Genomic DNA, 112,936 nt, shown 5'->3' on the forward strand with positions numbered 1-112,936 from the left:
GCGCGTGCCGGTGACCTTTCCCGCGGAAGCACTGCCCGCGGGTTCGACGATGCTCTCCGGGCTGGGTGTGCCGGACATGCGCCGTCGGGTCGGTTCTCCCACGCTCTTCACCTCCGACCTGAGTTTCCGCAACCGGCAGAACCAGTTCAGCCTGGAGTTCAAGGAACTGCCCGCCAGGCGTGGGGTGATGGAGACCAGCCTGATCGGGCCCTTCAACTATCCCTTCCACGTCTTCGTCCTCGAACGGGCCCGCGAGCAGTGGAAGGCCCAGGGCCTGAGCGCCGCTGAGCGCAAGGAGAAGGAGAAGGCCCTGGTGGCCCAGCTCCTGGAAGACGGCCAGCCACGGGAGTTCAACCTGCCCCTGCACCTCGAGGTCGACGATCGCTCGTTGCGCTGGGAGATCAGCGGGCAGAAGGGCGAACTGCACGTGGGGGAGTGGTCCGACTGGGTGATTCTCGATTTTCCCGTCAACTGGGTGATCGACCGGCTGCAGCCCCTGAGGGGTATGGGCCGCTTCAAGCTCGTGGCCCTCGAGCCCGAGCTGCAGCTCTACTTCTCGCCGGTCAATTTCCACCCTTCCTGCCATCCGGTGAACTATTCCTGGCCGCCGGACTGGGCGGAGAAGATGTCGCGCAAGATCGGTCTGTTCAAGACCCAGGGCTGGGCCATCGACACCTGGTCGCCGCCGTCGGGCGTCGGCGGAATCGACCTCTTCGTCGAAGACATGAACTTCACCGTCGACGCCTACGAGCGGATGATGGATGCGGCGCTGGCGGAGGGCGACATCGACGTCTACGTCCAGATCTTCTACTTCACCGACAGGGCGGGGCACATGTTCTGGCAGCAGCTCGATCCCCAGCATCCGCTCTACGATCCGGAATTGGCCGACAAGTACGAGCAGGAGATGCGCAAGGTCTACCAGCGGATGGATCGCCTGGTGGGCAAGGCGCGCCGGGCGGCGGGTGAGGACACCCTCTTTCTCGTGCTCTCGGACCACGGCTTTTCGTCTTTCCGCCGCCAGATCAACATCAATACCTGGCTCTACCAGCACGGCTATCTGGCCCTCTCCGGCCAGGTGGGCACGCGCAACCTCGAGCAGCTCTTCGACAAGCACGTGACCCAGGTCAACGTGCTCTCCGGCATCGACTGGTCCCGCACCCGGGCCTGGGCCATGGGGCTCGGCTCGATCTACATCAACGTGGTGGGCCGCGAACCCCAGGGCATCGTGATGCCCGGCGAGGAATACGACCGGCTGGTGGCCGAACTCAAGGAGGGGCTCGAAGGCGCGGTGGACGAGGCCACGGGACTCAAACCCGTGGCGCGCATCTACACCCGTGACGAGATGTACGAGGGCTACGATCCGGACAAGATCGCCGACCTGCGCATGGCCAACATCCTCGGCTACCGGGTTTCGTGGCAGGATGCCCTGGGCGGCCTGTCGACCCGGGTTTTCGAGGACAACGAGCGGGTGTGGAGCGGGGACCACTGCTCTCTCGACCCCGCCGAGGTGCGGGGGATCCTCTTCGTCAACCGGCAGCTGAAGGTGGAGGATCCGGCGATCATGGACATCGCTCCCTCGATTCTGGCAACCTTGGGGCTCGAGCCCGACGCCCGGCTCGATGGGAGGGTGATCTGGTAGTTCTCCCGCGCCCGCTGACCTGGCTCGTCCTCGTCGGTCTGCTGGCCGCTGGTGGCGCCTCGGCGACCCCCGGCTCCAGCACGCCCGATGCCCGGCGCCTGGCCCGGCTCGATGGGGAGATCGCCCGCCTTGCGGACGAGCGCGATCGTCTGGCGCGGCGCGAACGGGGGCTTTTGGGCAAGATCGACCGGCTGGCCGCCGAGGCCCGCTTGCTCGACGCGCGGCGGGAAAAGCTGGCCCTCGAGCGTCACGACCTCGAGACGCAGATCGCCCGCACCCGCAGCGAGGAGGAACGGGAACGTCGGCGCCTGGAAGCTTCACGCAGGCTGTTCCGCTCGACCGCGCTGCTGTTGCGGCGCATCGGTCCCCTCGGGCAGCTCCGTCCGCTGCTGGACGTTCCCGACGCCGAGCGTCTGGCGGCGGTCCTGCGACTGGGCCGGGAACTCAGCCGCAGGCGCCAGGAACAGGTGCGGGAGATCCAGCAGGCCCTGGTTCGCCTGGCGGAGCTGGTGGAAAGGCGTCAGCGGCAGCAGGCGGAACTGGCACGCCTCGAGCGGCAGGCCGCCGCGGCCCGCCGCCGCCTGGCGGGGGCCATCGCCACCCGCAAAGAGTTGATCGCCGCCATCCGCCGCGACACCGAGCGGCGTCGCCAGGCGCTGGCGGAGTTGCACCGGGCGCGGGAGGAGCTGAGCGCAGTGCTGGCGGGGCTGACCAGCAGCCGGGAGATCCGGCTCGACATTCACGCCTTCCGCGGTCTGCTCGACCGCCCGGTGAAGGGCCGGGTCACCGCGGCTTTCGGCGATCGGCGGGATCCGCGCTTCGGCACGGTGATCCCCCATCCGGGCTGGGACATCGACGCCGACTTCGGTCGGCGCGTCCGCGCGCCCTTCGAGGGACGGGTGGCCTTTGCCGACTGGTTCCGCGGTTACGGCCTGGTGGTGGTGCTCGACCACGGACGGGGAGTCCACACCGTCTACGCGCACCTTTCCGCCGTTCTCGTGGAGGTGGGTGACCGCCTGGACAAGGGCGATGTGCTCGGCCGCGTGGGCGACACGGGTTCGTTGCGGGGGCCCTATCTCTACCTGGAGATCCGTGAAGCCGGTCGCGCGGTGGACCCGGCGGGATGGTTCCGGGGCGAATCTTGAGGGGGTCGGTGCCGGGGGCACGACTCGGGAGTCGAGAGCATGAAACAGGAACAGGTACGGGTCGTGGGCAAACAGCCCAACTCGCGGATGTGCTTCGTCTGTGGGCTGGAAAACAGGCTCGGACTCCACAGCCGCTTCTACCAGGTCGACGACGATCGGCTGGTGGCGGTCTTCACCCCCGCCGAGGAGCATCAGAGCTATCCCGGCCGGCTGCACGGGGGCGTCTCGGCGGCGATCCTCGACGAGACCATCGGGCGGGCGATCATGATTCGCCATCCGGGAGAGATCTGGGGCGTGACCGTCGAGTTTTCGATGAAGTTCCGGCGGCCGCTTCCCCTCGACACGCCCTTGAAGGTGGTGGCAACGATCACCTCCGAAAACCGCAGGGCCTTCGAAGGGGAGGGGGCGATTTTCGATCCTGACGGTGGGGTGGCGGTCTCCGGCCGGGGCAAGTACCTGAAGATGCCCATCGACAAGATCGCCGACTTCGACAGGGACCACGAGCAGTGGGTCGTGCTCGAGGAAGCCGACGACCCGTCCAGCCTGCTGCTTCCCGGACCGTAGGGCGCTGGTCTTTTCCCGTCAGCGCCCCGGGTGGGAATAGTGGGGGTCGTCGAGCCGCTGCATGTGTTCGACGTAGCGCCGGTCGGGGATGTCGTTGGCCCACCAGCCGGCGGAATAGGCCAGCACGTAGCCGCCGAGGAAGAGGCCGAGCACCACGGCGGCGAAGGTCAGTGGGCGCCAGCGCCGGTAGGGGGGGCCGACGGTAAGGGTTCCGGCGGCGGGACAGACCGCCACGCAATCCAGGCAGCCGGTGCATTCGGCGCTGCTTACCGCGGGCAGGCGGGAGACGGGCAGGTGGGCCATGCAGACGTTGTCGCAGGCCTTGCAGTCGGTGCAGGTCTCCGCCCGGCGGCGGACCTTGACCGGCGACAGCCACGAGAAAAAGCCCAGCAGGGCGCCGTAGGGACACAGGTAGCGGCACCAGGCCCCCTGGATCACCACGCTCAGCCCTGCCAGCACGAGCAGCACGATCGCCCCGACGCGACCGATGTCGGCGAAGAAGAGGTACATCTTCACGTCCGCCACCTGGTTGTAGTCCGAGGTGATGAAAGCCCGCAGGCCCGCGGGGCCCATGGTGAAGATGGCCCAGAGAAAGAAACCCAGCAGCAGGTACTTCAGGCCGCGCAGGGGGATGTCGAGCCAGCGGGGAAGGCGCAGCAGGCGGCCGAAGAGCAGCCGCCCGAGGCGGGCCAGGGTCTCGGAGACCAGGCCCACGGGGCAGATCCACGAACAGAAGGCCTTGCGGGCCACGATGGCGATCAGCACGAAGATCACGAACAGGACCGTAGCCGCCGGGTGGACCCGGTTGAGCGTGCCCTGGTAGAAGGCGTCGAGCAGGCCCATCAGCCCGCTGATGGGGAGAAAGCCCTCGACGCCGGGGGGGCGCACGGGGAGGGGCAATTCGCCTCGCTGGGCGGCGCCGACGAAGCGCGCGAACTGGACTCCCAGGGCGATGCAGAGCAGGGCGAAGGCGATCTGCACCAGTACCCGGACGCGATAGGAACGAGCGCCGGGCGCCCGGATGCGTCCTTCGAGCCAGCGGAGGAGGGGCGGGGCGTTACCGCGGGGTGCGCTCATGGGTCGGGCCTTCTCGTCGAGAGAGGAGGGCTTCTCTTGCGAACGCTACGCATTGTGGGCGCAGGCCCCCAGGCTGTCAAACCTGCCGGTTATACGCCGGGTCGGGCCTTGCGCGCTTCGGTGGAGGGGCTCCCGACCCTGTGCGATACTCCGCCCCCCGCGCAGAGGGGAGGAAGCCGCGCCGTATGGTTGAAAAAGACGTTCTCAGTGACGGGCTGACGCTGCTCGTCGAACGGGTTCCTGGAGTGCGATCGGCGACCCTCGGCGTCTGGCTGCGCATGGGCAGTCGCCACGAGCCCGCTCGCCTTTCGGGTATCTGCCACTTCATCGAGCATCTGCTCTTCAAGGGCACCGAAACCCGCACCGCCCGGGAGATCTCCCTGCTCACGGACCGCATGGGCGGGCATCTCGACGCCTTCACGTCGAAGGAGAACACCTGTTTCTACGCCCGGGTTCTCGACGAGCACCTGCCGCTGGCGGTCGACCTGCTCTCGGACATCGTCCGCCGGCCCCTTTTCGATGCCGAAGAACTCGAGCGCGAGCGCCGGGTGATCCTGGAAGAGATCCGGATGGTCAACGATTCGCCGGAAGAGCGGATCTACGACCTTTTCTGCGAGTCTTTCTGGCCTCGGCACCCTCTCGGTCGTCCGATCCAGGGCACCCTGGAGAAGGTGGGCGCGATGAGCCGCCGCACGGTGGCGAACTTTTTCCGGCGGGCCTACGTGCCGGAGAACATGGTCATCGCCGTCGCCGGACGGGTCTCCGCGCGCCATCGCCGGCTGCTCGAACAGGCCTTCTCCGGCCTGCCCGCGGGCAAGCGGGTGGCCCCCGGAGGCGCGCCCCGCTTCCGCCCGGGGTTGTGCCGCGAGTTGCGGAAAGACGTCGACCAGGTGCACCTGCTCTTCGGCCTGCCGGGTCTCGCCTCCGGAGATCCCGACCGCTTCTGTCTGCACCTGCTCAACACCCTCCTCGGCGGCAGCATTTCCTCGCGGTTGTTCCGGCGGGTGCGGGAAGAGCGGGGCCTGGCCTATTCGGTGGCCTCCCAGGTGCATTCCCATGAAGGCGGCGGCCTGTTGACGGTCTACGCGGGCACGTCCCCCCGGTCGGCCCGGGAAGTGCTCGGGCTGTGCCTCGAGGAGATGCGTGACCTGGCCGCCCGCCCGCCGGCGGCCGAGGAACTGGACGTGGCTCGTGACCATCTCAAGGGGAGCATGCTGCTCTCGCTCGAGTCCACCAGCAGCCGCATGAGTCGTGCGGCCCGGGAAGAAATGGTCCTCGGTCGGCACATGACAGCCGGGGAAATCACCGCGGAACTCGACCGGGTGCAGCCCGAAGACCTCAACCGCCTGGCCGCCAGGCTGATGGCCGGCCGCCAGGTGGCCCTGGCGGCGGTGGGCAACACCCGCGGTCTGCGCATCCGCGAGCGGGACCTGGTGCTGTGAGCGGAGCCGTCGATGTGCGGGTCGAGGTGAAGGTGCTGCCCCACGGGCGGGACCTGCCCCTGCCGGCTTACGCCACCGAGGGTTCGGCCGGCCTCGATCTGCGGGCCGCGGTGAAGGACGAGATCGTTCTGGATCCCGGAGAGCGCACCCTGGTGCCCACGGGCCTCGAACTGGCCATTCCCGCCGGTTACGAAGGGCAGGTGCGCGCCCGCAGCGGCGTGGCTCTCGTCGCCGGTGTGGGTCTGCCCAACGCCCCCGGTACCATCGACAGCGACTACCGGGGCGAGTTGAAGGTGCTCCTGATCAACTGGTCGAACGTGCCTCATGTGATCCGCCGGGGGGAGAGAATCGCCCAACTGGTGATCGCGCCGGTGGCGCGGGCCACCCTGGCGGAGGTCGAGGAACTGCCCGGTACCTCCCGCAGCAGCGGGGGGTTCGGGCACACCGGACGGGAGTGAACGTGGAGGTGGTGGTCCTCGGTTCGGGATCCAGGGGCAACAGTGCCCTGGTGCGGGCCGCCGGCTCGGCCCTGCTCGTCGATGCGGGGCTCTCCGCCCGGCAGCTCCGGCGTCGCCTCGAAGCGGTGGGCCAGGATCCGGCGCGCATCGAGGCCGTGCTGCTGACCCACGAGCACAGCGACCACATCGCGGGACTGCGGGTCTTCCGGCGTCGTTGTCCCCTGCCCGTGGTGGCCAACGCCTCGACTCTCGAGGCCACCGAGCGGATCCTCGGCGAGAATCTCGACGACAGCGTCGAGCAGGCCACCGGCGGCAAGCTGCAGATCGGCCCGTTCCAGGTCACCAGCTTTCCCGTGCCCCATGACGCGGCCGAGACGGTCGGCTACGTGATCGAGGCCGAGGGTGTGCGTCTGGGCTACGCCACCGACCTGGGGCATGTCACGCGCCTGGTGCACGAGCGCCTGTCGAGCTGCGAGATGGTGGTGGTCGAGGCGAACCACGACCGCCAGATGCTGATGGACGGCCCCTATCCCTGGGCCACCAAGCAGCGGGTCGCCTCCCGCCACGGACACTTGAGCAATGATCACGCGGCCGGCCTGCTGCCCGACCTGGCTCGTTCGGGGACCCGGGCGGCGGTCCTGGCCCACCTCTCGGAAACGAACAACGATCCGCTGCTGGCCCTGGCCGTGGTGCGGGGAGCCCTGCGCGCCGAGGGTCTGGACGCGATGCGGATCGAACTGGCGCGGCAAGATACTCCCGCCGGGGCCGTGGCGGTCTGAGCCGGGCCGAACGGATCTCCGGCGGAAGGGGAAACCACGATGATCGAACGCTACACCCGTCCCAGGATGGGCCGACTCTTCACCGACCAGGCACGGCTGGAAGCCTGGCTCAAGGTGGAACTGGCCGCCACCGAGGTGCTCTGCGAGCGGGGCCAGGTGCCCGCCAAGGCCCTGCGCGCCATCCGTCGCCGCGCCCGCGTGGATCTGCAGCGTGCGCTGGAAATCGAGAAGACCGTCAATCACGACGTGATCGCCTTCGTCACCTCGGTGGCCGAGAAGGTGGGCGTCGAGGGTCGCTACCTGCACCTGGGGCTGACCTCTTCCGACGTGGTGGACACGGCCCTGGCCCTGGTGATGGTGGAGGCCTGCGACCTGCTGCTCGAGGATCTCGACGCTTTCATCGTCGTGTTGCGGGAGCAGGCCGAGCGCTGGGCCGGACAGCCCATGGTGGGGCGGACTCACGGGGTCAATGCGGAACCGATCACCCTGGGCCTGAAGATCGCCGGTTGGGCCACCGAGATGGCGCGCAGCCGCGAGCGGGTGGCTCGGGCCCGGGAGACCATCCGTTACGGCAAGCTCTCCGGCGCCGTCGGCACCTGCGCCCAGCTCTCGCCGGCGGTGGAAAAGGCCGTTATGAAAAAGCTGGGACTGAAGGTCGAGCCGGTGGCGACCCAGGTGATTCCCAGGGATCGTCACGCCGAGGTGCTGACCACCCTGGCCCTGCTGGCCGCGGGCCTCGAGCGCATCGCCACGGAAATCCGCCATCTCCAGCGTACGGAGGTGCGGGAGGTGGAAGAGCCCTTCCGCAAGGGGCAGAAGGGCTCGTCTGCCATGCCTCACAAGCGCAATCCCATCGCCTGCGAGAACACCACGGGCCTGGCGCGGGTCGTGCGCTCCAACGCCCTGGCGGCCCTGCAGGACATCGCCCTGTGGCACGAGCGGGATATCTCCCATTCCTCGGTGGAACGGGTGATCATTCCCGACAGCTTCATCCTGCTCGATTTCATGCTCGGCCGGATGAACCGGGTGGTGCGGGACATGCACGTCTACCCGGACGCCATGGCGCGGACTCTCGAGCGTTCGAAGGGGCTGATCTTCTCCCAGACCCTGCTGCTGGCCCTGGTGGAGGCGGGATTGACCCGGGAGGACGCCTACGCCCTGGTGCAGCGCAACTCCATGGCGGTGTGGGCCGGCGAGCATCCGGGCCTGCTCGAGGCCTGCCTGGGCGACGCGGAGATCGTCGAGCTGCTGGGGACCGCGGGGGTGCGCCGGGCCTTCTCCCTCAAGCGCCTGCTGCGCTGGGTGCCCAACATCCTGCGCCGCGGGCTGGCCGTACTCGGCTGAGGGCCGATTGCCTCCGGCCGTCCGTCGTCAAGTCTTTCCGGGGCGAGGGGCCTCCGGAGACCCGGGCCCGGCGTGAAAGAGGCCTTGGGAGCGGGCTGCTAGAATGGCCCTTTCCCACGGAGCGGTGCGATGACGGATGGCGGAGGCAGGCTCGGGCCGGACGGCTTTCGCGACGAGTGCGGCGTGGCGGCGGTGTTTCGCCATCCGGAGGCGGCGAACCTGGTCTATCTCGCCCTCTACGCCTTGCAGCATCGCGGGCAGGAGTCGGCGGGCATCGCCGCCGGTGACGGGGAGCGGATCCGCCGCTCGGTGGGCATGGGCTACGTGGCCGATGTCTTCACTCCCGAGCGCCTCGAGGAGCTCTCCGGGACCCACGCCATCGGTCACGTGCGTTACGGCACGGCCGGCGGCTCGGTGCTGGAAAACGCCCAGCCCCTGCGCATGACCCACCGTCGGGGGCCGGTGGCCCTGGCCCACAACGGGAACCTGGTCAACGCCCTGACCCTGCGCTCGAAGCTGGTGCGGGAAGGATCGATCTTCCGCACCACTTCCGATACCGAGGTCATCCTGCACCTGATCGCCCGCTCGAGGGCGACGCGCCTGGAAGACGCCCTGGCCGAGGCCCTGGGACAGGTGGAAGGAGCCTACTCGCTGGTGGTGGCCGACCAGGCCCGGGTGATCGTCGTCCGGGATCCGCGGGGCTTCCGTCCCCTCTCGCTGGGCCGCCTGCCGGACGGGGCGCCGGTCGTGGCCTCCGAGAGCTGCGCGTTCGACCTGATCGGCGCGCGTTTCGAGCGGGACATCGCGCCCGGTGAGATGCTGGTGCTCGGGCCCGGCGACGAGGAAGCCTCGTTTCACCCTTTCCCGGAGGCCCGGCCGGTTCCCTGCATTTTCGAGTACGTCTACTTCTCGCGGCCCGACAGCTACGTCTACGGCCGCAGCGTGGGCGATGTGCGCCGGGCGATGGGGCGCCGGCTGGCCGCCGAACAGGCAGTGGAAGCCGACCTGGTGGTCCCCGTGCCCGACAGCGGTGTCCCGGCGGCGATCGGTTTCTCCCAAGCCTCGGGGATCCCCTTCGATTTCGGCCTGGTGCGCAACCACTACGTGGGCCGTACCTTCATCGAGCCGACCCAGTCGATCCGGCACTTCGGGGTGAAGGTCAAGCTCAATCCCGTGCGGGCCCTGATCGCGGGGCGGAGGGTTGTGCTGGTGGACGACTCCCTGGTGCGGGGCACCACGATGGCCAAGATCGTCAACATGGTGCGGGCGGCGGGGGCGCGGGAGATCCACGTGCGCATTTCCTGCCCGCCCACGGTGGCGCCCTGCTATTACGGCGTGGACACACCGAGTCGCGAGGAACTGATCGCTTCCCACACCGAGGTGGAGGCGATCCGCGCCTTCATCCATGCCGACTCCCTGGGCTACCTCTCCCTCGAGGGACTGACACGGGCGGTGCAGGGCAGTGAAGGTGAGTTCTGCGTGGCTTGCTACACCAACGACTATCCCGTGCCGCTCTCCGACGGCGCCGAGTTGCGCCGGGAGATGCGGCTGATCGACGAATCGGTGGAAGAGATCGGCGGCATCGGGAGCCGCCAGGAGAAGAAGCGATGAACGATGAGCGGCGGCGGGAGGCGATGACCTACCGGGACGCGGGGGTCGACATCGACGCCCAGGACCAGGCCCTGGCCAGGATCCGCAATCATCTGGCCTCGACGAAGACCGCCGGCGTACTCTCGGACCTGGGCTCCTTTGGGGGGCTCTTCCGTGTGCCGGCCGACGTGGACGATCCGGTGCTGGTGGCCAGCGCCGACGGGGTAGGCACCAAGTTGATGGTGGCCTGGAAGGTGGGGCGCCACGACACGGTGGGCGAAGACCTGGTCCATCACTGTGTCAACGACATCCTGGTGATGGGGGCCCGGCCCCTGTTCTTCCTGGACTACTTCGCCGTCGGGCGTCTCGACCCCCTGGTGGCTGAGCAGGTGGTGGCGGGGGTGGCGCGGGGATGCCGCCATGCGGGCTGCGCCCTGCTGGGAGGCGAGACCGCCGAGATGCCCGACATGTATCGCCCCGGTGAGTACGATTTGGCGGGCACCATCGTGGGCATCGCTTCCCGGGGCGCCCTGCTCGACGGCAGTCGGGTCGGTCTCGGTGACCGGCTGCTGGCCCTGGGTTCGAGCGGCTTGCATACCAATGGCTACACCCTGGCCCGCAAGATCGTCTTCGACAGGCTGGGCCTCGGTCCCGACGACGAGTTGCCGGGGACGGGCAGCAGCGTGGCCGAGGCCCTGCTGGCCGTGCACCGCTGCTACCTGCGCCCGGTGGAAGGTTTGCTGGGCTCCGGGCGCCTCCATGCCCTCAGCCACATCACGGGAGGTGGCTTGACCGACAATCTTCCCCGGGTCCTGCCGGAAGGGCTCTCCGCCCGCATCGACTTGGGAAGTTGGCGGGTCCCCCCCCTCTTCCGCACGCTCCAGCAGGCCGGCCGGGTGCCCGACGACGACATGCTGCGTACCTTCAACCTGGGGGTCGGCATGGTGCTCGTGGTGGCCGCGGAGGAAGCCGAGGCGGCCATCGCCCACTGCCGGGAGCAGGGGGAGACCTGCTGGCAGCTGGGCGAAATCGTCGAGGGAGACAGGCAGGTGGTCTACGCGGGAGGGCTGGGAGCGTGAAGAAGGTCGGCATCCTGATCTCGGGGCGCGGTTCCAACATGGTGGCGCTGCTCGAGGGCATGCGGGCGGGGGAGATCCCCGCCCAGGCGGCACTGGTGGTCGCCGATCGGGCCGATGCCCCGGGCCTGGCCAAGGCCGCGTCTTTCGGTGTGCCCACCGCGGTGGTCGATCGCAAGGATTACCGGGGAAGGCGGGAGGAGCACGATCGGGCGGTCGCTGATGCCCTGGAGGCCGCCGGTGTGGATCTGGTCTGCCTGGCAGGCTACATGCGGATTCTCGGCGCGGCTTTCGTCGAGCGCTTCGCGGGCCGGATGATCAACATCCACCCGGCGCTGCTGCCCGCGTTTCCCGGGCTTCACGCCCAGCGCCAGGCCCTCGAGCAGGGGGCGCGGATCAGCGGCTGCACCGTGCACTTCGTCGATGCCCAGGTGGACCACGGTCCGACCATCGTGCAGGCTGCCGTGCCTGTCCTGCCGGACGACACGGAACAGAGCTTGTCGACGCGCATCCTCGAGCAAGAGCACCGGGTCTACCCCCTGGCCCTGAAGTGGCTGTGCCAGGGCCGGGTGCGGGTCGAGCAGGGGCGCGCCGTGCTCGAGGGTGAGGCGGTCGAGCCTCCGGGTTCGCTGATGGTGCCTGGCCCCGACGCTTGACGGCGGCGCCCGAAGAGGCTTGACTGGGCAGCAGAAGGGGGCCCGAGGAGAGGCTCCGCATGAAGATTCCCCGTGTGCTGCTCGTGCCGGTCCTGGGAGCCGGTCTTCTTTTTCTCTGCGCGAGTGTGGCCCCCGGGGCCGAGCGCAAGCCGCAGGTTCACGGCACCTTCGACGGCGATCCGATGTACACGGTGCTGCCTGCCGACGCGATACCCGCGATTCGCGAGCCGAAGATCGTCAGCGCTGCCGAGGCGGCCGAGCAGATGGCCGCCGACGAGCCGGTGATCGGCGTGGTGATCGGCGGGCAGGCCCGGGCCTACTCCACCTGGCAGCTCGATGCCCACGAGATCGTCAACGACGAGCTGGGAGGTGCGGCCATCGCCGCGACCTGGTGACCGCTGTGCCATACGGGCGTGGTTCACGCCCGAAAGATCGGTAATCAGACCCTGACCTTCATCGTTTCCGGCAAGCTCTGGCGCAACAGCCTGATCATGCAGGACGTGGAAACGGGCTCCCTGTGGAGCCACGTCACCGGTCAGGCCCTCGAGGGCAAGTTCGCCGGCAAGCACCTGGAGCTGCTGCCCTCGGTGCAGACCACCTGGTCGCGCTGGCTCGCCGCGCACCCCCGGACCACTGTCCTGGCCAAGCAGCGGCCGGTCGCCGGTTCGCGCTACGAGAAGTACGCGGCCGACCCCGAGCGGGCCGGGCTCTTCCGCACCCGAGCCCAGCTCCGGCTCCTGGGCGCCAAGGAAATGGTGCAGGGCGTCGCCTGGGAGGCCGAGGCGGTGGCGGTGACCGATGCCCGGCTCTCGAGAAAAGAGCCCTTTGCCGTGGCCGAGACGGAAGACGGTGGGCGCTTGCTGATGTTCCGGGAGAGCGACGAGGGCGTGCGCGCCTGGTTGCTGCCGGCCGGGGCCCTGCCGGAGGACCTGGCCCTGCGGGACGGGCGGCTGGTGGCCGGGGGGCGGCCCTGGGATCCAGCAGCGGCGGGAGGACGGGAGATGGTCGTGCGCCAGGCCTACTGGTTTGCCTGGGTCTCGTTCTACCCGGATTCGAAGCTGCTGCGCTGAGGGGGGGCACGCCGGATGGGGCCCGTCTCCAACTGAGGGTAGAATGAGCCCCGCCGCCACCCCCCGCAGCCGGTCCAAGGAGCCGAGAACTGATGTTCACCGACAAACTTCAGCAGGGATTCAACGAGCACATCAACGCCGAACTCTACTCGGCCTACCTTTACCTTGCGATGGCCTCTTTCTTCGACCGCAAGAGCCTGGCCGGTTTCGCCAACTGGCTCAAGATCCAGGCCCAGGAAGAGTTGGCGCATGCTGTCAAGGCCTACGACTTCGTCCACGAACGGGGTGGCGAGGTGGCTTTCGGGGCCATCGCCGCCCCCGAGGGCCAATGGGATTCTCCTCTGCAGGTCTTCGAGGCGGCGCTGGCTCATGAAAAGGAAGTCAGCCGCCGCATTGAAGAGCTCGTCGCCCTGGCCGAGGTGGAGAAGGACCGGGCCTCGCGCATCTTCCTCGACTGGTTCGTCACCGAGCAGGTGGAGGAAGAGGCCAGCTTCGACGCGCTGATCCAACAGCTTCGCCTGATCGAGAATGCTCCCCAGGCCCTGTTCATGCTCGACCGGGAACTCGGGCAGCGCACCTTCCAGCGCCCCGCCTGATCGGCTCGCCGACCGGCCGGCTCGGTGGGTGGGGACGTCTGTCGACGCCACGGGCGCGTCTGACGGACTTCTGGTCCGGTGTACCGGGTTTTCACGGGAATGGGCACGCATACGGGATCGTCTGGATGCACCTGCCATTGAGTTTCGAGGACGGCGTTTTCCTGGCGCGTCCCGGTCGTCCAGGTGGCGGTACCCGGCTCCGCACGGCGACGTGCAGCCTGAAGCGGCCAGGCGTACGGGATGGTCTTTGCCGAGAATACCGGCCTTCCCAACGTCCGCTTCGGCCGGGTCGACTGCAAGTGCTCGACCGACGGCGACGATGAGGGGGTGCTGCCCTGCAACGGTGGTGACTGCGACGACTCGGACCCGGAGGTGGCCCGGGGTCGGACGGAGATCTGCGACGACGGCAAGGACAACGACTGCGACACGCTCGCCGACTGCAACGACCCCGACTGCGCCGAGTCGGGTTTCCCCCCGGAGGAGATCGCCGGGCTGCGCTTCGAAGCCGATGGACAAACTCTGCTCTGGGACGCGACCCCGCTGACCGACGGCTACGACCTGGCCCGCGGGAAGGCGGGCGACCTGCTGGCCATGGGTTCGTTTGCCTGGGGCGAATGCCTGGCTTCCAACATCGCCACCACCACCGGGACCGACGTCCAGACGCCGCCTTTCGGCAATGCCTACTACTACCGGGTGCGCGGTCGCCGGCCGACCCGCCTGGTGGCGAGCTGGGGAACCCCCCTCAGGGACGACACGCTGACCGGTTGCCCCTGATCCGGCCGTCGTTCCCGCTCCGGCCTGGCGGGCGTGGGGCCTGGCGTCGACTCAGCACTCCCGCCCGGGCGGGCAGAGACTCCGGGCGGCGCCTGCGCCGGCCACCGCGCCGCTGGACCAGGCCCATTGAAAGTTGAAGCCGCCGAGCCGGCCGTCCACGTCGCAGATCTCGCCGCACAGGTGCAGGCCGGGGCAGCAGCGCGACTCGAGGGTCTCGAGGCGAAGCTGGGCGAGGGGAATGCCCCCCGCTGTGGTCTCCGCCTTGTGCCAGCCCCGGTGGCCGGTCACCGGCACGATGCCCCCGGTGACCGCCGCCAGCAGGCGACGCCGGGCGCTGCGATCCAGCCGGTGCAGGGGCAGGCCCGGTTCCACCGCGGCGTCGGCGGCCAGCACCTGCGCCAGCCGTGTCGGCAGGCGCTCGCGCAAGGTGGCGCTCACCGTGCCGTGGCGCTCGAGCAGTCGCCTTTCCAGCTCGTCGCGCCCCGCCGGCCACCAGTCGATCTCGAGCCGCGGCGCGCCGCCCGCGGCCTTCAGCGCCAGGTAGTGCCGACTGATGTCCAGCACCGCCGGGCCGGAGACGCCGAAGTGGGTGCAGAGCACCGCTCCCCGGGCCCGGGGCGGCTTGCCCCTGCCCGCGCCCAGCACCCGCACTCGGGCCTCGGCGGCGGTGCCGGGGATCGTCCGCAGCCGGCAGCCTTCCTCCAGCCGCAGGGGCACCAGGGCCGGGTGGATCGCCGCCGTGGTCTCGTGGCCCAGGGCGCGGGCCAGCGCGTAGCCCCGGCCGTCGGAGCCGCTTTTGGGCAAGGCCCGGCCGCCGGTGGCGAGGATCACCCGCCGGGCCGTGAGCATGCCGTGGGGCCCGGCGAGCCGAAAGCCGGGCCCGTTCCGCTCGAGGCTCTCCACGCGAAACGGATGCCGCAGCTCGACGCCGTGGCTCCGGAGCCCATCGAGCAGGGCCTCGAGCACGGAGCGGGCGCGCCCGGTGGACGGGTAGAGCCTGCCCGGGGGCTCTTCGCGCCACTCCAGGCCCAGTTCCCGGAAGCGATCCAGCGTGGCGCTGACGGGAAAGCGGCGCAGCACCCGGCGGATCGCCGGGGGCGTCGAGCCGTGGTAGTCCCGCTCGCTGACCTGCCGGTGCCCCAGGTTGCAGCGACCGCCGCCGGAGACGAGGATCTTCGCCCCCAGGTGTCGGGCCCCGTCGACAGCCACGATGCGCAGCCCCGCCTCGGTGCGCGCGGCGGCCAGGGCGGCCCACAAACCCGCCGCCGAGGCGCCCACCACCGCCAGGTCCACCTCCTGCGGCACGGGCGTGTCAGCTCCCTCGAGCGATGGCCCGGATGATGTCGGTGGTGGCGTGGTCCTTGGGATCCCCGACGATCACCACCTCGATCCCCAGCTCCCGGTGCAGGGCCTGCTCTTCGGCGGGCAGGGTTTCGGGACGGTAGTCGGTGCCCTTGGCGTGGAGGTCGGGTCGCAGGCCTTGCAGGGTGGCCGCCACGGACAGCTCGTCGAACCAGGTCACCAGGTCCACCGCCTCGAGCGCGGCGATGACGGTCATGCGCTCGGCGAGGGGAAGCAGGGGACGCCCGGGACCCTTGTAGCGGCGGGCCGAGTCGTCGGAGTTGAGGGCCACCACCAGCAGGTCGCCGGCCCGGCGGGCGGCGGCCAGGTAGCGGGCGTGACCGACGTGCACCAGGTCGAACAGGCCGTTGGCCAGCACCACCGTCCCGGGGCGGCCCTGCTCGGCCCAGCGGGCGGCGATGGCCTCCCGTGCGAGGATCTTCGACTGAGGCGATCGTGGGTTCATGCTCCCCGGGTCCCCTCGATGGCCTGCACGAGTTCCTCCCGGCTGACGGTGGCCGTCCCGCGCTTCATCACCACCAACCCGCCGGCGATGTTGGCCAATTCGGCGGCCTCGGACCAACTGGCTCCGGCGGCCCGGGCAGCGGTGAAGACGGCGATCACCGTGTCGCCCGCCCCGGTGACGTCGGCGATCTCGTCACTGCCGAAGACGGGTATGGTGTGCGGGGCGCGGCGCGACTCGAGCAGGGTCATGCCCCGGCTGCCCCGGGTGACCAGCAGCGCCCGCGCCCCGAGGCGACGACGCAGGCGGCGGGCGGCGGCCACGATCCCGGCCTCGTCCTCGTCGGCCAGCACCACTCCCGCGGCTCGCTCGAGTTCTTCCAGGTTGGGCGTGGCGGCGTCCACGCCTCGATAGGCGGGCAGGGCGAAGCGGCTGTCGAGGGTCACCGGTCCGTCGCCGCCACCGATTTCCGTCACCAGGGCCGGATCCACCGAGCCGTAGCCGTAGTCGGCCACCAGCAAGGCCGCCCCCCGCCTGCGCCAGGCGCGGGCGCGGCGGATCAGGGCGCGCCGTGTCCCGGTCGTCAGGGGGCAGTCCGAGCGCCCCCGGTCGAGGCGCACGATCTGCTGCTTGGCGGTGTGGGGCGAGCCGGCGAGGATGCGGCTCTTGGAGGGGGTGACGTAACGGCGCTCGGCGATCACGCCCTCCACGTCGACATGGAGACTCGCCAGCAGGTCACGCAGCGCCTCGCCGCGTTCGTCGTCGCCCACCCGGGCGCACAGGCCGACCTGCACCCCCAGCGCCGCCAGGTTGGCCGCGGTGTTGCCGGCGCCTCCGGGCATGGTCTTCGAGTCGCGGTGGTCGAGGATCAGCACCGGGGCTTCCCGGGAGACCCGGGCGATCTCCCCGAAGACGAACTCGTCGAGCACCGGGTCCCCGAGCACCATCACCCGGGCGTGGGGCAGAGCCTCCACCCGGGCCAGCAGGCGCGCCGCGCCGGGCCTGGCGTTGCGGGCGCTCACGGCCGTCCCTCCCGCTCGAAGATCCATTCCAGGGCCGCGGCCAGGTCGTCGGCCACGTGGTCGGGCCAGACGCCGGCGGCCGGCCCCTTCCACAACAGTTCCCCGCGGCCGTATCCGGTGCGCAGCAGCACGGTGCCACGCACGCCGGCGGCCCGCCCCGCCCCCACGTCCCTGAAGGAGTCGCCCACCATGTAGCTGCGGGAGAGGTCCAGGTCCAGTTCGGCGGCCGCCTGGAGCAGCATTCCCGGCCCCGGCTTGCGGCAAGTGCAGGCCCGGCGGTAGCCCGGCCCCCCCACGTCGGGGTGATGGACACAGGCGTAGAGCCCGTCGAGCCGCGCCCCCTGCTCGGCGAGCATGCCGGCCAGCCGCCGCTGGGTGGCTTCCAGCACGTGGGCCGGGAAGTAGCCGCGGGCCACGCCGGCCTGGTTGGTGGCGACCACCGCCGCCCAGCCCCGCCGGTTGACCTCGGCGACAAGCTCCGCGCAGCGGGGCTGCAGCTCGAGCCGGTCGGGGTGATTGACGTAACCCACCTCGCGGCAGAGGGTGCCATCGCGGTCGAAGAAGATTGCCGGCTTCAAGCTAGACCTCCTCCCCCGGCCGGGGGCGGCTCTTCCAGCGATCGTGGAGCCACAGCCAGGTGCCGGGGTTGTCCCGGATCCACCCCTCGATCATCCGCGATGCGGCCTCCGTCAGAGCGCGGGCGCGCTGCCTGAGATCTCCCGACTCGGCCGCGGGAAGGTCGAGGGGAGGATGGTAGACGATGCGGTAGCCTCCGTCCGGCCGCGGGATCGAGACCACCGGCACCACCGGGGCCCCCAGGCGCAGGGCGAAATGGCCCAGGGTCTGGGTGGTGGTGGCGTTGCGGCCGAAGAAGGGGAAGTAGAAGCGTGGCGGGACGCGCACGTTCTGGTCGATCAGGATCGCCAGCGCCCGTCCCGCGCGCAGGCTCTGCATCGCCCGGCGCAGGGCCCCGTGCTTGCCCAGCACCCGGTTGCCCGGGAGCTCACGCCAGCGGTTGATCGCCGCCTCGAGCCAGGGGTTGTCCAGGGGGCGGGCGATGAAGTCCATGGGAAAGCCCGCCAGGGCCTGTCGCTGGGCCACCAGCTCCCAGTTGCCCATGTGGGCCGAGAAGACGATCACTCCCTTACCCCGGGCGTGGGCCGCGGCGAGATGCTCGAGTCCCTCGACTTCGAACAGGCTCTCGGCGTCGGGCCTGAGGTAGGCCGGCAGGGCCAGGCACTCCACGGCCACCCGGCCGAAGTGCCGAAAGGCCTGGTGCGCCAGCCGGGCGGCCTGGGGCGGATCGACGCCCAGGGCGGCGCGCAGGTTGTCGCGGGCCAGTTTGCGGTGATGGCTGTCGAGGGCGTGGACCAGGCTGCCCAGGGCATGCCCCACCGCCACCCGTCCCCGTGGCGGCAGGGTCCGCAGCAGCGCCGCCAGGGGCAGCAGGATCGCCGCCTCCAGGCGTCGCAGCAGGCTCGGCCGGTCGCTCATGGTGTCCTTTCCTCCAGGGCCTGCCGGCAGCGTTCGAGCAGCCAGGCGCCCGCGCCGATCTCGAAATCCACCGTCAGGACGGTGGGGCGGGGAGCGCTTTCGGGCCAGCGTACCGCGTCTTTCTCGGTGGTCACGATCCAGCGGGCCCGGCAGCGGGCGGCGGCCCGGGTGATGGCTGCAGCCTCCCGGGTACCGAAGCGGTGGTGGTCGGGCCAGGCCAGGTGGTCGAGCACCCGGGCCCGGAGACCCTCGAGGGTGGCGCGAAAGGTCTCGGGGCGGGCGATGCCGCTGACCGCCAGCACCCGCTCCCCTGCCAGGCGCTGGGGCGGGGCCGGATCCTGGCCGGGGATCAGCAGGCGGCCCGGTCGGTGGGTCGCCGCCAGCACCGGCGGGACGTGCTCCGCCGGCAGCGCGGCGAGCGTCTCCCGCAGGGCCGCGGGCAGGGCGCCGGCGGCCAGGGGAACGGTGTGGGCCGCCAGCTCCGACGGGGCGCGGGTGAGGATGAGCACGTCGGCCCGGGCCAGCCCACGCGGGGGCTCTCGCAGCCAGCCGGCCGGCAGGCCGCGACCGCCGCCGAGAGGATCGGCGGCGTCGAGCAGCACGATGTCCAGCTCCCGGGCCAGGGCGCGGTGCTGAAAACCATCGTCGAGCACCGCCACGTCGGCTCCCTCATCCCGGGCCAGCGCACAGCCTTCCAGCCGCCGGCGGGCGACGACCACCAGGCCGGCGACCTGCCGGCGCGCGATCATCATCGCCTCGTCGCCGGCCTCGTCCACCGTGGCCTGGATCCGGGCTCCGCGAGACACCACCAGCGGATCCTTCCGCCGCCGCCCGCCGTAGCCCCGGGAGACGACGGCGGGCTTCCGGCCTTCGGCGGTGAGCCGGGCGGCCAGCCAGAGGGTCATGGGGGTCTTGCCCGTGCCGCCGGCGGCCAGGTTGCCCAGGGAGATCACCGGCAGCGGGGCGCGGCCGGGTCGGCGCCGGTCCCATCGCCGGTGATGCCAGCCGGCGGCGGCAAGGTAGAGCCGGCCCACGGGGGACAGCCAGGGGCGGGGATGGCGCGCGCCGCTCACCGGAGTCTCTCCCCGATGGCCTGCAGGACGGTGGCCGAAAAACCGCGCTGCTCGGCGACCACGCGCTGCGCGGCGCCCGATGCCTGGCGGCGGGCGGCATCATCGCGAATCCAGCGTTCGAGGGCCCGGACCACCGCATCGCCGTCGGCGGCGCGCACCAGGGCGCCCGCCTGCTCGAGGGGTTCGGTCAGCACCCGCTGGTGGGAGTCGTAGGGACCGACCACCTGGGGACAGCCCGCGGCGGCCGCCTCCAGCGGTGAGTGGCCACCGACGGGCACCAGGGTGCCGCCGACGAAACAGGCCCGGGCCAGGGGGTAGAGCCGCGGCAGGAGCCCCAGGCGGTCGACCAGGACCCAACGGGCTTTTCGGGGTGGCACGCCGGCGGACAGCCGGGCGAGGCCGCCGGCGGGGGCGATCGCCTCGATTTCCGCGGCCACCGCGTCGAAGCGCCGCGGGTGGCGGGGAGCGACCAGGATGCCCACCGCCGATCCGTCCGCCTCCAGCCTGTCGAGACCCCCGGCCAGGGCGGCGCACTCGCCGGGGTGGACGCTGCCGAGCACGATCCAGGGGCGCCCCCCATCGACGCCCAGCAGGGTGGCTACGGACGCGGCGCCCCCGGGGGGAGGGGGGGCAGGGGCCGCGTCCCACTTGAGCTGGCCGGTGGGGCCCAGGCGCTCGCCGGCCACTCCCAAGTCGAGCAGGCGCCGGCGGTCTTCCTCGCTGGCGGGAAAAATGCGTTCGAAGCGTCCGAGTACCCGTCGATAGAGCGCGCGCCAGCGCCAATACTGCTTCCACCTCTCCGGAGAGAGCCGGGCCGCCACCAGCATGGCGGGAATCGAGCGCTGGTGCAGGGCCTCGAGCCGCAGCGGCCAGAGTTCGGTCTCCACCACCAGGTGCAGGCGGGGGCGGATCGCGTCGAGAAAGCGCCGCAGGGGGCCGGGTGCATCCCAGGGGCCCAGGCGGGCCCGATGGCCGCCCTGCTCGGCGGCGGCGCGTCCGCTGCGGGTGGTGCTGGTCAGCAGCAGGGGGCCGTCGTCGGCCAGGGCGTCGGCCAGCCGGCCCATCGAGCGGATTTCGCCGACGCTCGCTCCGTGCAGCCAGAGGGCTCCGGGCGGGAGCTTTCCCGGCAGATCGAGAGCCAGGCGCTCGTCCAGCGCCCGACAGGCCTCGGCCCGGCCCACCAGGCGCAGGCCGGACAGGCCGACCCGCGCCCCCGCCGCTGCGCCCGTGGCCAGCAGCCGCCAGGTCGCCAGCAGCGCCTCTCCCGAAAGCGTTTCAGGCACCCGGTTTCTCCTGCATCCCGGGGTGCGGGGTCTTGCAGTTCGGCCCGCGGCCGCGCATGCTGAAGCCCCACCCACGCGGGGCACCGGTTCCCAGGCTGCCCCTGCACCGTGCAGACCCCCAGAGACCGGCCCGCCGGGGCCGCGGAGGAGTTCCGATGCTGGACAAGATTGGTGTCATCGGTGGAGGCATGATCGGTGGTGTTCTCTGCCAGGAGATTCCCAGGCGGCGCCTGGCCCGTACCCTCGCGTTGGTGGACATCATGCCCCCCGACCTGGCCAAGGGAAAGTGCCTCGACATCGCCGAGGGCAGCCCGGTGATGGGTTTCGACGTGAGTTTCGACGCCGGCAAGGGGTACGAGGTACTGGCCGGTGCCCAGCTGGTGATCAACACCGCCGGCGTGCCTCGCAAGCCGAAGCCCGACGGCACGCTGCCGACCCGGGAGGAGCTGCTGCAGACCAACCTGAAGATCACCGACGCGGTGGCCCAGGGGATCCGCGAGCACTGTCCCGGGGCGATCGTGATCTCCATCGCCAACCCCCTCGACGCCATCGTCTACCGCCTTTCCCGCCAACTGGGGCGGGACCGGACGAGCCTGTTCGGTATGGCCGGTGTGCTGGATTCCGCGCGTTACCGTTACTTCGTCGCCGAGGCCGCGGGAGTGTCGGTGGAAAACGTCGAGGCCCTGGTGCTCGGTGGTCACGGCGACACCATGGTGCCGATCCGTTCCGCCTGCCGTATCGCCGGGCTGAGCGTCGAACTCTTCCTCGAAGACGACGTGCTCGAGAGCATCGAGGCTCGGACCCGGAAGGCCGGCGGCGAGGTGGTCAAGCTGATCGGCACCGGCTCGGCCTTCGTCTCTCCGGCCTGGTCGGCTCTCGAGATGGCCGAGGCGATCATCTTCGACAAAAAGAAGGTGATGGCCGTTTCGGCCCGCCTGGAAGGGGAGTACGGCGTGGAAGGCCTCTACGTGGGAGTGCCCGCGATTCTCGGCCGCGGGGGGGTCGAGAAGGTGCTCGAGGTGCCCCTGACGGACAGCGAGCGCACTCTTTTCGAGAAATCGGTGGAGGCCGTGCGCTCGACGGCGGCGGACGTCGATCGCCTGACGGCTTGAAGTCCCGGCCCCCGGCGGGATCGCCGCCGGCCGATTCGGCACCCGGCACGGAATCCGGGATAATGGTCTTGCACCGCGACGGCGGGACGGTGACGCCCTCCGCAGAGCGCCGGGGGCAGAGGAGCGAGAGGCATGAGTGTTCTCCAATCGCAGGGGTGGGTGTGGAAGGCTGCCGTGGCAGCGCTCCTGGCGGCGTTGGCGCTGCCGCCGGCATCCGGGCTGGGGCTCAGCGAATCCAAGCCCGGCATCTGGGGTACGGTCACCGATACCGACGGGCAGCCCCTGCGGGGGATCGTGATCACCGTGGCCGCGGCCACTGCGGCGGATGATCCGATGCGGCTCAAGACCAGCAAGAAGGGCAAGTTCGCCATTCCCCGAGTGGAGTTCATCAAGGAAGGCTACATCGTCGGCATCGACTCCGACGTCTACTTCATCCGCCATTTCCATTTCAAGACCCGGCGGGCGAACGGCGACATCTGGCAGGACGACGAGGCGGACCTGGTACCCCGCAACCAGGACAAGCTGCCGATTCTCCGCTACCGGGGCGGCCATGCCCGGGTCGATTTCGTCCTCGAGAAGCTCGAGGACTTCAATGCCGAGGAGGCCCGCCAGGCGGCGGCCGATGCGGCCCGGGCAGCGCAGGCGGCCAAGGCCGCCAAGGTCCGGGAGCGGGCGAAGCTGACGCCCCTGGACCTGGCCGAGGAAGCGTTGAGCCTGGGCGACTACGCTACCGCGGCGAAAAAGTTCGAGGAGGCCATCGAGGCGGATCCCGAGAACGCGGAGCTGCGTTTCCGGCTGGCCCGAACCCTGGCCCGCGACGGCGATGCGGCGGGCGCCTTGCGGATGGCCAACAAGGCCCTGGCCCTTGACCCCGATCTGCCGGGGGTGCGGCTGCGCATGGCCGCCTGGATGGACGAGATGGGCCAGCTCGGTGCGGCGACCGGTCTGCTGGAGAAAGAACTGGAGCTGAACCCGGGTGACCCGAACGTGCTCTCCACCCTGGTCGCCGCCTACGAAGCGGCCGGCGACCGGGAGAAGGCGGACGCCACCCTGGCGCGTTGGGTGGAGGCGGCTCCCGAAGACCCCCGGGCGCTGATGGCTCTGGCGGCCGCCAAGATCCGGCGGAACGACTTTGCCGCGGCCTCGGAACTCTACGAGCGGGTGGCGGCCCTCGACCCTGAGAATGCGCACAAGATGTTCTACAACGCCGGGGTCTCGGCGGTGCGCAAGCAGGGATCGATCAGCAGGGAGGACCGGGAACGCGCGGTGGCGGCTTTCTCCAAGGCCATCGAGATCAAGCCCGACTACGCCAAGGCGCACCTGATGCTCGGTGACGCTCTCGTCGGCCTGGGCAAGCTCGCCGAGGCCAGAAAACACTACGAGAGGTTCCTCGAGCTGGCCCCCGACGATGCTCAGGCTGCCAAGGTCAAGGCGATCCTCTCCGCCTTCCCCTGAAGACGGCCTGGAGACCGGTCAGACTCACGGCTCTTGCGGTTCGATTCGGGAGGGCTCGAAGAAGCGGACCCAGGTGGGGTCGATCTCCCGGATCTTCTCCGCGGTGCGGGCCGGCACCAGGCGGAAGCTCTCGGGGCGGCTGCCGGGGATTTCGCAAATCGCGGCCCGGCCCTCGGTGAGCTGTGTGGCCGCGCTGTCGTTGAGGTCGAGGTAGAGGATCGTCTTCCGGCGAGTGACGAAGTGGAATTTGCGCGGGCCGCGGATACCGTCGCTCAGGGCGTGGTCCTCGATCAGTTGCACGATACGAGCTTGCAGTGCCGCGTGGGCCTGCTGGTCGAGGCGCTCGAGTTCGCGTCGCCGGTCCGCCTCCCGCCGGGCCTGCTGCTCGCGGGCGCGGGCCTGCTCGTAAGCGAGCTTTTCGTCGGTGGCGGCGCGCTTGCCGATCTTCTTCTTGCGGGCGCGTTCCCGGTTGGCCAGCTCCCGGGCCCGCTTTTCCGATACCAGCCCCTTCTTCAGCAATTCGTCGCGCAGGTTACCCACGGCTCTTTCCTCGCCTCCGCTCCTGCGGGGAGCATTCCGCACCCGCGACCGATTCCGCGGTGGCCTCCGGGCGCCGATCAGCGTACATCAAAAGCAGTGCAAGGGCCGGAGAGGAGGGGCCTTCCGGTCTGCCAGGAGGAGACTCGCGTGACTTTTCCCGCGGACAGGAAACTGCTCGAAGGCCGGGAGGATTCCCTGCGTGCCGCGGCGCTGCGCGTGGCGGGGGAGGCGCCCTGCCAGCTGCCCTGGGACCGTCACACCCTGCTCTGGCTGCACGGGACGACGATGATCGAGGCCCGCTGCACCGCGGCGGGTGAAATCGCCCTGCGGGCTTTTCTGGTCATCGGCCCGGTGTTGCAGCGGGGGCTCGAAGCCGAACTGGCACGTCTTTCCAGCGGGCTCGATGTGGGCCGCCTCGAGTGTGACGAGGACGGCGACGTGGCCCTGACCCACACCCTCGGCCCGGCTCTCGACGAGAACGGGCTGCACGACGAGCTGCAGGCCTTCTGCTGCGTGGCCGACGGCCTCGACGATCTGCTCTGCCGTCGTTTCGGCGGCTACCGGAGCGTGGATCACTTCGAGCGCACGGTGGCCTCGATTCTCGGTGCCTCGTTCCCTGACGATCCGCCGAACTGAGTGCCCGGGGAGGCCCTCCGGGCGGCTGCCCGGGGCCCTCGGGGCGTCGTCAGCCGCGGGGGACGAAACCCGTCATCAGCAACAAGGTGGACGGATCGAGCACCACGTTGAGGTCCTGGTCGAGCATGCGCTGGTCGTCCTTGAGCACGCGCAGCCGGACCTTGGCGTCGTGGGGATCGAGGCTGAAGGCCAGATCCACCAGGTTTTCGAAGGCGTCGGCCGGTGCCGGCAGGTGACCCGGCCGGGGTTCCGGTCCGTCCCGGTGGGTTCGGCAGGCCATCCACAACTCCGCCTGTCCGGCCTCCGCGGCGGCGCGCAGTGCAGCCACGTCCGTGGGTTCCACGGAGGCGAGATCGACACGGTCGACGATGATCACGTCCGGGCGGAAGTCCATGGTCTCGCCCAGCAACTCGACGGTCTGGTGCACCTTTTCGGGGGTGAAGCTGGCGCCCATGAAGGTCTGGATATGGCGGTAACGCTCCATGCGGAGCTGGATCGCGGCCCAGTGCTCGAGCTTCTTTTCCTGGCGCAGCATCTCCATCAGCAGATCGTCATACCAGCCCCGCACCTTCTCGACCGTGCGGTCCAGGCTGACATGCAGCACCTTCTGCCCGGAGAGGAGGGCGTCGACGCCGATACCCACGAGAAAGGCGGTCTTGCCGACTCCCGCGCGGGCCATGACCAGGGCCAGCCTGCCGGCGCCGGGACCGGGATGGCCGTCGCGTTCGAGCAGGGTGCGTGGAGAACGGCGCAGTCGAAACATCAGCTCGGTCATGGGGTGTCCTCCTCGGCGCCCTGGCCCTTGTACTTCTTCAGCAGCTCCTCCGAGACCTCCTTCGGAACCGGAGCGTAGCGCGCGAATTCCATCGTGTACTCCGCCTTGCCCTGGGTGGCCGAGCGCAGGTCGGTGGAGTAGCCGAACATCTCCGACAGGGGCACGTCCGCCTCGATGCGGGCGAAGCCCTGGTCCTCGGTGGATCCGATGATCGTACCCCGTCGCTGCATCAGCGAGCGGTAGATCGTACCCTGGAACTCCCCGGGACCTTCCACCACCACGCGCATCAGCGGCTCGAGGATTCGCGGGCCGGCCTTGCGATAGGCCTCGCGGAAGGCGGCCCGCGCAGCGGCCTGGAAGGCCATGTCGGAGGAATCGACGCTGTGGGAGTTACCGTCGACGAGCACGACCCGGATGCCGACCACGGGGAAGCCGATCAGACTGCCCTTGGCCAGGGAAGAGCGGAAACCCTTGTCACAGGCCGGGATGTACTCGGTGGGGATCGCGCCTCCGCGGATCTGGTCGACGAACTCGTAATCTTCTTCCTCGATCGGTTCGAGGTAACCGACGACCTTGGCGTACTGCCCGGATCCACCGGTCTGCTTCTTGTGCAGGTAGTCGAAGTCGGCCCGGCGGGAGATCGCCTCGCGATAGGCCACCTGGGGGGCGCCCGTCTCGACTTCGGCGGCATACTCGCGGCGCATGCGCTCGACGTAGACCTCGAGGTGCAGTTCGCCCATTCCCGAGATGATGGTCTGGCCCGACTCCTCGTCGAGGCGCACCCGGAAGGTGGGATCCTCCTTGGCGAAACGGGAGAGGGCCTTGCTCATGTTGGCCTGGGCCTTGGAGTCCACCGGCTGGATGCTCAGCGAGATCACCGGGTCGGGAACGTGCATCGAGGTCATCGCCAGCCGCGGGCCGTCACCGACGAAGGTGTCTCCCGTGTGGCAGTCGATGCCGAACAGGCCGACGATGTCGCCCGCCGCCGCGGCGTCGATGTCTTCCATCTTGTCCGCGTGCATCCGCACCAGGCGGCCGACCTTGATCTTGCGGCCCGTGCGGGTCTGGATCAGCGTCGATCCCTTCTGGAGCGTGCCCTGGTAGACGCGGAGGTAGGTCAACTGGCCGAAGCGGCCATCATCGAGCTTGAAGGCATAGGCCACCGTCTGGGCCTCGGGGTCGGCCTCGAGCACCACCGGTTCGTCGTTGTCCAGGTCCACCGCCTCGATCGGCACGTCCGAGGGGCAGGGCAGGTAGAGGTTCACCGCGTCCATCAGGGGTTGGACGCCCTTGTTCTTGTAGGCCGAGCCGATCAGCACCGGGGTCAGTTCGAGGGAAAGCACCCCGCGACGGATCGCGTCGTGAATCAACTCGGGGGTGGCCTGATCCTCGAGAGCGGCCTCCATCAGTTCATCGGAGAAGAGGCTGGCGGTGTCGAGAAGTTCGGACCGCCGCTCGTCGGCCAGGGGTCTGAGTGCCGCGGGAATCTCCGCCGCCTCGACCGTTTCGCCGGCATCCCCTCGAAAGTAGATCGCCTTCATCTCCACCAGGTCGATCACGCCTTCGAAGTCGGCCTCCAGGCCGATGGGGAGCTGCAGCAGCAGGGCCTGGTGGCCCAGCTTGTCCCGCAGGGCCTGCACCACCCGGTCCGGGTTGGCGCCGGACCGGTCGCACTTGTTGACGAAGGCGACCCGGGGCACCTTGTAGCGCCGCATCTGCCGGTCGACGGTGATCGACTGGGACTGCACGCCGGCTACCGCGCAGAGCACCAGCACGGCGCCATCGAGCACCCGGAGGGCCCGTTCGACCTCGATGGTGAAGTCCACGTGTCCGGGGGTGTCGATGATGTTGATGTGGTGGTCTTTCCAGTTCACATAGGTCGAGGCGGAGGTGATGGTGATACCACGCTCACGCTCGAGTTCCATGTGATCCATGGTGGCCCCGACGCCGTCCTTGCCCTTGACGTCGTGGATCGCGTGGATGCGCTGGGCGTAGAAGAGGATCCGCTCGGAGAGGGTCGTCTTGCCCGAGTCGATGTGGGCGGAGATTCCGATATTTCGGATCCGCTCGAGCTGGTTGATCATCGTGCTCTCATCCCTCGCGTCCCCTGGGGGACGCATGGTCTCGCCGGCTTTTCCGGGAGTGATCGTCGACGGCGGACTTCCCGCCTGTTTCCCCTCGTGGTGGCGCGCGGCGACTGGACAGGACGACAGCCGGTGGGGCCGACCGGGGAATGACCGGCGGGAATATAGGCCGAGCGTCCCGGCCTGTCCAGAAAAAAAGTCATGGGTTCCGGCAATGACCGGTAAGTCTCGGCGGCGGTGGCGGCCTCAGGATTCGGCGAAGCGCTCGCTGAAGCGCCTGAGCGCCTTGGGGGATCCGATCAGGAACAGCCGGTCGGTGGCGGTCAATTCCCGGTCGGGATCGGGTGGAACCTCCGTACGGAAGGCCACGCCCTGGCCGGTGGGTCCCGCTTCGTGGCGGATCGCCACCACGTGGAGCCCGAAGGTGTCCCGCAGGTGCAGGTCCTTGAGAGTCTGGCCCACGAACGAGGCCGGCACCCGGTGTTCGCCCATGTCCACGTCGGGCCCCAGGTCGACGAACTGGGTCAATCCGGGGCGGGCCAGGGTCGCGACCAGGTTCTTGGCCGTGTCGCGTTCGGGGAAGACCGTCTGGTCGGCGCCCAAGACCCGCAGGGCCTCCTCTTCGTCGCGGCTGTCGACCTGCACCACCAGCCGCGGGACCTTCAGGCGCTGCTTGAGGTGATGGGTCAGCAGCACGGTGGTGTCGAAGCGCTTGCGCATGGCCAGCACCGCGGCCCACCAGCCCTGGGCTCCCTCCTCTTCGAGAACGCCGGCCTCCCGGATGTCCGCGATCACGGCCCGGGCCACGTGGGGCGAGATACGGTCGATCAACTCCTGGTCCCGGTCGAAGACGATCACGTCGATCTCCGGCATTTCGGCCAGACCGAGGGCCGTGCGGTAGCCGAAGACGCTCAGCCCGAGGATCGCGATGGTTCTCTTCATGGGTACCGGTGCCTCCGTTGAAAAGACTTCGTCGACCGGGTGCCTAGCCGATCAGGATACGCTCTGCGGGGTACTCCCGGGGGGGCGGGTGCCGCTGGCCGATGAGGGAGGCGCCGACCACCAGGGGCCCCAGGCGACCGACGAACATCAGCACCACCAGGATCAGCTTGCCCGCGGTGGAAAGGGTGGCCGTCACGCCCGTGCTCAGTCCGACGGTGCCCAGGGCGGAGACGATTTCGAAAAGATGGTCGAGGTAGTGGTCGGTGGCGGCCCGGTGGGCGACCAGCCCCACTTCCGCGATTTGGAGGCCCAGGCCGCCGAGGAAGACCAGGGCCGCGAAGGCGCTCAAGGTGGCCAGGGCCTTGGCCACCTGGTCGGCCGGAATGCGTCGTCCGAAGACCTCCGGAGAGCGTCGGCCGCCCATCCGGCTCCAGGCGTAAAGGGCCAGGGTGGCCGCCGTGGTGGTCTTGATACCGCCTCCGGTGGAGCCGGGAGAGGCGCCGATGGTCATCAGCAGCAAGGCCATCACCAGGGTTGCGGCGGTCACCGACCCGGTCGTCACCGTGTCGAAGCCGGCGGTGCGGCAGGTCACCGAGAAGAACAGGGGTGCGAGGAGCTTCTCCGCGGGGGAGGCGTGGGCCAGGGTGTTGCCCGCCTCGAAGATGGCGAAAAAGGTCGCCCCGATGACGATCAGCAGGATGCTGGTGACCAGGACCAGGCGGGTGTGGAGCGACAGGCGCCACCACTGGCGCTGGGCGCGGGGTGCCGCGGCGAAGTGGAGGATCTCGCTGAGTACCAGGAATCCCAGGCCCCCGGCCACGATCAGAGTCATCACCACCAGGTTGACGATCGGATCGCCCCGGTAGGCCTCCAGGCTGCTCGAGCGCAGGGCGAAGCCCGCGTTGCAGAAGGCGGAGACGGCGTGGAAGACCGCGTCCCAGGCTGCGGACAGGCCCCAGCCCCGGGGATCCGAGTAGCCGAAGCGGAGAAAGAGCAGGGCTGCGCCGGCCGCCTCGAAGGCCACGGTCAGGCCGACGACCCGGCGCAGCAGCGAGAGCGGGCCCAGCAGGCGGGAGCTGCCATGGGTCTGGCGGACGAAGAGCCGCGCTTCGAGATCGGCTCCGCCCCGGACCGAGAGCATGACCAGGGTGCCCAGTGTGAGGATCCCCAGCCCCCCCAGCTGGATCAGCAGCAGGACGACCCCCTGGCCGAAAACGCTGAGGGTCGTGGGGGTGTCCACCACGACGAGACCGGTCACACAGACCGCGGAGGTGGCCGTGAACAGGGCCTGGGTCAGGTTCAGCCGGCCCTCTCCCGCCGTGCAGACCGGCAGCGAGAGCAGGATCGTACCGACGAGGATCAGGGCCAGGAACGAGGCGACCGTGGCCTTGGAGATACGCGGGATCATGAGCCCGGAGGGGGGGGCTCAGCCCTGGGGACGTGGATCTGTCGGCCGGGTCGGAAGGGTGATCTTCCTTCGCACGACGATGGTGTCGCCGCTCTCTGCGGCCCGGGCTTCGGGGGGCAGCAGGTAGCTCATCTGCAGGCCGAGGGTCCCCGGACAGCGCACCAGCAGGCGATCGCCGTCGCTGCCGCTGATCTTGAGGGGGCCGATGCGGAAACGGCCGTGGAGATCGGCGCTGACCTCGATGACGTCGCCGTCCTGGTTCTCGAGGCGGACCGTGGCGGGCAGGCCCGGGCCGGTCCAGCCCGCGGGGTCGGCATCGAGGGGATCGACGCGGAAGGTGTCTCCCGCCACCACCACGCCCTCCACGATCACCGGGTTGGGGGTGGTCACGCGGGCCAGGCGGCAGCCGCCGAGCCAGGCGGGGCCGGCCGTCAGGAAGGCGAGGGCGAACAGGACTCCACGACTCGGACGTTTCATTCTGGGCGATCTCCTGCGAGGCGGGAGCATTGTATACCCGATAGCCTCCTCGGGGGTATGCCGGAGGGCCGCGTCGACGGGGGCTGCCGCCCCGGGTCCGGGCCTGGAACGCCCGCTCGTGGGGGCGGCGTGTCCGGCGGCGTGAGAACGCTTTCGATCTTCTTCGCAGCCGGTCGTTCTTCAAAACGCGACATTTGAGAACGGGCTTCCGGGCATGCGTCCGGGAAGTGGGAGCGGGTGCCGATTCCGACGCACCGGGAGGCTTCGCGGTGGCATGGTGCGAGGGCCGGCGGCTCAGGAGAGCGGACGGTGGATCACGTCGCCCGAGCCGTGCACCCGGCGCTCGATGCGCGGGGGATCGCCGTGGTAGATCACGTCGCCGCTGCCGGCGATGGAGACTTCCAGGGCTTCGATGGCCTCCACCTCGGCGTCGCCGCTGCCGGCGATGGAGACGGAAACCAGGCGGGCCGGAAGGGCGAAGGCCTGCGCGTCCCCGGAGCCCTGGATGTCGACTTCGAGTCGGTCCACAGCGCCGGAGGCCACGACATCGCCCGAGCCCCGGATGATGACGGAAAAACGGGAGCCGGTCAGACCTTCGAGGCGGGCGTCGCCGCTGCCGGCGATCTTCACTTCTTCGAGGGCGGGACTGGTCACGCGCACCGTGATACCCAGCCGGCTCGAGCAGGAGCCCCGGGTGGAGAGCAGCAGGGTCCCGCTTCGGACCTGGGTGACGACCAGGTCGAGGAGGTTCTCGTCGGTGACGATCTCGAGGGTCGGCTGGTCGCCGGCGCTCCACTCCAGGTTGAGGGACCCGCGCAGGTCGATGCGGTCGAACGTATCGACCTGGCGGGCCCGGGTTGCCTTGACGCCCGATCCACGCACGACGGGGCCTGCGGCCAGGCGGACGCAGCCGGTCGAAGGCAGCGCCAGCAGCGCGATTCCGAGGAGGATCAGCCGGGTCATGGGAGGGATTCGGGGCACCGCTCACCTCGCGCAGGAAGGGTCTCGGACTTGCAGCCGGGGCCGGTGGGAGAGCTTTCGCCGGGCCCTTTCGCCGGATTCCTGGCCACCGGGGCGAGCATAGTCCATGTCCGGGCTTTGCCGTCGGGGCGGCGGTGGCCTTCCGTTCCGGTGGTCGGCGGGAGGCGTTCAGCGGCTCTCCCCGGGGTCTACGGGGTGGCGCGGCAGGCGCAGGCGCCCGGAACGGTTGACCACCAGCACCTCCGCGGGCCATCCGTCGACCCCGGAACGCAACTCGGCGGGCAAGGCCTGCTCCCAGCCCGGGAGAGCCTCGGTGTCTTCGCCGGCCGCGCGCATCTCCTCGAGCTTCCGCTCGTACTCTTCGCGGAATTCGCGAATCGCTTCCCGCCTCAGCGCGGCTTCGTCCGCCGCCATGGGCAGGGCATCGTAGAAGGCCAGCCGTTCCTCGCGACTCCAGGCCAACTCGATGGTGCCGTTCTTCTTGCCCCAGGCCCAGCGGAGCCGACGGCCACCCCGGAGCAGGGAAAGGCGGTCCGGGGCGAGGGAGAGGATGCGCGCCGCATCCTCCGGGGGGATCAGCAAGGCACCGTTTTCGTCGATGGGATAGACCTGCAAGGGATAGGGCAGGGTCAGGCGCCGGTTCTCGCGGGCCGAACAGGCCCGGCGGGGTTCCCGGTTTCTGGGGAAGGTCTCGAGGATCACCTTGCCGCAGGGAGCGCCGCGCCGGGAGCGCAGCCCCGTGGCGGCATCCACCAGGGTGCGGCGGACCCCGGGGGGGCGGAGAAACTCCTCGATGGGCTCGCCGGCCAGGCCGCGGTCGAGAAAACGGGTCCAGATGGGCAGCGCGGCCCGCGCGCCGGTCTCCCGCTTGCCGAGGCTTTCCCGCTGTTCGAGCCCGACCCACACTCCCACGGCGATCGATGGAGTAAAGCCCACGAACCAGGCGTCGGTGTACTCGTCGGTGGTGCCCGTCTTGCCTCCCACGGGCCGGCCGAGTGTCTGGGCGCGCCTGCCCGTGCCGTGGAGCACCACACCTTCCAGCAGCGAGACCATCATCGCCGAGACCTCCGGCGAGAGCACCTCCTCGGCTTCGGTTTCGGCGCGGAAGAGCGTGCGCTGATCGGAGTGGCGTACCTCGCGCACCAGCCGTGGCGTCACCAGCACGCCACCGTTGACGAAGGCGGCGTAGGCGGCGACCAGGTCGACCAGTTTGACCTCGAAAGCGCCCAGGGCGAGGGACGGGTAGGGCTTGAGGTCGGTGGCGATGCCGAGGCGACGCGCCATCTCCACCGCCGGCTGATAGCCGATGGCGTCGAGCAGACGGATCGTCGGAATGTTGCGGGAATGCTCGAGGGCGTGGCGCAGAGTCACGTAGCCCTCGTAGTCGCGTTCGTAGTTCTCCGGCTGGTAGGGCTCCGGAGAGCCCGGATCGACCACCGCGGTCGGCGTGTCGTAGATCTGCTGGTTCGGCAGCATGCCCATTTCCAGGGCGGAGGCGAAAATGAAGGGCTTGAAAGCCGACCCCGCCTGGCGCCGGGCCTGCATCGCCAGGTCGAATTCGCTGCGGGAGAAGTCCTTGCCGCCCACCAGGGCGAGGATGTCGCCGGTGGCCGCATCGATGGCGATCAGTGCCGCCTGGGCCCGGGTGTCGGAAGCCACGTCGACACGAGCGGGAAGGCCTTCCCCGTCGACGGCCAGCACGCGCACGGGCACCAGGGTGCCCGGTTCGAGCAGACCCTCGAAGCTCTTCCTGCCCGTCCAGCGAATGGCCCGGAGCCCCAGCTCGAGGCTGCGCCGGGCGATGCGGACCCGGGCGCTGTCGGCCGAGACCTCCTCGACCAGGGCCAGCACCCGGCGGCCTTCCTCCATTTTCTGGTACCACGAGGGGTCGCGGTACTCCTCCGGGGTGGTTCCTTCGGGCAGGGGGCGGGGCTCGGGCAATTCCCGGTGTCGCCGGCCGTACTGATCGAGACCCCATGTCACGGCGTTTTCAGCCGCTTGCTGCAGCCGGGGTTCGAGGGTTGTCCGGGCCACCAGGCCCTCCCGGTAGACCGCCTCCTCGCCGTACTGGCGCATCAGCCAGCGCCGCACCTCCTCGATGAAATAGGGAGCCCGCGGCGGAGTGGGAGTGCGTTCCCGCAGTCCCAGGGGGGCCTTTTGAGCCTTTTCCGCCAGGGCCGGCTCGATGACGCCCTCGACGGCCATCCGCTTGAGCACGTGGTTGCGCCGGTTGAGCGCCCGCTGGGGATGACGAAACGGGGTCAGCCGCTCGGGGGCCTGGATCAGTCCGGCCAGCAGGGCCGCCCGCGGCAGGTCCAACTCGGCGGCGCTGATCCCGAAGTAGAGCCGGGAAGCGGCTTCGACGCCGTAGCGGCCATGGCCCAGGTAGACCCGGTTGCAGTAGTGGGTGAGGATGTCCTCCTTGCTGTAGTGCAGCTCGATCTGGGTCGCGTAGACCGCTTCGAGGGCCTTGCGGTAGAGGGTTTTGCGTCGGTTGAGAAACTCGTCGCGCGCGAGCTGCATGGTGATCGTACTGGCTCCCTCCGCTCCCCAGTGGGAAGTCAGGTTGCGGATGGCCGCCCGGGCGACGGCCTTGAGGTCGACGCCGAAGTGCCGCATGAAACGTGGATCTTCGGTGGCGACGACGGCCTTGATCAGCCAGGGACTGACACGGTCGAGAGTGACGGGAATGCGTCGCTGTTCGCCCAGGCTGTGCAGTTGGGCCCCGTGGCGGTCGAGAAGGATCGTCACCCGGGACAGACGCGCGATGTCCATGCGGTCGATGCCCGGCAGATCCCGCAAGAGGACCAGTCCCAGGGCCACACCGCCGGCGGCGGCGGCGATGTGCAGCGAGACGATGATGATCCAGCCACGGCGGCCGAGTCCGAGGACTTTCTTCATGCGGGCATTCTACTCCGCGGGTGCACCCGGGGCGCACCGGGCGCAGGTCAGCGCTCCAGCTTGACGGCGGTGCCGTAGACCAGCAATTCGGCGGCGCCGGCCATGGTCTGAGCGGTGATGAAACGCGCGGCCACGATCGCGTCGGCGTCCAGGGCCCGAGCCTCCCCGATCATGCGGTCGAGGGCTTGCTCGCGGGTTTCGGCCAGCATCTTCGTGTATTCGGGAATCTCGCCGCCGACCAGCCCTCTGAGCAGGGCCATGATGTCCCGAAACACGGGCCGGGCACGGACGGCGTTGCCCTTGACCAGGCCGAGGGTGGCGGCGATGCGCCGGCCCGGAATGAGATCGGAACTGACGACGATCATCGTTGCACCTCGTCGTAGCGCTCGACACGCCGGGCACGCAGGCGGTCGGCGATTGCAGAGATCAGCAGGAAAGTCGTGCCGGCCGCCAGGCCCCCCACCGCCAGCCGAAGCCACAGCGGCACCTCGGGGTCGGTGAAGAGCATCGCCAGGCAGCCGGCGACGAGGGCCAGCACGGAGGGCGTCAGCAGCAGCCAGCCCAGGCGCTGCCCATGGCGGGAGACGGCGCCGAGGGCCAGGTCGTTCCATTCCGTCTCGGAAACCGGTGGTGGCGCGATCGCTTCCCGCAATTCCCGCCGCAGACCGAGCAGCCGCCGGTAGGTCTCGGCCAGTTCCGGGTCCAGTTCCAGTCGGCGGCGGAGCGCCTGTTCCTCCTCGGGGCCGAGCAGGCCGTCGATCAGGCGTGAGAGAAGGAGGGTGTCGTCTTCACGGGTCACGCTTGCCCTCCTTGTCTTTTCCCGGTGATGGACCGGCCACGTAGGCGTCGACTTGCCGGCGCAGGCGCCGGCGGGCGCGGTGGATCATCGAGGCCAGGGTGCCATGGGACAGGCCCAGGAAAGCCTCGATCCTGGCGTAGGGCCAGTCCAGCACGTCGCGGAGAATGATCACCTCCCGCTCCTCTTCCCGGAGGGTGGCCAGGGCTGCGCGGAGTCGGGTGCGCAGCTCGCCCCGCAGGAGGTTTTCTTCAGGGCCCGGGCGGCCGGAGGCGGGTTCGAGGCCGTATGCCTCGCGGGCGTGGTCGAGCGATGCGTGACGCCGGAACTTCAGGCGCCGCAGGCGGTCGAGGCAACAGTTGCGCAGGATCCGGTTGAGCCAGGCGGACAGGGGCTGCCGGGGATTGTACCGGTGGGCGTGGGCCAGGGCCTTGGCCAGGGCTTCCTGGCAGGCGTCGAGGGCTTCCTCGCGGTCACCCAGGTAGCCCCAGGCGATACCGAACAGGCCATCCCGGTGGCGGGCGAGCAGCTCCTGTACGGCTTCGACCTCGCCCCGGCTCGCCCGGTGCAGAAGTGCGGATTCGTCGTCCTCGGTAGCCGGTCGCGCAGGTGTCGGGATCACGTGTTCGGATGCGTACATGGGTTCCTCTCGGCCCCCCCCTACGCCCCGGACGGGCGGTTGTTTCCCGGGCTTCCCGCTCACGGAGGTTCCTCCCCGGAAATTCGGGTGGGGAGCAGCGCTTCCTCCTGCTCGGCCTGCCGCTTGCCGGCTTCCTCGTCGATTCTCCACAGCAGCAAGCCCCCGGCGACGAAGAAGAGCAGCACCGAGGCGACTCCTATCCGCTGGCTGCCGGCAAGGGTTGTCAGCCGACCGAGCAGGAAGGGACCGGCGAAGGATGTCAGCTTGCCGGAGAAGGCGTACAGACCGAAGAATTCCGCCGAGCGGGGCGGGGGCACGAAGCGGGCCATCAGGCTGCGGGAGGCCGATTGGTTGGGACCGACCAGCAGGCCGATGGCCACCCCTCCCACCCAGAGCCAGGTCCTCGTCGGGGCCATGGCGGCGATCAGCGTCGCGCCGATCAGGCCGACAAGGGAGAGGGCGATGACGGTCTTGCCGCCCACCCGGTCGTCGATCATGCCGAAAAAGAGGGCTCCTGCGCCCGCGGCCAGGTTCAGGGTGATGCCGAAGCCGATGATCTCGCTCATCGACATGTCGAAGGTGCCGGCCGCGTAGATGCCGCCGAAGGCGAAGATCGTCACCAGGCCGTCGTTGTAGACCAGCCGGGCGACCAGCAGGCGCATGGCCTGGCGGTAGCCGGCCAGGCGCCGGAGGGTGGCGCCGAGCTGGCGGAAAGAGGCCGCCGCCCGGGGGTCGGGAGGAGCCGGCTCCGGTAGCAGCAACAGGGCGGGCAGGCTGAACAGCAGGAACCACGCCGCCACCACCAGGTTGGCGGCCCGGATGTTGAAGCCGTCGGTGTCCGGCAGCCAGGCGGCCATCGGGCCGACCCGCCACACACAAAGCAGCAGGCCGAACACCAGGCTCAGCAGTCCGCCGGCGTAACCCAGGCCCCAGGCGATGCCGGAGACCAGGCCGAGCCGCCGGCGGTCCACCAGGCCCGGGAGAAAGGCATTGTAGAGCGCCTGCCCCAGTTCGTAGGCCACGTTGGCCGCCACGAACAGGCCCAGGGCCAGCAGCCAGCGGGGCGGCGCCACCAGGCCGAGCAGGGCGGTCGCCGTGATGCAGGTCAGGGTCAGGCCCACCAGCCAGCGCTTCCGGCTCGCACGACGATCCGCCCGGGCTCCGATCACCGGAGCGGCGAAGGCGATGATCAGCGCGGAGAGGGTCACGGCCCAGGACCAGCGCCCGGTTCCCGTCACCTCGTCGGGTGCCATCGCCTTGGTGAACCAGGTGGCGTAGACGAAGGTGACGACAAGGGTCGTGAACGAGGAGTTCGCGAAATCGTACAGGCACCACGCCGCCACCTGGCTCCGGGTGGCCGGACGGGTCCGGCTGTCGGGGCCTGGGCTCACGGATGTCCCCACCCCAGCTTGCCTCTCAGGACCGAGAAGAAGGAACGGCCGGGAGGTCGGAGCAGGCGGATCGGTCGGGAAGCTCCGACGATCGAGACCTTTTCCCCGGCCTCGATGGGGAAGCCCACCTGGCCGTCGAGGGTCACCTGTACGCTGCCGTTGTCCTGCCGGTCGGCCAGGCAGATGGAGATCTTGGCCGAACCCGGCAGGATCAGCGGGCGCTGGGAAAGGCTGTGGGGGCAGATCGGGTTGACGATCAGGGCCTCGACCCCGGGGAGCAGCAGGGGACCGCCGGCGGCCAGGTTGTAGGCCGTCGAGCCGGTGGGCGTGGCGATGATCAGGCCATCGGCCCGGTAGTCGGCCACCCACTCGTCGTCGACGAAGAGGGAGAGACTGAACAGCCGGGCCAGGTGCTTCTTCGAGAGCACCACGTCGTTGAGGGCCAGCGGAACGCTCTCGGCGGGGAGGTCGTCCTTGACCACCTGCAGAGCCCGGCGCGAGTCGATGGGAGCGCGACCGTCGAGGGCGGCGTCGAGAACCGCCTCGGCCTCCTCGCAGCGGGTTTCGGTGAGAAAGCCCAGGGAGCCGAGGTTGATGCCCAGGATCGGAGTCAGGGCCTCCCCGACGGCACGGGCCGAGGCGAGCAGGGTGCCGTCGCCGCCCACGGAAACCACCAGCCGCGCCTGGGCCGCGGCCCTTTCCCGGGATACCGACCGGCTGAGGCCCAGGGACTCCGCGGTGGTTTCATCGGCCAGCACTTCGAAGCCCCGCTCGTCCAGGCGTCGGGCGAGGCGGGCGAGCACCTCGGGAGCGTCGGGGTGGGGTTTGGAGAAGAGTGCCACCTGGGTGGACGTTTCAGTCTGGGGCACGACGGACCTCCTCCTGGATCTTTCCGGCCAGGGCCTCGGGGGGCAGGCCCGGGCCGGCGGCTGTGAGTACGAAGACCTCCCGGTTGCCCTTGGGGCCGGTCACCGGTGAGGCGCGCAGGCCTAGGATCCCCCAATCCCGGGCGGCGAGACAGCGGATCACCTTCTCGACGGCGGCGGCCCGGGTCGCGGGGTCGCGTACCACCCCCTTGGGGCCCACCCGTTCCCGCCCCACCTCGAACTGGGGCTTGACCATGGCCAGCAGCCGCCCTTCAGGGGCCAGGGGCAGCAGGGCGTCGAGTACGAGGGTCAGGGAGATGAACGACAGGTCGGCGGTGACCAGGTCGTAGGGGGCTTCCACCATCGCGGGCGTCAGGTAGCGGGCGTTGACCCCTTCGACCACCCGCACGCGGGGGTCTTCCCTCAGGCGCTGGTCGATCAGGCCCTTGCCCACGTCCACGGCGGTGACGTGGACGGCTCCCCGCTGGAGCAGGACGTCGGTAAATCCCCCCGTGGAGGCGCCCACGTCCAGGCAGCGCAGGCCCCGGGGCTCGACGGCCAGTGGATCGAGGACTCCCGCCAGCTTGGCTCCAGCGCGGGAAGCGTAGAGGCGACCGGGTTTGAGGGTCAGGGTGGCGCCGGCGGGGATTTTCTGGCCCGCCTTGGTGCCGGGCCGGCCGTCGACCAGTACGCGCCCGGCGAGGATCAGGGCCTGGGCTTTCTCGCGGCTGGGAGCCAGACCGGCGCTCACCAGGGCCAGGTCCAGGCGGGAAGGCGGATCGGCGGCGCTCATTTCGATCGATCGATGGCCAGGCGGGCGAGAAGGGTGAGGGGAGCGGTGGCCCCGGGCAGGGCGTCGATGCGGGCCAGGGCCTGGTGCATCAGTTCCCGGGCCCGGCGGCGGGCTTCCTCGAGCCCCACGGCGGCGGTCCAGGTCGCCTTGCCCACCGCCGCATCCTTGCCGGCGGTCTTGCCAAGCTCCTCGGTGCTCGCCGTCACGTCGAGCACGTCGTCCTGAATCTGGAAGGCCAGGCCGATCACCGCGCCGATGGCCTCCATCTCGGTGGCCAGGTCGGCCGTGGCGCCCGCCGCCTCGGCGCCCAGGCGGTGGGACGCGGCCAGCAGGGCCCCGGTCTTGAGCCGGTGGATGGCGGCCACCTGCTCTTCGCCGACCGCGGTGGAGCCCTCGGCCTCCAGGTCGAGGGCCTGGCCCCCCGCCATGCCGGCACCCCCCGCGGCGCGGGCGAGGGTGAGCACGAGGCGGGCGATGCGTTCGGGGGGCAGGTCCGCCGCCGAGAGCGTCTCGAAGGCGAGGGTGTGCAGGGCATCCCCGGCCAGCACCGCCATCGCCTCGCCGTAGACCACGTGGGTGGTGGGCTTGCCCCGCCGCAGGCTGTCGTCGTCCATCGCGGGCAGGTCGTCGTGGACCAGGCTGTAGGTGTGGATCATCTCCACCGCCAGGGCCGGGGCCAGGGCCTGGGCGTCGGTGCCCCCGCAGGCTCGGCAGGCGGCCAGCACGAGCAGCGGCCGCAGGCGCTTGCCGCCGGCGACCAGGGGGTGGGTCATCGCCTCGCGCAGGGGCGCGGGAATATCGGTGCGATCGGCGACACAGGGTCCGAGAAGTCGGTCGATCTGCTCGCGCCAGGCGGCGACGAGGCGCTGGGGCTCGCTGTCGCTCATGGGGCGTCGTCCTCTGGAGGGTCGAAGGGAACGCTGTGGGTGCCCTGGGTCGATTCGAGCAGCATCTCGACCTTCATCTCGGCGTCCCCCAGTCGCTGGTCGAGCTGACTGGCCAGCCGGACTCCCTGTTCGAAGAGTTCGAGGCTCTTTTCGAGGGACAGATCGCCGGTTTCCAGTTGGGCGACGATGCCTTCCAGCTTTTCGAGGGCCTTGTCGAAGGCCTTGGGGGCTTCCTGTCGGCCTGCTTTTTTGTTGGATGTCGTCACGACGGTTTCCTCCTGGGGGGAGGGGAGGGCAGGATTTCCTCGACCCGGGCGCGGGCCGCGCCCCGGGCGAATCGCAGGTGAAGGCTCTGGCCGGCGCGCAGATCGGCCGCGTCCCGTACCAGGCGCCGGTCGTCGGCGGTGACCAGGGCGTAGCCCCGGGAGAGCACGGCGAAGGGCGAGAGGGTTTCGGCCCGGGAGGTCAGCGTCAGCAGCCGCCGCCTTCGCTCGGCCAGAACGCCCCGCTCGGCCTGGGCCAGCGCCTGCAGCGCCTCGGCCAGCTGGTGCCGCCGTGCGGCCAGGTCTCTGGCCATGCGGCGGGGAGAGAGCCGCTCGGCGGTCTCGGCCAGGGCCCGGCGGGAGTCGCTCACCCGCCGCCGGACCGCCCGCTCGAGGCGATGCTGCACTTCGCCCAGGTGCATGTGGAGCCGTTCGAGGCGGAGCGGCACGCCGTGCAGGCCCCGAGAGCCCGAGCAGTGCTGGAGTCGCAGCCGGCGACGATGGATGTGGTGGCGCTGGGCGCGGGCCAGGGCCTTGAGCCACTCGGCGACTCGTGCCCGCAGTTCGGCGCGCTCCCGCACGACGACCTCCGCCGCCGCCGAGGGGGTGGCGGCCCGCAAGTCCGCCGCCAGGTCGGCCAGGGTCGTGTCGATCTCGTGGCCGATGCCGGAGACCAGGGGAACCGGACAGGCGGCCACGGCCCGGACGACACTCTCGTCGTCGAAGGCGGCCAGGTCTTCCCGGGATCCGCCGCCCCGGACCAGGAGCACCACGTCCGGCTCGAGGGCGGCGGCGCGCTGGAGGGCCCGGACGATGTCCCGCGGGGCGGCATCGCCCTGCACCGCGCAGGGGCAGACCGTCACCCGCACGCCGGCGAAACGTCGACGCAGCACCCGCAGCACGTCGCGCACGGCCGCGCCTTCCGGCGAGGTGACCAGGGCGATGTGGGTGGGCAGCCCGGGCAGCGGCTTCTTGCGATCCGGGTCGAAGAGTCCTTCGGCCGCCAGTTTCTTCTTCAACTGGGCCAGGGCCAGGGCGGCCGCGCCGGCACCCCTCGGCTCGATGGCTTCCACCACGAGCTGGTAACGTCCGGCGGCGGCGTAGACTCCCGCCGTGGCGAGTACCAGGACCTGCTGCCCGTCCGCGGGCCGGAACTTCACCCGCTGGTTGCGGCCACGGAACATGGCACAGGAAACCGCGGCCCGGGAGTCCTTGAGGGTGAAGTACCAGTGGCCCGAGCGATGGGCGAGAAAACGGGTGATCTCCCCTTCCACCCACAGGGCGCCGAAGGCATCGGCGAGCAGGGCGTCGGCCCCTTCGTTGAGCTCCCAAACGCTCAGCGGGCGCAGCCGCGAGCCGGGCGACTCGTCGTTGCCTGTCGATGACGGGCCTGCTCGTCTCACCGTCTAGTGGCCTCCGCCGCCACGCTGGATGCGTTCGACTCCCAGGCAGCGGCCGCTTTCGGGGTCGATTTCAAAGAGGGCGCCCCGCAGGCCAGGATCTTCCTGGGCGGGGGCGGCGCGCATGGGCCGACCGGTGCGGAAACGGGCCAGCGCGGCGGCCGTGTCCATCCCGATCACCGATTCGTAGGGGCCGGTCATGCCCAGGTCGGTGATGAAACCCGTGCCTCCGCCAAGCACCCGGGCGTCTGCGGTCTGAACATGGGTGTGCGTGCCGAACACGGCCGCCACCCGTGAATCGAGATGCCGGCCCATGGCCAGCTTTTCGGAGGTGGCCTCCGCGTGGAAGTCGACGATCCGCACATCGGCCAGGCCGGCCACTTCATCGAGGATCTCGTCGGCGGCGCGGAAGGGATCGTCGACCGGGGGCATGAAGATCCGGCCCTGGAGATTGATCACGGCCACCTTCCAGCCGGCTGCCGAAGGGAAGATTTCGACGCCCCTTCCCGGGCAGGGGTCGGGGTAGTTGGCCGGACGCAGCAGGCGGCGCTCGTCTTCGAGCAACTTGGCGTGGGAACGGTGGCCCCAGATGTGGTTTCCCGACGTCAGGCAGTCGGCGCCCGCGAGCAGCACGTCCCGCACGCTTGCCGGATCGGCGCCTCTCCCGGCATGGATGTTTTCCACGTTGACCACGACGAAATCCGCGCCGCTCTCCTCCCGCAGGCCCGGAAGCCAGCGCATCACGGCCTTGCGGCCCGGGTTGCCGAACACGTCACCGATGGCCAAGAGCTTCAAGGGAATTCTCCGGAGGAAACGTGATGCGAAGCATCAGGGGGTCTCGCCGGGGGGGAGGCGGTCACGGCTATACGGCGTAGCTGACCGCCCGGGTTTCGCGGATCACCAGCACGCGGATCTGTCCGGGGTAGTCCACCTGGCGTTCGATGCGCTTGGCCAGTTCCCGGGCCAGGCGCAGGGCGTCGTCATCGCGCATGCGCTCCCCCGAGACGTGGACGCGCATCTCGCGCCCCGCCCGGACGGCCACGGCGCGCTCGATGCCTTCCTCGGCCAGGGCGATCTTCTCCACTTCGGCCAGGCGGTCCATGAAGCGCTGGAGATTTTCGTCGCGGGCTCCCGGCCGGGAGTCCACCAGGCGCCTGGCGGTCACCAGCAGGACGCCTTCCGGTGTGCGGGGAGCGTCCGGCGGCTGGGCCAGGGCGCGGATGGGGGCGGAGACCTCCGGGGCTTCGCCGAAGCGGGTCGCCAGGTCGGCGCTGGCCACGGCGGGGTGGGTCAGCAGGGGGGTGCTCTCGGCGCGAGCCACCGCGTGCAGCAGGGCGGCCCGCCGCAGGGTGTCGCCGCTTTCCATGATTTCGTCGGCCAGCATGCCGGCGAGCTGGGCCATTTCCATCGAGCGCCGCAGCAGATCCTGGCCGTGCACCCGCAGGAAAGAGAGGCGGCCGAGCAGGAGTACCAGTCGCTCGTGGAGTCCGGTGACGCCCAGTTCATAGGCCGCGGCCTCGCCCCGCTCGCGGGCCTCCTCGTCGGCGTCGGCCCGGGTCTTCTCCACCACCTCTTCGATGCGGGCCGGGTGGATGCGTCCATCCTCCACCAGCAGCCGCAGGGCGCGGGCGGCGATGGCCCGCCGGAGGGGGTCCCAGCAGGAGAGCAGGATCGCCTGGGGGGTGTCGTCCACCAGCACGTCGACCCCGGTGACCTGTTCGAAGGCGCGGATATTCCGCCCTTCGCGCCCGATCACCCGGCCCTTCATCTCGTCGCTGGGCAGCTTGACGACGGTGATCGTGCCCTCGCCGGCGACCCGGCCCTTGACCGAGCCCATGGCGATCAGCGCCGCCTCCCGGGCGGTGCGTTCGGCGGCCGCCCGCGCCTGGCGGTCGGCCTTCTGGATGACCCGCGCCACCTCGCCCTGGATTTCCTCGGCGACACGCTCGAGCAGGCGCTGCCGGGCTTCCTCGCGGTCCATGCCGGCAACCTTCTCGAGTTTCTGCTCCCAGCGTGCTTCGGCTTGCTCGAGGTCTTTTTCCCGTCGGCTGACCGCGGCGGCGCGCTGATCGAGCTTGCCGGCGAGTTCGGCCAGTTCCTCGGCCCGGCTGTCGACGGCGGCCGCCCGCTCTTCGAGCTTGACCCGCCGTTCGGAGAGATCTTCCTTGCGCTGCTTGAGTTCGCGTTCACGGCCGTCGAGTTCGCTTTGCCGGCGTTTGTACTCCCGGCGCAGACGTTTTTCTTCGCGCCGGGAACGGCGGCGCACCTCGTCGCGGATCTTCTCTTCCTGTTCGGATTCCAGCTGGCCGACCCGGGCGAGCAGTTCGTCGTACCGGCGGCCGCGGCGCAGAAAAGCGACGCCCAGCGCGATGGCGCCGAGGGCCAGGAGGATACAGAGGATCAAAAGGAAAGAACCCGTCATCGGGATCGTTACCCCTAAAGTTGAGGAAAGAGCATGAAAACCGATCGGCAGATCCCCCTGTCGGGGAGTGGCTGCCCCGGAGGCCGTTGAAGCCGGTACGGCCAGGTGGGTGCCCTCCCGCCGGTTTAGGCTTCCTCCCGGCGGCCGGAGCCTCGGGGAGGCCTGCGCACCGCCGGCGGAGTCCGGGCTCCCGGGAACAAGCTGTTGGCTCAATCGCTCCAGGGGGCGGGCCACCCGGGGGACTGCCGATCGGCCCTAGTATGTTCGTCAGCGGGTCCGGGGGTCAAACGGCGCTCGAAGGGTTTTCTTCCGCGGGCGGGGAGGCGGCTTCCCACTCGGCAGCCAGATTCTCGAGGTGTCTTTCGAGTCGGCGGGACCGACGTTGCAGCTCACCGAGGCGGGTGCGCAGGGAATCCCGCTCGTCTTCCGCCTGGGCCGCCAGGTTGAGAGCCGTCAGGACGGCCGCCTTGTAGCCGGCGGCTCCGGGATCGGGACCGGCGATCGAGCGCAGGGTGGCGTCGACCCGCGCCGCCAGCCTCGCCAGGCGGACGGGGTCGTCGCCCCGCAGGCGGTACATCCGTCCTCCGATCTGGACCTCGACGGGGCGGTTGGGTGGACCCTCGCTCATGGTGCCCTCCTCGCTATCGCGGTGACGGCGGGATTATACCTGGATGCTAGAATCGCGGACCATCGGAGTGGGGCGCCCCGCGGGGCCGCCGAGGGAGAAGCCGGGGATGAACGACGCGTTGCGTGAACTCGACGTCAAGCTGCTGCAGTGCCTGCAGGAGGAGGGCGATCGGCCGACGGTCACGGAGGTAGCCCGGCGGTTGGGGTGTGATCAGAGCCCTGTGGCGGCCACGGTCACCGGGCTCGCCGAGCGTGGCCTGGTCGAGGTGGAAGAGAGCGCCGTGGTGGAGTTGCGTACCGGGGCGCGGGCCGGGCAGTGGGAGCAGGGTCGTTGCCCCGAACGTCGTGTCGCGTCGGCTCTCGCGGCGGCCGGCGGTCGGGCGGGCATCCGCGACCTGCCCGGGATCAGCGGCCTCGAAGCGCGGGAGATCGGCCAGTCGCTGAAATACCTCGCCCAGCGGAACTGGGCTTCCAAGCAAGGTGCGGAGCTGACGCTTGGCGAGGACTGGAAGGGGGATGATGGCCCGCCGCCCCAGCCCGACGAGATCCTCGTCGCCTACTTGCTGGAACGGGGACCGGCGACGAAGGCGGTCATCGCCGAGGCGGGCATCGATGTGGAGGCCGCACTCGCCCTGCTCGCCCGGCGGCCCGGTGTCGTCGAGCAGAAAGAGCGGCGGCAGCGTCGCGTGGGCCTGACGGCGGCCGGTCGCGAGCGGGTCGCCGCCGGCCTCGAAGCGCGGGAGGAGGTCAGTGAACTGACCACCGAACTGCTGGTCTCCGGGCGGTGGAAGGAGGTCAGTTTCCGGGCCTACGACGTGAGCCTGCCCGGTCGGACGCCGATGCGAGGCAAGGAACATCCCTTCCGCAGGATCCTCGAGGAGACTCGTACGGCCTTTTTGCACATGGGCTTCGAGGAAACCGCCAGTCCCTGGGTCGAATCGGCCTTCTGGGATTTCGACGCGCTCTTTCAACCCCAGGACCATCCCGCCCGGGACATGCAGGACACCTTCTACGTCGGTCGCCCGGCGACCTGCGGGCTGCCGGCGGAAGAATGGGTCGAGCGGGTGCGCGCAACCCACGAGACGGGTGGAAGCAGCGGTTCGATGGGCTGGCGCTATCCCTGGAACCGGGATCTGGCCCGCCGCTGCGTGCTGCGCACGCACACCACGGCGGCGACGGTGCGGGAGTTGGCCCGCCGCCCCGATCCGCCGCGCAAGGTCTTTTGCGTGGGGCCGGTCTTCCGGCGCGAGACCATCGACTACAAGCACCTGCCGGTCTTCCACCAGGTCGACGGCATCGTGATCGACGCCCAGGCCTCTTTTTCCGCGCTGCTGACCCTGCTGACGACGTTCTACCGCAAGATGGGTTTCGAGAAGATCCAGTTCCGCCCCGCCTTCTTTCCCTACACCGAGCCCTCGGTGGAGGTCTTCGTCTGGATGGAAAGCCGCAAGGACTGGGTGGAGATGGGGGGATCGGGGATCTTCCGCCCCGAGGTGACCGAGCCGCTGGGATGCAAGGTGCCCGTGTTGGCATGGGGCCTGGGTCTCGAACGCCTGGCCATGTTTCGCTACGGTCTGTCCGATATCCGGGAGCTCTACCTCTCCCACCTGGACTGGCTCAAGGAGGTGCCCCAATGCCGGTGATCGGCATTCCTCTCGACGAGTTCTTCGCCTTCTACGGCGAGACCCTCGACGTGGAAGAGCTCGAGCATCAGCTCCACCGCTTCGGCTGTTCGGTGGAAGGCTGGGCCACCCTCAAGCGCTACCGCTGCGCCTGCTGTGGCGCCATTTCAGAGAGTCCCGAACAGGACCTGCGTCCGGCGGTCTGCGAGGGCTGCGGCTGTGATCTGCGCTCCACCGCCGATGCGGCCACCTTCGAAGGCGAAGTGCGGGTGCTGAAGATGGAATTGCTCGCCGTGCGTCCCGACCTTTTTCACCCGGCGGGTCTGGCGCGGGCCATGCGGGGCTTTCTCGGCCGGGAGAGCGGTGCGCCCGACTACCGGCTCGAGCGGGGAGAGTGGGAGCTGAGCGTGGATCCGGCCCTCGATGGCCCCGACGTGCGCCGCCCGCGCATCGCCGCCGCCATCGTGCGTGGCTTGAGCTTCGACGACGCCTCCCTGCGCTCGCTGATGAAACTGCAGGAGAATCTTCACTGGGCGCTGGGGCGGGACCGGAAGCTGGCGTCCATCGGCGTCTACGACCTGGATCGACTCGAGGGCCCGAGCTTGAGTTACCGCGCGGTGGATCCCGGCGCCCTGCGCTTCGTGCCTCTCGGCTTCGATCCGGCGGATCCCGCCGCGGCGCTGACGCCGGCGGAGGTGCTCGAGCGCCATCCCAAGGGGCGGGCTTTCTCCCGGCTGCTCGCCGGGGCCCGCAAGGTGCCCGTACTGCTCGATGCGGCGCAGGCCGTGCTCTCCATGCCCCCGATCATCAACAGTGAAGCCACCCGCGTCACCCTCGACACGCGGCAGGCCCTGATCGACGTGACGGGCATGGAAGACCGGCACGTGGAGCGCGCCCTGAACATCGTCCTGACCAGCCTGCTCGAGAGCTGTCCGGGGGCCTGGGGCGAGAGCCTCGAGGTGATCTATCACGGGGAGCGGCGCCGCACCCCTCGACTCGAGCCCCAGGTCGTGGAGTTGGACCCCACCGCCGCATCGGCGTTGATCGGGCAGCCCTGGTCGGCGGACGAGGTGGTGGAGTTGCTGGGGCGGATGCGTCACGACGCACGGGTCCAGGATGGCCGGGTGCGCGTGGAGGTGCCGGCCTGGCGGGCCGACATCCTGCACCCGCGCGACCTGGTCGAGGATGTGGCCATTGCCCATGGCTATGACAACCTGCCGAGGGTCGAACTCGGCGGCGCCACCTTCGCCCAGCCCCATCCCCGGGAGGTGGCCTCCGAGCGGGCCCGCCGGGTGCTGCTCGGCCTGGGGGCGATGGAGGTGATGACGCTCGCGTTGAGTTGCGAAGAGACGACCTACGACCGGACGGGTCTCGCCGACCGGGATGAGCAGGTCAAGCTGGAGCATCCGATCTCCGTCGAGCAGACCATGCTGCGGATTTCCCTGGTTCCCGGCTTGATGGAGACTCTCGCCGTCAACCTGGGTCATGCCTATCCTCAGCGCCTGTTCGAGGTGGGGTCCGTGAGCCTGGTGGATGCGGACGCCGAGACCGGGGCCCGTGAGGAACTGCGTGCGGCCCTGGCGCTGGCCGGAGACGGCATCGGCTACGCGGACATTCGAGCGATGGCCGATCTCTTCGTGACCGAGTGGGGCCGGCCTCTCGAGGATGTGCGCCCGGTGGAAGAGAAGCTCTTCCTCCCCGGTCGCGGGGCCGGCATCTGGTCTTCCGGCCGTTGCGTCGCCCGCTTCGGCGAGGTGCACCCGGCGGTGCTGGAGTGCTATCGCGTGATTCACCCCGTGGTGGTTGCGGAATTCGACCTGGAGTTCCTTTCCCGCACGCCCTGATCACCACCCGGCCGTGGAGGGGGGCGAGTGTTCTATCTCGAGGCGCGCATCAGTGGCCAGGTGGTCCGCTGGCCGTTGAGTGAGGGCGAAAGCCTGCTGGGTCGCGGCGACGAGTGCGATCTTCCCGTCGACGAGGGCTCGGTGTCTCCACGGCACCTGCGTCTGCGGCTGGCAGCGGGGCGGTTGAGCATCGAGGACCTGGGCAGCGCCAATGGACTGTGGGTCGGTGGTGAGCGCGTGGCCCGGGCGGAGCTGGGGACCGACGAATGGTTCGCCGCCGGCACCGTGCTGCTCGCCTTGCGGGAAGGGCTGAGCCTGGGTGTGGGGGAGCGCGGTGAAGTGTTCCGCAGCTCCCTTCTGACGCGGCGGGGAGGCCCGCCCATCGATGTGGATGCCCTTCCCGCCGGTCTGCCCGCCCGCGGGGAGAGCGGGAGTCTCGAAGCCATGCTCGGGCAACTCGACCGCCTTCTTTCGGGAGAGGATCCCGAGGACCGCTGCCGGTCCCTGTTGCGATGGTTGGCCGAACAGGTGGGTGGGAAGACGGTGCTCCTCTTCCGTCGTGGGGAGGCGGGTGGAGCGTGGGCTCTGCGCGGAGAGTGGGGTGCCGGGGTGGGCGAGGCGCTCGGCGAGCGCGCCCTGTCCGAAGCGCTCGGTCCCGGCGGGTCGAAACGGGTGGGCGAGGCGCTGGTGCTCGCCGGCGGGCCGCGTGGTGGTGACTGGCGGCTGGTGATCGATCCGGCGCCCGACGGCCCGGTGTGGCTGCCCGTGGCGCGTCTCGTGCTTCACCTGCTGGCCCCCGACGCGGCCGCGGGTGAGCCGGCCGAGGCCCGGAGCGCCGGCTCGGCCCGCGGCGGGGGGCACGCGGCTCCCGACGCCGACGAGCCCTTCCTCGCGCTCTCCGAGTTGACCCTGCGCGTCTTGCGGGACGTGGATCGCCTTGCGGCCACGGACCTGCCCGTGATGCTCCACGGCGAATCCGGTACGGGCAAGGAGCTGCTGGCCAGGCGCCTGCATCGCCATTCCCCCCGGCCCGGGGGACCTTTCGTCGCCATCAACTGCGCGGCGTTGCCGGCCGACCTGCTGGAGGCCGAACTCTTCGGCATCGAGCAAGGGGTGGCCACCGGCGTCAGTGCGCGTCGGGGACGCTTCCAACTGGCTTCCGGCGGCACCCTCTTCCTCGACGAAGTGGCGGACCTGCCGCCGGCCCTGCAGCCCAAGCTCCTGAGGGCTCTCGAAAGCCTGGAGATCACGCCCCTCGGCGCCCCGTCTCCGGTATCCGTCCACGTGCGCCTGGTCGCGGCCAGCCACCAGGACCTCGAGCAGCGGGTAAGGGAGGGGACTTTTCGCCGGGACCTGCTCTACCGCCTGGCGGGGGCGGTGGTGGAGGTACCGCCCCTGCGGGAGCGGCCGGAGGAGATTCTTCCGCTGGCACGGCGCTTCGCCAGTCAGGCCGCGGGAGTCCGGGGTGGCTCCTTCGAGGGCATCGACGTGCGCGCGGCCCGGCAACTGTTGAACTACGACTGGCCGGGAAACGTACGTGAACTGCGCCACGTGGTCTTCCGCGCCCTGGCCCTGGCCGACGGGCCGATTCTTCACGAGGACCTGCTGCCCGCCGAGGTCCGCGGCGCGGCGGACGAGGGCAAGGGAGAGATCTTCCTCGGACTCGGCGGAACCTACCGCGGCGCCCGGGAACGTTTCGAGCGACTCTATTTCACGAGCCTGCTGGAGAGTTGCGGCGGCAATCACGCCGAGGCGGCCCGTCGGGCCGGTCTCTCCCGCTCCTCGCTCTACCGCAAGCTCGCGGAACTCGGCTTGCGGGAAGGGCCGGGATGAATGCTGTAGAGCAGCCAGCGGGTATCCACCCCGCCGATGCGCACGGGAAAGCGGCGATCGGCTCGAAGTCCGAGATGGCGGGTGAGGGCGGGGTCGCCACTGAGCACCGCCAGCCGCCAGCCCGGAAGCCGCCTGGCGAGGGTGCCCAGCGCGCGCCAGAGCGTCGAGGGGTCGCCGCCCAGGCGCCGTCCCCAAGGAGGGTTGGTGACGATCCAGCCCGGGCCGGTCGGCAGGGCCCGGACATCGAGGCGATCCACCGCGCACGCCCGGATCCGTGCCACCTCGTCGAGGCCGTAGTGGGTCAGGATGCGTCGCGCCTGGGCGATCACCCCGGCCTCGGCGTCGAAGCCCCAGCCCAGTGTGCCGGCCGGGGTCTGCGGACCCGCGGGAACGAGGGCTTCCAGGTCGAGGCTAGAGAAACGCGGCAGGCGTGAGAGGGCCAACTCGCGGGGTCGGCGTCCCGCGGGCATCCCCAGGGCCACCGCCAAGGTCTCGGCGAGCAGGGTTCCCGACCCGCAAAAGGGGTCGATGATCGGGCGATCGGCTCCGATGCCGGCCAGGTGGGCCAGGCCCGCCGCCACATCCTCCCGCAGGGGAGCGGGGGCGCGCCGGCCGGTGCCCCGGGCATGGAGGGAGCGGGCCGCCAGGTCCAGGCCGACTTCGGCGCCCCCGGAGCCGAGGTGCAGGTCGACCAGGATGTCCGGGCGCTCGAGATCGACCGGGGGAGGCTCGAGGCGCCGACGGACGAAACGGTCACGGATGCCGTCGGCGACCACCTGGGCGGCGAAACCGGTATGGGTCAGGGCCTGGCTGCGTCCGCCGGCCCGGACCCGCCAACTCCGTTGCCGGGGCAGGAGGCTCTCCCAGGGCAGGGCGGCGACGGCGGCCGTCAACCCATCCCGGGTCGTGGCCAGTTGCGTCCCCACCTCCCAGATCACTCGCGAAACCGTGCGCAGGGACAGGGTGAGTCGGGCTGCTGTCGCGGTGTCCACCTCGAGCCGCACGAAGCCCCGACCGACCCGGGTGCACACCAAACCCTCCCGCTCGACCTCGCGAGCCACGGCCTGCTCGAGGCCGCCGGCAGCGCAGAGGCGGAGCTGCATCACCGCCGGGGGGGGGAAGGGGGAGGGGGGGCGATCAGCCGAGGGCTGTGCGCGCCCGCTCCGCGAGGGAGGCGAAGGCCTCGGGCTGGGAGACGGCCAGTTCCGCGAGGATCTTGCGGTCGATCGCCACACCCGCCTTGTTCAGGCCGTCGATCATCCTGCTGTAGCTGAGCCCATGGATCCGGGCTGCGGCGCCGATGCGGGTGATCCAGAGACGGCGGAACTGGCGCTTCTTCTGCCGCCGGTCGCGATAGGCGAAATCGAGGGAACGATCCACCTGTTCGCGGGCGATCCGGTAGCAGTTGCTCTTGCTCAGGTAATAGCCCTTGGCGCGATCGAGGATCTTCTTGCGCCGCTGGCGACGGTTCTTGCCCCGTTTGACTCTCGGCATCTTTCATCTCCTTCGACGGGCGGCGAAGTGGCCGCCTGTCGTTCCCGGGCCGGACGGGCAATCGAGGGTCCCGGCCGCGGGTCAGGGGGTCGTGCCGCTACCTACCTGTAGCGCCGACCGTAGGGAAGCATGTGGCTGACCGCCTCCTGGTCCGCATCGGAGACCATGGTCTCCATGTCCAGGTGGCGCTTACGCTTGGGGTCCTTCTTGGTCAGGATGTGGCTCTTGTAGGCCTTCGAGCGCTTGAATCGTCCGCTCGCCGTGGCTTTGAAACGCTTGGCCGCACCCCGGTGGGTCTTGAGCTTGGGCATGTTCTCTCCTCAGGCTTCCAGGCTGCGCTCACCGACCACCCGCCGGGCGCGCTGGATGAACGACTCGAGTGGCATGGCCCCTTCGTCGCCCTTGTGATGGATGCGCAGGGAGACGGAGGCCGCCTCGGCCTCTTTCGGGCCGACGATGAGCATGTAGGGAATCTTCTGCATTTCGGCATCCCGGATCTTCGCCCCGATCTTGTCCGAGCGCCGGTCGAGTTCGGCCCGCAACCCGGCCCGGGCCAGGGTGTCGAGCACGGACTCGGCGTAGTCGATGACCTTTTCCGACACCGGCAGCACGCGAGCCTGCACCGGGGCGAGCCAGGGCGGGAAGGCTCCGGCGAAGTGCTCGATCAGGATGCCGAAAAAGCGCTCGAGGGAGCCGTAGATCGCGCGGTGCACCATGTAGGGCGGCTTGTGCTGCCCGTCCTGGTCGACGTAGGTGATGCCGAAACGGCGGGGCAGGTTGAAGTCGAACTGGATCGTCGACAACTGCCAGGGCCGGCCGATGGCATCGACCACCTTGACGTCGATCTTGGGGCCATAGAACACGGCTTCGCCTTCGAAACGCTTGTGATCGAGGCCGCGCTGCGCGAGGGCCTCGACCAGGGCGGCCTCAGCGGCCTCCCATTCCTCGTTGGTACCGATGTATTTGCCCGGGTTCTGCGGATCTCGAACCGAGAGCTCGTAGTGCACCTGCTCGAAACCGTAGGTGCGGAAGATGGTTTCCACCAACTCGAGGCAGTCGTCGATTTCGTGCAGCAGTTGGTCCGGCCGGCAGAAGATGTGAGCGTCGTCCTGGGTGAAACCGCGGACACGGAACAGGCCGTGCAGGGTGCCGGAACGCTCGTAACGGTAGACGGTGCCGAATTCCGCCATGCGCACCGGCAGGTCGCGATAGGACTTGAGCCCCGTGGCGTAGATCATCGTGTGCCCCGGGCAGTTCATCGGCTTGATGACGAACTCTTCGTCGTCCGCCGTCCGGAGCGTGTACATGTTCTCTTTGTAGTAGTCGTAGTGCCCCGAGGTGCGGAAGAGGGTGTCCTTGGCGATGTGGGGGGTGACGACGAAGACGTAGTCGTGGCGCTGGAGCTGCTGGCGGAGAAAGCCCTCGATCTGTTCGCGTACCACGGCACCCTTGGGATGCCAGAAGGCCAGGCCGCCGCCGGCGACCTCTTGCACCGAGAACAGGTCGAGTTCTTTGCCCAGGCGGCGGTGATCGCGGCGTTTGGCCTCCTCGAGCCGGTGCAGGTGCGCCTCGAGCTGCTCGGCGGTGGGGAAGGCCGTGCCGTAGATCCGCCACAGCATTTCGTTTTCTTCACTGCCCAGCCAGTAGGCTCCGGCGACCGAGAGCAGCTTGAAGGCGCCGGCCTTCCTGGTGCTCGGCAAATGGGGGCCGAGGCAGAAGTCGCGGAAGCCGCCCTGCTCGTAGTAGGAGGCCGTCTCTCCGGCCTTGGTCCGCACGAAATGGAGCTTGTAGGGCTCGTCTTCAGCGGTGAAGACCTCGATGGCCTCTTCCTTGGGCACCTCGTGGCGGACGATACGAAAGTTGCGCTTGATGATCTTTTTCATCCGCGCTTCGATGCGCGGCAGGTCCTCGTCGGTGAAGGGCTCGCTGCGGTGGAAGTCGTAGTAGAAGCCGTCTTCGATGGCGGGCCCCTGGGCGATCTTGACTTCGGGCCACAGTTCCTTGACCGCCTGGGCCATGATGTGGGCGGTGGAGTGCCGGTAGATCTCCAGGGCGTCGGGATCTTCGGGGAAGATCAGCGAGAGGTGGACCGGAGCGCGCAGCGGAGCGTGCAAGTCCACCGGTACGCCGTCGGCCCGGGCCGCGATGGCGCGGTCGAGGCCGTCGAGCCCGGCGAGCCGGGCGACGTCGAAGGGTGACGAGCCTGCGGGAGCGGTGACCACGGTGCCGTCGGGGAGGGTGATCTCCAACTCCTCCGCGGCACTCTCTGGGTGGTTCATGATCACCTCCTCCTCGCCTCGGGCAACACAAAGACCCCGGCCGGACGCGACACCCCGCCCGTCGGGGGGTGTCCACCGGTTGCCGGGGTGGTAGGCGCGGGCGGTTTCGAACCGCCGACCTCCACGATGTCAACGTGGCGCTCTCCCGCTGAGCTACGCGCCTGCCTTTCTGGCGTCCTCTCTGGTAACGTCCCCGGCTGCCGCGCTGGGGAGCCGAGGACGGCGAATCCTAGCAGCGGGCCCGGGGGCTGTCAACAAAGGCGTAAACCCGGAAACGCAGGGGTTTCGGGCCTGTCCCCGGAAGGGGGCGCTGGCTTGGGATCGGGGCCGGCGGGGCCGGCGGGGAGCGAAAGTAAGGGGAATTTACGGAGGGAGTTGCGGGGCTTCGAGACCTTCCGCTAGAATCCCGGCTGCCGAGTGGGGCGCAGCGCGGGTGTGGTGTGCGCCGCCGGACGGTGTTGGGTCCAGACTTTCAGCCTCTCGGCGGGACGGCCGCCGGGCGGGCTGGGGTCTCTGCCACTCGGGGCTCGCGCCCGAGAGGAGCCTCCCTATGGAAGCGATCCTTGCCCTGGAAGACGGACGGGTCTTCCGGGGGCGAAGTCTGGGCATGGTGGGATTGACCACGGGTGAGGTCGTTTTCAACACGGGAATGACCGGCTACCAGGAGATCATCACCGACCCTTCCTATCGCGGCCAGATTGTCACCCTCACCGTTCCCCACGTGGGCAACACGGGGATCAACGACGCCGATCCCGAGTCGTCGCGTCCTCAGGCCGCCGGACTGGTCGTTCGGGACGGTTCACGCTATTCCTCGTCCTGGCGGAGCCTGGTGGATCTCGATCATTTTCTTCGGACCCACCAGATCGTGGGAATCGAGGAACTCGATACCCGGGCGCTGACCCGCCACCTGCGCAGTGCCGGTGTGCTGCGGGGTTGCCTGGCGTCGAACGGGACTTCCGTCGAACAGGCGCTGACCGCCGCGCGCGCCGCCCCGCGGCTGGAGGAGCAGGACCTGGTGGGTCAGGTCACCTGCGCGAAAGTGCACCGCTGGACGGAAGGGCGGGGTGTGCTCTCCGGGCGCGGCGCCGAGCCCCGTGGTCGGGGGCGCCGCATCGCCGTGCTGGACTGCGGCATCAAGCGCAACATCCTGCGCCTGCTCGTGGACCGCGGTTTCGATGTCCTGGTCTTTCCGGCCCAGGCCACCGCCGGCGAGATCCTCGCCGCGGAGCCGGAGGGGGTGTTTCTCTCCAATGGTCCGGGCGACCCGGCGGTCTGCGACGACCTGGTGGCGACCATCGGGCGGTTGATCGGCGCGGTCCCGGTCTTCGGCATCTGCCTGGGCCATCAGCTGGCCTGTCGGGCCCTGGGAGCCCGCACTTTCAAGCTGAAGTTCGGTCATCGGGGAACCAACCACCCCGTTCGGGACGAGCGCAGCGGGCGGGTGGCCATCACTTCGCAGAATCACGGCTACGCGGTGGACCCGGAAACCCTGCCGGCCGAGTTGGAAATCACTCATCGCTCGCTCTATGACGGAACGGTGGAAGGGGTGGCCCACAGGGAGCTGCCGCTGATGACGGTGCAGTTCCATCCGGAAGCGGCTCCCGGGCCCCATGACGCGTGGGACCTCTTCGAAGATTTCGTGGACCTGGTCGAGCACAGGCGGCCGCTGGGAGAGCTTTCCCGGCGTCGCACGGCCTAGGCCGGCGTCTGGCGTCGGTTCGGAGGATTGGGATGGCGGACTGGAAGTCACCGATGCGGGCGGACCCCAGCGAGTGGCTGGTGCTCAACGCTTCGGCGCCGATTCGTTATCGGCTCCTGACCGAGTTGCATTCTCTCACGACGGCGGATCCGAATGTCGGTGAGCTGCAGAAAGAAGTGCTGAGCTGGAAGGCCGGCAAGCAGGAACTGCGTTACCAGCGCCAGGACGGCTCGTGGGGCGGGATGATCCACGGTGGCGATCCCAAAAAGGCCGAGCGGAGTACCGAGAAGATCCTCTGGGGCCTGTACGAGTTGGGCTGGGACCGGGAATTCAAGGAGATTCGCAAGGCGGCCAAGCTGCTCAAGAGCTTTCTGACCCAGAAGAGAGATCTCAACCTCTACGAATTCAACGCCCAGGTCAAGCAGGATCCGGTGCGTGAGCGCCACTTGCGCTGGTTCCTGAGGATCTGCGCCCTGGGCCTGCTTCTGCGGGGGGGATGGCACAAGGAGAAGAAAATCTCCGACGCGGTGGCGGACCTGCTCGACCGGGTGACGGCGTTCGTCTCGGACCCGGTTTCCCGTCATCCCGTCGAACACGTCGGCGTGGGTCTGCCGCAAATCCGGCGGGAGGCGATGCGGGACGGCTACTGCTTCATTCCCGACCTCTACATGCTGCGGGTTTTCGCCCACTACCCGGGCATCCTCGATTCGGCGGTTCTGCGAAGCCGCCTGAAGAAGATCTTCGACTACGTGCTCAGCGTCGACTACCAGGAACTGACCCCCGACATCGGGGCCATTCGCACGGTACGCGGGCCGACGCCCCGGGGATGGGGCATCGAACTGCATCCCCTCGAGACCTACCTCGAGAAGGGATATCTGGACGAATTGCTCTATCTCCTCGAGCAGTTCGCCCGGCTGGGGCTGATCAACCGCTATCCGCGGCTGATGGGGTACATGGACTGGCTGTTGGCCCAGCAGGAGAAGGACGGCCGTTGGGACCTGTCGGCGAAGTATTTCGGCGGCAAGCCCCTCTACGGTTCCTGGCTGCGCCTCGAGCGGGACTGGAAGAGCCCGACCCGGCGCATTTCCGACGTGACTTTCCGCATCATGTTGATTCTCAAGTACCAGTGGGATCGCCAGGTGCAGATGCTCAACCGCGGGGCCGATGTCTACGGCTTCTGATTCCGCGGCGCGAGGTTCCCGGGTGGGGAGCGATGCCGCGCTGCGCCTGTTTCCGGCGCGTTGTCCGGCCCGGGAGGTGGCTATCGGCGATCTGACGATCGGCGGCGGCCACCCGATCGCGGTCCAGTCCATGACGACCACCCCCACGTCCGACGCGGCGGCGACGGCGGCCCAGGTCTGCGCCCTGGCGCGGGCCGGTTGCGAGATCGTTCGGGTGACCGTGCCCTCCGGATCCGATGCGCGGGCGTTGCCGGAAATCCGCCGGCGGATGCGCGCCGAGGGAGTGGCGGTGCCGCTGGTCGCCGATATCCACTTCACACCGCGCCTGTCTCTCGACGTGATCGAGCATGTGGAGAAGGTGCGGATCAACCCCGGGAATTTCGCCGATCGTCGGAGCCTGAAGGGGGAGGTTTACGACGAGAGCCGTTGGGAACGGGACGTGGAGCGGGCCCGCTCCCTCTTCGCGCCCCTGGCCCGCCGGGCCCGCGAACTGGGCGTGGCCTTGCGCATCGGCGTCAATCACGGGTCGCTCTCCGACCGGCTGGTCCAGCGCTTCGGAGACAGTCCCGAGGGCATGGTGGAATCGGCCCTGGAGTTCATCACCTTCGCCGAGGAGGAAGGCCTGCGGGACCTGGTGATCTCGATGAAGGCCTCGATTCCCCAGGTCATGGTGCGGGCCTATCGCCTGCTGGCCCGACGCCTGCTCCAGCGCGGCGAACTCTACCCGCTGCACCTGGGCGTCACCGAGGCCGGGGGCGGCGACGACGGCCGCATCAAGTCCACCGCCGGTATCGCGACCCTGCTCGGCGAGGGCCTGGGGGACACGGTGCGGGTCAGTCTGACCGAAGACCCCCTCGAAGAAATCCCCGTGGCGCGCGAACTGGTCGCCCGCTTCGGCCGTCCCGTCGCCGGAGAGGTCGACGAGGTCGCCGTCGACATCGAAGAGTGCCGCGACGGTCTCGACCCCTCACGCCGGGAGACGGCCGAACTGGCCCTGGGGCCCGCGCTGGCGATCGGCGGGGCGAACGTGCCGGCGGTGGAACTGACGTTGCCGGCGACGAGCGCGGCCGGTCAGCTGGACGTCCTCGAGAGTCTCGAGCCCGGCGTCGAAGTGGTGGACCTGCGGGCGGAGTCCGTCGACGACCTCGTCACGGCCCTCGACGTGATTCCCGCCGGCGCGGAGGCTCGCTGGACCTGGGGTGTCACGCTGGAGACGGGAGTCGCGGAATCGATGCTGGCCGACCCGGCCCTGCGCGGGCGGGTCGCCTCGACGGTGGGGCGGGTGGCGGTGGTGGCGGGATTGCCGGCCGTCGATCTTCCCCCGCTGCTCGAAAGGCTCGCCGCCGAACTGCCCCGCGTGCCCCTGTTGGCGCTGGCACGGGTCGAAGGGGCGTTCGACGCCCGGGCCGCCGAGCGGCTCGGGGCCCTGGCCGGGGAATGGGCGGGGCGCGTACCGGTGCTTGCGGCCGGAGTGGTGGCGGCGCGGGCGGAAGACCGCCTGCCGGCCCATCGCCTGCTGGCTGCGGCCCTGGACCGGGCCGGCGCCCGCCTGCCCCTGGTGCTGACGGACAGGGTGGAGGCGGACGAAGATCTGCGGCTGGGTCCGGCGGGCCGGCTGGCTCCCCTGCTGCTCGATGGCCAGGGCGACAGCCTGCGGCTGGAGTGGGGTCCGGGGCATCGGGCCGCCGCCCTGGTGGATATCGCCCACCGCATCCTCCAGGCTTGCCGTCGCCGGCTCGAGCGGGCCGAATTCATCGCCTGCCCCTCTTGCGGCCGCACCCTCTTCGACCTGGAGGCGACCACCGCCCGGGTGCGGGAACTGACCGGCCACCTCAAGCTGAAAATCGCCGTGATGGGTTGCGTGGTCAACGGTCCGGGCGAGATGGCCGACGCGGACTACGGCTACGTGGGCTGGGGCGAGGGCAAGGTGGCCCTGTTCGTGGGCCGCGAGATGGTGGAAAAGGACATTCCCGCCGCCGAGGCGCCCGCCCGCCTGGTGGCGTTGATCCGCAGTCGGGGGGACTGGCAGGACCCAGCCTGAGCGGGTCGGCAGTTGTGGCCGAAAGCGGTCGGACGCAGTGTCCGAGCTTCGGTCGAAAGTTCCCGGTGGCCCCTGCCGCAGCGCTCGTCGCCGATCCCGTGGTTTTCATGTAAGTAGCTGTTCCCACGGTTCTTGCGCTTGATTTCCAGGTCCTGGCACGGAGGTTGAAAAAGGAGGGGCTGCTTGGACAGGTCGCCCGCCCCCCGGTATGCGGGAGCCGTTCGAAAGTAGCGGCAGGGCGGCCGGAAAGCACTCCTCTCCTCTCAGGACCTCCGCACCCCTCCAGGACCCCGGCCCCCCACCGGGGTCCACCCTTTTTGTCTTCCGCCCACTCTCCGTTCGCTCGAGCCCGGTCCCCGGGAAGGCTCCCGCGGGTGGACCCGGAGCCTGCCGGGATTCGGCCACTTCGTCCGTGCCATCGGCCAGGCCGACCGGCCGCCGGGGTGTCGCCGGATTCGGGGAGAGCTCGGAGATATCGCTCAAGTCATTGAAATAAAACGCTTTGACTTTTTCCCGGGAGGCTGGCACGGGTCTTGGAATAGAGGATGGCGCCAAGCCACTCCGGCCCCGCGCTGGGACGGGACAGAAAGGAAAGCCGGAGTCGGCTCCGTCAACCTCTCCTCTCGGGACCTCCGCACCTGGGACCTCGGCCACCCACCGGGGTCCCTACTCTTTTGGGGCCGGATATCAAGTCACGGGCCGGGGGAGCGCGTCAGTTCGACGACCACTCCTCCTCGCGATTCTGGAACAGGGTGTAGTCCTTGACGAAGTAGAGCGGGACGGTGCCCGTGGGCCCGTTCCGCTGTTTGGCCACGATCAATTCGGCCTGTCCTTCGAGGCCTTTTTCGATGACCTTCTCGGGATCCTTTTCGTAGACTTCCGGGCGGTAGATGAACATCACCACGTCGGCGTCCTGCTCGATGGCGCCCGACTCGCGGAGGTCGGAGAGTTGGGGGCGGTGATCGTTCTGACGCTGATCCGGCGCCCGGGAGAGCTGGCTGAGGGCGACGACGGGAATTTTCAACTCCTTGGCGATGCCCTTGAGCGAACGGCTGATCTCTGAGATCTCCTGCTGCCGGCTTTCCACCCGGCCGCCGAGACGCATCAGCTGCAGGTAGTCGATCACCAGCAGGCCCAGGTCTTCCTGTTTCTTCAACCGGCGGGCCTTGGCGCGGATCTCCATCGGGGTCAGCCCGGGGGTATCGTCGATGAACATCCGGCAATGGGCCAGTCGCTCGTAGCCCTGGGTCAAGCGCTCCCACTCCTCGGCGCTGAGCCGACCGGTGCGGACTTTCTGGGAGGGCACCATGCCTTCGGCGGAGAGCAGGCGGAAGAAAAGCTGCTCGGCGGACATTTCCAGGGAAAAGACGCCGACCGCCAGTTCTTCCCGGGTCGCCGCGTACTGGGCGATGTTCAGGGCCAGCGCGGTCTTGCCCATCGAGGGGCGGGCGGCGACGATGATCAGGTCTCCCGGCTGGAAGCCGGAGGTCATCCAGTCGAGCTTCTTGAAGCCCGTGGAGACCCCGGTGACCATCTCTCGTCTTTCGGAAAGCTCTTCGAGGGTTTCGAGCCCCCGCTGGGCCACCTGGGGCAGCGGCTGGAAGCCGCCCCGCCGGCCCACGTCGGAGAGCTGGAACAAGCGGCTCTCGGCCTCGTCGATCATCTCGGCGCCGGAGAGTACGCCCTTGGCGGCCTCGGCCCGCAGGTTCTCCGTCACGGCCAGCAGTTGCCGCAGCAGGGAGCGGTCGAGGACGATGTCCGCGTAGCTCGAGACGTTGGTCGTCAGGGGCAGGGAATCGACCAGCGAGGAGATGTAGGCGGCGCCGCCGGCCTGTTCGAGCAGGTTCAGCCGCTCGAGTTCCCTGCGCAGGGTGACCAGGTCGATGCCCGTCGCCGGCAGGGCCGAGCCGAGGGAGATCATCGCCGCGAAAATGGCCCGATGGGCCGGCCGGTGAAAATCGTCCGGCCGGAGCTTTTCCGCCGCGGCGTCGAGGGCGCTGGGATCGAGGAGAATGGCGCCGAGCACGGCCCGTTCGGCCTGTTCGTCCCAGGGCTGGGAGATCTGCTCGTCGGGGGGGGGTGGGGTGGCTGGCGGCCGGTGGCGGGGTTGGGTGCTCACGGTGGAGGCAAACCTCAGGCAGGGATCAGGCAAGAAAACGGGACGGCAATTTACCATGGACGGCGCGTCGGGCCGGGGTGCGGGTAGAATAAACCCTTGCCGGGCGGAGTGCCGGAGAGGATCGCGGCGCGTTTTTAGAGCGTGTCGAGGAAAGTCCGGACTCCACAGGGCAGCGCGCTGGGTAACGCCCAGGCGGGGCGACCCGACGGAAAGTGCAGCAGAGAGCAGACCGCCAGCGGCCGGCTCCCCGGAGTCGGTGCGGGCAAGGGTGAAACGGTGGGGTAAGAGCCCACCAGTGCCCCGGGCGACCGGGGTAGCTTGGTAAACCCCGCGTGGAGCAAGGCCAAATAGGGGGACCATGGCGTGGCCCGCGTCGTCCCCGGGTAGGCCGCTCGAGGCGGAGGGTGACCTCCGGCCCAGATGAATGATCCTCCCCCCCCGTGGGGAACAGAATCCGGCTTACGAGGTGCTCCGCCCGGCCCTTTTCCACCGGTGCCTGCAGAAGGATTCGAGAGGATCGGGGGTAGAGTCGACCACATGGATCCCAGCCGATCGACATCTTGCGACGCGCTGCTCTCGGAGGTGCTCGAGCAACTCGAGCGTCGCGGCGAGAGCCTGCGCCGGCTGGCCGCCGAGATTCATCGGGACCCGGAACTCGGTTGCCGGGAGTATCACTCGGCCGCGCGCCTGGCCGGAGAACTCGAGGAAGAAGGATTCCAGGTGGTCACGGGCCTGGCGGGCATGGACACGGCCTTCCGGGCCGAGCGGGGACGCGGAGCCCCCGCGGTCGCCTTCCTCGTGGAATACGATGCCGTCCCCGAGATGGGGCATGCCTGCGGGCACAACCTGATCGCGGCGGTTTCCCTGGGCGCCGCCGTGGCCCTCGGCCAGGTCGTCGATCGGCTGGGGGGGCGGGTCGTCGTGATCGGTGCTCCCGCCGAGGAAACCGTGGGGGGCAAGGTGGTGCTGGCCGTGCGTGGTGCGCTGGACGATCTGGACGCGGCGCTGCTGGCTCACCCGGGCAGCGAAAACTGCGCCCAGGTGCGTACGGTGGCTTCCTGGTCGATGGAAGTCGTCTTCGAAGGGCGTGCTTCCCATGCCGTGGCCGCCCCCGAACGGGGCGTCGACGCCCTGGCCTGCATGGTTCGCCTGCTCGGGGCCCGGGACGCGCTGCTCGCAGAACTGGGCGAAGACTTCTTCGCACCGGGTGTGATCCTCGAGGGTGGCGTCCGGCCCAACCTGGTGCCGGCGCTGGCTCGCGCCCGTTTTTCCTTGCGGGCCCCCAGCCGCGAAGCCCTGGTCGATCGGCTGCTGCCTCGTTTCCGCGCCTTGGTGGAGAGCATCGCGGCCTCCGCCGGAGCCCGGGGCCGCCTCCGCGCGATCGACAACCTCTACGACGAGCTGATTTCGTCGCCGCTGCTCTCCCGTCTCTACCGCGCCCAGGCCCGGCAGGAAGGCCTCGAGGTGGTGGAGCGCTCGGAAACCCTGATCGGTTCGCTGGACACGGGCACGGTCTCGCAGCGGGTTCCCGTTCTGCACCCGATCTTCTCCATCGTCGACGAGCCCGTGCCGACCCATACCGAGGCCTTCACGCGGGCGGCCGCCGGGCCCCGCGCCCTGGCGGCGGCGGCCCGGGTGACCCGGATCCTGGCGCGCGTGGGCTTCGCCCTGCTCGCCGAGCCCGGGCTGCTCGCAACGGCGCGCAGGGAGCACGCCGACCAGTTGCGGGGCCGGCCCCCCCGGCAGGACGTTCCCCTGATCACCGAGCAGGACGAGCCATGACCCGGGCGAGGACGATGCGGGTGCCCGGCCCCCTTCCCGTCGGCAGCAGCCTGGCGGTGGTGGCACCCGGTTCGGCGGTGGACCGGCAGCGGGTGGAGGCGGGCTTCGAGCGGCTGGCGGCCTGGGGCTATCGGCCCCTGGCCGGCAGGCACCTCTTCCGCCGCAAGGGGGACCTGGCGGGAACCCGGCAGCAGCGACTGGAAGACCTGCACTGGGCGCTGACCGATCCGGCCGTGGACGCGGTCTGGTTCGCCCGGGGCGGCTGGGGCAGCGCCACGCTGCTCGACGGCATCGAGTGGCGCCGCTGGCTGCGCCGTTCCCGCTGGCTGATCGGTTTCTCGGACCTGACGTCCCTGCAGGCGGCCCTGCTCGAGCGCGGTCTGTGCTCCTGGCACGCTCCCATGGTGGCCGACCTGGCGACGCCGGAACGCTTCGTCGCCCGGGACCTGCGCGCCATGCTGCTCGACCCCCTTCGGGTCCGCCGGATCCGTCCCGGTCCACGCCGCCGCCTGGTGGGAGGGCGCGCCCGGGGGCTGCTGGCCGGGGGCAACCTGACGGTGCTCGCCAGCCTGGCGGGCACCCGCTGGCAACCCGACTGGCGCGGCCGGATCGTCCTGCTCGAAGAGGTCGGGGAAGCGCCTTACCGGATCGACCGGTTGCTCTGGCAGTTGTCGGCCAGTGGCATGTTGCGCGGCGTGCGGGGTGTCCTGCTGGGGCAGTTCACCGCGGCCCGCCCGGCGGGAGGACGCCCTTCGAGGGTCCTGAGGGACATCTTCCTCTCACGGCTCGCGCCGCTGTCGGTTCCGGTGCTCGCCGGCATTCCCGCCGGCCACGGGCGTCGGGCCCGGGCATGGCCCCTGGGCTTCGATTGCAGCCTCGACGCGGACAGGGGGGAGGTCCGCCTCGCGCCGCCGGATGCCCGATGACGGGGCAGCCGGATCGGAGCGGAAGCCGGAGTGGAGCCCGTCCGATCGTCCTGCAAGTGGCCTACGATGGCAGTGGTTACGAGGGCTGGCAGCTGCAGCCCGGTCGACCCACCGTCCAGGGGGAACTCGAGCGGGCGCTGGGGGTGATCCACGGCACCGCCGAGCGGATTCCCGTGGTGGGCTCTTCGCGCACCGACGCCGGCGTTCACGCTCTCGGGCAAGTGGCCTCCTACCGGCCCCCCTCGCCGCGCTCCATCCGTGCCCTGGCCGCGGGCCTGGCCAAGCTCTTGCCCCCCGCCATCCGTGTCCTCGCCGTCGCCGAGGCTCCCGAGGGCTTTCATCCCTGTCGCTCGGCGGTGGGCAAGACCTACCGTTACCGCATCGTCAACCGCCCCCTGATGCTCCCTTTTGAGCGACACTGGGCCTGGCACCTGCGCGCGCCGCTGGATACGGGGGCGATGGAGCGGGCCGCCGCCGCCCTGGTGGGCCGCCATGATTTCACTTCCTTCGCCACGGCGGGAGGCCCCGAGCGGGACAACACACGGCATCTGCGCCGGCTGAACCTGCGCCTGAGTCCCGACCGGGTGCTCGAGATCGAGGCCCAGGCCGACGGTTTCCTCTACCGCATGGTGCGCAATCTGGCGGGGTTCCTGGTGGAGGTGGGGCGCGGCCGCATCGAGGCGGACAGGAGCGGGGAGATCCTCCGGGCCCGAAGTCGTGCCCTGGTGGGCCATACGGCTCCCGCCAGGGGGCTGTGCCTCGTGCAGGTGGATTTTCCGCCGCAGCAGGCTCCCTGGTGAGGGGGCAGGGGCCCGCCGTGCCTGTTGGAATGGCAGGGGGCCGGGTGGTACATTGCCTGCGGGCGGGTCCAGGAAGGAGATTCCGATCCGATGCAGGGTGATGCGCAGCCGCGGGGTCCCGGTGTGCCGGGGGCTAAGCCGGCCCCCGATGCCCTTGCACGGATCGACTTCCTCCGCTTGCCGCGACACGTGGCGGTGATCATGGACGGCAACGGGCGCTGGGCGCGGCGCCGTGGGTTGCCCCGGGTGGCCGGACACCGGGCGGGTATCGCCGCGGTGCGAGAGGTGCTCGAGAGTTCCGCACGCCTGGGTCTCGAGGTTCTGACCCTCTACGCCTTCAGCCGGGAGAACTGGAAGCGTCCTCCCGCCGAGGTCAACACCCTCATGCGGCTGCTGCGGGAGTACATCGAGGGCGAACTGAGGACGCTCAGGGAAAAGAATATCCGCTTCCGGCCCATCGGCCGCCTGCAGGACCTGCCGCCCAGGGTGCGCGAGGCCCTCGAGCGGGCCCGGCGGGAGACGGAAGAGAACACCGGGCTGGTCTTCCAGGTGGCCCTGTCCTATTCCGGTCGCAGCGAGATGGTCGACGCGGTGCGGACTCTCGCCCGGGAGATCGAGGCCGGCCGCCTCCGGCCCGACGAGATCGACGAAGCCCGGATCGAGGGCGCGCTCTACACCGCCGGCCTGCCGGATCCCGACTTGATGATCCGCACATCCGGCGAATTGCGCATCAGCAACTACCTGCTCTGGCAACTGGCCTACGCGGAGTTGTGGGTCACGCCCGTGCTCTGGCCGGACTTCCGCAAGAGTGATCTCTTCGAAGCCGTGGCCGATTTCCAGTCCCGTGAGCGGCGGTTCGGGGCTGTCGAGCCGCCTCCCCGGGGCGGTAGCCTGGCCTCTCTCCGGCGGTTGATCGGCTCGTGAAGAGGCTTCTCACCGCCGGCGTCCTGATCGTGCTGGTCCTGGCGGGTGTCCGCTGGGCTCCCTTGTGGATCTTCTGGCTCGGCCTTTCGGCCATGGGCATTGTGGCCGCGCAGGAAATGGGCGCCATGCTGGGGGCCGGCGGACGCCGCCCGTGGCCGTTTTTGGCCGGGGCCGGCACCGTGGCCCTGATCGCCTGTTTCCTGCTGCCCGACCCCCCCCTGGCGCCGACCATGACGGGCCTGCTCTTCGTTCTGCTCTTGCGCTTCCTCTTCTCCCCGCGGGAGCCGGCCGTCGCCCTGGAACGGCTGCTGAGCAGCCTGTTGACGGTGGTCTACCTGGGGCTGACCCTGGGCCACGTGGGTGGCCTGTTGACCGCCGAACTGCCCGAGGGCCGGGAGACCGGCGAGGACCTGCTGATCTTCGCCCTGGTGGTGGTCTACGTGGGGGATTCCCTGGCCTATTACGGTGGCCGGGCCTGGGGCCGGCACAAGCTGGCGCCAAAGATCTCCCCGGCGAAAACCTGGGAGGGGGCGGCCTGTTCCCTGGTCGGTTCGCTGCTGGCGTCCTTGCTGGCGCCGCTGTGGTTCTTTCAAGCCCTGCCGATTTCCCATGCGCTGGGATTGGGGGCGCTGTTGTCGGTGACGGGAATCCTGGGCGATCTCTGCGAGTCGCTTCTCAAGCGGGCCGCGGCGGTCAAGGACTCGGGTTCACTGCTGCCGGGGCATGGCGGTCTGCTCGATCGCGTCGACAGCCTGTTGCTGGCGGCGCCGGTCCTCTACTGGTATCACCGGCTGGTACTCTAGGCGTTCGTTGATAAAGTCTTTTCGACGCGGGGGGCGGGATGGCAAGCCCCGTGCACCCGCGGGAACCCGATGCCCAGGGTGGGGAAGAGGCTTTTTCGGCAGGCCGAGGGAATGACGAACTGACGAGGAATGACGTGGTGCCGCGACCCATCGCGATCTTGGGCTCGACCGGGTCCATCGGACGAAACACTCTCGAGGTGGTGGAGGCTCATCCCGGCCGATTCGAGGTGGTGGCGCTGGTGGCGGGGCGACGCATGGAGCGCCTGGCCGAGCAGATCCGGCGACACCGCCCCCGGGCGGTGGCCGTCTCCACGGAAGAAGCCGCGCGGGAGCTCCGCTCCCGGCTCGGTGGTCAGGCGCCGGAGATGCGCATCGGGCCCGAGGGCGCCGCCGAGGTGACGGTGGGAACGGGCGCCGAAGTGGTGATCGCGGGCATCGTCGGCGCGGCGGGACTGGTGCCGACCCTGGCGGCGGTCTCGGCGGGCCTGGTGGTGGGACTGGCCAACAAGGAGGCCCTGGTCATCGCCGGTGAGCTGATGGTACGGGCGGCCAGGGATTCGGGGGCGCGGCTGCTGCCCGTCGACAGCGAGCACAATGCGATTCACCAGTGCCTGCGGGCCGGCGAGCGCGGCGAGGTGCGGCGGATCGTGCTCACGGCCTCGGGAGGGCCCTTTCGCGGGCAGGAGCGCGGGCAACTCGAGTCGGTCAGTCTGCGGGAGGCCCTCGATCACCCGACATGGAAGATGGGACCGAAGATCACCATCGATTCGGCGACCTTGATGAACAAGGGCCTGGAAGTGATCGAGGCGCACTGGCTGTTCGCGCTGCCGCCCCAGGCCATCGACGTGGTGGTCCATCCCCAGAGCGTCGTTCACTCGATGGTGGAATTTCGCGACGGTTCCGTCGTGGCCCAGTTGGGTTGTCCCGACATGAAGCATCCCATTCAATACGCCCTGACCTGGCCCGAGCGCTGGGAGTCGGCGGGAGAGCGACTGGATCTGCTGGCCCTGCCGCCCCTGGCGTTCGAAGCCCCCGACGTGAAGGTCTTCCGTTGCCTCGATCTGGCCTACCGGGTCCTGGCCGAGGGCGGAGATGCCCCGGCGCGCCTGAATGCGGCCAATGAAGTGGCCGTCGAGGCGTTCCTTGACGGAAGAATCGGCTTCCTCCAGATTCCGGATGTCATCGAGGGCGTGCTGGGGACGCTGTCGGCGGGTAGCGTGGGGGAACTCGAAGACGTGCTCGAGGCCGACCGTCGCGCCCGCGAGGAGGCGCAGAGAATCATCGCTGAGGAGATGGCGGGCTGATGCTGCTGCTGGAACGCGCGTTCTATCTGATCCTGGTGCTGGGAACGCTGGTGTTCGTCCACGAGTTCGGGCACTTCCTGGCGGCGAAGTTCTTCGGTGTTCGGGTGGAGATCTTCTCCCTGGGGTTCGGTCCGCGACTGGCCGGATTCAGGCGGGGCGGGACGGACTACCGGGTGGCGGCGATCCCCCTCGGCGGCTACGTGAAGATGGCCGGCGAGTACGATGAAGAAGCCAGGCCCGACGATCCCGGGCTGTTCCAGGCCAAGCCCCGCTGGCAGCGACTGGTGGTGTTCTTCGCCGGGCCCGCGATGAACGTGTTGCTGGCCATCGTCCTGTGGTGGGGCATCCTCGTCTACGGCGACGTGGAGCTCGATATCCCCCAGGGCCCGCCGGTCGTGGAGGAGGTCCGGCCGGATTCACCGGCGGCGGCGGCGGGAATTCAGCCCGGCGACCGCATCCTCGCCCTCGGCGACACACGCCTGGAGTCCTACGCGCAGTACGGCAAGGAAGTGCTTTTCCGTCCGGGGCAGGAGGTGGAGTACCTGATCGAGCGGGAAGGCCGGCAGATGCGTCGGTCCGTGCGCATCGCCATGGACCCGCTCCACGGCGTGGGCTACGACGGCATCGGTGTGGCGACCTCGATCATCGTGCGTGCCGTGCTCGAGGGTTCCCCCGCCGCGGTCGGGGGACTCGAGGTGGGAGACCGGATCGCCGGGATCGACGGTCATGCCCCGGCCAGCATGGAGTCGCTGATCGAATACATTCAGCAGCGGGCCGGTCAGGAGCTGCTCTTCGAGATCGTGCGCGGCGATCGGCGACTGGAGATTCCCGTCGTCCCGGAGCGGGTGGAAGAAGGTCGCGGGCAGATCGGGGTCAGCCTGGGCTATCCCGGCAGAATCGTACGCTATCCGCCCGGAGCGGCCCTGATGCGCGCTCTCGGGCGGGCCGGTGAGAACGTCCGGCTGCTACTGCGCACGGTCTCCTCCCTGGTGCGGATGGAGGTGGGAGTGGGAGTGCTCTCGGGGCCACTCGAGATCGCGCGTATCACCCAGGACCAGGCCCAGCACGGCTGGCGCCCGCTCTTCGGACTGCTGGCCTTCATCAGCATCAACCTGGGCATCTTCAATCTGCTGCCGATTCCGGTGCTCGACGGTGGCAACATCCTGATCCTGCTGGTGGAATCGTCGATTCGGCGCGATCTCGCTCCGCAGGTCAAGGAACGGGTCTTGCAGCTGGGCTTCGTCGTGCTGCTGACCTTCGCCGTGACGGTCATCGCCCTCGATCTGCGCAAGGCGTTCGTCACCCGTCCTCAGCAGGCCCCTGTTTCGGCGCCCGAATCAGCCGAGTAGGACGGCCGTGACTCCACGGCTGACACCCCTGGCCCGCCGCGTCGTGGAGATCGTCGCCGCCAGGGGCGGGCGCGCGATCGTGGTCGGCGGTGCGGTGCGTGACGCCCTGCTGGGGCTGGATTCGAAAGACCTGGACCTGGAGATCTACGGGATGGAGGCCGCTGCCCTCGAGCAGGAGCTGCTGGCCGCCGGGATCAAGGTCAACGCGGTGGGACGGAGTTTCGGTGTCTTCAAGGTGGGGGATGCCGACGAGGGGACGGTGGATCTGAGCCTTCCCCGGAGGGACTCGCGGCGTGGCCGGGGCCACCGGGGCTTCGTGGTGACGCCCGATCCCCGGATGAGTTTTGCCGAGGCGGCTTCGCGGCGGGATTTCACCATCAACGCCATGGGCTACGACCCGCTGCGCGGGGTGTGGCTCGACCCCTGGGGCGGCCGGGAGGACCTGCGCGCCGGTCGCCTGCGTCACGTGGGGCCGGCCTTCGTGGAAGACCCGTTACGGGTGTTGCGGGGGTTTCAGTTGGCGGCCCGCTTCGATTTGGAAGTCGATCCGGCCACGGTGGAACTCTGCCGCTCCATGCGCGACGAGGCCGGGACGCTGGCCGCCGAGCGGATCTGGGTCGAGTGGGCCAAGTGGGCCGAGCGGAGCGAGCGGCCGTCCCGTGGGCTGGAATTCCTCCGCTTGTGCGGGTGGATCCAACTCTACCCGGAACTCGAGGCCCTGGTGGACTGTCCCCAGGATCCCCAGTGGCACCCCGAGGGGGACGTTTGGGTCCACACCCTGCTGACTTGCGACGCGGCCGTGGCCGTGGCGCGGCGGGAGGCGCTGAGGGCCGAGGAACGGCTGGTGCTGGTCCTCGCGGCGCTGGTCCACGACCTGGGCAAGCCCGAAACCACGACCATCGACGGAACGCGGGTACGCAGCCGCGGTCACGGCGAGGCGGTGGCCACTTTCGAGACGTTTCTCGGCCGGATCGACGCGCCGCGGCGCCTGCGGCGTCGCGTGATCATTCTCTGCCGTCGGCATCTGGACCATCTTGGCTTCCAGGGATCCCGCCGGGCGGTGCGACGCCTGTCCCGGGCCCTCGCCGAGGAGGGCGAGAGCATCGAGGCGCTCGTGCGCCTGATCGAGGCCGATCACTCCGCCCGCCCGCCCCTGCCGGGAGGCTGCCCGCCCTCGGCGCGGGAGATGCTCGAGGTCGCCCGCGCCATCGAAGTGACCCGCGCGGCGCCACGGCCGCTGCTGATGGGCCGCCACCTGGTCGCCCTGGGTCTCGAGCCCGGGCCCGAGATCGGGCGCTGGGTCGAGGCCGCCTACCAGGCCCAGATGGATGAAGCCTTCGACGACCTCGATGGAGCCCTGGCGTGGATTCGCCGGCGGATCGAGTCGGGGGCGGGGCCGGAGGGCGGGGGCGGTTGACGCCGGCCCGGTTGCGGGCTTCGGCTCAGGTCTTGCGGAAGTCGACGAAGACCACGTTCTCGGCCTGTTCCTTTTCGCAGACGTGTCGGGCGGCCCACCCCTTGCCTTCCGCGATGACCCGGGCCAGCGCGGCCGGGTAGTCTTCCTCGAGGTCGTCGAAGGAGCAGTGAAAGGACATGCCGTCGGGGAAGGCCTCGGTGAGGAACCAGAGCAGGAATTCGAGCGTGGCCCGCTTTTCGAAGCCCTCTTCGGCGTTTTCGGGCGTCTTGTAGCGCGGGCCGTCGTGAATATCCCGGGAGAGCAGGTCCTCCAGGATGAAGAGCAGTCGTTCCTTGGTGTAGGTGAATTCCCGCTTCATGGCTCTTCTCCCTGGAATGGCCCGCGACGCCGCCGGTCCTCCGGGACCGTCCTCCGGGACAGCTCTGCGGTGAAGGTCATTGTAGCGCGCTTTGGACGGCGTCCCCCGCGCCTGCCGGCGGGTGTCCGGAAAGTGTCCGCACCCGGTGTCCGCATGCGGACGCCGGGCGGACGAAAACCGCGTTCGAGCGTGGAGTTTTCCGCGGCACGAGTCTTGCGAGGGTTAGGGGCGGCAGGCCACGGGGGCCTGTCCGGAAAGGAGAAACCATGCCTGAGTTCCATAGAACCAAGTCCGTTCGAAGCCTGATCGTGCTCTCGCTCCTGCTGCTCACTTGCCTCCTCGCCTCCGCGACCTTCTCGGCGGCGGCTCCCGCGCCGGCGGAGAAGGCCGCCGCCCCGAGTGCGGCCCAGGTCGACATCAACCGGGCCAGCCTGAACGAGCTGACGTCCCTCAAGGGGATCGGGCCCGCCCTCGCCGGGCGCATCGTCGCCTACCGGAAGGAGCACGGCGCGTTTCGGCGGGTCGAAGATCTGCTCGAGGTGAAGGGGATCGGCCCCAAGCTGCTGGCCCGCCTCAAGCCGCACATCCAGGTCGGCCCGGCGGCCCACAAGCCCTCGGCCGGGGGAAGGAAGTGAGCCGGTGAACCCGGCTTGCGATTCCCGCGGGCAGACGCTGGTCGCCGTGATCGTCGCGGCGGCCGGCGCCGCCCTTCTGCTCGGCGCCGGGGCGCGGCTGATGCCTCTGGCGCGAGGACGTTCGGTGGAGGCGGCGGCCCGTGCCCTGGGGGCGCGGATACGGGCGGAGGCGGTGGCGGCCCGAAGCGACGGCAGGACCCGTGGGCTGATCTTTCCCGTCGACGCGGACGAGCCCCTGCGCTGGGCCACCGACGGCAACGGCAACGGTCTCAGGCGCCGCGAGATCGCCGATGGCGTCGATCCCGCGGGGCCGCCCTTCCGTGTCGGCCGGGATCACCCCGGGGTGCGGGTCGGTCGCCCGGGCTGGGCGGGGGTGCCCGACCTGCCTCCCTCGTCGAGGGTCCTGGGGCCCGACGATCCCAGCGTGCGCTTCGGGGCTTCCCGCATGGCCTCTTTCACCGCCCTGGGGCGGGCCACGCCGGGATCCTTCTTCCTCACCGACGGCCGCAGCGGGCTCTGCGCGCTTCGTCTCAGCGGCCCCACGGCCCGGCTCAGCGTCTGGTGCTTCGACCGCAAGGCCGCCCGCTGGAGGCGACGCTGAAAAGAAGGCCGGCCGACATTGCTGGGCCTCGCCGGCTGGTGCTAGGATCACCCACCTTCCCCGCTCGTGGTTCTTCCATGGCGGGGGGGGAGCCCTCTCATCCTTCACGGTCGGCGGTCGGGCGTGCCGTGGAGACGCAGAGCCTTCCGAGGTGGAACGATGAGCGACCTCCAGCGCACGCCGCTGCACGAGCGTCACCTGGCCGCCGGCGCCAGGATGGTGCCCTTCGCAGGGTTCGAGATGCCGGTGCAGTACCGGGGACTGGTGGAGGAGCATCGGGCGGTCCGGACGGCGGCCGGTCTCTTCGATGTCAGCCACATGGGAGAGTTCTTCGTCCTCGGTTCCGGGGCGGCGGAGCTGCTCGATCTCCTCACTCCGAGCCGGATCTCGGCCCTGGATGTCGGCCGGGCGGTCTACACGGCGTTGACCACGGAGAGGGGAACCTTCGTCGACGACATTCTCGTTTACCGACTGGGAGAAGAACGTTTTCTCCTGGTGGTCAACGCGGCGAACCTGGAGAAGGACCGTCGCTGGATCACCGACCGCTGCGGCGACTTCGATCTGCGTTTCGAAGACCGCTCGGAGCACTTCGCCCTGCTGGCCCTGCAGGGGCCGCGGGCCCGCGGGATCCTCTCCCGCCTGGCGGAGGACTTCGACGCCCTGGCAGTCAAGTACTACCGCGTGGTCGAAGGGAAGGTGGCCGGTCGGCAGGTGATCGCCTCCCGCACGGGTTACACCGGCGAGATGGGCTGGGAGATTTTCATCGAGGCCCCCGCGGCGCCGGTGGTCTGGGATGCCCTGCTCGAGGCGGGGGCGGATGACGGTCTGCAGCCCGCGGGGCTGGGGGCGCGGGACTCCCTGCGCCTCGAGGCCGCCTTGCCTCTCTATGGCAACGATATCGACGATCAGACCACGGTGCTCGAAGCGGGGCTCGGTTTCATCATCGACTGGGACAAGCCCCGTTTCATCGGCCGGCAGGCCCTGCTCGCCCAGCGGGAACGTGGCGTGACGCGGAGGCGCGCGGGCCTCGAGATCGTCGGCCGTGGTATCGCGCGCAAGGGGCACGCGATCGTGCACGATGGTGAAAAAGTCGGAGAGATCAGCTCGGGTACGTGGTCGCCGACACTGGAGAAGGCGATCGCCATGGCCTACCTGCCCGTCGGTTTGGCCGTGCCGGGAACAGATATCTTGGTAGAGGTCCGAGGGCGCCAGCTTCCCGCGCGGGTGGTGGAGATGCCCTTCTATCGGCGAGCGAAGAAGAAACGCTCCCCGGCGACTTGAAGGAGAGACGAGATGCCGCGTCCGGAAGATTGCCTGTTTACCAAGGACCACGAGTGGCTCCACGTCGAAGGCGGCAAGGCCCGGCTTGGAATCACCGATTTCGCGCAGGGGGAACTGGGGGACATCGTGTACGTCGACCTCGGCGAGGCGGGTCGCAGCGTCGCCAGGGGCGAAGAACTGGGCACCATCGAATCCGTCAAGGCGGTGGCCGAGGTTTACGCCCCGGTGGCGGGCGAGGTGACGGCCCTCAACGATCAGCTCGCCGATGCGCCGGAGAAGGTGAACGAAGAGCCTTTCGGTGACGGATGGCTGGCCGTGCTGGAAGTGGCCGATGCTTCCGAACTGGACGGGCTGATGAACTTCGAGGCGTATCAGCGCTTCCTCGAGGAGGAAGACCACTGAGCACCAGCGAGCGCTTTCGTTATCTCCCCCACGCCGAGGCCGACCGCCAGGCGATGTTGCAGCGGATCGGTGTCTCGTCCATCGACGACCTGACGGCCGCGATTCCCGAAGATCTGCGCCTGGCCCGGCCCCTCGATCTGCCCGCTCCCGCGAGCGAGTCGGAGTTGCTCTCGTGGTTCCGCTCCCTGGCGGCGAAGAACCTCAATGCCGCCACCGAGCCGTGCTTTCTCGGTGCGGGCGTCTACCAGCACGGGCAGCCGACGGTGGTCGATCACTTGCTCAACCGGGGCGAGTTCTTCACCAGTTACACGCCCTACCAGCCCGAGATCTCCCAGGGAACCCTGCAGGCCATTTTCGAGTTTCAGACCATGGTCTGCTCGTTGACCGGCCTCGATGTCAGCCAGGCTTCGCTCTACCAGGGGGCGGCTGCGTTCGTGGAAGGGCTCTTGCTGGCCCGGCGCGCGCGACGCAAGGGAACGACCTTCCTGGTTCCCGAGTCGGTGCACCCACAATACGTGGACACCCTGCGCACCTATCTCGCGCACCTGGAATTCGAGCTTCAGCTCATCGCCATCGATCCGCTCACCGGTCGCATCGACGAGGAGGACCTCGAGCGCCACCTGAACGGCGAAGTCATCGCCCTGGCCGTGCAAAGCCCCAACTTCTTCGGTGTCGTCGAGCGCATGGACCGCCTGGCGCACAAGGCCCACGATGCCGGCGCGCTGCTCGTCGCCCTTTTCAATGAGCCCTACAGCCTCGGGATGCTGCGTGCTCCCGGTGCCCTGGGAGCCGACATCGCGGCGGGCGAGTTCCAGGCCTTCGCCTCGCCGGCCGGCTTCGGCGGCCCCCACGTCGGGGTGCTCGCGGCCCGCGAGAAGATGATGCGACAGATGCCGGGTCGCATCGTGGGCCAGACCGTGGACTGTGACGGTCGCCGCGGTTTCGTTCTGACGCTCTCCACCCGCGAGCAGCATATTCGGCGGGAGAAGGCCACTTCGAACGTCTGCACGAACTCCGGATTGATGGCCCTCGCCTCGACGATTCACCTCTGCTTGCTGGGCCGGGAAGGCCTGTCTGTCGCCGCGGATCTTTGTCGTCGACATGCGGCGTTGGCCCTCAAGAAACTGACGGCGATCGCCGGCGTCGAACGCATCTACTCGGGCCCGGTGTTCAACGAGTTCGCCCTGCGTTTTCCCGTACCTGCCCGGCAATTGGCCGAGCGCCTGGCCGAGCGGGGCGTGCTGGCCCCGGTGCCCCTCGATCTCTTCGATCCTGCCCGGGAGAACGACGGGCTGATCGCGCTGACCGAGCTGACCGGCCCCCGCGAGATCGAACGACTGGTGGCGGCCGTCGAGGAGGTCCTGTGAAGCCCTGTCGCCCCCCACGGCCCGAACCGCTGATCTTCGAGGTCTCCCGTCCGGGGAGGGTCGGTTATTCGCTGCCCCGGACCGAGGCCCCCCCCGCCCCCCAGGATATCGAACCGGAACTGCTGCTGGAGGGCAAGCCGGCGCTGCCGGAGGTCAGCGAGGTGGAAGTGCTGCGTCACTTCACCCGCCTGTCCCATCTCAACTACTCCATCGATGACGGCATGCTCCCCCTCGGTTCGTGCACGATGAAATACAACCCGAGGGTCAACGAGAAGATCGCACGGCTTCCGGGGCTGTCGATGGTCCACCCTTTCCAGGTCGAGTCCTCCTGCCAGGGCGCGCTCGAGTTGATGGCGCGGCTCGAGGAGCGGCTGGTGGAAATCACCGGGATGGACGCCTTCACCCTGCAGCCTGCAGCCGGTGCCCACGGGGAACTGACCGGCATGCTGATGATCCGCCAGTGCCTGCTCGACCGCGGTGACCGGCGGAGCGTCGTGCTGATCCCCGACTCGGCTCATGGTACCAATCCCGCCAGTTGCGTGTTCAGCGGCTTCACCCCTGAACCCATCGCCTCGGGAGCGGACGGCCGGGTGGACATGGAGGCCTTCCGCCGGAGGGTCGTCCGTGGTGACGTCGCGGCACTGATGCTGACCAACCCCAACACCCTGGGCATCTTCGAAAGCAACATCGCCGAGATCTGTCGCCTGATCCACGAGCACGGTGGCTTCGTCTACGGTGACGGCGCCAACCTCAACGCCATGCTGGGGCTGACGCGTCCGGGAGACCAGGGGATCGACGTGATCCACCTCAACCTGCACAAGACCTTCACCACTCCGCATGGTGGCGGCGGTCCCGGCAGCGGACCGGTCGGGGTACGGGGCGAGTTGGTCGAGTATCTTCCCGTTCCCCGGGTGTTGCGCCGGGACGATCGCTGGACGCTGGCCTACGACGCTCCCCGGAGCATCGGCCGGGTATCGGCCTATTACGGCAACTTCGGCATGCTGCTGCGGGCATTGGCCTACATCCAGGAAATGGGGGCGTCGGGCCTCCGGCAGGTGGGTGAGGATGCCATCCTCAACGCCAACTACCTGCGCTCGGCTCTCGAGGAGTTTTTCGATCTGCCCTATGCGACCCCTTCGATGCACGAGGTCGTTCTCTCGGATCGTACGCTCGAGGCCGAGACGGGTGTCACGACCCTCGACGTGGCCAAGCGGCTGATGGACTACGGCTTTCATCCGCCAACGGTCTATTTCCCCCTGGTCGTGCAGGGGGCGCTGATGATCGAGCCGACGGAGACCGAGAGTCGGGAAGAGCTCGATGCGTTCGTCGATGCCTTGAGGGCGATTCATCGCGAGGCCCATGAAGAGCCCGAGACCGTCAAGTCGGCCCCCTGGCACACGCCTGTCAGGCGGCTCGACGAGGTGCAGGCCAACCGGCGGCCGCGGGTGCGCTGGCTGCCCGGAGAGGAGTGATCAGCCGTCACCCCCCGCCGGGGCGCCGAGTGTGGGCAGGGGGGCCCCGGCTCGGCGCAGCAGGCGTCGCACCACCTCCAGGGGCAGGCCGATGACATTGCTCGCCGAGCCTTCCAGGCGTTCGACGAACCACGCTCCGGCGCCTTGCAGCGCGTAGGCGCCGGCCTTGTCCAGGGGTTCGCGGCTCGCGGCGTAGCGCCGGATCTCCCGGGGATCGAGCCGGGCGAAGCGGACCCGCGTGGTGGAGGCCTCCTCGAGCACCTCGCCCTCGGGCCGAACGAGGGCGACTCCCGTGCAGACCTGGTGCCACCTGGCGGAGAGGCGGGTCAGCATGGCCTCGGCCGCCGCCGCATCGCGGGGTTTGCCCAGCGCGTCTTCACCTGCGAAGACGAGGGTATCGGCCCCCAGGACCAGGCAGTGGGGGCGCTGGCCGTGGGCCACGATGGCCTTGCGGCGTGCGAGCCGGAGGACGTTTTCCGCTGGGGGCAGGGAGGGGTCGGGGGTTTCGTCCACATCCACGGGCAGGACCTCGAAATCCAGGCCGACGGAGGCGAGCAGCTCCCTGCGGCGTGGGGAGGCGGAAGCCAGGACGATCTTCGGTGGGACCGGCGAAGTCATGGGGGGCATTATCTCCGACTTCGATGACCGTGAGTGCTTTTTTGCGGCAGCCACGGCCGGGGCTTATCCTCGACACGTTCCGGGTGCCCCCCGGACCGAGGTCCGCCTTGCTGCAGAGTTCTTCGGAGTGTCCGCCCATCGCCCGGCCGCCGAAGGGTGGCGGTGGTGGCCTGCGGCTCCTGGGCGGCATGGTGCTGTTGCTGTTGCTGGCGGCGGGTGCGGCGCCGGCAGTCGCCGCGGAACGGGAACCCGATCTCGTGATCTTCTTCAGCGGCGGGACCGAGGGGTACATCGATCAGTGTGGCTGCTCGCGCTTCCCCATGGGGGGCCTGGGTCGACGGGGCGGCTATATCCGGAGTGTTCGACGTCGTTGGCCCGGTGCCGCGGCTGTCCTGCTCGACGGTGGGAACTTCTTCGACCAGCCGGGCCTGATCGGCGATGTGAAGACCCGGGGCCTGGTGCGCGGCATGAACTACCTCGGTTACCGGTTGGCGGCGGTGGGGGAGAGAGACCTGGTGGGGGGCTTCGAGCACTTCCAGGAGACTACGGGAGACGCCCGATTCCCGATCATCTGCGCCAACCTGGTGCGGGAAGATACCCGGATCCCGCTCCTCCCTCCTGCCACGCTGGTCGTGGCGGGAGAGCTGAAAATCGGCGTGGTCGGCCTGATGCGCCACAACCCGGCGCTGAGGCTGGATCTGGCGGGGGGAGGGCACGCGATCACCGTTCCGGCGCTGCCGGCCCTCGAAAATGCCCTGATGGCCCTGCGGGACCAGAGCGACCTGATCGTCCTGCTGGCCACCATGCCCCTCGAGGACGTCCGGCTGCTGGTGCGTCGGGTGAGCGAGGTCGAGTTGGTGCTGGGGGCTTTCGGCTCCCGGGCCACGTCCCGGGCCGTTATCGAAGGTCGGGCGCGGATTCTCTACGTGGGAGACCAGGGGAAGAACCTGGGGCAGGTGAATGTCTACCGGGGATCCTCCGGGTCGCTCTCGCTCGAGCCGCGCCTGGTCCAGATCAACGAGAAAATCCCTCCAGACCCGCACCTCGAGCAGCTGGTCGTGGAGGTTCTCGCCGACGCTCAGGACGCCGAGCGGGCGACGCTCACAGCGATGGATCCCAGCGGTGAGGGGGGCACCGGAGCCTATCTCGGGGCCGGCGCTTGCGCCGCCTGCCACAGCGCCATCGTCGAGGACTGGTCGTCTTCGGCTCATGCCCTGGCCCTCGAAAGCCTCAAGCGGGAGCCGAACGGGATGCGTCCGGCCTGCATCGCCTGCCACGTCACCGGTTACGGCCAGGTCGGGGGCTGGGTCGACCAGCGCACCACGCCCCATCTGGCGGGAGTCGGGTGTGAGGCCTGCCACGGTCCGGGGGCCAGCCATGTGGCCCACCCCAAGCGGCCCTACGGTCGGATTTCCCTGCCGACCTGTACCAGTTGCCACACCGTCGAACTGGACCCGGATTTCAACTACTACGGCGACCTTCCCCTCGTCTCTCATTGAAGCGGTGCCGGCCCGGTGCGTCGTCGGCGAACGCCTGGATCGGGAAGGCGGAAAAAGAACTGGCCCGCCGGGGGGAGCCGACGGGCCAGCGTGCAATTGGGAGGAGGTCGGTTTAGGAGGGGGAGGGTCTCCTCCCGTCTGGGCTGGGGGGGCAGCCCAGGGGGCACTGGAGGTCAGGTCAGAGAGAAGTTCAACTGCTGGCGCAAGGAGCCCAATCGCTCGCGCAGCTTCAACTTGGCTTCCTTTTCGAGTTGCCGCACACGTTCGCGGGACAGACCGAGGATCTTGCCGATTTCCTCGAGGGTCATTTCGTCGTTGCCCATCACACCGAAGCGCTTGAGGAGGATCAGCCGCTCCCTTTCGGGAAGCTCCTCGAGAGCCTGGCGCGTGAGCTGGACCAGCTCTTTCTTGTAGACGTTGTCTTCAGGACGAGCCGTCCCGGGATCTTCCATGAGCTGGGAGAGCCGGGTTTCCCCGTCGTGGTCGACGAAGTCGTCAAGAGACTTTTCTTTCAGGAGCCATGGAATCCACATCAGCTTTACCTCGGCGGGTTTCTCGTCCCGCCCATGCTACTGCAACCTGTATGCCATCTTTGAGGGGTCAAAAACGGCCTTTTTCGCCTCCCGAGTGCGCCACTTTGGCGCGGAGTGCCTGGTTGGCATGCGATGAAGGCCCTGTTGCCTGGTAAGGCAGGCCCGCGGGGCCGGGTCGAAAGCGGGACACCGATCCGGGGGCCGGCGGAATCTAGCACAATCTTGCTGCAGACAAAAGACCTTTCTCGCCAAAGGCGTCCCTGCCCGGCGCGGGCATCACCGCGGGACAGGCGGGATAATGTGGTGGGGGCGGGCGACCCGGCCCGGGAGGAAGCGGTGGGAAGAATCAAGGTGCTCGAGCAGGCGATCGCCGATCGGATCGCCGCGGGTGAGGTGGTCGAAAGGCCGGCCTCCGTGCTTCGCGAACTGCTCGACAACGCCCTGGACGCGGGGGCGGGCAAGATCGAGATCGTTCTGGCCGCGGGCGGGCGGGAGCTGATACAGGCCAGCGACGACGGCTGCGGCATGGGACGGGACGACGCCCTGCTGGCTTTCGAGCGGCACGCCACGAGCAAGATCCGCTCCGGCGAGGACCTGGAGCGGATCGCCACCCTGGGTTTCCGGGGCGAGGCCCTGGCGGCGACGGCGGCGGTGGCCCGGGTCGAGCTCCTGACGGCGGACGACGACTCGGGACAGGCCACCCGGGTTGTCATCGAGCAGGGGAGGTTGTCACGGGTCGACCCGGCTTCCCGGGCCCGGGGTACCACCATTCGCGTGATGGACCTGTTTGCCGGGATTCCCGCCCGGAGGAAATTTCTCAAGACTCCCGCCACGGAACTCGACCATTGCCTGAAAGTCGCGCGCCGCGCCGCGATGGCCCGGCCGGAGGTGGGTTTTCGCCTGCGGCAGGCCCAGCGGACGCTGATGGCTCTGCCCCCCGGCCAGCCGGTCGGCGAGCGGATTGCCGGCATCGTCGGCGCCGCGGTGGCTCGCCGGCTGGTGGAAATCCAGCGCCAGGCGGGAGATCTGGCCATCGAGGCCTGGGCGGGGCCCGTCGATCTGGCTCGCAGCAGCCGGGACGGGATTCACCTGTTTCTCAACCGGCGGCCGGTGCGGGATCCGTTCCTGGTGCGGGCGGTGCTCGATGTCTACCGCCCGCTGCTGCCCTCCGGCAGGTTTCCGGTAGTGGTGGTCTGGCTCGAGGTGCCGCCCGGAGAGGTGGACGTCAACGTTCATCCGGCCAAGAGCGAGGTGCGCTTCCATCAGCCCCGGCAGGTCCGGGCCCTGGTGGTCGGAGCGCTCCAGCAGGCCCTGGCCAGCCGTGCCGCGATTCCCCACTTTGGTCGCGAGCGGCTCGACGACGGGGCGGCTGCCGGGGGGGGAGGGGTCGCGTTCGGTGGGGAGCGCTCCGCACCGGAAAGGCCCCCCTTTCTCCCGGTGGAGGGTGGGGAGGTCGGAGCGTCGCCGCCGCCGTCGCCGCGGGCGCCGGCGTCATCCCCCGGCGCCGAGGCGCAGGGGGCGCTGGTGCACGATGGGCCCAGGGTCCTCGCCCAGTACCGCAACACCTTCATCGTCGCGGAGGATGCGCGGGGGCTGTTGATCGTCGATCAGCACGTGGCCCACGAACGTCTGCTCTACGAGCAGCTCTGCCGGCAGGCGGTAGAAGGCCCCCTTCCTCGCCAGGGGCTGATGTTCCCTCGGCCCCTCGAAGTGGGGCCGCGGGAGCTGGAGGTGGCCACCGGGCAGCACGATGCCCTCGCACGGCTCGGCTTCCGTTTCGAGAGTTTTGGCGAGTCGTCGCTCATCGTCCGGGAAGTGCCGGCCGTGTTCGGTAACGAGGCCCGGCCCGAGGCGCTGGTCGAAGTGCTGGCCCGTTTCGAACGAGGCGACCGGGCGGGGGCGGAGGATTTCTTCGATCATCTGCTGGCCACGGTGGCCTGCCAGGCCGCGGTCAAGAAGGGCTATCCCCTCGGTCCGGAGAAAATGGCCTACCTGTTGGGAGGGCTCGAGGCCTGCGAATGTCCGAGCCACTGCCCGCACGGGCGCGTGATCTCCCTGCGGATCGACCTTTCCTCCCTCAATTCCCGCTTCGAGCGCAGCTGAAGGGCCGGGTCGGCAGGCACCGGGGTGGTTCGGATCGGCGAAGGGGAGGGGCCGGGGGTGGCGGATACGAGATGACGGCAGGCACCCAGGCTGAACGTGAGCGCCTTCCGGCGCCCGGGAGGGGCTGGGCCGGCCGGCCTCTGCCGCTGCTGCTGGCTGGCCTGACGTTGGCCGCCGGCGTTTCGGCCCCCCGTGCCGACCGCGTGGTGTTCACCGACCACCGGATGCTCCAGGTGGAGTCGGTGGAGGCCCGGGGAGAGTGGCTGGATCTCCACCTCGGAGGGGACAACAGGATCCGGGTGGCCCGCAGCCGGGTGCTCAGGATCGTCCGCGACCGGGTCGAGCCCCCGCGGACCGAGAACGAGCCGGGGAAGGCGGACTGGCGGGAGCAGGCCGGTCCCTTCGCAGACTTCTTTCAGCAGGCCGCCGAACGGCACCGGCTCGAAGCGGCCCTGCTGCTGGCCGTGGCGACGGTGGAGAGCGGACTCGACCCGCTGGCCTTGAGTCCCAAGGGTGCGATGGGCTTGATGCAACTGATGCCCGCCACGGCGGATGAACTGGCCGTCGAGGACCCCTACGACCCGGAGCAGAACATCGACGCGGGGGCGGCCTGGCTCCGGCGCATGCTCGAGCGCTTCGGCGGCGACCTGGACCTGGCCCTGGCGGCCTACAACGCCGGGGAGGGCGCCGTGCGACGCTTTGGCGGGGTACCGCCCTACCAGGAGACGAAGAACTTCGTCCGCCGGGTGCGGGAACGGGTGCGGCGGCTGTCGGCCGGCGGATCCGGCGCCTGAGGCTCTCGAGTCCCGAGTCCAAGGCTTGCCCCCGCGGCGGGGCCTGCTATAATCCGCGCGCCCTCGAGGTCAGACGATGCTTTTTGATATCAGCGAGTTGGGGCCCACGGGAGTGAGCCTCGACGAGCGGGTCGATGTGCCCGCGTTCGAGTGGTCCGGTGGCGACCGCGTAGAGGTTCGGAAAGTTCGCATCCGGGCCCGGTTGGCGCCGACCCGCAGGGGCATCGAGGTCCAGGGCGAGTATGCAGCCCGCGTCGGGCTGCACTGCTCGCGCTGCCTGGAGGCCGTGGAGAAGGCCCTCGAGGGAGATTTCCGCCTCTACCTGCAGCCGGTGGCTGGGGAGGAGGCAGAGGAGAGTACGAGCGAGCAGTCCACCCGCGAGTCCGACGTGGATCTCTTCCCGGTGGTGGGCAAGCAGGTCGACCTGGCGGCGCTGCTGCGCGAACAGATCGACTTGGCCCTGCCGGTGAAGGTACTCTGCCGGGACGACTGCCGGGGATTGTGCGCTTCGTGTGGCGCGAATCTGAACCAGGTCACCTGCCGCTGCGGCAACGAGGCGGGTGGCGGAATGTCCGCCCTGGCCGACCTGGCCCGGAAGTGGAACAGGAATGGAAGGGGGGAGCAGGATCCTCCCGGAGGTAAGTAATCCATGGCGAATCCGAAGCGGCGCACCTCGAAGGCAAGGCGTGACAAGCGTCGCGCACACCACGCCCTGCGCACCCCGGGCATGAGCGTCTGTCCCAACTGCCAGGAACTCAAACTGCCCCACAGGATCTGTCCCTCCTGCGGGCACTACAAGGGCAAAGAGATTCTCTCCACCGAAGAAGCCGACTAGGGGTTTCCGGTGAGTGACCGCCTGCCTCTCGCCCTCGATGCCATGGGCGGCGATCATGCGCCGCTGGAGTGCGTGCAGGGAGGGGTGGACTATGCGCGCCGGACCGGTCGCCGCGTTCTCCTGGTCGGTCCGGAGGACGTCGTCCGCCGGACCCTGTCCCGGACCTGGACCAACGGCGCGGACGTCGAGATCGTGCCCGCCAGCCAGGTCATCGGCTTCGAGGACAAGCTGACGGCGATCCGTTCGAAGCGGGACTCCTCGATTCACGTCGGTGCCCGGCTCGTGCGTGATGGGCTGGCTTCCGGGTTCGTCTCCGCGGGCCATACCGGCGCCATGATGGCCATGTGCAAGGTCATCATGGGGGTCATCGCGGGCGTCGACCGTCCGGCCCTGCCGGCACCCCTGCCGCGGCGCGGGGGGGGCAAGACCGTCCTCGTCGACGCCGGCGCGAACCTCGAGTGCAAGCCCGAGCATTTCCGGCAGTTCGCTGTGATGGGCTATCACTACTCCCGCTGGCTGTGCGGCATCGCTGAACCGCGGGTCGCGCTGCTCAGCGTGGGTGAAGAGGACAGCAAGGGGGGCGAGGCTCTGCAGACGGTGTCCCGTATTCTTCGTCAGGCCGACATCAACTTCATCGGCAACGTGGAAGGCACCGATCTCTACAGTGGCCGTTGCGACGTGGTGGTCTGTGACGGTTTCGTCGGCAACATCGCGCTCAAGGTCAGCGAGGGACTGGGCGAGGCGATCGTCGAGCTGTTACGCGAGGGCGTGCGCCAGGGGGCCCTGCGCCGCCTGGGGGCACTGGCCATGCGACCGGTTTTTCGCACGCTGAAAAAGCGTATGGACTACGCCGAGTACGGCGGCGTTCCCCTCCTCGGCCTGCGGCGGGTGGCTGTGGTGGCCCACGGGCGTTCCCACGCCAAGGCGATTCGCAACGCGCTGCACCAGGCCGAAATCGCCGTCGATTCCGGCATGGTGGAGAAGATCGCAGCCCAGATCGAACGACTCCACGAGGCCGAGCAGCAGATCCTCTAGAGGACCCCGATGGTGCGCTACGTCGCTCTTTTTCCCGGACAGGGCAGTCAGAGTGTGGGCATGGGTCGCGAGTTGGCCGAGGCCTACCCCGAGTCCGCCGCTGTCTTCAGCCTGGCAGACGAAGTGTTGGGCGAACGGCTCTCCGCCCTCTGCTTCGAGGGGCCGGAGGAGGCACTGCGGTTGACCCGGAACACGCAGCCGGCGCTGCTGACGGTTTCCACGGCGGCCTGGGCCGCCTGGTCGAAGCGCAGTTCCCCGCCGGCTGCCGCCGCGGGCCACAGCCTGGGGGAATACTCCGCGCTGGTGGCCGCCGGCGTGTTGCCGTTTGCCGATGCCCTGCGGGCCGTCCGGCTGCGGGGCGAGGCGATGCAGGAGGCCGTACCGCTGGGGACGGGTTCGATGGCCGCCCTGATCGGCGCCGACGACAGCGCGGTCGAACAGCTGTGTCGGGCACAGCGCCGGGAGGGCGAGGTGCTCGTGCCGGCCAACTTCAATGCGCCTGGACAGGTGGTCATCGCCGGGCATCACGACGCCGTGGCCCGGGCGGTGGAGGCGGCCCCGGAGGCCGGAGTCCGGCGGGCGGTGCCGCTGCCCGTCAGCGCTCCCTTTCACTGCCCGCTGATGCTTCCCGCCCAGCAGCGCCTGGCGGCCTTTCTCGAGACCCTGGACTTTCGGGATCCCGCTTTTCCGGTGCTGGCCAACGTGGACGCGGCCCCGGTGGTCAGCGGCGAGCAGGCCCGGGCGAAATTGATCGAGCAGGTTTCATCGCCGGTGCTCTGGGCCCGGACCATGCAGGCGCTCGGGGAAGACTACGAGGCCTCCCTGGGCGTCGAGATAGGAGCCGGGCGCGTGCTGGCGGGCCTGGCGCGGAAGATTCCCGGTGCTCCGAGGGTGCTGGCCGCGGGGACGCCCGAGGCGATCGACAAGGCCCTGGCGGCCCTTTGAGACGGGGAAGGAGGAGGTCGGACCGATGACAGAGATGAAGTGGCCGGGAATCGCTTCGCGCCGGGCGCTGGTGACGGGCGGGTCCAGGGGTATCGGGCGGGCGATCGCCCGGACCCTGGTGGCCTCCGGGGCCGAAGTGATCGTCACGGCCCGGACCCCGGAGAGTGCCGAGCGGGCCGCCGCGGAACTGGGACCTTCGGCCAGGGGGGTGGAACTCGATCTTTCCGTGCCGGCCCGGGCGGAGCAGCGCCTGGCGGAGCTGGCGGCGGAGATCAAGCAGGCCGGTGGTCTCGACTTGCTCGTACTCAACGCCGGCATGACCCGGGACGGCCTGGTCATGCGGATGTCCCTCGACCAGTGGCAGGAGGTGATCGACGCCAACCTGACCGGCGCCTACCTCGTGACAAAGGCTTTCGTGCCCGGTATGATCCGCTCCCGTTTCGGGAGGATCGTCCTGCTCTCCAGCGTGGTGGCCAGGATGGGCAACGCCGGGCAGAGCAACTATGCCGCGTCGAAGGCTGGTATGATCGGCTTTGTCCGTTCCCTGGCACGGGAAGTGGCCTCGAGGGGTATAACGGTCAATGCCGTGGCTCCTGGTTTCGTCGATACGGACATGACCCGGGCGATACCGGAGGCGGCGCGGAACAAGCTGTTGGAGCTGGTGCCGCTGGCACGGCTCGGAGAACCGGAGGATATCGCTTCGGCGGTGGCTTTCCTGCTTTCGGATGCAGCGAGCTACATCACCGGCGAGGTGTTGGACGTAAACGGCGGTATGGACATGTAAAACGCGGGGCCGAAGGCCCGCGGGAGGTTTGACCAGATGGTCACCACTGATGAAATCCGTGCAAAAGTCGTCGATACCATCTCCAAGAGCTTCAAGCTCGATCCAGCTTCCGTGACGGATGACAAGTCCTTCACCGATGACCTGGGTGCGGACTCCCTCGAGGTCGTCGAACTCGTGATGGCCCTCGAGGAGGAATTCGGCATCGAGATCTCCGATGAAGACGCCGAGAAGATCCGCACCGTCGGCGATGCGATCAAGTTCATCTCGGAAAACGCCGCGGAAAGCTGATCGGCGCCAGGGAGAAGAAGTGAGCGTTTCGTCCCGGCGAGTCTTCGTGACCGGACTGTCGCTGGTCAGTCCACTCGGTCTCGACGCGGAGTCTTCCTGGAGGGCCCTGCTCGAGGGGCGTTCGGGGATTGCGCCGATCACCCATTTCGATGCCTCCGCCTTTGCGTCGCGTATTGCGGGAGAGGTCAAGGGCTTCGACGTGGAGCAGTGGATGGAGGCTCGCGAAGCCAAGCGCATGGCGCGCTTCGCTCACTTCGCCCTGGCCTGCGCTCAGATGGCTCTGGACGACGCCGGCATCGACCTCGAGAAGGTCGACCGCCGGCGTTTCGGAGTCATCATCGGCTCGGGGATCGGAGGCATTCCTCTCGTCGAGCAGCAACACGGCGTGTTGCTCGAAAGAGGGCCTCGTCGTCTGTCACCGTTTCTGATTCCAGGCATGATCATCAACATGGCCAGCGGTGTGGTCTCCATGCGCTTTGGTCTCAAGGGGCCGAATTCGGCCACGGTGACGGCTTGCGCGACGGGGAATCACGCCCTGGGCGACGCGTTGCGGATGATCCAGCACGGTGACGCCGATTGGATCCTGGCCGGCGGCACCGAGGCGGCGGTCTCGCCGCTTTCGGTCGGGGGGTTTTGCGCCATGAAGGCCCTGAGCACGCGCAACGACGAACCCGAGCGTGCGTCACGGCCCTTCGACGGCGATCGTGACGGCTTCGTCATGGCGGAAGGTTGCGGCCTGCTGCTGCTGGAGTCCGAAGAGTCCGCGCGGCGCCGGGACGCAAAGGTCTATGCGGAAGTTGCAGGCTTCGGTGCGACCGGTGACGCCTTCCACATGTCGGCGCCCCCGGAGGATGGGGACGGCATGGTGCGCGTGATGCGGGCGGCGCTGGCCGACGCCGGGATGTCTCCGGCGGACATCGACTACGTCAACGCCCACGGAACATCCACACCGACGGGCGACGTGATCGAGGCTCGGGCGGTGCGCCGGGTTTTTGGTGGGCACGCGGACCGGCTGGTGATCTCTTCGACCAAGTCGGCTACCGGGCACCTGCTGGGTGCGGCCGGCGGTCTCGAGTCGGTGGTCTCCTGCCTGGCGATCGATCGCGGAATCTGCCCTCCGACGATCAACCTGGACAACCTCGACCCGCGGATCTCCTCCGAGGAAGGCGAAGACCCGATCGCCCTGAAGCCGGAGCGTTTCGCCCCGGGGCGTCCGGTCGAGCGCGAGGTCGGCGCCGCCTTGTCCAATTCTTTCGGCTTCGGCGGCACCAACGCCACGCTGGTTTTCCGCAAGATCGCTTGAGCCCGCGGCTCACACCTCGTCGAAGAAATACTTGCCCAGGCACTGCACGCGCTCGTTGTAGTCGGCGGGGTTGATCATCCAGCAGGCCGCCGCCACCGAAGAGAGCAGGCTGTTGCCGTCCTGGGGCGTGTAACAGAAACCGACCACCTCGAAGCCCCGATCGGTCTCGCGGATGGCGAGGGTCTGCCGGGGAACCACGGCCTGGTTGAGAATGCGGCCGAAGTGCCCGTGATCGCGACCGAAGGAGAAGACCGCGTTGGCGCTCTTCTTGTGCGTCAGCGCGATGCGGTCGTTGGCTTCCATGCGGGCGATGATGTCGTCGAGGGAAGTCTTGTTGCGCACGGTGATGGTGAACCAGATCGTGTGCATGTACTGGGTGTTGATTTTCAGCGCCGAGGAGTGCAGTGCGAGGTCGTATCCGAGGGTGTTGAACAGCCGCCAGGCGTCCTGGGCATGGTGGGTGCCGAAGCGCGGGTCCTTGTGTTTGCCGACTTCGGGAGCCGGGACGAAGGAGCCGTCCTGGCTGATGTCGTTGGCCCGGCGGATGCAGACGAACTGGCCGGCGACGAGGTTCTGGGGGCCTCCGTCGGCGAGGGCGATCGCGTCCACCAGGACCGAAATGTTGTGGGTGTTGCAGGAGACGACCTGGATGAACTGGTCTTCTCCGGGCACCAGAGCCGCGTCGTTGATGCGCCGGGCGTAGGGTTTGCCGAAACCGGCCTCGCTGCCCTGGGCGAGAAACCCCTTGGTGTTGTGCTGGAAGCGACTGTAGTAGTCGTTCTTGTTCTGGTGGCCGACGCCCGACGGTGTGCAATCGATCACCACCGTGGCGTTGTCCAGCGCCTCGTGGGTCTCGAGTTCCGGCTCGAGCCCGATTTCTCTGAATCCGTCGAAAGACTTCGAATCGCTGACGAAACGCGCGCCGCGCTCGATCAGCGCCCGCACTTTCGAGCGGTCGGTATAGAGCGGGGTGCGCTTGTGGAAAGTCACCTCATCGATCCCCAGCTCTTCCCGGAAGTCGCAGAGCAGCCCGATCAGGGGCTCTCCGATGGTTCCGGTTCCCACCACGTGAACGACGGTCTTGGCCATGGTCTGTGCCCTCATGAGGTCCCGTCGGCGAGCGGGACCGCTCGAGTTGTCGTGATCTTCTTTCCTTGCCGCTTCAGCCTACCGCCCGGGGTACCTTGACACCCCGTCGGCGGGGTCGCTAACATAACAGATCCATTAGTGTTTAGCTATCCTCTGAAACCCTGATATGCGGTGTTTTTCGCGAGATCACGCCGTTTTCTCCCGCTTTTTTCGCCGATGCCGCCGGAAGCCCTGACTTGAGCCCTGCTGCGCACAAACCGGATCCTCCCACGATTCGGGAACTGGTCGATGCCCTCTCCCCGCGCTTTGCCTTCGACGTCCTCGCCGGGCGTGGCGGGCTTTCGCGGGCCCTGGCCAGCGCCCGGTTGCAGAAGCCGGGACTGGCCCTGACCGGCAGCCTCGAGTATCTGCACGAGGGTCGGTTGCAGGTGCTCGGGCGCAGCGAGTTGCGCTTTCTGGCCCGGCGCAGCCACGGGGCCGCCGCGGCCGTGGCCCGGCTCTGTGACGGCAGCTTTCCGGCACTGCTCGTCACCCGCGGCCTGGCGCCCCCGGCCAGCCTCGTGCAGGCGGCGGAGGCGGGGGGCGTGCCCGTCCTGCGGACGGCCTGCGTCACCGGCGAGGTGATGGAGGCGCTGTTTCACTTCATGGCGGTGCGGATGGCGCCCCGGAGGACGATTCACGGCGTTCTGATGGATATCTTCGGCCTTGGTGTGCTGATCCTGGGCGAGTCCGGCATCGGCAAGAGCGAGTGCGCCCTGGAACTGGTGACCCGCGGTCATCGCCTGGTGGCCGATGACGCCGTCGAACTGCGGTTGATCGAGGACGAGCTGATCGGCGCTTCGCCGGAGCTTTCCCGCTATTATCTGGAAGTGCGGGGGCTGGGCCTGATCAACGCCCGCGAGATGTTCGGCATTACGGCGGTGGCGGAAATCAAAGCCGTCGAGCAGGCGATCCGCCTGGTACGCTTCGACGCGGCGCGTTCCTATGATCGCCTGGGAGAAGAGCAGACCGGGTGGGAGGTGCTCGGTCACCGGGTACCCCTGAGGGAAGTCCCCGTGGCGCCGGGACGCAACCTCGCCGTGCTGCTGGAGATCGCGGCCAGGCAGCAGTTGCTTCGCAATCGGGGCGTCGATGCGGCGGCCGAGATCCAGGCTGAGCTGGCCCGCCGCCTCTCCCAACGTCCGCGGGACGAGGAGGAAGGCTCGTGATCAAGCTGGTGGTGCTGTCGGGCCTTTCCGGGTCGGGCAAGACTCTCGCCCTGCGTTGCCTCGAAGACATGGGCTACTTTTCGGTGGACAACCTGCCGGTACCGCTGATTCCTCCCTTCGTCGATCTTCTCGACCGTGGAGAGGAACTCGAGCCCCAGGGCGCCTTCGTGGTCGATGCCCGGGAACGCGGGCACCTCGATGCGTTGCCGGCCATCGTCGCCGATCTGCGCGACCGGAAAGACCTCCGGCTGACCGTGCTCTTCCTCGAGGCTTCGGAAGACGTTCTCGTGCGGCGCTTTTCCGAGAGTCGTCGACCCCACCCCGTGGCGCTGCAAGACGGCCTGGGCGTGGCCGGGGCGATCGCTCGTGAAAAGGATCTGCTCGCCGGGCTCCGGGAGCTTGCCGACAGGGTGATCGCCACCGACGACCTCTCGCCCCATGACCTGCGCCGGCAGATCAAATCGGTTCTCAGCGATCACTCCGAAACGACCGACTTGCTGGTGCGGCTGGTCTCCTTCGGCTTCAAGCACGGTTTGCCGCGGGACGTGGACCTGGTCTTCGACGTGCGTTTCATCGAGAACCCCTACTTCCAGCCCGGCCTGCGCGAGCTGAGCGGCCGCGACGAGGATGTCACCGACTTCCTCGAGTCGCAGCCGGATTACATCGGCTTTTGCGGGAAGCTCGAGGAACTGCTCGCCTTCGTCATGCCGCGCTACGTTTTCGAAGGCAAAAGCTACCTGACCATCGCCTTCGGCTGTACCGGCGGGCGGCACCGCTCGGTGGCGCTCGCCGAGCGTACCGCGCGTTACCTGGGCCAGTCGGGTTTTCGCACCCAGGTCCAGCATCGAGACATCGAGCGGGGAGCTCGGCGGGAGAGTTCATGATCGGTTTGTTGATCGCGACCCATGGTCGCCTGGCATTCGAGTTGCTCGATGCCGCCGAACACATCGTTCGCAAGCCGGGGGTGATGAAGGCACTGGTATTGGACTGGGACCAGGACTCCGCGACCTGCCTCGAGGAGATGCGCGAGGCGGTCGCCGAGGTGGACCAGGGCGATGGAGTGATCATCGCGACGGACATGCTGGGTGGGACGCCATCCAACGTGGCGATGACTCTGCTCGAACCCGGTCGTGTCGAGGTGGTCACCGGCGTCAACCTGCCGATGGTGGTCAAGTTCAGCAATCTGCGGGAAGAGCAGACGGTCGAGCAGGCAGCCCAGGTGCTGGCTGTCAAGGGGCGCTGGCACATCACCGTGGCGGGAGAGGTGCTTGCCGGGCGAGAGGGCCAGCCATGACCGAACGCAGCGTGACCTTGGTCAACGAGAAAGGTCTTCACGCCAGGGCCGCCGCCAGGTTCGTGGATCTCGCCAACCGTTTCCGCTGCAGCGTGGAAATTCGTCTCGGCACGATGGCGGTCGACGGCAAGTCGATTCTGGGCATCTTGACCCTGGGGGCGCCGCGAGGCACCGAGTTGCTCCTCGTCGCGGACGGCCCCGACGAGAGCGAAGCCGTCGAGGCCCTGGCGTCGTTGATCGCGGCGCGTTTCGGCGAGGGCCGTTGAGGTGAAGAGGGTGCGGGGTATCGCGGTTTCCCATGGCATCGCCACGGGCAAGGCGCTGGTGATTTCCCGCTGGGAGAGTGATCTTCCCCGCTATCGTATCGCGGCGGAGGACGTTCGGTCGGAGCTGCGCCGCTTCTGGAAGGCTCGAAGCCAGGCGAGGGAAGAGATCGGCGCGTTGCGGGAGAAGGCGGCGCGGGAACTGGGCGACAAGTACGCCGCGATTTTCGACGCCCACCTGATGATCCTCGACGACCGGAGTCTCGGTCGCGAGACGATGGGACGCATCCGTGACGGCCTGTTGAATGCCGAGTGGGCCCTGGCCAAGACGGTCAAGCGCCTGCTGGCGGCCTTTGCCGGGATGGAAGATCCCTACATCCGTGAGCGGGGTGGTGACGTCTCCGACGTGCATACCCGCTTGCAGAGAATACTGGCGCTGGAATCCAATCGCGAAGAAGGCGCCCTGGATCTCGAAGAAGATACGGTCATTGTGGCGCCGTCCCTGTTGCCTTCCGATGCCTTGTGGCTGCACCAGCCTCACATCGTCGCCTTCGTCACCGAACAGGGCAGCCGAACCTCGCATACGGCGATCCTCGCCAATGCCCTCGAGATTGCGGCGGTCTTGGGTGCCGAGGGGGTGACGGAGGTGGTCCAACAGGGCGACGAGGTGATCGTCGACGGGTTCCACGGAACCGTCATCGTCGCTCCCACCGCCGAGGAGAAGGCGTCTCGTCTGAAAGAACGGGAGCGCCTGCTGCAACTGGAGGCGGCCTTCGAGCAGGATCGGGGGCCGGTACGGACCACCGACGGTGTGGAACTGGTGTTGCGCGGCAACGTCGAATTTCCCGAAGAGATGAAGACCCTGCGCCGTGTGGGTGCCACCGGCGTGGGGCTCTATCGCTCGGAGTTTCTCTTTCTGACCACCGCCCCGCGCTTGCCCGACGAGGAACAGCACTTCGAGGCCTACTGCCGCATCGCGCGGGAAGCCGAGGGGGCACCGGTGGTGATCCGCACCCTCGACCTGGGGGGTGAGAAGTACTTTCACGACGTCCTGGAATCGGGCGAGGCCAATCCGGTGATGGGGCTGCGCGCCGTGCGCTTTTGCCTCAAGCGTCCCGACATTTTCCGGACCCAGCTTCGCGGGCTTCTCCTGGCCGCAGCGGAGCATCCCAACATCCGCGTGATGGTGCCGATGATCTCCGGTCTCGAGGAGTGGCGCGCCGTGCGGATGATGGTGAGCCGGACGCGCGAGGAACTCGAGAGCGAGGGGCGGACCATTCCCCCGGTGCCCCTGGGGCCCATGATCGAGATTCCCTCGGCGGCGCTGATGGCCGATGCGCTGGCCCGGGAATCCGATTTTTTCTCCATCGGTACCAACGACCTGCAGCAGTACACCCTGGCGGTGGACCGGGGTAACCGATCGGTGGCTTATCTCAACGATCCCTGTCACCCCGCGGTGCTGCGCCTGCTGCGTGAGACGATCCTCGCCGCCCGCCGGCGGAAGATTCCGATCTCCCTCTGCGGCGAGATGGCGTCGGACCCCCTCGGGGCCCTGACACTTCTCGGCATGGGGTTGCGCGAGTTTTCCTGCAATCCGGCGATGGTTTCCGAAATCCGCTCGATTCTCCGCCGCTGCAGCGAGAGGGCGGCTCGCCGGGTCGTCTCGGAAGCGATGGAACTGGCCACGGGGCAGGAGATTCGCGCGCGCCTCGAAGAGGCCTTCAGCGGCCTGCTGGAGGCCGTGCTGGGGCCCAGCCTGACGGAAGACACCTGGGGTGAAGACCGCAACCCCGGCGTCCGGTAGTTCCGCCTCCGGCTCCGTTTACGGTAGAATTCGCGGGGAGTTTCCCGCCGGGCGTGGGGTTTGGGCTGCGGCGGGGCGAGGAGGAGCGGTCTGTGTCCCAGGGATCCGTCAGCAACGGCAACCAGGCTCTTCGGCCGCGGGATGTTTGCCAGCAGCTCGGGATCCAGCCCTATGTGCTGAAATTCTGGGAAGGGGAGTTCCCCCAACTCGGGCGGCGCCTGGGGGCCAAGCGGCTCTACGGCGCCGAAGAGCTGAAAATTCTCTCGGAGATCCAGCGCCTGGTGGAGGGTGAGCGCCTCAACCTGGGCCAGGCCCGGGAAGAGCTGGCTCGCGCTTTCCCCTCGGATGAAGCGCCGGAGCCCGGCCCGGCCCCGCCCCCCGCGGCGGCGCCCCCCAGCGGCGGGGAGAGCGTGCTGAACGAGGCGAAGGAGAAGATCCGCCGCCTGGAGGAGCAGGTGGCGGCTCTCGAGGTCCAGCTGGCCGAGAAGGACGCCGAAGTGGAGAGCCTGCGCCACCGGCACCAGCAGGCCGCCAAGGCCGCCGCCGAAGTGGAACGGGAACGGGACACCATGGCCCAGCGCGTGGACCGCCTGGAAGCCGCCGCCGGCCGGCTGGAGAGCCACAGCCGGCAGCTCGAAGAAGAGCTCGAGGCGGCGCGGGCCGACAACGCCCGCCTCGATGCCGCGCTCGCCTCCCAGCGAGAGGCGGGGGCGGACCAGCACCGCCGGATGCTGGACCGACTCCGCCTGGCTCACGAGGAGATCCAGGCCCTGGGCCAGGCCCTCGACGAGGTGTACCGGGCCCTGACGCCGTCCTCTTCGGAGTAACTGCGGGACCCGGGAGGCGGCCCGAAAAAGTGCGGGCCGAAGGGTGGGGCGGCGCCCCGACTTCGGTGCTAGAATCCCCTGCCGTCGACGGGCGTGGCCGTGGGGCGACCCCACCCAGGCTGCTTGGCCCGTCGGCTGTCAGCACCCGGTCGGGGCGTGGCGCAGCCTGGTAGCGCACTCGCTTGGGGTGCGAGTGGTCGTCCGTTCAAATCGGATCGCCCCGACCAATTCAACCCCTGCTTTCCCGTCGTTCACCAGATGCCCAGCCGGTCCTTGACCTCGTCGCTGGCCATCTCGGCCGGGTCCCAGGGCGGATCCCAGACCAGGTCGACGGTGGCGCTCTCCACCTCGTCGAGGGATTCCACCGCGGCTTTCGTAGCGGCGATGATCTGGGGGCCGAGGGGGCACATGGGCGAGGTGAGGGTCATCGCCACCTTGACCGAGCCGCTGTCCGGGGGGACCTCCACGTCGTAGATCAGTCCCATGTCGACGATGGAAAATCCCACCTCGGGGTCCTGAACGGGGCGAATCGCTTCGATCACCTTCTGCTTGTCGAGAGCCATGTTGCTAGTCTCCTGATCTGTGGAGGGAGCCCTCCGGGTCTGGGGCGCAGTCGTCGAGCAGGGCATCGAGGCATTGCCACGGCAGCAGGGTGCAGGGGCGTCGGGCGGCGAGCCGGCGCACGCCGCCCAGGGCCTCGAGTTCGCCGAGTTCCACCTCGGTCTCCTGGTCGTCGTCGGTCGCGGTGAGATAGGCCTGTACGGCCCGGGAAAGGCGTCGGGCGGCCTCGACCTCGATCCCGGCCAGCCGCTCGGCGAGCATGGAGGCGGAGGCCACCGACAGGCTGCAGCCCCGAGTCCGAGCGCTGACGGCACGTATGCAACCGTCCGCCAGCTCCAGCTCCAGGGACAGGCGATCGCCGCAGAGGGGGTTGCGTGACTCCCTCCTGCAGGTGGGGCGCTCGAGGGGCCTGGCGCCCCGGGGGTCGCGAAAATGGTCGAGGAGAATCTCCTGCCAGGTGTCGGGATCGTACTCAGGAGCGTTTGCCGAAGAGTTTTCGCGCACGGATGATCCCCTCGATCAGGGTGTCGACTTCCTCCCGCGTATTGTAGACGCCGAAGGAGGCCCTGGCGCTGGCCGCGATTCCGAGGCGCTGGTGGAGCGGTTGTGCGCAGTGGTGTCCCGCGCGAATCGCGATGCCCCGGCTGTCGAGGAAGGCCGCCAGGTCCTGGGCATGAACGTCACGGTCGACGAAGGTCACCAGGCCCGACTTGAGGTCGCCGCGGAAGGGGCCGTAGACGGTCACACCGCCGAGTTCCCGCAGCCGATCGAGGGCGTAATCCGTCAGTTCCACGCTGTGACGGCGTACCCGCTCCATGCCCAGGGACATCAAGTACTCCGCCGCTGCGGCCAATCCGAGCGCTCCCGCCACGTTGGGGGTGCCGGCCTCGAAGCGGTGGGGCGGCGCGGCGAAGGTGGTCTTGTCGAAGGTGACGGTTTCGATCATCTCGCCGCCGCCGTGGAAGGGCTCCATGGCCTCGAGTCTCTCCCGGCGGCCGACCAGCGCGCCGACGCCCATCGGACCGTAGAGCTTGTGCCCGGAGAAGGCTAGGAAGTCGCAGCCGAGGTCGTGGAAGTTCACCGGCATGTGGGGGACGGACTGGGCGCCGTCCACCACGCACAGGGCTTCGGGGGCCGCCTGGCGCACCTGGGCGATCATCTCCCGCACCGGATTGACCGTGCCCAGCACGTTGGAGGCATGGACCAGCGAGAAGACGCGGATCTTTTCCGTCAGCAGGCTGCGGAAGCTCTCCTGGCAGAGCTGCCCCGAGGGCTCGAAGGGCACGTAGAGCAGCCGGGCCCCCACCTCCCTGGCCAGGATCTGCCAGGGCACGATATTCGAGTGGTGCTCCATCTCGGTCAGCAGCACCACGTCGCCGGCGCGCAGGTGGCGCCGTGCCCAGGCGTAGGCCAGCAGGTTGAGGGACTCGGTGGTCGAGCGCGTCCAGACCACCTGGGAGGCGTCCGCGCCCACCATCCGGGCGACGACGGCCCGGGCGTTTTCGTAGGCTTCCGTGGCCTCCTCCGCCAGTGTATGAGCGCCGCGATGCACGTTGGCATTCAGGCGCTCGTAGTAGTCGACCAGGGTGTCGATCACCACCTGGGGTTTCTGGCTGGTGGCGGCGCTGTCCAGGTAGACCAGGGGCTTGCCGTGGATGCGCCGGTCCAGGATGGGGAAGTCCCGTCGGATCGCTTCGACGTTCAGCCGGCCGTGGGCGTCGAGGCGGGGATCCCGTTCCGCAGGTGATACGCCCGCACTCATTTCAGCCCTCCAGCTGCCGGCGGACGAGTTGTCGCAGGGCTTGACGACAGTTTTCCACCGGCACCTTCTCGATCAGGGGTTCGAAAAAGCCCGTGACCACCAGGCGGATGGCCTCTTCCCGGGGCAACCCGCGGGAGGCGAGGTAGTAGAGCATCGTCTCGTCTACCGGTCCCACGGTGGCGCCGTGCTTGGCCTGCACGTCATCGGTCATGATTTCCAGCTCAGGCAGGGATACCGCCCGGGCCCGCTCCGAGAGCAGCAGGTTGCGATTTTCCTGCCAGGCCTCAGCGCGCTCACCCTGTTCGCCGATCCACAGCAACCCCGTGGCCGCCGATCGTGCCTCGTCGGCCAGAACGGCGCGCACGTCCATACCGCTGCGGCAGTCGGGGGCGTGGAGGCGTTGCACGGTGTGATGGTCGAACCGCTGGCGGCCCCGGCCATAGACCAGGCCGAAAACGTTGGACTCGGCTCCGCGGCCTAGCAGTTCGGCCCGCAGATCGGCCTTGACCACGCCGCCGCCGAAGGAGCCGAAGACGTAGTCCAGCCGCGCCCCGGCGGCGAGGTGGACAGCCGTGGTGGTGTGCAGGACAGAGCCCGCGGGAGCGTCCTGGATGCTGACGTAGTTCAGGCCGGCCCCGTCTTCAAGGACGATCTCCACGCTGCGGTGAAGCATGGCTCCGGCCTCGATTGGGGCGGGGCTGCTCACCTCGTCGACCAGGGTCAGCGTGGCGCCGCGTTCGACGACGATCAGTGTGCGGGGCAGGAGCACGCCCTCGGCACCGGAGAGGTCGGTGTGGGTTCGCAGGGTCTGAGTCGGGTGGGTGCCGGCCGGTACGCGCACCAGCAGCCCGCCGGACCACAAGGCGGCATGGAGCGCCGCGAACAGGGAGTCGTCCGCCGGGAGCACGTGCCCCAGGTGACGCTGGAGCAGTTCGGGCAGCTCGCGGGCGGCCGTCGCCAGGTCCATGACCACCAGGCCCTCGCCGTGGGCCGGGGGGTGTTCGCTGCGGGCCGCGGTGGGACGCAGCGGAGTTCCCGCCGGGAAGAGCAGCCGGCGGGGGTTGGTGTAGCGCCAGCGATGCTGGCTGCGCGGTGGAAGTTCGAGCTGGGCGCGGAGCTGCCAGGCCTGCTCGCGCACCCGGCGCAGCCACTCGGGCTCGCCGGCCGAAATCGTTTCGAAGGCCTGGCGTTCCATTTCCTGTTGCGTGATCTCGTTCACCTTGCCTGTCCCATCTGCCGGGCGTCGAAGCCCGGTTGCTTGGCGTGGAATCCGGGGTCTAGCCGACGGATCCTTCCATTTCGAGTTCGATCAGCCGGTTGAGTTCCACGGCGTACTCCATGGGCAGCTCCCGGGTGAAGGGCTCGATGAAGCCGTTGACGATCATCATCGTGGCCTGCTCCTGGCTCAGTCCGCGACTCATCAGGTAGTAGAGCTGGTCCTCGCCGACCCGGCTCACCGTCGCCTCGTGTTCCACGTTGACGGATTCCTCGGCCACCTCCATGGTGGGATAGGTGTCCGAACGGGAGTGCGGGTCGAGAATCAACGCGTCGCACTGCACGTTGATCCGGCATCCGGTGGCGCCGGGGTTGACCTTCACCAGGCCGCGGTAGGAGCCTCGCCCGCCATCTTTGGAGATCGACTTGGAGGTGATGCGGGAGGTCGTGTTGGGTGCCGCGTGGATCATCTTGGCCCCGGCGTCCTGGTTCTGGTCCCGGCCGGAGAAGGCGATCGAGAGGACCTCGCCATGGGCTCGCTCGCCACGCAGGATGATGGCGGGATACTTCATCGTCAGCTTGGAGCCCAGGTTGCCGTCGACCCAGTCCACCCGCGCTCCCTCGTAGGCCACGGCCCGTTTGGTGACGAGGTTGAAGACGTTGCGTGACCAGTTCTGGATCGTGGTGTAGCGGATCGAGGCGTCCTTGAGCGCGATCAGTTCGACCACCGCCGAGTGCAACGAGTCCTTGCGGTAGATCGGCGCGGTGCAGCCCTCGATGTAGTGCACCGAGGAGCCCTCGTCGCAGATGATCAGCGTTCGCTCGAACTGTCCCACCGACTCGGTGTTGATGCGAAAGTAGGCTTGGAGAGGAATATCCACCTTGCGCCCCGGGGGGACGTAGACGAAGGAGCCTCCCGACCACACGGCGGTGTTGAGAGCCGAGAACTTGTTGTCGGTGGCGGGAATCACGCTGCCGAAGTACTTCTTGACGACCTCCGGGTAGCGCTTGAGGCCGTCGTCCATGGACATGAAGAGCACTCCTTGCTTTTCCAGCTCTTCCTGTACCGAGTGGTAGACCACCTCAGACTCGTACTGGGCGGTGACGCCGGAGAGGAACTTGCGTTCCGCTTCCGGAATGCCCAGGCGGTCGAAGGTTTCCTTGATCTCGTCGGGCACGTCGTCCCAGTCCGCCGCCTCGCTCTCACCGGGGCGCACGTAGTAGGTGATGTCGTCGAAGTCGATCTCGGCCAGCAGCTCGCAGTTGCCCCAGGTGGGCATCGGTCGCTGGACGAAGTGACGGTAGGCCTTGACCCGCGCCTCGGTCATCCAGGCCGGTTCTTCCTTGATGGCGGAGATCTGTCGCACCACGTCTTCGTCGAGCCCCTTGCGGGTGCGAAAGACCGAGGTGTCCGGCATGGAAAAGCCGTACTTCTCTTCGTAGTTGTCACCGATGTTCAGGTCTGGATGGGTGGTCATGACGAGGCCTCCTCGAGGCTGGTGGGTTCGAGCCAGTCGTAGCCCTGGTCTTCGAGCTGCAAGGCCAGCTCGGGACCTCCCGAGCGGACGATGCGGCCGTCGATCATCACGTGCACCACGTCGGGTTTGACGTAGCCGAGAATGCGCTGGTAGTGGGTGATCACCAGCGCCGCGTTGCCCGGCCCCAAGTGGCGATTGATGCCATCGGAGACGATGCGCAGGGCGTCGATGTCGAGGCCCGAGTCGGTCTCGTCGAGAATCGACAGCCGTGGGGCGAGCAACTCCAGCTGGAGCATTTCGAGGCGCTTCTTCTCGCCTCCGGAGAAGCCGTCGTTGACGTGGCGGCGGATGAAGTCGGAATCGATGCCGAGGCGCTCCATGGCCTGCTTGACCCGCTTGCGGAAGGTCTTGGGGTCGAAGCGCTCGCCTTCGACGGCCTTGAGGGCATGGCGCAGAAAGGAGGCCACCGTCACGCCTGGGATCGCCATCGGGTACTGGAAGCAGAGGAAGATGCCGGCGCGTGCCCGCTCCTCGGTGGACAGCGGAGTCAGATCCTCGCCGCGGTAGAGGATGCGGCCCCGGGTGATCACGTAGGCCGGGTGGCCCATGATGGCGTGGGAGAGGGTGCTCTTGCCGCTGCCGTTGCGACCCATCAGGGCGTGGCATTCCCCTTCGCGGAGAGTCAGGTCGATCCCCTTGAGAATCTCCTTGCCCTCGATGGCGACGTGGAGGTCCTCGACTTGGAGCAGGGGGCGTGGGTTGTCTGTCATGGCTGCTGGGCTCCGATCCGGCTCGTTGCCGGAAAAATGCTGTCGATCAGGAAGACGTGGCGGCCCGGTCGGAATCCGCCTCCGTCGAGAGTTCCAGGGCAGGATGTCGGTGGCTGAGCGCACGGACGACGTTGCGCATGGCCGACTCCTCGCGGAGAAGGTCGGCGATGGTGAGGGCCGAGAGGAAATCGTGGACCACTTGCTCGAGGCGGGCCCACATGGGGCGCAGGCTGCATTCGGCGTGGTGCACGCACCCCGCGCGGTCGCCCCGGTCCCCATGGCAGCGCTCGAGCTGGAAGAGTTCGCCGGCCACTCCTTCGAGGACCTCCGCCAGGGAGATCTGCTCGGCGGGGCGGGCGAGGAGGTAGCCGCCATCCTTGCCCCGCAGGCTGCGGGCCAGGCCCATGCTTCGCAGGCGGGCCATGACCTTGGCGGTGTTTTCCTCGCTCAGGCCTTCCAGCTCGGCGATGGCGCCGATGGTCAGCTTGCCCTCGGCACGGGCAAGCTGGCTCAGGCAACGGACGGCGTATTCCTCGAGTGTGCTGATCTTCATGGTACCTCGAAGGTTACTAATCTGGACTTTCTTGTCAAGTATAGATTGTAGCATTTCCCGGTAAGTCGCGCCGAGCCGCGGTGCGGGGGTGGGGTGGACGGTCGAGGAGGCGGGTTCAGCCCAGCAGCAGAGAGGGGGAGAGGTCGGCCAGCCGGCGCCGGCCCTGGGGCCGGACGAAATGAAGGAAGGCGGTCCAGGCGTAACACAGGCGCATGTGGAAGGGTGCCTTGCCGGGCAGGCGTTCGGGGTGATGGTGCAGTTCCGCCAGGCGCATGGAGGCGGCCAGGACCAGTCGCTCGAGGACTTCATCCCAGTCGCGGCCCTCCGCCCGCAGATGCAGTTCGAGGCAATAGCCCACCCAGCGGCCGCCCCGGCGGGGGCGATAGCCGCAGCAACGCAGCAGCCCGGGAAGCCGGTCGTCCGGTGACGGGGTGGAGGCGCAGCGGGAGTCGACCATGGGACAAGTGTACCGCGACCCTCTCCGCGGAGCGACGAGGTCGGGGCGACGTTGACTGCCGCGGGGCCTCGGGCCTAACCTGCGGGTCCACGGCGCCAGCCGGGCCACTGTACGGAAGGGGACGAGGTCGATGACGAGCGCGGGACCGCGGGTCCTGGTGACCAACGACGATGGGATTCATGCGGCCTCCCTCGAGTGCCTCGCCCGGGAGGCCGGACGCGTCCTGGGGCCGGTGACGGTGATCGCTCCCGACCGGGAGCGTTCGGGGGTCGCCCACGGTTTGACTATTCGTCAGCCCCTGCGGGCGATGCGTGTGGGCCCCGCCTCCTGGGCCGTGGAGGGCACTCCCACGGATTGCGTCAACCTGGCCTTCCTGGGTCTGCTCGACGCCCCGCCCCAGCTTGTCCTGTCGGGCATCAATGGAGGCTACAACCTGGGGGAAGATCTGACCTATTCGGGTACGGTGGCGGCGGCCATGGAAGGTCGACTGTTCGGTGTCCCCTCGGTGGCGGTTTCCTGCGCTTCCGGGGTGGGGCGGGAAGTGCTCGAGCGGGCCGCCGCGATCGCCTGCCGGCTGGCGAGGGCCATGCTCGAGATGGAGACCCCCGCCGACCTCTTCCTCAACGTCAACGTTCCCGCCGAGCCCCGGGGCTTGCGCATCACGCGCCAGGGGCGGCGTCGTTGCCGGCAGGGGCTGATTCGCCGGAAGGATCCGAAAGGGGAGGAGATCTTCTGGCTGACCCTGGCCGGGGCGCGCTGGGAAGACGACGAACGCGCCGATCACCACGCGGTGGCCGAGGGCCTGGTTTCGGTCACGCCTCTTCATGCGGACCTGACCTTCCGCGGGGCCTACGAATCACTCGTACCCTGGGAGAGCGAACGGGAGATTCTGGGATGAATCGGGTCGATCATCGCCGCTATGAGCGGGCACGCCGGGAAATGACCGAGCGGCTCGCGCGCCAGGGCATCGCCGATCCGCGGGTGCTGGCCGCCCTGGGGCGCGTGCCCCGGCACCTTTTCGTGGACCCCGCCCTGGCGGGCCAGGCCTACGAGGACGTGCGCCTGCCCCTGGGGCTGGGCCAGACCATCAGCCAGCCCTGGACGGTGGCCCGCCTGGCCGAACTGGTGCAGGCCCCCGAGGGAAGCCGGGTGCTGGAGATCGGGGCGGGGTCGGGCTACCAGGCGGCGGTCCTGGCCGAGATGGGGCTGATCGTCTTCACCGTCGAGCGCCATGCCGAACTGGCCCGGACAGCAGCGGCCCGGCTGCGGGAGCTCGGCTACCTGCGGGCGACGGTCAAGCACTTCGACGGAAGCTACGGCTGGGCCGCGATGGGCCCCTACAGGGCGGTGGTGGTCACGGCTGCCGCACCGGAAGTGCCCGACACCCTGCTGCGGCAGCTCGAGACCGGAGGCCGTCTGGTCCTGCCCCTGGCCCGGGACGGGGAAGACGAGCAACGCCTGGTGGTGGTGCGCAAGCTGCCCGGTGAGGCTTTCGAGCAGGAAGATCACGGCGCGGCTTCCTTCGTGCCGCTGATCGGCCGCTACGGTTACGGTCGCGACCCGAAGGGTTCCGCCGTCGGCCCTTCGGGCGGCGCCCCCGGTCGGGGTCCGGGCCCCGGTGCGCGTTGACAGGGCCCGTCGCGTCGGCTACCTTTCCGCGGCGCAGGGGCCTCTCCTCCCGGAAAAGCCCCCCGTCGGCGCCGTCCCGGGACGCCGCGGCAAGCGCTTGTAGGTTCAAGGTCGGGGTGTAGCGCAGCCTGGTAGCGCACTTGCTTCGGGAGCAAGGGGTCCCCGGTTCAAATCCGGGCACCCCGACCAGATCCATCCTCCAAATATCTCCCAAGTTGAGAGCCCGAATTCAGAGGTCGAGGTTTTGTCCCGCCGGTCGCCACCGGAGCGCCATTTCCTATGGGCCGGCATCTGCTCTTCGAGCGGCGGGAGCTGGAAGCCTCTCTCCAGCCTGCGCGATGGCGGCAGTAGCGGCGCGCGCCACTCGCGAGCCGGTTTGCCCTGGAGACAGGTTTTTTCCTCCGACGGCGGTCTCGCCGGCAGGGTTGCTGGCGCCGCTGTGGTTGACCGACGGGACGCACCTCCTGCTTCCGGCGCGGGTCGCCCCTGAGCGGTGACGGCTTCCGGCCACCGCCGCCCGACCCACAACCGTTGGGCCGAGGGGGCCACGCCGCAGCGTTGACAGCAGTGGGGGCCGGTGCTAGCTTCCGCGCACCGGAAGCACGGTCGAATCAGGGCCGTACGGGCCTGTGCCCGGCCCGCGAGTGGCGCGGCCGACTCCACTTGGGCCCCGGACGCGATTCCTGGTCCAGCGTTCCCCGGGGATGCCTGTGATGCAACGGTCCATCCTAATTGCCGATGACTCGAGTACGATCCGGGAAGTCGTGCGTCGCACCTTCGAGAACCGGGGCATCGAAGTCGTCTGCGCTGCTGATGGACGTGAGGCTCTGGCCACGGCCGAGCAGGCGCGGCCCGACCTGGCCCTGGTAGACGTGCTGATGCCCGAAGTCGACGGTTACGAGGTCAGCCGGCGCCTGGCCGGCGGCTCTCCGGGGGACAGGATTCCGGTGCTGCTCCTGACCGGCGCTTTTGAACCCTTTGACGAGGAGATGGCGGCGGAGTGCGGTGCCGTCGGCCACCTGGTCAAGCCTTTCGAGCCCCAAGCGCTGGTTGACCGAGTCGAAGCACTCCTCGGTGGCCTCCCGCCTCGTGACCGCGCGGTGGACCCGCTCGAATCCGAAGCCGGGCGACGAGATCGTGGGACGGCGGAGGGGGAAGAGAAAGAGCCTCTCGAGACAGCGCCCGACGGCGATGTCTTTGCCGCGCGGGAGCCCTGGTCGGTCACTCGGGCACCGCTGCCGGGGGAGGAGGGTTTCTCCCGCGACTTCGCGGCCGGAGGCCAGGGGCTGTCCCCTGCGCCGACCTCGGCCGCCGAGCCGGTCCTGCGCGCCGAGGCCCGCCGGGCCGTGGAAGAGCTGGCGCCGGAAATCATCCGGGAAGTGGCGTGGGAGATTCTCCCGGACCTGCTCGAGAGACTGATTCGGGAGATGGCTCCGGCTGCTCCCGCCCAGCACGAGGACAAGGACAAATGACCCTGGAGAAGGCTTTCTCTCCCGAGCGCTACGAGGCTCGGGTCGGGCGGATGTGGGAAGCAAGCGGGCTCTTCGCTGCCCATCCGGAGCAGGGCGGCCCCCGCTTTTCCCTCGTCATCCCCCCACCCAACGTGACCGGCTCGCTGCACATCGGCCATGCCCTCGACTACACCCTGCAGGACATCATCGTGCGCTGGCATCGCATGCTGGGCGAGGACGCCGTCTGGGTACCGGGCTGTGATCACGCCGGGATCGCCACCCAGATGGTGGTGGAGCGCGAGCTGGCCAAGGAGGGGCGCGACCGACACGAGATCGGACGCGAGGCCTTCGTCGAGGAGGTCTGGAAATGGAAGGAGCAGTACCGGGAGCGCATCATGGGTACGCTGCGCCGCCTCGGCTGCTCATGCGACTGGTCCAGGGAACGTTTCACCCTGGATCCCGGTTTTTCAAAGGCAGTGCGTGAGACCTTCGTACGGCTTCACGAGGAGGGCTTGATCTATCGGGGGACGCGGCTGATCAACTGGTCGCCGGCCTTACGGACGTCCCTCTCGGATCTCGAGGTGGATCGCGATGAGCCCGAGAAGGGCGAGATGTGGTCGTTCGCCTACCCGATCGAGGGTGGAGGCGAGATCGTCGTGGCGACCACTCGGCCGGAGACGATGTTGGGTGATACCGCTGTTGCGGTGCACCCGGACGACGAGCGCTGGCAGGCGGTGATCGGCAAGCGTCTGCTCCACCCCTTTTTTCCTGAACGAAACCTGCGGGTGATTGCTGATCCCATCCTCGCCGATCCCACAACCGGAACCGGCGCAGTCAAGGTCACTCCGGCCCATGACTTCAACGATTTCGAATGCGGACGCCGCCACGACCTCGAGATGATCGACATCCTGACCGAGGACGGGAAAATCAACGAGGCGGGGGGGGCCTTCGCCGGTCTCGATCGTTTCGAGGCGCGGGAAGCGGTCAAAAAGGCGTTGACGGACAAGGGCCTGTTTCGGGGACGGAAGGACCACTTCTACGCCCCGGGCCGGTGCCAGCGCAGTGGTGTGATCGTCGAGCCGCGGCTTTCGACCCAGTGGTTCGTGAAGATGGAGCCACTGGCGCGGCCGGCCATCGAGGCCGTGCGTTCGGGGAAGATCCGTTTCGTGCCGTCGTCGTGGGAGAAGACGTACTACCACTGGCTGGAGAACATCCAGGACTGGTGTGTCTCGCGGCAGCTTTGGTGGGGCCACAGGATTCCGGCGTGGTATTGCGATGGCTGCGGGGAGGTGATGGTCGTCCGCCAGGCGCCGGAGGTCTGCAGGGCCTGCGGCGGTGGAGAGCTGCGCCAGGATCCCGACGTGCTCGATACCTGGTTTTCCTCCCAGCTCTGGCCTTTCGGCGTGTTCGGCTGGCCGGAAAAGGGCGCGGAACTCGAGCGTTATTATCCGACCGATACCTTGGTCACGGGATTCGACATCATCTTTTTCTGGGTGGCGCGGATGATCATGTCGGGACTGCACCTGGTGGGTGAGGTGCCGTTCCGGACTGTGCTCTTCCATGGCATGGTGCGGGACGCCCGGGGCGTGAAGATGTCCAAGACCAAGGGCAACGCGGTCGACCCGTCTTCGGCCATGGACGAGCACGGGGTCGATGCCCTGCGTTTCACTCTCGCCGCGCTGGCCTCTCCGGGTTCCGACCTGGCCCTGTCCGAGGAGCGGTTGACCGGCTACCGCGCCTTTCTGAACAAACTGTGGAACGCCACCCGCTTCCTGCTGATGCAGGTCGAGGGCGGGGATTTCAGGCGCCTCCCGCCTGAGGAACTGGAACTCGACGCCCTCGACCACTATCTGCTGGCCTCCTACCGCCAGCTTGTCGGTCGGGTGCACGCCAGTTTCCAGGCACACCGTTACGACCACGCTTGCGAGGCGATCTATCACTTCCTCTGGCACACTTTCTGCGACTGGTGCATCGAGTTGAGCAAGCCCGATTTTGCCGGAAAGAGCGAAGGCGACAGGAAGGGATCGAGCCGGCTGACGGTGATGATCGACGTGCTGGACGGCGCCCTCCGCCTGCTGCATCCGGTCGCACCCTTCATCACCGAAGAACTCTGGCAGAGCCTTCCCCGGCGGGAAGGGGATGCCGCGTTGCTGGCCGCTTCGCGGATCCCCACTCCCGATGACCCCGGTGTTCCCATTCCCGAGGGCCTGGACGACGGGCAGGCAATCGCCCTGGTCGAACAATGGCTGATCGCCCCCGTGTCGGCGGCGCGGGCGCTGAAGACGGGGGCCGGCATCGCTCCGGGAAAGGAGATCACCCTGCGCTTGAGGCCCCGCCGGCCGGAAGGTGAGAGGGCCCTGCGAGTCTTCGCCGGGCGAATCGCCGGCCTGGTCAAGGCCCGAGAAGTCGATTTGCTCGCGACGGATCCCCCGGAAGAACCGGCTCTGCGCCAGGTGCTCGACACGGTCGAGGTGATCATCCCGATGGCCGGTGCGCTGGATCTCGAGCAGGAGAAGGCACGGCTCCAAAAGGAGCGCGACAAGCTTGCGGGCCAGGCGGAAGCCTGCCGCAGGAAGCTCTCCAACGCTTCGTTCGTCGAGCGAGCTCCCGCGGCAGTAGTCGACAAGGAACGGGCGCGCCTCGAGGATCTGGAAAGCCGTCTGGCGAGCCTTGCCGAGCGACTGGAGAGCTTCGGATGAGCTCTTCCGCGGCGCGCTTTCCTCTCGACGATGCCCGGCGGGTGATCGCAGCGGCTCTCGACGAGGACCTGGGTACCGGCGGCGATATCACCTCGGAGGCCGTTTTCCCCCAGGGCCGAGATGTCAGTGCTCGTCTCGTGGCCCGCGAGGAAGTGGTGGTTGCGGGTCTCGCCGTCTGCTCCCTGGTCTACCAAGAGCTTGCCGCGCGCAGCGGCCGCCGGGCGGTGGTGGAAACACTCCTCGACGACGGGGCGCGGGCCGCTGCCGGGCGGACCCTGGCCCGGATCCGCGGCGACGCCCGCGCGGTCTTTGCCGGTGAGCGCGTGATGCTCAACCTGCTCGCTCGCCTGTCCGGGATCGCGACCACCACCGCCAGGGCCGTCGAGGAGGTGAGCCATACTTCCTGCCGGGTGGCGGATACCCGCAAGACCACGCCGGGACTGCGCTTGCTCGAGAAGTACGCCGTGGCGATCGGAGGGGGCGAAAACCACCGCCTGCGCCTGGACACCCTGGTAATGATCAAGGACAACCACAAGCAACTGGCCGGCGGCATCCGGCCGGCGATCGAGGCGGTGCGTGCCGCCGGCTACGATCCCGCGGAGATCGAGGTGGAAGTCGACGACCTGGAAGAGTTCGACGAGGCCCTCGAGGCGCGGGCCGGGTGGATCCTGCTGGACAACATGGAGCCCGAAGTCGTGCGCGAAGCGGTGCAGCGGAGCGGTGGGCGCTGCCGGCTGGAAGTGTCGGGAGGGCTGCGGATCGGTGCGTTGAGCGAATACGCCGAGACCGGAGCCGACCGCCTCTCCCTCGGAGCGCTGACCCATTCGGTGTGCGCGGCGGATCTGGCCCTCGATCTCGAGGACGAGGTCCCGGCGGGGTGAGCGCGGCGGCCGATCCCACCGCGGCCATCGAACGCCGGCTGCGCACCCGGGCCCTCGGTCGTCCCCTGATCTGGGTGCCCCGGCTGGACTCCACGATGGACGAGGCGCGGCGCCGGGTGGACGACGCCGGCCCGGGGACGGCGATCCTCGCCGGCGAGCAGAGCCGCGGGCGGGGACGTCGCGGGCGGGTTTTCGTCTCGCCTCCGGGGGGGCTCTACCTGTCCGTGATTCTCGAGCCGCTGCCGGAGCCGCATCATTCCTGGAGGCTGGGATTCGCCCTGGCCCTGGCGGCACGGCGGGCCGTGATGGCGGCCGGTGGGCCGGCGCTGTCTTTCAAGTGGCCCAACGACCTGCTCCGGGGACAGCGCAAGGTGGGCGGAGTTCTGCTCGAACTGCTGACGCCCGCCGGGGGCGCGGCGCGGGTGATCGCCGGGATCGGCCTGAACCTGGGCCCGGATCCCTCCCGCCTCGATGCCGCTGCGCGGGGAGCGGGGGCGGTCTCCCTGCCTGGATCGAGCGCTGAGGCCCTGGCCATGGTGGCCGCCGAACTGCTCGAGGCATTCGAGGCGCGAACCCGGCTCCTGCTCGATGGAGGCTGGCCGCAGATCCTGGGGGAGGTACGTGCCTGCATCGTTCCACGGGTCGGGGGCCGGATCACCGTGCGGACCCCCGCCGGTGACCTGCTGCGGGGAGACTTCGTCGACCTGGCGGCCGATGGCGCCCTGGTGCTTCGGGATCTCGACAGCGGTGAGGTGCGAGCCCTGCGCCACGGAGAGATCGCCTCGATCGACGGCGGCGGCGCGGGGGGCGCGCGGGGTCTTGAGTCCGGGGGCGGAAAAGGGCAGGATAGGGCGCAATGGTAAGGGGGGTGAGAGCCGCTTCATGCTTCTGGTCGTCGATATAGGGAATACGCAGATCGTAGCGGGTGTCTTCGACGGGAAGACGCTGCGTGGGTCGTGGCGGTTGTCTTCCCGGCGGGAGATGACCGCCGACGAGTTCGCCGTGTTGCTTCGCGGGGCCCTGGGGGAGGCGGCGGCCGGGATCGAATCGGCGGTGATGGCCTCGGTCGTCCCGCCCCTGACCGGGGAGGGGCGCCGGGCCCTGGCGCGGCTGGTGGGGAAGGAACCGCTGCTGGTGGAGCCGGGGATTCGCACGGGACTGAAGATTCGTACCGACTCTCCCCAGGAGGTGGGGGCCGATCGGATCGTCAATGCGGTCGCCGCTCTCGAGAGTTACGGCGGTCCGGCCGTGGTGGTGGATTTCGGCACCGCGACCACTCTCGACGTGATGACGGCGTCCGGCGAGTATCTCGGGGGGGTCATCACGGTGGGCGCGAGGGTCGGTGTCGATGCTCTCTCGGTGCGCGCCGCCCGCCTGCCTCGGGTCGACCTGGCGCTTCCGCCGCGGGTCATCGGCCGCAACACGATGGACTCCATTCGGTCGGGAGCGCTCTACGGGCACGCGGCGATGGTCGATGGCCTGGTGGAAAGGATCGAAGAGGAACTCGGCGAGACCGTGACCGTCGTGGTGACGGGAGGCACCGCCGGCATCATCGGCCCCTTGATGAAGCGGATCGACTTCACGAACCCTCATTTGACCCTCGAGGGTCTTCGCATCCTCCACGCGCGAAACAGCTCCCGATGAGAGTTCTCTTCCTTTGCACCGCGAATATCTGCCGCTCTCCGGCGGCGGAGTACTACATGCGGCATCTGCTCGAACGGTTTGCCATCACGACGGTGAGCGTGACTTCGGCGGGGATCATGGATATGGGCGGCGCGCCCGCGGATCCGGTCGTCCGGCGTCTCGTGGGCGAGTACGGCATCGATCTCTCGGGCCACCGGAGCAAGCTCGCCACCCGCGCGATGGTCGGCACGGCTGACGAGATCGTCGTCATGGCCCGGCGTCACCGGGACTGGATCGAGCGCACCTTCCCGGAAGCCTTGCGAAAGGTCTCCCTGATCCGGGAACCCGAGGAGAGCGCGGATCTGCTCGACCCGGTGGGGGGATCGGAGAAGGACTATCGTCGAGCCCTCGAATTGCTGTTCAAGTGCGTCGAGCGTCGCACCCTGGCCTTCAAGTATCCTGTCTGAAACGCCTGTGGGCCGGTCCCGCAGGACGAGAGGGCCAGGGACATCGCAGTGAAAGAGCTCAGCGAAAAAGACTACGTCGTCGCCATCGAGCGGCATCTGGGCAAGCTGCGCGCGCGGCCGCTGGTGCTCTCGCCGGCGGACTTCGAGCGTGTCCTGGACTGGTTCGCCCGGGGCATCCCCCTTTCCCTCGTGACCTCCGTGATGAGCGAGGTCTTTGCCCAGGCGGCCTCCCGCAAGCCCCTGCGACTGCCCCGCTCGCTGGCCTACTGCGCGCCGGCGGTGGAAGAGGCCTTCGCCGATCTGCAGGCGGGGAGAACCCGTCCCCGGGGCTCCCGGGACCCGGTGGAGGCGGATGACTCCCGGGCGGCGGTGGCGGAGATGGGACGCGCCGTGGCGGCCTCGTCCGCTCCCCGGGAAATTCGCGAGGAAATTGCGGGACTGCTCGAGAAGGCCTCCGCGGGGGAAGCGGTCGTCGAGTTGGGCGAGGACCTGGCCTCGAACCTCGAAAGGCGGCTTTTCGAGGCCTGCCTGGCAGCCCTTTCCTGCGAGGAACGCCGGGAGCTCGAACAGCAGGCCCTCGAGGATGTGGAGCCCTACGCCGACGGCATGGATCCGGCGGTGCGGGAGCACGCCTGCCGGCGCGCCCTGCAGCGTCGCCTGCGTCGGCGCTTCCGGCTGCCCGACCTCTCCCTGTTGCCGCTGCTGGGCCCCTAGTCGTCCGTTGATGAAGTCTTTCCGGTACGAGGGACCGAGACTCCAAGGTCCGTGCACCGGAAGGAGCCCGCAGGAGGCCCCTACGGCCCTCGCTTCACGCGGAGTGTTCGGCGCTCCGGCGTTGCGGGAGCGGGAGGGCTGCGGCGGGGATGGCCGTGCCGCCGGGCCACCGGTCCCACACTGCCGCCATGAGGCCGGGAGAGCGCAGGCTTGCGGCAGCCGCCGTGGCCGCCTGGGTGGGGGCCTGGTCGGGCTGTGCGCTGCCGGGTCGAGGTCCGGCCCTGGCCCTTTTGATCGGGGCCGCCCTGGCGGCTGTGGGGAGGCGGCTTTCTTCCCGGCCGGAGATCTGGACGCCCCTGCTGGTGGCGCTGCTCTACGCGGCTCCGGCGGCGGCCCGCTGGACTCCCTGGGAGCCCCTGACGGCGGGCTGGCACGAGATCGAAGGGGTCGTGCTGGACCTGCGCGTCCTATCGGAGGGTCGGGAGATCGTGCTGGCCGCCGCCGACGGTACGTGGAGGCTGGAGGTCCCCCGCACGGGAATCGCCTGGCTCGACCGCTTCGACCCCCGGCTCCGTGAAGGAGGCCGGATCCGGGCCAGGGGGCGGTGGAGGGGCCGGGGAAGGCTGGTGGCGTCCTGCGCGAGTGCCGTGGAGGTGGCGTGCGAGGCGAACTGGAGCGGGTGGTTGAGGGGCGTCGCCACCCGCCTGCGCGGATCCTGGCTCAGCCGGGCGCGTCGACGACTGCCGGGGCAGGCTTCCCGGGGGGGAGCGCTGGTCTTCGCGCTGGTGACCGGAGATCGCAGCGCCCTGGATCCGGCCTTCCTCGCCCGGCTGCGTGCTTCGGGGCTGGCTCACCTGGCGGTGGTCTCAGGGATGCATGTGGGCCTGGTGGCGACGGTGTTCGGTGCCGCCCTTTCGCGGATTCTGGGGCGCTGGAACCGCCGCCGGCAGGTGGCGGCCATGCTGCTGACGGGTCTACTCGTGCTCACCCTGCCTGCGACCGCGCCGGTGCACCGGGCGGCGGCCCTGCTGATGCTGGGCTGGCTGGCGGCCTTGCTGGGTCGAGCCAGTTCCGCGGCGGCGATGCTCTCCCTGGTCGTATTGCTGCTGTTGGCCGTCGACGGGGCACAGGCCGCGTCACTGTCTTTCCAACTCACCGTCGTGGCCTCCGCGGCCATCGTGCTGGCTTTCCGCCGAGCCGGTCACCGGCGCCTGCTCGTGGCGGCGGCGCCCTTTCTCGCCACGTGGCCTCTTCTGGTCACCCTCACCGGCAGGCTGTCGCCCTGGGGTATACCCGCCACCGCGGTGGCGGCGCCCGGGTTGCTGCCGGCGCTGATCGGGGGGTGGATCGCGGTGCTGGCCCCCGCGGGAGCGCTCGCCGAACTGGCCCGGGGCATCGCCCAGGCCGGCGCGCTCTGGATCGACGGCGTGTGCCGGCTGGCAGCCGCCGCTCCCGGATCGGGGGCGCTGGCCGCCGGGGTCTCGCCCTGGTGGGCTCCTGCCTGCCTGCTGCTGCTGGGGCCGGCTCTGCTCAGTGAGCGGAGAGGGTGGTCGGCGGCCTGCTGGTGCGCTTGCCTGTTGTTGAGCGCCTGGCCGCTGCGCTCCCTGCTGCCGGCGCCTCCACCGACGGCCGGCGTGATGCTTGCGGACGTGGGGCAGGGCCAGGCGGTGCTCGTCGTGGGCCGCGGGGGATGCGTGCTGATCGACACCGGCAACCCACGGGAGGGTGGACGGGCGTTGCCCGGACTCCTGCGGGAGCGAGGCTGCTTCCGCCTCGCGGCGCTGATCGTCAGCCATGCCGACAGGGACCATGTGGGCGCCGCTCCGGGACTGGTGCAGGCCCTGCGGCCGCAGTGGATCGGCTTGCCCGGGGGGGGGCTGGACGATCCCCGCTGGCGGCCCCTGGCGCATCGTGCGGCCGACCTGGGGATTCCCCTCGAGCCTCTTTCCCGGGGTCGCACGTTACGGGCCGGTGGCGTTCGGTTGGAAATCCTCTCGCCTCCTCCGGGCCTCCAAGGGGCGGGAAATGACCAGTCGCTGGCCGTCGTCGTGGCCGTGGGGCCGCGTCGGGTGCTGGTCACCGGAGACCTGGGAATCGATCGGGAGCGACGCATGCCGGCGCCCGGGCCGCGGGCGCCGGTGGACCTGCTGGTCGCCGGTCACCACGGTTCCAGGGGCTCGACGGGGATCCGGCTGTTGCGGGCCTGGCGCCCGGTACTGGTGGGCATTTCCTGCGGCCGGGGCAACGTCCACGGGCACCCCCACCGTGAGGTGCTCGCCCGCCTGGCGGCGCTGGATCTGAGAGCTTGGATCACGGCGCGCCAGGGGACGCTGTGGTTGCCGTCAACCGGTGGTCGTACCGATGGGGTGGGGAATGAAGCAGGCGACGAGCACGACGAGAACGGTCACCGCCAGGGCCCAGCGCCAGGCGCCGAGGGGCCGGCCGTCGTCGGGCACCGGTGGGTGACGACGGCCGAAGAGCAGCACGACGAAGGCCCACACGGTCCACGCGGAGAACTGCTGGCGCAGCAGGCCGATCGTCAGCACCAGGGAAAGCAGCGCCAGGCCCGAGGCGAGAGAGAGCTTGCGATGCCAGCGGGGAAAGAGGGCGTAGAAGATGTGCCCCCCGTCGAACTGGCCGGCCGGGATGAGGTTCATCGCCGTGGCCAGCATGGCGAACCATCCGGCCACGAAAAGCGGGGAGATGAGAAGATCGGCGTCGGGGCCGACCTCCGGTCGCAGGGTGCGCGTGAGCAGGGTCGTCAGCAGGGAATCGCCGAAGTAGATCGACTCGGTGCCGGGGGGCAGGGGCGTGTGGGCAACCGCCTCGAGATCGAGCACACCCAGGGCGAGAATGGGCAGCATCACCGCGAAACCGGCCAGCGGACCGGCGATGCCGATGTCGAACAGGGCACGTCGATGAGGGAAGGGAGACCGGATGCGAATCACGGCCCCGAAGGTGCCGATCGGAGGCGGGCCGGGAAGGAAGTAGGGCAGGGTGCAATCCACACCGTGGAAGCGGCAGGCCAGGTAGTGCCCCATCTCGTGGGCCAGGAAGAAAGCCAGGATCGCCATGGCGTAGGGCCAGGCCCGGCTCATGGTGGTGCCGATCCGGGTCAGGAAGCCGGTCAGTCCCACCTCGCGGAGCACGCCGACGAGGGTGCCGGGGTCGGCGAGAAGGCGATCGATGGCTTGAGCGGAAGAGGGGGCGAGAAAGATTCCGGCGATCAGAGTCGTGAAGACCGTGGCCGCCGCCAAGACCCATGGCAGCACCGGGGGACGCCGGCGGCGCCCGGGTGGCAGCCGGGGATGGAACGCGGGGAAGACCGGTTCGGGTCGGAGGGGCGCACTCACAGGTTGAGGTTGCGCAGGTCCTTGCCGGGTTTGAAGCGAACCGTTCGTCCGGGGGGAATCTTCACTTCGAGTCCCGTGCGAGGATTCCGGCCGAAGCCGCGCTTCCGGGGCTTGACCTGGAAGACGCCGAAACCGCGGAATTCGATCCTCTCGCCGGCGACCATGGCTTCCCGCAGGGCGTCAAAGAGAGCGTCGACGGCCTTGATGGCCTGGGATTTCCTGAGTTCAGCCACTTCCGCAACGCGATTGACGAGATCTGCCTTGACCATCCGACGGCTCCTCGGCC

At 69.1% G+C, this 112,936-nt stretch carries 109 protein-coding genes, 3 tRNA genes and 2 other RNA genes (1 of these 114 running past the window's edge); 64 read left to right on the forward strand and 50 right to left on the reverse strand.

The genetic code is table 11. From position 1 onward, the window contains the following. The 3 genes from Q9Q40_02885 to Q9Q40_02895 all read left to right on the forward strand — a co-directional run. Positions 1-1,639, forward strand: the 3' portion of a protein-coding gene (locus tag Q9Q40_02885) for an alkaline phosphatase family protein (protein ID MDQ7006156.1). Its footprint begins 626 nt before the window's first position; 1,639 of the gene's 2,265 nt are visible here — the last part of the coding sequence; its start codon lies beyond the left edge, outside the window; its stop codon occupies positions 1,637-1,639. A gap of 173 nt (positions 1,640-1,812) precedes the next feature. Next, the gene (locus Q9Q40_02890; protein ID MDQ7006157.1) at positions 1,813-2,784 is read left to right on the forward strand and encodes a M23 family metallopeptidase; all 972 of its coding nucleotides are present in this window, start codon (positions 1,813-1,815) and stop codon (positions 2,782-2,784) included. A gap of 39 nt (positions 2,785-2,823) precedes the next feature. Continuing rightward, entirely contained in the window at positions 2,824-3,348 is a 525-nt protein-coding gene (locus tag Q9Q40_02895; GenBank protein ID MDQ7006158.1) for a PaaI family thioesterase, read from the forward strand. An 18-nt stretch (positions 3,349-3,366) separates the two neighbouring features. On the opposite strand, the gene Q9Q40_02900 is transcribed toward Q9Q40_02895, so the two are convergent. Continuing rightward, positions 3,367-4,425 (reverse strand): 4Fe-4S binding protein, encoded by a 1,059-nt coding sequence (locus Q9Q40_02900; protein ID MDQ7006159.1) that lies wholly within the window; start codon positions 4,423-4,425, stop codon positions 3,367-3,369. A gap of 185 nt (positions 4,426-4,610) precedes the next feature. Between Q9Q40_02900 and Q9Q40_02905 the strand changes: the two genes are divergently transcribed. The 10 genes from Q9Q40_02905 (at position 4,611) to Q9Q40_02950 (ending at position 14,210) form a co-directional block, all read left to right on the forward strand. Beyond that, positions 4,611-5,867, forward strand: a complete 1,257-nt coding sequence (locus Q9Q40_02905; protein MDQ7006160.1) for a pitrilysin family protein — start codon at positions 4,611-4,613, stop codon at positions 5,865-5,867. Next, positions 5,864-6,325, forward strand: a complete 462-nt coding sequence (gene dut, locus Q9Q40_02910; protein MDQ7006161.1) for a dUTP diphosphatase — start codon at positions 5,864-5,866, stop codon at positions 6,323-6,325. The genes Q9Q40_02905 and dut overlap by 4 nt, the downstream gene beginning before the upstream one ends. 2 nt (positions 6,326-6,327) lie before the next feature. Further along, positions 6,328-7,104, forward strand: a complete 777-nt coding sequence (locus tag Q9Q40_02915) for an MBL fold metallo-hydrolase (protein MDQ7006162.1) — start codon at positions 6,328-6,330, stop codon at positions 7,102-7,104. A 39-nt stretch (positions 7,105-7,143) separates the two neighbouring features. Next, positions 7,144-8,448 (forward strand): adenylosuccinate lyase, encoded by a 1,305-nt coding sequence (gene purB / locus Q9Q40_02920; GenBank protein ID MDQ7006163.1) that lies wholly within the window; start codon positions 7,144-7,146, stop codon positions 8,446-8,448. Positions 8,449-8,577: 129 nt separating this feature from the next. After that, a complete protein-coding gene (gene purF, locus Q9Q40_02925) occupies positions 8,578-10,059 on the forward strand; it encodes an amidophosphoribosyltransferase (protein MDQ7006164.1) in 1,482 nt (493 codons plus the stop codon). Beyond that, complete coding sequence (gene purM, locus Q9Q40_02930) at positions 10,056-11,117, forward strand: phosphoribosylformylglycinamidine cyclo-ligase (GenBank protein MDQ7006165.1); 1,062 nt, start codon at positions 10,056-10,058, stop codon at positions 11,115-11,117. Before purF ends, purM begins: the two co-directional genes overlap by 4 nt. Next, a complete protein-coding gene (gene purN, locus Q9Q40_02935; protein ID MDQ7006166.1) occupies positions 11,114-11,770 on the forward strand; it encodes a phosphoribosylglycinamide formyltransferase in 657 nt (218 codons plus the stop codon). The genes purM and purN overlap by 4 nt, the downstream gene beginning before the upstream one ends. Before the next feature lie 182 nt (positions 11,771-11,952). After that, complete coding sequence (locus Q9Q40_02940) at positions 11,953-12,840, forward strand: DUF3179 domain-containing (seleno)protein (GenBank protein ID MDQ7006167.1); 888 nt, start codon at positions 11,953-11,955, stop codon at positions 12,838-12,840. 92 nt (positions 12,841-12,932) lie between these two features. Continuing rightward, entirely contained in the window at positions 12,933-13,436 is a 504-nt protein-coding gene (locus Q9Q40_02945; protein ID MDQ7006168.1) for a ferritin, read from the forward strand. 240 nt (positions 13,437-13,676) lie between these two features. Further along, positions 13,677-14,210, forward strand: a complete 534-nt coding sequence (locus Q9Q40_02950; GenBank protein ID MDQ7006169.1) for a putative metal-binding motif-containing protein — start codon at positions 13,677-13,679, stop codon at positions 14,208-14,210. 51 nt (positions 14,211-14,261) lie between these two features. On the opposite strand, the gene Q9Q40_02955 is transcribed toward Q9Q40_02950, so the two are convergent. The 7 genes from Q9Q40_02955 to Q9Q40_02985 are packed head-to-tail and all read right to left on the reverse strand — an operon-like array spanning position 14,262 to position 20,886. Then, positions 14,262-15,515 carry an aminoacetone oxidase family FAD-binding enzyme gene (locus Q9Q40_02955; protein ID MDQ7006170.1) on the reverse strand — a complete coding sequence of 418 codons (1,254 nt, stop codon included), beginning with the start codon at positions 15,513-15,515 and terminating at the stop codon, positions 14,262-14,264. A gap of 7 nt (positions 15,516-15,522) precedes the next feature. Beyond that, on the reverse strand, positions 15,523-16,017 hold the full coding sequence (locus Q9Q40_02960; protein ID MDQ7006171.1) for an adenylyltransferase/cytidyltransferase family protein: 495 nt from the start codon (positions 16,015-16,017) through the stop codon (positions 15,523-15,525). Next, the gene (locus Q9Q40_02965) at positions 16,014-17,036 is read right to left on the reverse strand and encodes a PfkB family carbohydrate kinase (protein MDQ7006172.1); all 1,023 of its coding nucleotides are present in this window, start codon (positions 17,034-17,036) and stop codon (positions 16,014-16,016) included. Before Q9Q40_02965 ends, Q9Q40_02960 begins: the two co-directional genes overlap by 4 nt. Further along, entirely contained in the window at positions 17,033-17,614 is a 582-nt protein-coding gene (locus Q9Q40_02970) for an HAD family hydrolase (protein MDQ7006173.1), read from the reverse strand. The genes Q9Q40_02965 and Q9Q40_02970 overlap by 4 nt, the downstream gene beginning before the upstream one ends. A 1-nt stretch (position 17,615) precedes the next feature. After that, complete coding sequence (locus Q9Q40_02975) at positions 17,616-18,530, reverse strand: lysophospholipid acyltransferase family protein (GenBank protein ID MDQ7006174.1); 915 nt, start codon at positions 18,528-18,530, stop codon at positions 17,616-17,618. Further along, entirely contained in the window at positions 18,527-19,603 is a 1,077-nt protein-coding gene (gene lpxK / locus Q9Q40_02980; GenBank protein MDQ7006175.1) for a tetraacyldisaccharide 4'-kinase, read from the reverse strand. Before lpxK ends, Q9Q40_02975 begins: the two co-directional genes overlap by 4 nt. Next, complete coding sequence (locus Q9Q40_02985; GenBank protein ID MDQ7006176.1) at positions 19,600-20,886, reverse strand: glycosyltransferase N-terminal domain-containing protein; 1,287 nt, start codon at positions 20,884-20,886, stop codon at positions 19,600-19,602. The genes lpxK and Q9Q40_02985 overlap by 4 nt, the downstream gene beginning before the upstream one ends. 155 nt (positions 20,887-21,041) lie before the next feature. On the opposite strand from Q9Q40_02985, the gene Q9Q40_02990 reads away from it, so the two are divergent. After that, positions 21,042-21,998: a malate dehydrogenase gene (locus tag Q9Q40_02990; protein ID MDQ7006177.1), complete on the forward strand. Its 957-nt coding sequence runs from the start codon at positions 21,042-21,044 to the stop codon at positions 21,996-21,998. 132 nt (positions 21,999-22,130) lie between these two features. Beyond that, positions 22,131-23,453, forward strand: coding sequence for a tetratricopeptide repeat protein (locus Q9Q40_02995; protein ID MDQ7006178.1), 1,323 nt, complete (start codon positions 22,131-22,133; stop codon positions 23,451-23,453). A 24-nt stretch (positions 23,454-23,477) separates the two neighbouring features. Here the strand turns inward: Q9Q40_02995 and Q9Q40_03000 are convergent, their stop codons facing one another. Beyond that, entirely contained in the window at positions 23,478-23,993 is a 516-nt protein-coding gene (locus tag Q9Q40_03000; GenBank protein MDQ7006179.1) for a DUF2058 family protein, read from the reverse strand. Between the two features lie 147 nt (positions 23,994-24,140). On the opposite strand from Q9Q40_03000, the gene Q9Q40_03005 reads away from it, so the two are divergent. Continuing rightward, a complete protein-coding gene (locus Q9Q40_03005; GenBank protein MDQ7006180.1) occupies positions 24,141-24,629 on the forward strand; it encodes a hypothetical protein in 489 nt (162 codons plus the stop codon). Between the two features lie 49 nt (positions 24,630-24,678). Here Q9Q40_03005 and Q9Q40_03010 read toward each other — a convergent pair whose 3' ends face one another. The 20 genes from Q9Q40_03010 to Q9Q40_03105 form a co-directional block, all read right to left on the reverse strand. Further along, a complete protein-coding gene (locus Q9Q40_03010) occupies positions 24,679-25,404 on the reverse strand; it encodes a hypothetical protein (GenBank protein MDQ7006181.1) in 726 nt (241 codons plus the stop codon). Next, positions 25,401-27,488 carry an elongation factor G gene (fusA, locus tag Q9Q40_03015; protein MDQ7006182.1) on the reverse strand — a complete coding sequence of 696 codons (2,088 nt, stop codon included), beginning with the start codon at positions 27,486-27,488 and terminating at the stop codon, positions 25,401-25,403. Before fusA ends, Q9Q40_03010 begins: the two co-directional genes overlap by 4 nt. 246 nt (positions 27,489-27,734) lie before the next feature. Further along, a complete protein-coding gene (locus tag Q9Q40_03020; GenBank protein MDQ7006183.1) occupies positions 27,735-28,430 on the reverse strand; it encodes a TrkA family potassium uptake protein in 696 nt (231 codons plus the stop codon). Between the two features lie 43 nt (positions 28,431-28,473). Then, a complete protein-coding gene (locus Q9Q40_03025) occupies positions 28,474-29,838 on the reverse strand; it encodes a potassium transporter TrkG (protein ID MDQ7006184.1) in 1,365 nt (454 codons plus the stop codon). Between the two features lie 18 nt (positions 29,839-29,856). Then, complete coding sequence (locus Q9Q40_03030; GenBank protein MDQ7006185.1) at positions 29,857-30,315, reverse strand: hypothetical protein; 459 nt, start codon at positions 30,313-30,315, stop codon at positions 29,857-29,859. 294 nt (positions 30,316-30,609) lie between these two features. Next, positions 30,610-31,296 (reverse strand): head GIN domain-containing protein, encoded by a 687-nt coding sequence (locus Q9Q40_03035; protein MDQ7006186.1) that lies wholly within the window; start codon positions 31,294-31,296, stop codon positions 30,610-30,612. Positions 31,297-31,464: 168 nt separating this feature from the next. Then, positions 31,465-34,197 carry a PBP1A family penicillin-binding protein gene (locus Q9Q40_03040; GenBank protein MDQ7006187.1) on the reverse strand — a complete coding sequence of 911 codons (2,733 nt, stop codon included), beginning with the start codon at positions 34,195-34,197 and terminating at the stop codon, positions 31,465-31,467. 47 nt (positions 34,198-34,244) lie between these two features. Beyond that, a complete protein-coding gene (locus tag Q9Q40_03045) occupies positions 34,245-34,562 on the reverse strand; it encodes a YbjQ family protein (GenBank protein MDQ7006188.1) in 318 nt (105 codons plus the stop codon). Further along, on the reverse strand, positions 34,559-34,996 hold the full coding sequence (locus Q9Q40_03050; GenBank protein MDQ7006189.1) for a hypothetical protein: 438 nt from the start codon (positions 34,994-34,996) through the stop codon (positions 34,559-34,561). The genes Q9Q40_03045 and Q9Q40_03050 overlap by 4 nt, the downstream gene beginning before the upstream one ends. Then, on the reverse strand, positions 34,986-35,633 hold the full coding sequence (locus tag Q9Q40_03055) for a sigma-70 family RNA polymerase sigma factor (protein MDQ7006190.1): 648 nt from the start codon (positions 35,631-35,633) through the stop codon (positions 34,986-34,988). The genes Q9Q40_03050 and Q9Q40_03055 overlap by 11 nt, the downstream gene beginning before the upstream one ends. Before the next feature lie 59 nt (positions 35,634-35,692). Then, the gene (locus Q9Q40_03060; GenBank protein MDQ7006191.1) at positions 35,693-37,024 is read right to left on the reverse strand and encodes an MFS transporter; all 1,332 of its coding nucleotides are present in this window, start codon (positions 37,022-37,024) and stop codon (positions 35,693-35,695) included. Beyond that, on the reverse strand, positions 37,021-37,893 hold the full coding sequence (locus Q9Q40_03065; GenBank protein MDQ7006192.1) for an NAD(+)/NADH kinase: 873 nt from the start codon (positions 37,891-37,893) through the stop codon (positions 37,021-37,023). Before Q9Q40_03065 ends, Q9Q40_03060 begins: the two co-directional genes overlap by 4 nt. Next, entirely contained in the window at positions 37,880-38,683 is an 804-nt protein-coding gene (locus tag Q9Q40_03070) for a TlyA family RNA methyltransferase (GenBank protein ID MDQ7006193.1), read from the reverse strand. Before Q9Q40_03070 ends, Q9Q40_03065 begins: the two co-directional genes overlap by 14 nt. After that, complete coding sequence (locus Q9Q40_03075) at positions 38,680-39,570, reverse strand: polyprenyl synthetase family protein (GenBank protein ID MDQ7006194.1); 891 nt, start codon at positions 39,568-39,570, stop codon at positions 38,680-38,682. The genes Q9Q40_03070 and Q9Q40_03075 overlap by 4 nt, the downstream gene beginning before the upstream one ends. After that, entirely contained in the window at positions 39,567-39,836 is a 270-nt protein-coding gene (locus tag Q9Q40_03080) for an exodeoxyribonuclease VII small subunit (protein ID MDQ7006195.1), read from the reverse strand. Before Q9Q40_03080 ends, Q9Q40_03075 begins: the two co-directional genes overlap by 4 nt. Further along, on the reverse strand, positions 39,833-41,236 hold the full coding sequence (gene xseA, locus Q9Q40_03085; protein ID MDQ7006196.1) for an exodeoxyribonuclease VII large subunit: 1,404 nt from the start codon (positions 41,234-41,236) through the stop codon (positions 39,833-39,835). The genes Q9Q40_03080 and xseA overlap by 4 nt, the downstream gene beginning before the upstream one ends. Before the next feature lie 3 nt (positions 41,237-41,239). Further along, positions 41,240-42,028, reverse strand: coding sequence for a TIGR00282 family metallophosphoesterase (locus tag Q9Q40_03090; protein MDQ7006197.1), 789 nt, complete (start codon positions 42,026-42,028; stop codon positions 41,240-41,242). A 67-nt stretch (positions 42,029-42,095) separates the two neighbouring features. Further along, positions 42,096-43,655 carry an Rnase Y domain-containing protein gene (locus Q9Q40_03095; protein MDQ7006198.1) on the reverse strand — a complete coding sequence of 520 codons (1,560 nt, stop codon included), beginning with the start codon at positions 43,653-43,655 and terminating at the stop codon, positions 42,096-42,098. Positions 43,656-43,741: 86 nt separating this feature from the next. Continuing rightward, a non-coding RNA gene (gene ssrS / locus Q9Q40_03100) (6S RNA) lies at positions 43,742-43,868 on the reverse strand. Between the two features lie 70 nt (positions 43,869-43,938). Then, the gene (locus tag Q9Q40_03105; GenBank protein ID MDQ7006199.1) at positions 43,939-44,283 is read right to left on the reverse strand and encodes a cell division protein ZapA; all 345 of its coding nucleotides are present in this window, start codon (positions 44,281-44,283) and stop codon (positions 43,939-43,941) included. 106 nt (positions 44,284-44,389) lie between these two features. Between Q9Q40_03105 and Q9Q40_03110 the strand changes: the two genes are divergently transcribed. The 3 genes from Q9Q40_03110 to Q9Q40_03120 are packed head-to-tail and all read left to right on the forward strand — an operon-like array spanning position 44,390 to position 49,581. Beyond that, positions 44,390-45,925: a phenylalanine--tRNA ligase subunit alpha gene (locus tag Q9Q40_03110; protein ID MDQ7006200.1), complete on the forward strand. Its 1,536-nt coding sequence runs from the start codon at positions 44,390-44,392 to the stop codon at positions 45,923-45,925. Beyond that, a complete protein-coding gene (pheT, locus tag Q9Q40_03115) occupies positions 45,916-47,748 on the forward strand; it encodes a phenylalanine--tRNA ligase subunit beta (GenBank protein MDQ7006201.1) in 1,833 nt (610 codons plus the stop codon). The genes Q9Q40_03110 and pheT overlap by 10 nt, the downstream gene beginning before the upstream one ends. A 27-nt stretch (positions 47,749-47,775) precedes the next feature. After that, the gene (locus Q9Q40_03120) at positions 47,776-49,581 is read left to right on the forward strand and encodes a sigma 54-interacting transcriptional regulator (protein MDQ7006202.1); all 1,806 of its coding nucleotides are present in this window, start codon (positions 47,776-47,778) and stop codon (positions 49,579-49,581) included. On the opposite strand, the gene Q9Q40_03125 is transcribed toward Q9Q40_03120, so the two are convergent. The 5 genes from Q9Q40_03125 to Q9Q40_03145 all read right to left on the reverse strand — a co-directional run bounded on the left by Q9Q40_03125 (position 49,536) and on the right by Q9Q40_03145 (position 53,517). Further along, positions 49,536-50,684 carry a THUMP domain-containing protein gene (locus Q9Q40_03125; protein ID MDQ7006203.1) on the reverse strand — a complete coding sequence of 383 codons (1,149 nt, stop codon included), beginning with the start codon at positions 50,682-50,684 and terminating at the stop codon, positions 49,536-49,538. The genes Q9Q40_03120 and Q9Q40_03125 overlap by 46 nt on opposite strands. 34 nt (positions 50,685-50,718) lie before the next feature. Continuing rightward, positions 50,719-51,075, reverse strand: coding sequence for a 50S ribosomal protein L20 (gene rplT, locus Q9Q40_03130; GenBank protein ID MDQ7006204.1), 357 nt, complete (start codon positions 51,073-51,075; stop codon positions 50,719-50,721). A gap of 101 nt (positions 51,076-51,176) precedes the next feature. Then, a complete protein-coding gene (rpmI, locus tag Q9Q40_03135; protein ID MDQ7006205.1) occupies positions 51,177-51,386 on the reverse strand; it encodes a 50S ribosomal protein L35 in 210 nt (69 codons plus the stop codon). A gap of 9 nt (positions 51,387-51,395) precedes the next feature. Then, on the reverse strand, positions 51,396-53,354 hold the full coding sequence (gene thrS, locus Q9Q40_03140; protein MDQ7006206.1) for a threonine--tRNA ligase: 1,959 nt from the start codon (positions 53,352-53,354) through the stop codon (positions 51,396-51,398). Positions 53,355-53,442: 88 nt separating this feature from the next. Then, positions 53,443-53,517: transfer RNA gene (locus tag Q9Q40_03145), tRNA-Val, on the reverse strand. A 387-nt stretch (positions 53,518-53,904) separates the two neighbouring features. On the opposite strand from Q9Q40_03145, the gene carA reads away from it, so the two are divergent. Genes carA through ispG form a run of 3 tightly spaced genes read left to right on the forward strand, consistent with a single transcriptional unit; the run spans position 53,905 to position 58,275 of the window. After that, positions 53,905-55,053, forward strand: a complete 1,149-nt coding sequence (carA, locus tag Q9Q40_03150) for a glutamine-hydrolyzing carbamoyl-phosphate synthase small subunit (GenBank protein MDQ7006207.1) — start codon at positions 53,905-53,907, stop codon at positions 55,051-55,053. A gap of 32 nt (positions 55,054-55,085) precedes the next feature. Further along, positions 55,086-56,234, forward strand: a complete 1,149-nt coding sequence (locus tag Q9Q40_03155) for a hypothetical protein (protein MDQ7006208.1) — start codon at positions 55,086-55,088, stop codon at positions 56,232-56,234. A 22-nt stretch (positions 56,235-56,256) separates the two neighbouring features. Next, positions 56,257-58,275, forward strand: coding sequence for a (E)-4-hydroxy-3-methylbut-2-enyl-diphosphate synthase (ispG, locus tag Q9Q40_03160; protein ID MDQ7006209.1), 2,019 nt, complete (start codon positions 56,257-56,259; stop codon positions 58,273-58,275). 712 nt (positions 58,276-58,987) lie between these two features. Here the strand turns inward: ispG and dnaB are convergent. Then, the gene (gene dnaB / locus Q9Q40_03165) at positions 58,988-60,394 is read right to left on the reverse strand and encodes a replicative DNA helicase (protein ID MDQ7006210.1); all 1,407 of its coding nucleotides are present in this window, start codon (positions 60,392-60,394) and stop codon (positions 58,988-58,990) included. A 104-nt stretch (positions 60,395-60,498) separates the two neighbouring features. Here dnaB and rnpB point away from each other — a divergent pair. The 9 genes from rnpB to Q9Q40_03210 all read left to right on the forward strand — a co-directional run bounded on the left by rnpB (position 60,499) and on the right by Q9Q40_03210 (position 69,699). Then, positions 60,499-60,872, forward strand: an RNA gene (gene rnpB, locus Q9Q40_03170) — RNase P RNA component class A. A 59-nt stretch (positions 60,873-60,931) separates the two neighbouring features. After that, positions 60,932-62,176, forward strand: a complete 1,245-nt coding sequence (locus Q9Q40_03175) for an amidohydrolase (protein ID MDQ7006211.1) — start codon at positions 60,932-60,934, stop codon at positions 62,174-62,176. Then, positions 62,173-63,102, forward strand: coding sequence for an LD-carboxypeptidase (locus tag Q9Q40_03180; GenBank protein MDQ7006212.1), 930 nt, complete (start codon positions 62,173-62,175; stop codon positions 63,100-63,102). Before Q9Q40_03175 ends, Q9Q40_03180 begins: the two co-directional genes overlap by 4 nt. Continuing rightward, positions 63,099-63,902: a tRNA pseudouridine(38-40) synthase TruA gene (truA, locus tag Q9Q40_03185; protein ID MDQ7006213.1), complete on the forward strand. Its 804-nt coding sequence runs from the start codon at positions 63,099-63,101 to the stop codon at positions 63,900-63,902. Before Q9Q40_03180 ends, truA begins: the two co-directional genes overlap by 4 nt. A 90-nt stretch (positions 63,903-63,992) precedes the next feature. Beyond that, complete coding sequence (locus Q9Q40_03190) at positions 63,993-64,826, forward strand: isoprenyl transferase (GenBank protein ID MDQ7006214.1); 834 nt, start codon at positions 63,993-63,995, stop codon at positions 64,824-64,826. Then, entirely contained in the window at positions 64,823-65,629 is an 807-nt protein-coding gene (locus Q9Q40_03195; protein MDQ7006215.1) for a phosphatidate cytidylyltransferase, read from the forward strand. Before Q9Q40_03190 ends, Q9Q40_03195 begins: the two co-directional genes overlap by 4 nt. A 137-nt stretch (positions 65,630-65,766) precedes the next feature. After that, on the forward strand, positions 65,767-66,933 hold the full coding sequence (locus Q9Q40_03200) for a 1-deoxy-D-xylulose-5-phosphate reductoisomerase (protein ID MDQ7006216.1): 1,167 nt from the start codon (positions 65,767-65,769) through the stop codon (positions 66,931-66,933). Then, positions 66,933-68,282, forward strand: a complete 1,350-nt coding sequence (gene rseP, locus Q9Q40_03205) for an RIP metalloprotease RseP (protein MDQ7006217.1) — start codon at positions 66,933-66,935, stop codon at positions 68,280-68,282. The genes Q9Q40_03200 and rseP overlap by 1 nt, the downstream gene beginning before the upstream one ends. A gap of 7 nt (positions 68,283-68,289) precedes the next feature. Next, positions 68,290-69,699, forward strand: a complete 1,410-nt coding sequence (locus tag Q9Q40_03210) for a hypothetical protein (protein MDQ7006218.1) — start codon at positions 68,290-68,292, stop codon at positions 69,697-69,699. 25 nt (positions 69,700-69,724) lie between these two features. Here Q9Q40_03210 and Q9Q40_03215 read toward each other — a convergent pair whose 3' ends face one another. Further along, positions 69,725-70,057 carry a hypothetical protein gene (locus tag Q9Q40_03215; protein MDQ7006219.1) on the reverse strand — a complete coding sequence of 111 codons (333 nt, stop codon included), beginning with the start codon at positions 70,055-70,057 and terminating at the stop codon, positions 69,725-69,727. A 266-nt stretch (positions 70,058-70,323) separates the two neighbouring features. Here Q9Q40_03215 and Q9Q40_03220 point away from each other — a divergent pair, with 266 nt between their 5' ends. The 6 genes from Q9Q40_03220 (at position 70,324) to gcvPB (ending at position 75,815) form a co-directional block, all read left to right on the forward strand. Then, positions 70,324-70,692 (forward strand): helix-hairpin-helix domain-containing protein, encoded by a 369-nt coding sequence (locus Q9Q40_03220; protein ID MDQ7006220.1) that lies wholly within the window; start codon positions 70,324-70,326, stop codon positions 70,690-70,692. Between the two features lie 4 nt (positions 70,693-70,696). Continuing rightward, complete coding sequence (locus Q9Q40_03225; GenBank protein ID MDQ7006221.1) at positions 70,697-71,293, forward strand: hypothetical protein; 597 nt, start codon at positions 70,697-70,699, stop codon at positions 71,291-71,293. A 159-nt stretch (positions 71,294-71,452) separates the two neighbouring features. Next, on the forward strand, positions 71,453-72,574 hold the full coding sequence (gene gcvT, locus Q9Q40_03230; GenBank protein ID MDQ7006222.1) for a glycine cleavage system aminomethyltransferase GcvT: 1,122 nt from the start codon (positions 71,453-71,455) through the stop codon (positions 72,572-72,574). A gap of 12 nt (positions 72,575-72,586) precedes the next feature. Beyond that, complete coding sequence (gene gcvH / locus Q9Q40_03235) at positions 72,587-72,976, forward strand: glycine cleavage system protein GcvH (protein ID MDQ7006223.1); 390 nt, start codon at positions 72,587-72,589, stop codon at positions 72,974-72,976. Then, positions 72,973-74,343, forward strand: coding sequence for an aminomethyl-transferring glycine dehydrogenase subunit GcvPA (gcvPA, locus tag Q9Q40_03240; GenBank protein ID MDQ7006224.1), 1,371 nt, complete (start codon positions 72,973-72,975; stop codon positions 74,341-74,343). The genes gcvH and gcvPA overlap by 4 nt, the downstream gene beginning before the upstream one ends. Beyond that, positions 74,340-75,815, forward strand: a complete 1,476-nt coding sequence (gene gcvPB, locus Q9Q40_03245) for an aminomethyl-transferring glycine dehydrogenase subunit GcvPB (GenBank protein MDQ7006225.1) — start codon at positions 74,340-74,342, stop codon at positions 75,813-75,815. Before gcvPA ends, gcvPB begins: the two co-directional genes overlap by 4 nt. On the opposite strand, the gene Q9Q40_03250 is transcribed toward gcvPB, so the two are convergent. Further along, positions 75,816-76,433: a Maf family protein gene (locus Q9Q40_03250; protein ID MDQ7006226.1), complete on the reverse strand. Its 618-nt coding sequence runs from the start codon at positions 76,431-76,433 to the stop codon at positions 75,816-75,818. Between the two features lie 107 nt (positions 76,434-76,540). On the opposite strand from Q9Q40_03250, the gene Q9Q40_03255 reads away from it, so the two are divergent. Further along, complete coding sequence (locus Q9Q40_03255; GenBank protein ID MDQ7006227.1) at positions 76,541-77,932, forward strand: multiheme c-type cytochrome; 1,392 nt, start codon at positions 76,541-76,543, stop codon at positions 77,930-77,932. Positions 77,933-78,105: 173 nt separating this feature from the next. On the opposite strand, the gene Q9Q40_03260 is transcribed toward Q9Q40_03255, so the two are convergent. Next, positions 78,106-78,465, reverse strand: coding sequence for a sigma-70 family RNA polymerase sigma factor (locus tag Q9Q40_03260; protein ID MDQ7006228.1), 360 nt, complete (start codon positions 78,463-78,465; stop codon positions 78,106-78,108). A gap of 336 nt (positions 78,466-78,801) precedes the next feature. On the opposite strand from Q9Q40_03260, the gene mutL reads away from it, so the two are divergent. The 9 genes from mutL to fabF all read left to right on the forward strand — a co-directional run bounded on the left by mutL (position 78,802) and on the right by fabF (position 86,552). After that, positions 78,802-80,568 (forward strand): DNA mismatch repair endonuclease MutL, encoded by a 1,767-nt coding sequence (mutL, locus tag Q9Q40_03265; protein MDQ7006229.1) that lies wholly within the window; start codon positions 78,802-78,804, stop codon positions 80,566-80,568. Positions 80,569-80,639: 71 nt separating this feature from the next. Further along, positions 80,640-81,362: a lytic transglycosylase domain-containing protein gene (locus tag Q9Q40_03270; GenBank protein ID MDQ7006230.1), complete on the forward strand. Its 723-nt coding sequence runs from the start codon at positions 80,640-80,642 to the stop codon at positions 81,360-81,362. A gap of 76 nt (positions 81,363-81,438) precedes the next feature. Continuing rightward, complete coding sequence (locus Q9Q40_03275; protein ID MDQ7006231.1) at positions 81,439-82,008, forward strand: DUF177 domain-containing protein; 570 nt, start codon at positions 81,439-81,441, stop codon at positions 82,006-82,008. A gap of 3 nt (positions 82,009-82,011) precedes the next feature. Then, positions 82,012-82,197 (forward strand): 50S ribosomal protein L32, encoded by a 186-nt coding sequence (gene rpmF, locus Q9Q40_03280; protein ID MDQ7006232.1) that lies wholly within the window; start codon positions 82,012-82,014, stop codon positions 82,195-82,197. Between the two features lie 9 nt (positions 82,198-82,206). Next, complete coding sequence (gene plsX / locus Q9Q40_03285; protein MDQ7006233.1) at positions 82,207-83,232, forward strand: phosphate acyltransferase PlsX; 1,026 nt, start codon at positions 82,207-82,209, stop codon at positions 83,230-83,232. A gap of 9 nt (positions 83,233-83,241) precedes the next feature. After that, on the forward strand, positions 83,242-84,177 hold the full coding sequence (gene fabD, locus Q9Q40_03290; GenBank protein MDQ7006234.1) for an ACP S-malonyltransferase: 936 nt from the start codon (positions 83,242-83,244) through the stop codon (positions 84,175-84,177). 34 nt (positions 84,178-84,211) lie between these two features. Then, positions 84,212-84,961, forward strand: coding sequence for a 3-oxoacyl-[acyl-carrier-protein] reductase (fabG, locus tag Q9Q40_03295; GenBank protein MDQ7006235.1), 750 nt, complete (start codon positions 84,212-84,214; stop codon positions 84,959-84,961). Positions 84,962-84,997: 36 nt separating this feature from the next. After that, entirely contained in the window at positions 84,998-85,249 is a 252-nt protein-coding gene (acpP, locus tag Q9Q40_03300) for an acyl carrier protein (protein MDQ7006236.1), read from the forward strand. 19 nt (positions 85,250-85,268) lie between these two features. Further along, entirely contained in the window at positions 85,269-86,552 is a 1,284-nt protein-coding gene (gene fabF, locus Q9Q40_03305) for a beta-ketoacyl-ACP synthase II (GenBank protein ID MDQ7006237.1), read from the forward strand. 9 nt (positions 86,553-86,561) lie between these two features. Here fabF and Q9Q40_03310 read toward each other — a convergent pair whose 3' ends face one another. Then, positions 86,562-87,641 carry a hypothetical protein gene (locus Q9Q40_03310; protein MDQ7006238.1) on the reverse strand — a complete coding sequence of 360 codons (1,080 nt, stop codon included), beginning with the start codon at positions 87,639-87,641 and terminating at the stop codon, positions 86,562-86,564. Between the two features lie 236 nt (positions 87,642-87,877). Here Q9Q40_03310 and hprK point away from each other — a divergent pair, with 236 nt between their 5' ends. The 7 genes from hprK to Q9Q40_03345 all read left to right on the forward strand — a co-directional run bounded on the left by hprK (position 87,878) and on the right by Q9Q40_03345 (position 93,264). Then, the gene (gene hprK, locus Q9Q40_03315; GenBank protein MDQ7006239.1) at positions 87,878-88,849 is read left to right on the forward strand and encodes an HPr(Ser) kinase/phosphatase; all 972 of its coding nucleotides are present in this window, start codon (positions 87,878-87,880) and stop codon (positions 88,847-88,849) included. After that, positions 88,846-89,733, forward strand: coding sequence for an RNase adapter RapZ (gene rapZ / locus Q9Q40_03320; protein MDQ7006240.1), 888 nt, complete (start codon positions 88,846-88,848; stop codon positions 89,731-89,733). Before hprK ends, rapZ begins: the two co-directional genes overlap by 4 nt. Beyond that, entirely contained in the window at positions 89,730-90,143 is a 414-nt protein-coding gene (locus tag Q9Q40_03325) for a PTS fructose transporter subunit IIA (GenBank protein ID MDQ7006241.1), read from the forward strand. Before rapZ ends, Q9Q40_03325 begins: the two co-directional genes overlap by 4 nt. Then, on the forward strand, positions 90,140-90,409 hold the full coding sequence (locus tag Q9Q40_03330; GenBank protein MDQ7006242.1) for an HPr family phosphocarrier protein: 270 nt from the start codon (positions 90,140-90,142) through the stop codon (positions 90,407-90,409). The genes Q9Q40_03325 and Q9Q40_03330 overlap by 4 nt, the downstream gene beginning before the upstream one ends. Position 90,410: 1 nt before the next feature. Further along, the gene (gene ptsP / locus Q9Q40_03335; protein ID MDQ7006243.1) at positions 90,411-92,210 is read left to right on the forward strand and encodes a phosphoenolpyruvate--protein phosphotransferase; all 1,800 of its coding nucleotides are present in this window, start codon (positions 90,411-90,413) and stop codon (positions 92,208-92,210) included. Between the two features lie 92 nt (positions 92,211-92,302). Beyond that, positions 92,303-93,037: a MerR family transcriptional regulator gene (locus tag Q9Q40_03340; GenBank protein ID MDQ7006244.1), complete on the forward strand. Its 735-nt coding sequence runs from the start codon at positions 92,303-92,305 to the stop codon at positions 93,035-93,037. Between the two features lie 150 nt (positions 93,038-93,187). Continuing rightward, positions 93,188-93,264, forward strand: a tRNA-Pro gene (locus Q9Q40_03345). 24 nt (positions 93,265-93,288) lie between these two features. Here the strand turns inward: Q9Q40_03345 and Q9Q40_03350 are convergent. From Q9Q40_03350 to Q9Q40_03385, 8 genes are all read right to left on the reverse strand, one after another. Next, the gene (locus Q9Q40_03350) at positions 93,289-93,600 is read right to left on the reverse strand and encodes a metal-sulfur cluster assembly factor (GenBank protein ID MDQ7006245.1); all 312 of its coding nucleotides are present in this window, start codon (positions 93,598-93,600) and stop codon (positions 93,289-93,291) included. A gap of 4 nt (positions 93,601-93,604) precedes the next feature. Then, a complete protein-coding gene (locus tag Q9Q40_03355; protein MDQ7006246.1) occupies positions 93,605-94,102 on the reverse strand; it encodes an SUF system NifU family Fe-S cluster assembly protein in 498 nt (165 codons plus the stop codon). Further along, positions 94,071-95,360: a cysteine desulfurase gene (locus Q9Q40_03360; GenBank protein ID MDQ7006247.1), complete on the reverse strand. Its 1,290-nt coding sequence runs from the start codon at positions 95,358-95,360 to the stop codon at positions 94,071-94,073. Before Q9Q40_03360 ends, Q9Q40_03355 begins: the two co-directional genes overlap by 32 nt. Before the next feature lies 1 nt (position 95,361). After that, positions 95,362-96,579, reverse strand: coding sequence for a Fe-S cluster assembly protein SufD (gene sufD / locus Q9Q40_03365; GenBank protein MDQ7006248.1), 1,218 nt, complete (start codon positions 96,577-96,579; stop codon positions 95,362-95,364). A 58-nt stretch (positions 96,580-96,637) separates the two neighbouring features. Continuing rightward, on the reverse strand, positions 96,638-98,053 hold the full coding sequence (gene sufB, locus Q9Q40_03370; GenBank protein ID MDQ7006249.1) for a Fe-S cluster assembly protein SufB: 1,416 nt from the start codon (positions 98,051-98,053) through the stop codon (positions 96,638-96,640). Continuing rightward, positions 98,050-98,823, reverse strand: coding sequence for a Fe-S cluster assembly ATPase SufC (sufC, locus tag Q9Q40_03375; protein ID MDQ7006250.1), 774 nt, complete (start codon positions 98,821-98,823; stop codon positions 98,050-98,052). The genes sufB and sufC overlap by 4 nt, the downstream gene beginning before the upstream one ends. 46 nt (positions 98,824-98,869) lie before the next feature. Then, positions 98,870-99,376, reverse strand: coding sequence for an Rrf2 family transcriptional regulator (locus Q9Q40_03380; GenBank protein MDQ7006251.1), 507 nt, complete (start codon positions 99,374-99,376; stop codon positions 98,870-98,872). A gap of 115 nt (positions 99,377-99,491) precedes the next feature. Continuing rightward, positions 99,492-99,833, reverse strand: a complete 342-nt coding sequence (locus tag Q9Q40_03385) for a hypothetical protein (GenBank protein MDQ7006252.1) — start codon at positions 99,831-99,833, stop codon at positions 99,492-99,494. Between the two features lie 130 nt (positions 99,834-99,963). Between Q9Q40_03385 and surE the strand changes: the two genes are divergently transcribed. From surE to Q9Q40_03435, 10 genes are all read left to right on the forward strand, one after another. After that, the gene (gene surE, locus Q9Q40_03390) at positions 99,964-100,731 is read left to right on the forward strand and encodes a 5'/3'-nucleotidase SurE (protein ID MDQ7006253.1); all 768 of its coding nucleotides are present in this window, start codon (positions 99,964-99,966) and stop codon (positions 100,729-100,731) included. Further along, a complete protein-coding gene (locus Q9Q40_03395; GenBank protein ID MDQ7006254.1) occupies positions 100,728-101,462 on the forward strand; it encodes a protein-L-isoaspartate(D-aspartate) O-methyltransferase in 735 nt (244 codons plus the stop codon). Before surE ends, Q9Q40_03395 begins: the two co-directional genes overlap by 4 nt. Positions 101,463-101,574: 112 nt before the next feature. Beyond that, a tRNA-Pro gene (locus Q9Q40_03400) sits at positions 101,575-101,651 on the forward strand. A gap of 524 nt (positions 101,652-102,175) precedes the next feature. Then, positions 102,176-102,934 carry a response regulator gene (locus tag Q9Q40_03405; GenBank protein MDQ7006255.1) on the forward strand — a complete coding sequence of 253 codons (759 nt, stop codon included), beginning with the start codon at positions 102,176-102,178 and terminating at the stop codon, positions 102,932-102,934. Beyond that, positions 102,931-105,612, forward strand: coding sequence for a valine--tRNA ligase (locus Q9Q40_03410; GenBank protein ID MDQ7006256.1), 2,682 nt, complete (start codon positions 102,931-102,933; stop codon positions 105,610-105,612). The genes Q9Q40_03405 and Q9Q40_03410 overlap by 4 nt, the downstream gene beginning before the upstream one ends. Further along, on the forward strand, positions 105,609-106,493 hold the full coding sequence (gene nadC / locus Q9Q40_03415) for a carboxylating nicotinate-nucleotide diphosphorylase (GenBank protein MDQ7006257.1): 885 nt from the start codon (positions 105,609-105,611) through the stop codon (positions 106,491-106,493). The genes Q9Q40_03410 and nadC overlap by 4 nt, the downstream gene beginning before the upstream one ends. Further along, entirely contained in the window at positions 106,490-107,356 is an 867-nt protein-coding gene (locus Q9Q40_03420; GenBank protein ID MDQ7006258.1) for a biotin--[acetyl-CoA-carboxylase] ligase, read from the forward strand. The genes nadC and Q9Q40_03420 overlap by 4 nt, the downstream gene beginning before the upstream one ends. A gap of 19 nt (positions 107,357-107,375) precedes the next feature. Beyond that, positions 107,376-108,137: a type III pantothenate kinase gene (locus Q9Q40_03425; protein ID MDQ7006259.1), complete on the forward strand. Its 762-nt coding sequence runs from the start codon at positions 107,376-107,378 to the stop codon at positions 108,135-108,137. Continuing rightward, positions 108,134-108,583 (forward strand): low molecular weight protein-tyrosine-phosphatase, encoded by a 450-nt coding sequence (locus tag Q9Q40_03430; protein MDQ7006260.1) that lies wholly within the window; start codon positions 108,134-108,136, stop codon positions 108,581-108,583. The genes Q9Q40_03425 and Q9Q40_03430 overlap by 4 nt, the downstream gene beginning before the upstream one ends. Before the next feature lie 48 nt (positions 108,584-108,631). Next, a complete protein-coding gene (locus Q9Q40_03435) occupies positions 108,632-109,297 on the forward strand; it encodes a hypothetical protein (GenBank protein ID MDQ7006261.1) in 666 nt (221 codons plus the stop codon). A gap of 1,201 nt (positions 109,298-110,498) precedes the next feature. Here Q9Q40_03435 and Q9Q40_03440 read toward each other — a convergent pair. The 3 genes from Q9Q40_03440 to Q9Q40_03450 form a co-directional block, all read right to left on the reverse strand. Then, the gene (locus tag Q9Q40_03440) at positions 110,499-111,005 is read right to left on the reverse strand and encodes a hypothetical protein (protein MDQ7006262.1); all 507 of its coding nucleotides are present in this window, start codon (positions 111,003-111,005) and stop codon (positions 110,499-110,501) included. A gap of 634 nt (positions 111,006-111,639) precedes the next feature. Then, complete coding sequence (locus tag Q9Q40_03445; protein MDQ7006263.1) at positions 111,640-112,569, reverse strand: site-2 protease family protein; 930 nt, start codon at positions 112,567-112,569, stop codon at positions 111,640-111,642. 77 nt (positions 112,570-112,646) lie between these two features. After that, on the reverse strand, positions 112,647-112,919 hold the full coding sequence (locus Q9Q40_03450; protein MDQ7006264.1) for an HU family DNA-binding protein: 273 nt from the start codon (positions 112,917-112,919) through the stop codon (positions 112,647-112,649). Positions 112,920-112,936 lie beyond the last annotated feature (17 nt).

The organism is Acidobacteriota bacterium (genome assembly GCA_030949985.1).
Lineage (GTDB): Bacteria > Acidobacteriota > Polarisedimenticolia > J045 > J045 > JALTMS01.

Bases quoted from the DNA above. Each gene is read 5' to 3' on its own strand.
- Q9Q40_02950 (MDQ7006169.1), top strand. From the start codon at position 13,677: ATGGTCTTTGCCGAGAATACCGGCCTTCCCAACGTCCGCTTCGGCCGG.
- purB (MDQ7006163.1), top strand. From the start codon at position 7,144: ATGATCGAACGCTACACCCGTCCCAGGATGGGCCGACTCTTCACCGAC.
- Q9Q40_03155 (MDQ7006208.1), top strand. From the start codon at position 55,086: ATGGCGGACTGGAAGTCACCGATGCGGGCGGACCCCAGCGAGTGGCTG.
- Q9Q40_03360 (MDQ7006247.1), bottom strand. From the start codon at position 95,360: ATGAGTGCGGGCGTATCACCTGCGGAACGGGATCCCCGCCTCGACGCC.
- surE (MDQ7006253.1), top strand. From the start codon at position 99,964: ATGACGAGCGCGGGACCGCGGGTCCTGGTGACCAACGACGATGGGATT.
- Q9Q40_03350 (MDQ7006245.1), bottom strand. From the start codon at position 93,600: ATGGCTCTCGACAAGCAGAAGGTGATCGAAGCGATTCGCCCCGTTCAG.
- Q9Q40_03010 (MDQ7006181.1), bottom strand. From the start codon at position 25,404: ATGACCGAGCTGATGTTTCGACTGCGCCGTTCTCCACGCACCCTGCTC.
- Q9Q40_03330 (MDQ7006242.1), top strand. From the start codon at position 90,140: ATGACCGAACGCAGCGTGACCTTGGTCAACGAGAAAGGTCTTCACGCC.
- Q9Q40_02960 (MDQ7006171.1), bottom strand. From the start codon at position 16,017: ATGAACCCACGATCGCCTCAGTCGAAGATCCTCGCACGGGAGGCCATC.
- Q9Q40_03220 (MDQ7006220.1), top strand. From the start codon at position 70,324: ATGCCTGAGTTCCATAGAACCAAGTCCGTTCGAAGCCTGATCGTGCTC.
- Q9Q40_03045 (MDQ7006188.1), bottom strand. From the start codon at position 34,562: ATGATCGTCGTCAGTTCCGATCTCATTCCGGGCCGGCGCATCGCCGCC.
- Q9Q40_03325 (MDQ7006241.1), top strand. From the start codon at position 89,730: ATGATCGGTTTGTTGATCGCGACCCATGGTCGCCTGGCATTCGAGTTG.
- Q9Q40_03405 (MDQ7006255.1), top strand. From the start codon at position 102,176: ATGCAACGGTCCATCCTAATTGCCGATGACTCGAGTACGATCCGGGAA.
- gcvH (MDQ7006223.1), top strand. From the start codon at position 72,587: ATGCCGCGTCCGGAAGATTGCCTGTTTACCAAGGACCACGAGTGGCTC.
- Q9Q40_03105 (MDQ7006199.1), bottom strand. From the start codon at position 44,283: ATGAGCGAGGGTCCACCCAACCGCCCCGTCGAGGTCCAGATCGGAGGA.
- Q9Q40_03385 (MDQ7006252.1), bottom strand. From the start codon at position 99,833: ATGGTCGACTCCCGCTGCGCCTCCACCCCGTCACCGGACGACCGGCTT.
- Q9Q40_03190 (MDQ7006214.1), top strand. From the start codon at position 63,993: ATGCAGGGTGATGCGCAGCCGCGGGGTCCCGGTGTGCCGGGGGCTAAG.
- Q9Q40_03380 (MDQ7006251.1), bottom strand. From the start codon at position 99,376: ATGAAGATCAGCACACTCGAGGAATACGCCGTCCGTTGCCTGAGCCAG.
- acpP (MDQ7006236.1), top strand. From the start codon at position 84,998: ATGGTCACCACTGATGAAATCCGTGCAAAAGTCGTCGATACCATCTCC.
- Q9Q40_02895 (MDQ7006158.1), top strand. From the start codon at position 2,824: ATGAAACAGGAACAGGTACGGGTCGTGGGCAAACAGCCCAACTCGCGG.
- Q9Q40_03125 (MDQ7006203.1), bottom strand. From the start codon at position 50,684: ATGCAGCTCCGCCTCTGCGCTGCCGGCGGCCTCGAGCAGGCCGTGGCT.
- rplT (MDQ7006204.1), bottom strand. From the start codon at position 51,075: ATGCCGAGAGTCAAACGGGGCAAGAACCGTCGCCAGCGGCGCAAGAAG.
- Q9Q40_03030 (MDQ7006185.1), bottom strand. From the start codon at position 30,315: ATGAAACGTCCGAGTCGTGGAGTCCTGTTCGCCCTCGCCTTCCTGACG.
- Q9Q40_03070 (MDQ7006193.1), bottom strand. From the start codon at position 38,683: ATGAGCGCCGCCGATCCGCCTTCCCGCCTGGACCTGGCCCTGGTGAGC.
- pheT (MDQ7006201.1), top strand. From the start codon at position 45,916: ATGCCGGTGATCGGCATTCCTCTCGACGAGTTCTTCGCCTTCTACGGC.
- Q9Q40_03040 (MDQ7006187.1), bottom strand. From the start codon at position 34,197: ATGAAGAAAGTCCTCGGACTCGGCCGCCGTGGCTGGATCATCATCGTC.
- Q9Q40_03110 (MDQ7006200.1), top strand. From the start codon at position 44,390: ATGAACGACGCGTTGCGTGAACTCGACGTCAAGCTGCTGCAGTGCCTG.
- Q9Q40_02900 (MDQ7006159.1), bottom strand. From the start codon at position 4,425: ATGAGCGCACCCCGCGGTAACGCCCCGCCCCTCCTCCGCTGGCTCGAA.
- Q9Q40_03275 (MDQ7006231.1), top strand. From the start codon at position 81,439: ATGCTTTTTGATATCAGCGAGTTGGGGCCCACGGGAGTGAGCCTCGAC.
- sufC (MDQ7006250.1), bottom strand. From the start codon at position 98,823: ATGACAGACAACCCACGCCCCCTGCTCCAAGTCGAGGACCTCCACGTC.
- sufB (MDQ7006249.1), bottom strand. From the start codon at position 98,053: ATGACCACCCATCCAGACCTGAACATCGGTGACAACTACGAAGAGAAG.
- fusA (MDQ7006182.1), bottom strand. From the start codon at position 27,488: ATGATCAACCAGCTCGAGCGGATCCGAAATATCGGAATCTCCGCCCAC.
- Q9Q40_02975 (MDQ7006174.1), bottom strand. From the start codon at position 18,530: ATGAGCGACCGGCCGAGCCTGCTGCGACGCCTGGAGGCGGCGATCCTG.
- rseP (MDQ7006217.1), top strand. From the start codon at position 66,933: ATGCTGCTGCTGGAACGCGCGTTCTATCTGATCCTGGTGCTGGGAACG.
- Q9Q40_02995 (MDQ7006178.1), top strand. From the start codon at position 22,131: ATGAGTGTTCTCCAATCGCAGGGGTGGGTGTGGAAGGCTGCCGTGGCA.
- Q9Q40_03430 (MDQ7006260.1), top strand. From the start codon at position 108,134: ATGAGAGTTCTCTTCCTTTGCACCGCGAATATCTGCCGCTCTCCGGCG.
- Q9Q40_03450 (MDQ7006264.1), bottom strand. From the start codon at position 112,919: ATGGTCAAGGCAGATCTCGTCAATCGCGTTGCGGAAGTGGCTGAACTC.
- Q9Q40_03025 (MDQ7006184.1), bottom strand. From the start codon at position 29,838: ATGATCCCGCGTATCTCCAAGGCCACGGTCGCCTCGTTCCTGGCCCTG.
- gcvT (MDQ7006222.1), top strand. From the start codon at position 71,453: ATGAGCGACCTCCAGCGCACGCCGCTGCACGAGCGTCACCTGGCCGCC.
- fabG (MDQ7006235.1), top strand. From the start codon at position 84,212: ATGAAGTGGCCGGGAATCGCTTCGCGCCGGGCGCTGGTGACGGGCGGG.
- Q9Q40_03310 (MDQ7006238.1), bottom strand. From the start codon at position 87,641: ATGGCCAAGACCGTCGTTCACGTGGTGGGAACCGGAACCATCGGAGAG.
- carA (MDQ7006207.1), top strand. From the start codon at position 53,905: ATGGAAGCGATCCTTGCCCTGGAAGACGGACGGGTCTTCCGGGGGCGA.
- thrS (MDQ7006206.1), bottom strand. From the start codon at position 53,354: ATGAACCACCCAGAGAGTGCCGCGGAGGAGTTGGAGATCACCCTCCCC.
- Q9Q40_03425 (MDQ7006259.1), top strand. From the start codon at position 107,376: ATGCTTCTGGTCGTCGATATAGGGAATACGCAGATCGTAGCGGGTGTC.
- Q9Q40_03410 (MDQ7006256.1), top strand. From the start codon at position 102,931: ATGACCCTGGAGAAGGCTTTCTCTCCCGAGCGCTACGAGGCTCGGGTC.
- Q9Q40_03260 (MDQ7006228.1), bottom strand. From the start codon at position 78,465: ATGTGGATTCCATGGCTCCTGAAAGAAAAGTCTCTTGACGACTTCGTC.
- rpmI (MDQ7006205.1), bottom strand. From the start codon at position 51,386: ATGCCCAAGCTCAAGACCCACCGGGGTGCGGCCAAGCGTTTCAAAGCC.
- Q9Q40_03270 (MDQ7006230.1), top strand. From the start codon at position 80,640: ATGACGGCAGGCACCCAGGCTGAACGTGAGCGCCTTCCGGCGCCCGGG.
- Q9Q40_03020 (MDQ7006183.1), bottom strand. From the start codon at position 28,430: ATGAAGAGAACCATCGCGATCCTCGGGCTGAGCGTCTTCGGCTACCGC.
- Q9Q40_03095 (MDQ7006198.1), bottom strand. From the start codon at position 43,655: ATGACGGGTTCTTTCCTTTTGATCCTCTGTATCCTCCTGGCCCTCGGC.
- purF (MDQ7006164.1), top strand. From the start codon at position 8,578: ATGACGGATGGCGGAGGCAGGCTCGGGCCGGACGGCTTTCGCGACGAG.
- Q9Q40_02990 (MDQ7006177.1), top strand. From the start codon at position 21,042: ATGCTGGACAAGATTGGTGTCATCGGTGGAGGCATGATCGGTGGTGTT.
- Q9Q40_02905 (MDQ7006160.1), top strand. From the start codon at position 4,611: ATGGTTGAAAAAGACGTTCTCAGTGACGGGCTGACGCTGCTCGTCGAA.
- nadC (MDQ7006257.1), top strand. From the start codon at position 105,609: ATGAGCTCTTCCGCGGCGCGCTTTCCTCTCGACGATGCCCGGCGGGTG.
- purM (MDQ7006165.1), top strand. From the start codon at position 10,056: ATGAACGATGAGCGGCGGCGGGAGGCGATGACCTACCGGGACGCGGGG.
- fabD (MDQ7006234.1), top strand. From the start codon at position 83,242: ATGGTGCGCTACGTCGCTCTTTTTCCCGGACAGGGCAGTCAGAGTGTG.
- Q9Q40_03075 (MDQ7006194.1), bottom strand. From the start codon at position 39,570: ATGAGCGACAGCGAGCCCCAGCGCCTCGTCGCCGCCTGGCGCGAGCAG.
- truA (MDQ7006213.1), top strand. From the start codon at position 63,099: ATGACGGGGCAGCCGGATCGGAGCGGAAGCCGGAGTGGAGCCCGTCCG.
- Q9Q40_03395 (MDQ7006254.1), top strand. From the start codon at position 100,728: ATGAATCGGGTCGATCATCGCCGCTATGAGCGGGCACGCCGGGAAATG.
- Q9Q40_02945 (MDQ7006168.1), top strand. From the start codon at position 12,933: ATGTTCACCGACAAACTTCAGCAGGGATTCAACGAGCACATCAACGCC.
- Q9Q40_03215 (MDQ7006219.1), bottom strand. From the start codon at position 70,057: ATGAAGCGGGAATTCACCTACACCAAGGAACGACTGCTCTTCATCCTG.
- Q9Q40_03250 (MDQ7006226.1), bottom strand. From the start codon at position 76,433: ATGACTTCGCCGGTCCCACCGAAGATCGTCCTGGCTTCCGCCTCCCCA.
- rpmF (MDQ7006232.1), top strand. From the start codon at position 82,012: ATGGCGAATCCGAAGCGGCGCACCTCGAAGGCAAGGCGTGACAAGCGT.
- Q9Q40_03055 (MDQ7006190.1), bottom strand. From the start codon at position 35,633: ATGTACGCATCCGAACACGTGATCCCGACACCTGCGCGACCGGCTACC.
- Q9Q40_03175 (MDQ7006211.1), top strand. From the start codon at position 60,932: ATGGATCCCAGCCGATCGACATCTTGCGACGCGCTGCTCTCGGAGGTG.
- Q9Q40_03180 (MDQ7006212.1), top strand. From the start codon at position 62,173: ATGACCCGGGCGAGGACGATGCGGGTGCCCGGCCCCCTTCCCGTCGGC.